Source organism: Nocardia sp. NPDC050630 (assembly GCF_044457245.1).
GTDB lineage: Bacteria > Actinomycetota > Actinomycetes > Mycobacteriales > Mycobacteriaceae > Nocardia.
The window spans coordinates 334,463-417,922 of the sequence record NZ_JBITGN010000006.1; the positions used below are offsets into that span (position 1 = coordinate 334,463).

The 83,460-nt window shown below is 65.6% G+C and carries 81 protein-coding genes and 1 riboswitch (1 of these 82 running past the window's edge); of the genes, 38 read left to right on the top strand and 43 right to left on the bottom strand.

Going from position 1 to position 83,460, the window contains the following annotated elements; all coding sequences use genetic code 11:
• Both ACIBG0_RS18740 and ACIBG0_RS18745 read right to left on the bottom strand, forming a co-directional pair.
• Positions 1-798: the 5' portion of an acyl-CoA dehydrogenase family protein gene (locus ACIBG0_RS18740; RefSeq protein WP_397033958.1), read on the bottom strand. The gene continues 267 nt to the left of window position 1, outside the view; only the first 798 of its 1,065 coding nucleotides appear in the window; the start codon lies at positions 796-798; its stop codon lies beyond the left edge, outside the window.
• Positions 799-823: 25 nt separating this feature from the next.
• On the bottom strand, positions 824-2,998 hold the full coding sequence (locus ACIBG0_RS18745) for an acyl-CoA dehydrogenase family protein (RefSeq protein ID WP_397034091.1): 2,175 nt from the start codon (positions 2,996-2,998) through the stop codon (positions 824-826).
• Between the two features lie 165 nt (positions 2,999-3,163).
• On the opposite strand from ACIBG0_RS18745, the gene kstR reads away from it, so the two are divergent.
• From kstR to ACIBG0_RS18780, 7 genes are all read left to right on the top strand, one after another.
• Positions 3,164-3,829, top strand: coding sequence for a cholesterol catabolism transcriptional regulator KstR (kstR, locus tag ACIBG0_RS18750; protein ID WP_364357558.1), 666 nt, complete (start codon positions 3,164-3,166; stop codon positions 3,827-3,829).
• A 284-nt stretch (positions 3,830-4,113) separates the two neighbouring features.
• Positions 4,114-6,684, top strand: a complete 2,571-nt coding sequence (gene otsB / locus ACIBG0_RS18755) for a trehalose-phosphatase (RefSeq protein WP_397033960.1) — start codon at positions 4,114-4,116, stop codon at positions 6,682-6,684.
• 184 nt (positions 6,685-6,868) lie between these two features.
• On the top strand, positions 6,869-7,750 hold the full coding sequence (locus ACIBG0_RS18760) for a metal ABC transporter solute-binding protein, Zn/Mn family (RefSeq protein WP_397033962.1): 882 nt from the start codon (positions 6,869-6,871) through the stop codon (positions 7,748-7,750).
• 113 nt (positions 7,751-7,863) lie between these two features.
• Positions 7,864-8,772 carry a metal ABC transporter ATP-binding protein gene (locus tag ACIBG0_RS18765; protein ID WP_397033963.1) on the top strand — a complete coding sequence of 303 codons (909 nt, stop codon included), beginning with the start codon at positions 7,864-7,866 and terminating at the stop codon, positions 8,770-8,772.
• Positions 8,769-9,638, top strand: coding sequence for a metal ABC transporter permease (locus tag ACIBG0_RS18770; protein WP_397033964.1), 870 nt, complete (start codon positions 8,769-8,771; stop codon positions 9,636-9,638). Before ACIBG0_RS18765 ends, ACIBG0_RS18770 begins: the two co-directional genes overlap by 4 nt.
• Positions 9,639-11,237: 1,599 nt before the next feature.
• On the top strand, positions 11,238-12,410 hold the full coding sequence (locus tag ACIBG0_RS18775; RefSeq protein WP_397033965.1) for an acyl-CoA dehydrogenase family protein: 1,173 nt from the start codon (positions 11,238-11,240) through the stop codon (positions 12,408-12,410).
• 527 nt (positions 12,411-12,937) lie between these two features.
• Positions 12,938-13,747, top strand: coding sequence for an enoyl-CoA hydratase/isomerase family protein (locus tag ACIBG0_RS18780; RefSeq protein ID WP_397033966.1), 810 nt, complete (start codon positions 12,938-12,940; stop codon positions 13,745-13,747).
• A 9-nt stretch (positions 13,748-13,756) separates the two neighbouring features.
• Here ACIBG0_RS18780 and ACIBG0_RS18785 read toward each other — a convergent pair whose 3' ends face one another.
• The 6 genes from ACIBG0_RS18785 to carD all read right to left on the bottom strand — a co-directional run bounded on the left by ACIBG0_RS18785 (position 13,757) and on the right by carD (position 18,295).
• Positions 13,757-14,035 (bottom strand): DUF4190 domain-containing protein, encoded by a 279-nt coding sequence (locus ACIBG0_RS18785; protein ID WP_397033967.1) that lies wholly within the window; start codon positions 14,033-14,035, stop codon positions 13,757-13,759.
• Between the two features lie 125 nt (positions 14,036-14,160).
• Positions 14,161-15,138 (bottom strand): 23S rRNA (guanosine(2251)-2'-O)-methyltransferase RlmB, encoded by a 978-nt coding sequence (gene rlmB / locus ACIBG0_RS18790; RefSeq protein WP_397033968.1) that lies wholly within the window; start codon positions 15,136-15,138, stop codon positions 14,161-14,163.
• Entirely contained in the window at positions 15,138-16,565 is a 1,428-nt protein-coding gene (gene cysS, locus ACIBG0_RS18795; protein ID WP_397033969.1) for a cysteine--tRNA ligase, read from the bottom strand. Before cysS ends, rlmB begins: the two co-directional genes overlap by 1 nt.
• Before the next feature lie 64 nt (positions 16,566-16,629).
• Positions 16,630-17,097: a 2-C-methyl-D-erythritol 2,4-cyclodiphosphate synthase gene (gene ispF, locus ACIBG0_RS18800; RefSeq protein ID WP_062990256.1), complete on the bottom strand. Its 468-nt coding sequence runs from the start codon at positions 17,095-17,097 to the stop codon at positions 16,630-16,632.
• A gap of 2 nt (positions 17,098-17,099) precedes the next feature.
• Entirely contained in the window at positions 17,100-17,804 is a 705-nt protein-coding gene (gene ispD / locus ACIBG0_RS18805; RefSeq protein ID WP_397033970.1) for a 2-C-methyl-D-erythritol 4-phosphate cytidylyltransferase, read from the bottom strand.
• Between the two features lie 2 nt (positions 17,805-17,806).
• Positions 17,807-18,295 carry an RNA polymerase-binding transcription factor CarD gene (gene carD / locus ACIBG0_RS18810; RefSeq protein ID WP_011206964.1) on the bottom strand — a complete coding sequence of 163 codons (489 nt, stop codon included), beginning with the start codon at positions 18,293-18,295 and terminating at the stop codon, positions 17,807-17,809.
• Between the two features lie 389 nt (positions 18,296-18,684).
• Between carD and ACIBG0_RS18815 the strand changes: the two genes are divergently transcribed.
• Complete coding sequence (locus ACIBG0_RS18815) at positions 18,685-19,380, top strand: hypothetical protein (protein WP_397033971.1); 696 nt, start codon at positions 18,685-18,687, stop codon at positions 19,378-19,380.
• 84 nt (positions 19,381-19,464) lie between these two features.
• Positions 19,465-20,871, top strand: coding sequence for a DNA repair protein RadA (gene radA / locus ACIBG0_RS18820; protein ID WP_063042760.1), 1,407 nt, complete (start codon positions 19,465-19,467; stop codon positions 20,869-20,871).
• A gap of 85 nt (positions 20,872-20,956) precedes the next feature.
• On the opposite strand, the gene ACIBG0_RS18825 is transcribed toward radA, so the two are convergent.
• A complete protein-coding gene (locus tag ACIBG0_RS18825; RefSeq protein ID WP_397033974.1) occupies positions 20,957-21,637 on the bottom strand; it encodes a hypothetical protein in 681 nt (226 codons plus the stop codon).
• Positions 21,638-21,757: 120 nt separating this feature from the next.
• Positions 21,758-22,381: a carbonic anhydrase gene (locus ACIBG0_RS18830; RefSeq protein WP_062991596.1), complete on the bottom strand. Its 624-nt coding sequence runs from the start codon at positions 22,379-22,381 to the stop codon at positions 21,758-21,760.
• A 147-nt stretch (positions 22,382-22,528) separates the two neighbouring features.
• On the opposite strand from ACIBG0_RS18830, the gene ACIBG0_RS18835 reads away from it, so the two are divergent.
• Positions 22,529-23,413 carry an A/G-specific adenine glycosylase gene (locus tag ACIBG0_RS18835; RefSeq protein ID WP_397034093.1) on the top strand — a complete coding sequence of 295 codons (885 nt, stop codon included), beginning with the start codon at positions 22,529-22,531 and terminating at the stop codon, positions 23,411-23,413.
• Between the two features lie 86 nt (positions 23,414-23,499).
• Here the strand turns inward: ACIBG0_RS18835 and ACIBG0_RS18840 are convergent, their stop codons facing one another.
• Positions 23,500-24,258, bottom strand: coding sequence for an alpha/beta fold hydrolase (locus tag ACIBG0_RS18840; RefSeq protein WP_397033976.1), 759 nt, complete (start codon positions 24,256-24,258; stop codon positions 23,500-23,502).
• Positions 24,259-24,581: 323 nt separating this feature from the next.
• Between ACIBG0_RS18840 and mhuD the strand changes: the two genes are divergently transcribed.
• From mhuD to ACIBG0_RS18860, 4 genes are all read left to right on the top strand, one after another.
• The gene (gene mhuD, locus ACIBG0_RS18845; RefSeq protein WP_040686177.1) at positions 24,582-24,896 is read left to right on the top strand and encodes a mycobilin-forming heme oxygenase MhuD; all 315 of its coding nucleotides are present in this window, start codon (positions 24,582-24,584) and stop codon (positions 24,894-24,896) included.
• Positions 24,897-24,961: 65 nt separating this feature from the next.
• Positions 24,962-25,115: riboswitch (cobalamin riboswitch) on the top strand.
• Positions 25,116-25,145: 30 nt separating this feature from the next.
• On the top strand, positions 25,146-25,340 hold the full coding sequence (locus tag ACIBG0_RS18850; protein WP_040686176.1) for a CbtB-domain containing protein: 195 nt from the start codon (positions 25,146-25,148) through the stop codon (positions 25,338-25,340).
• Entirely contained in the window at positions 25,331-26,119 is a 789-nt protein-coding gene (locus ACIBG0_RS18855) for a CbtA family protein (protein WP_397033978.1), read from the top strand. Before ACIBG0_RS18850 ends, ACIBG0_RS18855 begins: the two co-directional genes overlap by 10 nt.
• Before the next feature lie 93 nt (positions 26,120-26,212).
• Positions 26,213-26,638, top strand: coding sequence for a hypothetical protein (locus ACIBG0_RS18860; RefSeq protein WP_397033979.1), 426 nt, complete (start codon positions 26,213-26,215; stop codon positions 26,636-26,638).
• A gap of 56 nt (positions 26,639-26,694) precedes the next feature.
• On the opposite strand, the gene ACIBG0_RS18865 is transcribed toward ACIBG0_RS18860, so the two are convergent.
• Entirely contained in the window at positions 26,695-27,390 is a 696-nt protein-coding gene (locus tag ACIBG0_RS18865) for a response regulator (protein ID WP_397033980.1), read from the bottom strand.
• Positions 27,387-28,679 (bottom strand): sensor histidine kinase, encoded by a 1,293-nt coding sequence (locus ACIBG0_RS18870; RefSeq protein WP_397033982.1) that lies wholly within the window; start codon positions 28,677-28,679, stop codon positions 27,387-27,389. The genes ACIBG0_RS18865 and ACIBG0_RS18870 overlap by 4 nt, the downstream gene beginning before the upstream one ends.
• Positions 28,680-29,218: 539 nt before the next feature.
• On the opposite strand from ACIBG0_RS18870, the gene ACIBG0_RS18875 reads away from it, so the two are divergent.
• Positions 29,219-30,121, top strand: coding sequence for an ABC transporter ATP-binding protein (locus ACIBG0_RS18875; RefSeq protein WP_397033984.1), 903 nt, complete (start codon positions 29,219-29,221; stop codon positions 30,119-30,121).
• 14 nt (positions 30,122-30,135) lie between these two features.
• Positions 30,136-30,972, top strand: a complete 837-nt coding sequence (locus ACIBG0_RS18880) for an ABC transporter permease subunit (RefSeq protein ID WP_397033986.1) — start codon at positions 30,136-30,138, stop codon at positions 30,970-30,972.
• Between the two features lie 39 nt (positions 30,973-31,011).
• On the opposite strand, the gene ACIBG0_RS18885 is transcribed toward ACIBG0_RS18880, so the two are convergent.
• Positions 31,012-31,623, bottom strand: coding sequence for a TetR/AcrR family transcriptional regulator (locus ACIBG0_RS18885; RefSeq protein WP_397033988.1), 612 nt, complete (start codon positions 31,621-31,623; stop codon positions 31,012-31,014).
• A 102-nt stretch (positions 31,624-31,725) separates the two neighbouring features.
• Here ACIBG0_RS18885 and ACIBG0_RS18890 point away from each other — a divergent pair, with 102 nt between their 5' ends.
• The 6 genes from ACIBG0_RS18890 to ACIBG0_RS18915 all read left to right on the top strand — a co-directional run bounded on the left by ACIBG0_RS18890 (position 31,726) and on the right by ACIBG0_RS18915 (position 35,089).
• A complete protein-coding gene (locus ACIBG0_RS18890; protein WP_397033990.1) occupies positions 31,726-32,373 on the top strand; it encodes an FMN-dependent NADH-azoreductase in 648 nt (215 codons plus the stop codon).
• A complete protein-coding gene (locus tag ACIBG0_RS18895) occupies positions 32,373-32,693 on the top strand; it encodes a DMT family transporter (RefSeq protein WP_397033991.1) in 321 nt (106 codons plus the stop codon). The genes ACIBG0_RS18890 and ACIBG0_RS18895 overlap by 1 nt, the downstream gene beginning before the upstream one ends.
• Positions 32,694-32,719: 26 nt before the next feature.
• The gene (locus ACIBG0_RS18900) at positions 32,720-33,172 is read left to right on the top strand and encodes an SRPBCC domain-containing protein (RefSeq protein ID WP_397033993.1); all 453 of its coding nucleotides are present in this window, start codon (positions 32,720-32,722) and stop codon (positions 33,170-33,172) included.
• 110 nt (positions 33,173-33,282) lie between these two features.
• Complete coding sequence (locus ACIBG0_RS18905; protein ID WP_040686169.1) at positions 33,283-33,723, top strand: OsmC family peroxiredoxin; 441 nt, start codon at positions 33,283-33,285, stop codon at positions 33,721-33,723.
• A gap of 272 nt (positions 33,724-33,995) precedes the next feature.
• Entirely contained in the window at positions 33,996-34,295 is a 300-nt protein-coding gene (locus tag ACIBG0_RS18910) for a hypothetical protein (protein ID WP_397033994.1), read from the top strand.
• Positions 34,292-35,089: an LLM class flavin-dependent oxidoreductase gene (locus tag ACIBG0_RS18915; protein WP_397033996.1), complete on the top strand. Its 798-nt coding sequence runs from the start codon at positions 34,292-34,294 to the stop codon at positions 35,087-35,089. Before ACIBG0_RS18910 ends, ACIBG0_RS18915 begins: the two co-directional genes overlap by 4 nt.
• Before the next feature lie 57 nt (positions 35,090-35,146).
• Here ACIBG0_RS18915 and ACIBG0_RS18920 read toward each other — a convergent pair whose 3' ends face one another.
• The 19 genes from ACIBG0_RS18920 to ftsH form a co-directional block, all read right to left on the bottom strand.
• Entirely contained in the window at positions 35,147-37,702 is a 2,556-nt protein-coding gene (locus ACIBG0_RS18920) for an ATP-dependent Clp protease ATP-binding subunit (RefSeq protein WP_397033998.1), read from the bottom strand.
• 249 nt (positions 37,703-37,951) lie between these two features.
• A complete protein-coding gene (locus tag ACIBG0_RS18925; protein WP_397033999.1) occupies positions 37,952-38,890 on the bottom strand; it encodes an esterase/lipase family protein in 939 nt (312 codons plus the stop codon).
• 629 nt (positions 38,891-39,519) lie between these two features.
• Positions 39,520-40,188 (bottom strand): DUF1772 domain-containing protein, encoded by a 669-nt coding sequence (locus ACIBG0_RS18930; RefSeq protein WP_397034000.1) that lies wholly within the window; start codon positions 40,186-40,188, stop codon positions 39,520-39,522.
• A 136-nt stretch (positions 40,189-40,324) separates the two neighbouring features.
• The gene (locus ACIBG0_RS18935) at positions 40,325-40,885 is read right to left on the bottom strand and encodes an FHA domain-containing protein (RefSeq protein ID WP_397034095.1); all 561 of its coding nucleotides are present in this window, start codon (positions 40,883-40,885) and stop codon (positions 40,325-40,327) included.
• 250 nt (positions 40,886-41,135) lie between these two features.
• Positions 41,136-41,495: an Lsr2 family protein gene (locus tag ACIBG0_RS18940; protein WP_040686163.1), complete on the bottom strand. Its 360-nt coding sequence runs from the start codon at positions 41,493-41,495 to the stop codon at positions 41,136-41,138.
• 115 nt (positions 41,496-41,610) lie between these two features.
• Positions 41,611-43,077 (bottom strand): lysine--tRNA ligase, encoded by a 1,467-nt coding sequence (gene lysS, locus ACIBG0_RS18945; RefSeq protein ID WP_397034097.1) that lies wholly within the window; start codon positions 43,075-43,077, stop codon positions 41,611-41,613.
• Between the two features lie 309 nt (positions 43,078-43,386).
• Positions 43,387-43,818 (bottom strand): rhodanese-like domain-containing protein, encoded by a 432-nt coding sequence (locus ACIBG0_RS18950; protein WP_397034001.1) that lies wholly within the window; start codon positions 43,816-43,818, stop codon positions 43,387-43,389.
• Positions 43,818-44,414: a cysteine dioxygenase gene (locus ACIBG0_RS18955; RefSeq protein WP_397034003.1), complete on the bottom strand. Its 597-nt coding sequence runs from the start codon at positions 44,412-44,414 to the stop codon at positions 43,818-43,820. Before ACIBG0_RS18955 ends, ACIBG0_RS18950 begins: the two co-directional genes overlap by 1 nt.
• Before the next feature lie 179 nt (positions 44,415-44,593).
• On the bottom strand, positions 44,594-45,388 hold the full coding sequence (locus ACIBG0_RS18960) for a type III pantothenate kinase (protein WP_397034005.1): 795 nt from the start codon (positions 45,386-45,388) through the stop codon (positions 44,594-44,596).
• A 4-nt stretch (positions 45,389-45,392) separates the two neighbouring features.
• On the bottom strand, positions 45,393-45,881 hold the full coding sequence (panD, locus tag ACIBG0_RS18965; protein WP_397034007.1) for an aspartate 1-decarboxylase: 489 nt from the start codon (positions 45,879-45,881) through the stop codon (positions 45,393-45,395).
• A 13-nt stretch (positions 45,882-45,894) separates the two neighbouring features.
• Entirely contained in the window at positions 45,895-46,863 is a 969-nt protein-coding gene (panC, locus tag ACIBG0_RS18970; RefSeq protein WP_397034009.1) for a pantoate--beta-alanine ligase, read from the bottom strand.
• A 48-nt stretch (positions 46,864-46,911) separates the two neighbouring features.
• Entirely contained in the window at positions 46,912-47,856 is a 945-nt protein-coding gene (locus ACIBG0_RS18975) for a Rossmann-like and DUF2520 domain-containing protein (protein WP_397034011.1), read from the bottom strand.
• A 532-nt stretch (positions 47,857-48,388) separates the two neighbouring features.
• Positions 48,389-49,447: a DUF6779 domain-containing protein gene (locus tag ACIBG0_RS18980; protein WP_397034012.1), complete on the bottom strand. Its 1,059-nt coding sequence runs from the start codon at positions 49,445-49,447 to the stop codon at positions 48,389-48,391.
• 70 nt (positions 49,448-49,517) lie between these two features.
• Positions 49,518-49,988, bottom strand: a complete 471-nt coding sequence (locus ACIBG0_RS18985; RefSeq protein WP_397034098.1) for a DUF3180 domain-containing protein — start codon at positions 49,986-49,988, stop codon at positions 49,518-49,520.
• Positions 49,989-49,990: 2 nt separating this feature from the next.
• Entirely contained in the window at positions 49,991-50,527 is a 537-nt protein-coding gene (folK, locus tag ACIBG0_RS18990) for a 2-amino-4-hydroxy-6-hydroxymethyldihydropteridine diphosphokinase (protein ID WP_397034014.1), read from the bottom strand.
• 28 nt (positions 50,528-50,555) lie between these two features.
• A complete protein-coding gene (folB, locus tag ACIBG0_RS18995; RefSeq protein WP_397034099.1) occupies positions 50,556-50,960 on the bottom strand; it encodes a dihydroneopterin aldolase in 405 nt (134 codons plus the stop codon).
• Between the two features lie 23 nt (positions 50,961-50,983).
• Entirely contained in the window at positions 50,984-51,811 is an 828-nt protein-coding gene (gene folP / locus ACIBG0_RS19000) for a dihydropteroate synthase (RefSeq protein WP_397034015.1), read from the bottom strand.
• A gap of 80 nt (positions 51,812-51,891) precedes the next feature.
• Positions 51,892-52,482 (bottom strand): GTP cyclohydrolase I FolE, encoded by a 591-nt coding sequence (gene folE, locus ACIBG0_RS19005; protein ID WP_040686186.1) that lies wholly within the window; start codon positions 52,480-52,482, stop codon positions 51,892-51,894.
• A gap of 199 nt (positions 52,483-52,681) precedes the next feature.
• Positions 52,682-55,051 (bottom strand): ATP-dependent zinc metalloprotease FtsH, encoded by a 2,370-nt coding sequence (gene ftsH / locus ACIBG0_RS19010; RefSeq protein WP_397034017.1) that lies wholly within the window; start codon positions 55,049-55,051, stop codon positions 52,682-52,684.
• Positions 55,052-55,406: 355 nt separating this feature from the next.
• Between ftsH and ACIBG0_RS19015 the strand changes: the two genes are divergently transcribed.
• Positions 55,407-56,354 (top strand): hypothetical protein, encoded by a 948-nt coding sequence (locus ACIBG0_RS19015; RefSeq protein WP_397034019.1) that lies wholly within the window; start codon positions 55,407-55,409, stop codon positions 56,352-56,354.
• On the opposite strand, the gene ACIBG0_RS19020 is transcribed toward ACIBG0_RS19015, so the two are convergent.
• Positions 56,334-57,185 (bottom strand): DUF1266 domain-containing protein, encoded by an 852-nt coding sequence (locus tag ACIBG0_RS19020; protein WP_397034021.1) that lies wholly within the window; start codon positions 57,183-57,185, stop codon positions 56,334-56,336. The two genes, ACIBG0_RS19015 and ACIBG0_RS19020, sit on opposite strands and share 21 nt — an antisense overlap.
• Positions 57,186-57,275: 90 nt before the next feature.
• Between ACIBG0_RS19020 and ACIBG0_RS19025 the strand changes: the two genes are divergently transcribed.
• Entirely contained in the window at positions 57,276-57,536 is a 261-nt protein-coding gene (locus ACIBG0_RS19025) for a DUF2277 domain-containing protein (RefSeq protein ID WP_397034023.1), read from the top strand.
• Positions 57,537-57,547: 11 nt separating this feature from the next.
• On the opposite strand, the gene ACIBG0_RS19030 is transcribed toward ACIBG0_RS19025, so the two are convergent.
• On the bottom strand, positions 57,548-58,831 hold the full coding sequence (locus ACIBG0_RS19030) for a PucR family transcriptional regulator (protein WP_397034024.1): 1,284 nt from the start codon (positions 58,829-58,831) through the stop codon (positions 57,548-57,550).
• Between the two features lie 163 nt (positions 58,832-58,994).
• On the opposite strand from ACIBG0_RS19030, the gene ACIBG0_RS19035 reads away from it, so the two are divergent.
• The 3 genes from ACIBG0_RS19035 (at position 58,995) to ACIBG0_RS19045 (ending at position 62,739) form a co-directional block, all read left to right on the top strand.
• Positions 58,995-60,584 carry an aldehyde dehydrogenase family protein gene (locus tag ACIBG0_RS19035; protein WP_397034102.1) on the top strand — a complete coding sequence of 530 codons (1,590 nt, stop codon included), beginning with the start codon at positions 58,995-58,997 and terminating at the stop codon, positions 60,582-60,584.
• Positions 60,581-61,411, top strand: a complete 831-nt coding sequence (locus tag ACIBG0_RS19040; RefSeq protein WP_397034025.1) for an SDR family oxidoreductase — start codon at positions 60,581-60,583, stop codon at positions 61,409-61,411. Before ACIBG0_RS19035 ends, ACIBG0_RS19040 begins: the two co-directional genes overlap by 4 nt.
• A 437-nt stretch (positions 61,412-61,848) precedes the next feature.
• The gene (locus tag ACIBG0_RS19045) at positions 61,849-62,739 is read left to right on the top strand and encodes a LysR family transcriptional regulator (RefSeq protein ID WP_397034027.1); all 891 of its coding nucleotides are present in this window, start codon (positions 61,849-61,851) and stop codon (positions 62,737-62,739) included.
• Between the two features lie 361 nt (positions 62,740-63,100).
• Here ACIBG0_RS19045 and ACIBG0_RS19050 read toward each other — a convergent pair whose 3' ends face one another.
• Positions 63,101-64,525 carry an amidase gene (locus ACIBG0_RS19050; RefSeq protein WP_397034104.1) on the bottom strand — a complete coding sequence of 475 codons (1,425 nt, stop codon included), beginning with the start codon at positions 64,523-64,525 and terminating at the stop codon, positions 63,101-63,103.
• A gap of 416 nt (positions 64,526-64,941) precedes the next feature.
• On the opposite strand from ACIBG0_RS19050, the gene ACIBG0_RS19055 reads away from it, so the two are divergent.
• From ACIBG0_RS19055 to ACIBG0_RS19065, 3 genes are read left to right on the top strand one after another with little or no spacing between them, the layout of a single operon-like run.
• Complete coding sequence (locus ACIBG0_RS19055; RefSeq protein WP_397034029.1) at positions 64,942-67,626, top strand: serine/threonine-protein kinase; 2,685 nt, start codon at positions 64,942-64,944, stop codon at positions 67,624-67,626.
• Entirely contained in the window at positions 67,623-69,863 is a 2,241-nt protein-coding gene (locus ACIBG0_RS19060; protein ID WP_397034031.1) for a protein kinase, read from the top strand. Before ACIBG0_RS19055 ends, ACIBG0_RS19060 begins: the two co-directional genes overlap by 4 nt.
• Positions 69,860-70,573 carry a cyclase family protein gene (locus ACIBG0_RS19065; RefSeq protein WP_397034032.1) on the top strand — a complete coding sequence of 238 codons (714 nt, stop codon included), beginning with the start codon at positions 69,860-69,862 and terminating at the stop codon, positions 70,571-70,573. The genes ACIBG0_RS19060 and ACIBG0_RS19065 overlap by 4 nt, the downstream gene beginning before the upstream one ends.
• Here the strand turns inward: ACIBG0_RS19065 and hpt are convergent, their stop codons facing one another.
• The 5 genes from hpt to dacB all read right to left on the bottom strand — a co-directional run bounded on the left by hpt (position 70,574) and on the right by dacB (position 75,330).
• On the bottom strand, positions 70,574-71,131 hold the full coding sequence (gene hpt / locus ACIBG0_RS19070) for a hypoxanthine phosphoribosyltransferase (protein ID WP_397034034.1): 558 nt from the start codon (positions 71,129-71,131) through the stop codon (positions 70,574-70,576). It abuts the gene before it with no gap.
• A gap of 49 nt (positions 71,132-71,180) precedes the next feature.
• Complete coding sequence (tilS, locus tag ACIBG0_RS19075) at positions 71,181-72,200, bottom strand: tRNA lysidine(34) synthetase TilS (protein WP_397034036.1); 1,020 nt, start codon at positions 72,198-72,200, stop codon at positions 71,181-71,183.
• 9 nt (positions 72,201-72,209) lie between these two features.
• A complete protein-coding gene (locus tag ACIBG0_RS19080) occupies positions 72,210-72,560 on the bottom strand; it encodes a hypothetical protein (RefSeq protein WP_397034037.1) in 351 nt (116 codons plus the stop codon).
• A 177-nt stretch (positions 72,561-72,737) separates the two neighbouring features.
• The gene (locus ACIBG0_RS19085; RefSeq protein ID WP_397034039.1) at positions 72,738-73,853 is read right to left on the bottom strand and encodes a zinc-dependent metalloprotease; all 1,116 of its coding nucleotides are present in this window, start codon (positions 73,851-73,853) and stop codon (positions 72,738-72,740) included.
• Between the two features lie 13 nt (positions 73,854-73,866).
• Positions 73,867-75,330 (bottom strand): D-alanyl-D-alanine carboxypeptidase/D-alanyl-D-alanine-endopeptidase, encoded by a 1,464-nt coding sequence (gene dacB, locus ACIBG0_RS19090; protein WP_397034041.1) that lies wholly within the window; start codon positions 75,328-75,330, stop codon positions 73,867-73,869.
• A 179-nt stretch (positions 75,331-75,509) separates the two neighbouring features.
• Here dacB and ACIBG0_RS19095 point away from each other — a divergent pair, with 179 nt between their 5' ends.
• Complete coding sequence (locus tag ACIBG0_RS19095; protein ID WP_397034043.1) at positions 75,510-76,001, top strand: inorganic diphosphatase; 492 nt, start codon at positions 75,510-75,512, stop codon at positions 75,999-76,001.
• Positions 76,002-76,120: 119 nt separating this feature from the next.
• Here ACIBG0_RS19095 and ACIBG0_RS19100 read toward each other — a convergent pair whose 3' ends face one another.
• Positions 76,121-76,339 carry a hypothetical protein gene (locus ACIBG0_RS19100; RefSeq protein WP_397034044.1) on the bottom strand — a complete coding sequence of 73 codons (219 nt, stop codon included), beginning with the start codon at positions 76,337-76,339 and terminating at the stop codon, positions 76,121-76,123.
• Positions 76,340-77,117: 778 nt separating this feature from the next.
• Between ACIBG0_RS19100 and ACIBG0_RS19105 the strand changes: the two genes are divergently transcribed.
• Entirely contained in the window at positions 77,118-77,477 is a 360-nt protein-coding gene (locus ACIBG0_RS19105) for a hypothetical protein (RefSeq protein WP_397034046.1), read from the top strand.
• 630 nt (positions 77,478-78,107) lie between these two features.
• On the opposite strand, the gene ACIBG0_RS19110 is transcribed toward ACIBG0_RS19105, so the two are convergent.
• Positions 78,108-78,545 (bottom strand): DUF4254 domain-containing protein, encoded by a 438-nt coding sequence (locus ACIBG0_RS19110; protein ID WP_397034047.1) that lies wholly within the window; start codon positions 78,543-78,545, stop codon positions 78,108-78,110.
• A 509-nt stretch (positions 78,546-79,054) separates the two neighbouring features.
• Between ACIBG0_RS19110 and ACIBG0_RS19115 the strand changes: the two genes are divergently transcribed.
• From ACIBG0_RS19115 to ACIBG0_RS19140, 6 genes are all read left to right on the top strand, one after another.
• Positions 79,055-79,936 (top strand): helix-turn-helix domain-containing protein, encoded by an 882-nt coding sequence (locus ACIBG0_RS19115; RefSeq protein ID WP_397034049.1) that lies wholly within the window; start codon positions 79,055-79,057, stop codon positions 79,934-79,936.
• Positions 79,933-80,151 carry a DUF397 domain-containing protein gene (locus ACIBG0_RS19120; RefSeq protein ID WP_397034051.1) on the top strand — a complete coding sequence of 73 codons (219 nt, stop codon included), beginning with the start codon at positions 79,933-79,935 and terminating at the stop codon, positions 80,149-80,151. Before ACIBG0_RS19115 ends, ACIBG0_RS19120 begins: the two co-directional genes overlap by 4 nt.
• A gap of 182 nt (positions 80,152-80,333) precedes the next feature.
• Entirely contained in the window at positions 80,334-80,909 is a 576-nt protein-coding gene (locus ACIBG0_RS19125) for a DUF3558 domain-containing protein (protein WP_397034106.1), read from the top strand.
• A 9-nt stretch (positions 80,910-80,918) separates the two neighbouring features.
• Positions 80,919-81,296, top strand: coding sequence for a hypothetical protein (locus tag ACIBG0_RS19130; protein ID WP_397034053.1), 378 nt, complete (start codon positions 80,919-80,921; stop codon positions 81,294-81,296).
• Complete coding sequence (locus ACIBG0_RS19135; protein ID WP_397034054.1) at positions 81,293-82,567, top strand: hypothetical protein; 1,275 nt, start codon at positions 81,293-81,295, stop codon at positions 82,565-82,567. The genes ACIBG0_RS19130 and ACIBG0_RS19135 overlap by 4 nt, the downstream gene beginning before the upstream one ends.
• A 684-nt stretch (positions 82,568-83,251) precedes the next feature.
• On the top strand, positions 83,252-83,460 hold a 209-nt coding region (locus tag ACIBG0_RS19140), incomplete at its 3' end, for a transposase (RefSeq protein WP_397034056.1).

Below are 83,460 nucleotides of genomic sequence, written 5' to 3' on the forward strand. Positions count from 1 at the left end.
CGCGGCGGTGTGCAGGGTCCGCGACACGACGTACACATCGGCGATCTGCTGGGCGACCGCCTGGAATTCGGCTAACGGCCGATTGAACTGACGTCGGGTCCGCAGGTGCTCGGCCGTCAGCACCAGCGCACCTTTGAGCAGTCCGTCCGCGGTCGCGCCGATCGAGGCGATCGCCAGGCGGTGCAATTCAGCGATGCCGCCGGGCAGCAGCTGCTCGGCCGGAATCTCGACCTGGTCCAGTCGCACCGAACATTCCGGAATCCCACCGGAGGCGGGTGACGGCGTCAGGGTGAGCCCGGCCGAATCCGAATTCACCAGTGCGATACCGGAATTCGTTGGAATCAAAAGCCAACGCGCCTGCTCCGCATACGGCACCGCCACCTTGTGACCGGTGATGCGCACGGTGTCGCCCTCGGAAACCGCGGTGGTCTCCGGCTTAACCACGAACGGGTTCGCACGCTCGCTCAGTGCGGCGGTGAGTACCGCGCCCTTGGCCAGCTCCGGATAGACCCGCTCGGCGACACTGTCCGGCAATGCGGCAAGCAGCGGCAATAGGCCGAAGCCGAGGGTCGGCAGTGCGGGTACCGCCACCGCTTCGGTGGCCAGTTCGGTCAAAAGGACCGAGACCTCCGGCAAGCCCATGCCGTCACCGCCGAACCGTTCCGGCAGCGCGAGCGAGAGCAGTCCGGTCTCGATCAGACTCGGCCACAGCTCGATATCGCGTGCCGGTTCACGCTCCAGCAAACTCACGACGACCTCGGCCACGGCATCCTGGCCCTCGTCCCGGGTGAAGTCCACGCTTTACTCCCAGTTGTTCGGTCGACTAGCTGTCGGCGTCGCGCGGCAGTCCGAGGATTCGCTCACCGGCCACGGTCAACAGAATCTGCTCGGTTCCACCAGCGATCGACAGACAGCGCGTGAGCAGGAACCCTTTTACCACCTCTGAGTCCTGCGCACCGGTTGGGCCTGCCGTCTCCACCGCGAATTCGGCCACTGCCTGGCGGTGGCGGACACCGACGAGTTTGCGCACACTGCTCTGCGCTCCCGGATCACCGCCCGCCAGCATTCGAACCGCGGCACGCTGTTCCAGCAATAATCCAGCGATCGCATCGGCGACGAAGCCGCCGAGTCGATCGTTCAATAGCTCCGCACCGGGCCCGGTGGCGGGCAGCTTGGCAATGAGCTCCTCGAGCACCGGCCCGATCCCATTGCCGCCCATGGCGACTCGTTCGGTCGACAGGGTGGACCGGGCGATCTTCCAGCCGTTGTTCAGCGCGCCGACCAGACAGTCGTCGGGCACGAACACATCGTCGAGGAAGACCTCGCTGAAGCGCGCCTCCCCGGTGATCTGCACCAGCGGACGCACCTCGAGTCCGGTACTGCGCATATCGACGAGGAAATAGCTGATACCGCGATGCTTCGGTGCGTCCGGATCGGTGCGTGCCAGGCAGATCGCCCAGTTCGCCCGATCACCCAACGAGGTCCACACCTTCTGTCCGCGAAGCACCCAACCGCCGTCGACCTTCTTGGCGGTGGTGCGCAGCGCCGCCAGATCCGACCCGGCCTCCGGCTCACTGAACAGCTGACACCAGATCACCTCGCCGCGCAGCGTCGGCCAGGCGAAGCGGTCGACCTGCTCCTGCGTGCCGTGTTGCAGCAGGGTCGGAATGGCCCAGCCGCCGATCGCCAGATCCGGCGATTCCAGGCCCGCGCGCCGCAGTTCCTCCGAAATCACCAGACCCGTCATGGGATTGGCGCCACGCCCGTACGGTGCGGGCCAGTGCGGCATGGCTAGCCCGGCGTCGACCAGCGCATCGCGCTGCCGATCGACCGGCAGCGCGGCGATCGCGGCCACCTGCGCGGCCAGCTCGTTCGCATTGCTGTCGTCGAGTTCGACACCGGCTGTTTCCGATCCGCGATCCCAGCCGTGGTTCCGCGCCGCTGCGCCCTCCGGGTCCGTCGCTTGCGCCGCAGAGGCGAACACCCGATCCGCGCCGGTGGTCCGACGCTGCCCGGCCCGAGTCAGCTCGGTAACCCTGGCCCGCCAGCGCGCCGATCCACCGAGCAGCTGCCGCAGCGCGGTGGCCCGGCGCAGATAGAAGTGCGCGTCGTGCTCCCAGGTGAAACCGATGCCGCCGAGCACCTGGATGCAGTCCTTGGCGGTCTCGACCGCGGCATCCAGCGATATCGCCGCGGCGATGGCGGCCGCGATGGGCAGTTCCGCACCGCCCTCGTCGACGGCGGCCGCGGCATCGGCCGCGACGGAGCGGATCAGCTCCGCCCGGCACAGCATCCACGCGCAAATGTGTTTGAGCGCTTGGAAAGAGCCGATCTTACGACCGAATTGCTCACGCACCTTGGCGTATTCGACGGCGGTCTCCAGGCACCAGCCAGCCACACCGGCGAGTTCGGCCGAAACCAAGACCGCGAGAAGATCTTCCACCGCATGCGGCGACTCGAACACCCGGTCGGCGGGCACTCGTACCTCGGCGCAGTGCACGCGCGCCAGTGGCGTACTCGGGTCAGCAGGGGCAAGCGCCTCGATGCGCAGGCCGTCGGCATCGGGCCCGATCACGCACCAGCGCAACCCATCCGGAGTCCGCACCGGCAACAGCACCGAAGTGCCCGGCGCGGCGCCGAGCACCGATTCCCAGACACCCGTGAGCGACAACTCCTCGGATGCGGACGGTAAGCTCACCACGTCCCCGACAACGAAGTCGAGCGCGACCCCGCACGGCATATCCTCGGCGAGCGCGCCCGCGGTGACCAGGTTCGCCAATGCGGTGGACAGCACCGGCCCACCGACCAGATCGTGCGCCGCCTGCTCGACCAAAACCGCGAGGTCGGCGACCGATCCACCGTGGCCACCGGCCGCTTCGGCAATGGCGACCCGGAAAATTCCGAAGTCCGCCAACCCCGGCCAATACGCGCGCCAGAAGTCCGTCGGTTCGTCCCGCATTGTTGCAATCGGACGTACCGATCCGGCCCATCCGCGCATCGACTCCTGAACGGCTTTATGCTCGTCAGTGGTGGCGATGGTCACAGTCCGTACCGCCTTTCCGGCGTGACTCCCACACCTAGAACATGTTCTAATATCCTAGCTGGGCGGAAGTCAAGAGACGACCGATGCCCGTTGCCGGAATGCAGGAAAGGACTCTCATCAATGGCCAGTCCCTCCCGATCGCAGCCAGCCGATTCGAATGCGGCGGGGCGAGCATCGGCTACCGCGACGGTCACGACGCTGAGCGAGGACGAGCTCAGCTCGGCCGCGCAGCGGGAACGGCGTAAGCGAATTCTGGACGCGACGCTCGCACTGGCTTCCAAGGGCGGCTACGACGCGGTGCAGATGCGCGCGGTGGCCGAACGCGCCGATGTCGCGGTCGGCACGCTCTACCGGTATTTCCCGTCCAAGGTGCATCTGCTCGTTTCCGCGCTGTCGCGGGAATTCGAGCAGATCGAGGGCAAACGCAAACCACTTGCCGGTCAGACGCCGAACGAACGCATGCATCTGCTGCTGACCCAGATCACTCGGATGATGCAGCGCGACCCATTGCTCACCGAGGCGATGACGCGGGCGTTCATGTTCGCCGATGCCTCGGCGGCCGCGGAGGTCGATCGCGTCGGCAAGGTGATGGACCGGGTATTCGCCAGGGCCATGAACGATGGCGAGCCCACCGAACGCCAGTTGGCGATCGCGCGGGTGATAAGCGATGTCTGGTTGTCGAATCTGGTCGCCTGGCTGACCAGACGCGCCTCTGCCACCGATGTGACCGAGCGACTGGAACTCACCGTGGATCTGCTACTCGGCGACAACGGCGCCAACCGCTAGCGATCGCTTGCTGGCCGCTCGAAAAGGTCGGTAGCAAGCACCGATCAGCTCATGCTCGGCAAATCCACCGTGGCTCTCGCGCAGTATCAATCCGATCCGCCGACGTGAGCCTGCACACGCTGGTAGTTGTGTAAAAACGCGTCAGCTGGGCAGATCCAGTAAGGGGCGGCTTGACGTGTGCGTAATCATGCGCACGCGACGCGGCACGCTTCGGTGCGGCAAATAGAACACAGTATTGTCACGCGTGCCCCTGAAAAAACTCCTCCGATCACTAGGTTGGATGCGTGAGCGCACAGGATCTGCCACTGGAACTTCGCCGTGCACTGTCGACGGTCGCGCGCGTGCCACGGCTTTTGGTCGCATCGGACTACGACGGGACAATCGCACCCATCGTGTCCGACCCGGCCAAAGCCTTTCCCCATCGGGAATCGGTAAGCGCGCTACGAGCGCTTGCCGGTCTCACCGGAACGACCGCCGCCGTGATCTCCGGCCGTGCACTGCGAGATCTCGCGGCATTGTCGCGACTTCCGGTCGAGGTGCAACTTATCGGTAGTCATGGTTCGGAATTCGATGTGGGTTTCGTCCACGCCATCGACAATGACGCCAAACAACTACTGGTCGAAGTACAGACCAGTCTGACGCAGATCGCCGCGGAAAATCCCGGCGCCAGCGTCGAGATCAAACCGGCCAGCGTCGCGCTGCATGTGCGCAACGCGAGTCCGGAAATCGGGCTGCGCGCACTGAAGGCGGTGCGCCAGGGGGCGGCCTGTTGGGTCGGCGTGCAGGTGACAGAGGGTAAATCGGTTATCGAGCTCGCGGTGATCCAGACGGATAAGGGCGTCGCGCTCGATACCGTCCGGCATCAGGAGGGCGCGTCGGCGGCGGTGTTCTTCGGCGACGATGTCACCGATGAGAAGGCCTTCCGCATGCTGTCCGGTCCGGATGTCGGCATCAAGGTCGGCGAGGGCGAGAGCCTGGCCAAATATCGGGTGGACAGCACCGAGGCGGTGTCCTGGGCGCTGGCCTACCTGCTCGAGGAGCGGCGCACCTGGTTGGCCGGTGCGAGCGCGCCGCGCATCGAGCGGCTGAGCATGCTGGCCAGTCCGCGCTCGGTGGCGCTGCTCACACCCGACGCGACGGTCACCTGGTTCTGCCATCCGGAGCCGGATTCGGCCGCGGTCTTCGCCCATCTGCTCGGCGGACCACAGGCCGGACACTTCACCATCGAACCGGAACGCCCCGGGTTGCCGCTGTCGCAGCGCTACGTCGACGGCACCATGACCGTCGAAACCCGCTGGGCCAAACTGCAAGTGGTGGACTACCTGCCGCACGATGTGGCACCCACCCGCACCGACCTGACCCGAGTGATCACCGGCGATGCCAAGGCGGTCGTCACCTTCGCGCCCCGACCGGAATTCGGCCAGGTGCCGGTCAGCATCGAAATCGAATCGAACGGTCTGCGCGTGGTCGGCACCAATGATCCGATGGTGCTGCGCTCGCCCGGTGTGCACTGGCAGATCCAGTCCGACGGCATGCACAGCTCCGCGCGCGCGGTCGTTGATCCGTCCCGTGGCCCGATCGTGCTGGAAATGCGCTGCGGCACTCAGGATCTCGCGCCCGCCATGGTCAGCGAGCCGGAGCGGCGCCGGGATGCCGAGGACTACTGGTCCAAGTGGGCGGCCAAACTGCAACTGCCGCCGCTCAAGCCGGATCTGATGAAGCGTTCGGCGCTCACGCTGCGCGGACTGGTGCACGCGCCGTCGGGTTCCATCCTGGCCGCCGCCACCACCTCGCTGCCGGAAGATATCGGCGGCGTACGCAACTGGGACTACCGCTACTGCTGGCTGCGTGATGCCTCGCTCACCGCACAGGCACTGGTTTCACTGGGCTCGCTGACCGAGGCCGAGGAATTCCTCGGCTGGGTACACCGGGTCCTGGAGACGCTGCCCGGGCCGGAGCGCCTGCACCCGCTGTACACGCTCTACGGCGAAACCCTGCCGCCCGAGGCATCGATCGATCAGCTGCCCGGCTATGCGGGTTCGCGTCCGGTGCGCGTCGGTAACGCCGCGAATATGCAAGTGCAGCTGGATGTTTTCGGTCCGATCGTCGACCTCATCGCATCGCTGGCACATGGCCGCGAGGCGAAGGGGCTGACGGATCCGGCCAAGGCGCTGCCGGACGCCGACTGGGAACTGGTGCACGCCATGGTCTCCGCGGTGCAGCGGCGCTGGCAGGAACCCGACCATGGCATCTGGGAGATCCGCGGCAACCCGCGCCACCACGTGTACTCCAAGGTGATGGGCTGGCTGACCGTGGACCGGGCGATCACCCTCGCGCAGCGGTTCCAGCGTCAAATCGATCCGCTCTGGATCACGTTGCGCGAGACCATCGCCGACGAGGTGAAGACCAAGGGCTGGAACGATGACGTCCAGTCCTACACCGCCGCCTACGACGGCACCGATCTGGACGCGGCGACCCTGCACATCGGCCTGAGCGGACTGATCGAGCCGTCGGATCCGCGTTTCGCGGCCACGGTCGTCGCCACCGAGGCGGAACTGCGCAGCGGTTCCACGGTGTACCGGTACCACCACGACGACGGCCTGCCCGGCGGCGAGGGCGGCTTCCACTTGTGCGCGGCCTGGTTGGTCGAGGCGTATCTGCTGATCGGTAAGCGCTCGGACGCCGAGGCGCTGTTCGCGCAGCTGGTCGACGTCGCCGGACCGACGGGCCTGCTCAGTGAGGAGTACGACCCGGTCGCCGAGCGCTCACTCGGCAACCATCCACAGGCATACAGCCACCTCGGCCTGCTGCGCTGTGCACAGCTGTTGGGTAAGCCGGTGGAGGCGTTCGTCTGAGTCGACCACTCCGGGCCCCGCGAACCAATCGGTTCGCGGGGCCCGCCCATATCCGGCGCATAGTGATGCGGCGAACATCGACTCGTGCTTCAGCAGGGCATCCTGCTACAGTTCAAATGGTAACGATTTCCATTATGATCTAGAGCCAGCTCAGATCTGCCGCATTACCAGGAGTACCCCGCGCGTGAACACACGGATTGCCATCAAATTCGCCGGTATCGCCGTGGGGATAGCCACCACACTGGCGCTCACCGCATGCGGTAGTTCGAAGGCTTCGGATAAGCCGAGCATCGTAGCCTCCACCAATGTGTGGGGCAATATCGCGGCAACCATCGCCGGCCCCGATGCCTCGGTGACCTCACTGATCACCGATCCCGCCGCCGATCCGCATTCGCACGAGACCTCGGCGGTGGAATCGGCCGAGATCAGCGATGCCGATCTGATCGTCTTCAACGGCGGCGGCTACGACGAGTTCGTCGAGAAGGCCATCCAGGGCAAGGACAAGCACACCGTCGACGCCTTCGAATCCCGCACCGATAAGAGCGACGAGAACGAGCACGTCTTCTACGACATCGCCACGGTGAGCACGGTCGCCGACCGGATCGCGAGCACCCTCGGCGCAATCGACTCCGCCCACGCCGCCGCCTACACCGACCGCGCCGCCGCATTCAAGAGCCAGCTGACCGCGATCACCGCCATCGCCACCAAGATCGCCGGTGAGCACCCCAAGACCCCTGTCCTGCAGACCGAGCCCCTCGCGCACTACCTACTGGTCGCCGCCGGAACCCAGGATCTGACGCCGCACGAATTCCAGGAAGCGATCGAGCAAGAGACCGATCCGGCTCCAGCCGCCGTCGCCGCCACCCAGGATCTGCTGACCGGTAAGAAGGTCCGCGCCCTCATCTACAACATCCAGACCGAGGACAAGATCACCAAGGATTTGCGGGCGCTCGCGCAGTCGAACGGGCTGCCCATTGTCGAGGTAACCGAAACGCTGCCCGACGGTGTCGATTACATTCAGTGGCAGACCAAGAACGCCCAGGCCCTGGCCGCGGCGCTGGCCTGATCGAAATGACAGCATCGCGTAGCGATTCCGTGAGGGGTGGCGGTCGGGTGACGGGTGGGCGAGCATCGCGCGGCGATTCGATGAGGGGTGGTGACCCGGTGCCGGGTGGGCCCATGGGAGTTGCGCTGACCACCGAAGACACCGTGCAGCGGCGGTCCGATACCCGCTCGGCCGCGGTAGAACTCGATTCCGCCAGCCTGTCATTCGGCGAACGCAGGCTCTGGCAAGGGCTGGATCTCGAGATCGCGGCCGGTGAATTCGTCGCCGTTCTCGGGCCGAACGGGTCGGGCAAGACCTCGCTGCTGAAGGTGCTGCTCGGTCAGCTCGCGCTGAGCTCCGGCACCGCGCATATCGGGGGATTGCCCGCACGTGCGGGCAATCCCGATATCGGCTATGTGCCGCAACAGAAGACGATCGATGCGGGAGTGCAGCTGCGCGGGGTCGATCTGGTCGGACTCGGCGTCGACGGGCACCGCTGGGGCATCGGACTGCGTCGTCGGGCCGAGCGCAAACGCAAGGTCCGCGCCGCCATCGCCGATGTGGGCGCGGAGAAATTCGCCTATGCGCCACTGGAGTCCATGTCCGGCGGCGAACAACAGCGGCTACGGGTGGCGCAGGCGTTGGTCGGCGATCCCAAGGTACTGCTGTGCGATGAACCGCTATTGAGCCTGGACCTGGCGAACCAGCGATTGGTTTCGGAGCTTATCGATCGACGCAGGCGAACCCATGATACGGCAGTACTTTTCGTGACACACGAGATCAATCCCATTCTGCCGCTGGTAGATCGGGTGCTGTACCTGGTCGACGGGAAGTTCCGGATCGGCACGCCCGATGAGGTAATGACCTCCGCGGTGCTCTCGGAGCTGTACCAGACCGAGGTCGATGTGCTTCGGGTGCGCGGGCGGCTCGTCGTGGTCGGCACCGGCGACACCATGGACGCCCTCGGTGCGGCCGGGGCCCAACATTGCGACGGCGCAACACTTTCCGATGCACTGCCGCAAACGAGCGGGGTTCGTTCGTGATCGACAAGCTCGCCGATGTCGTCTCGAAGATGTTCGACTTCAGCACCACCGCTGACCTACTGTCCTACTCCTTCGTCCAGCAGGCGGTGTTCGCGGCCGCGCTGCTCGGGCTGCTGGCCGGTGTGATCGGACCACTGATCATCAGCAGGCAGATGTCGTTCGCGGTGCACGGCACCAGCGAGCTCTCGCTGACCGGTGCGGCCGCCGCGCTGCTCGCCGGAATCGGGGTCGGGCTGGGTGCGATCGTCGGCTCGGTGGTGGCGGCGGTGCTGTTCGGTCTGCTCGGAACCAAAGCCAGGGAACGCGATTCGGTGATCGCGGTGGTGCTGTCGTTCGGACTCGGACTCTCGGTGCTGTTCCTATGGCTCGGTCCCGAACGCGCCGGGTCGAAGTTCTCGCTGCTGACCGGTCAGGTGGTCAGCGTCGGCTACAACGGGCTGGCGTTGCTGTTGACCTGCACCGTTTTGGTCCTCGCCGTCCTTGCGGTGGTATACCGGCCGCTGCTTTTCGCGAGTTCGGACCCCGAAGTCGCCCTCGCACGCGGAGTTCCGGTGCGAGCGCTTTCGGTGGTGTTCGCGGTCATGCTCGGCATTACCGCTGCCTTCGGTGTGCAGATCGTGGGTGCGCTGCTGGTACTCGCCCTGCTCATCACCCCCGCGGCCGCGGCGGCCCAGCTGACCGCGAATCCGGTGCGAGCCACGATCCTCGCGGTCCTGTTCGCGGAAACGGCGGCGCTGGGCGGCATCGTATTGTCCCTCGCCCCCGGCGTCCCGGTCTCCACCTTCGTCACCACCATCTCCTTCCTCATCTACCTCATCTGCCGCCTCATCGGCCCGCGCCGCCGTCAGGCCGCACGCACTCACTGACCCCACACAGGCGGTTGCGCTCCACACCGAGATCTACTGAACGCCATGTAAGACATGCCGATTCATACACTCGGCCACCCCAGCAGCGTCCCCCAGCACCACAGCCACGCCCCAAAGGCGCCGCACACGAAATCACACACCACGCAATGACCACTAAGCACGTCATCTACGGCACACCGATCCCTCACACGGCCACCCCAGCACCACACCCGCGCCCCAAAGGTGCCGCACCCGAAATCACACACCGCGCAATGATCACTAAGCACGTCATCTGCGGCACGCCCATCCCCCACACGGCCACCCCAGCAGCGCCGCCAGCACCACACCCGCGCCCCAAAGGCGCCGCGCACGAATCGCGCGCCGCGCTGGGCGCGTCATGTGCGGCACGCCGATCCCCGCACACTGCCACCCAGCACCACACCCACGCCCAAGGTGCCGGCGCACAAATCTGCACGCCGCCAGTGAAACGCTGGCGCGTCATTCGGCGCGCCGATCTCCCCACACGACCACCCCACGAGCGCCCGAGCAGCGCACCCGCACCCCATGGTGCCGCGCACGAAATCGCACGCCACGCAGTGAATCGCTAGCGATTTCGTGCGCGGCGCACCAATCTGTGCGCGGCGGCCTGTGAGAGGGCGGTGCGGACGGCAACGCACAAGCCGGGCGAGCGGGCGAGCACCTGGCCTGAGAGCGGCGGAGCCGGCTACAAGTCTCTGCACGGCCCCTGAAGGGCCGCACGGACGGCAACGCACCATGCCACGCGAAAGGCGAGCACCTGGCCTGGATAACGGCGGACCAGGCTACAAGTCTGTGCACAGCCCGACAGGCCGGTTCGGAGAGGCAGCGCACAAGCCCCGCGCGAGGGCGAGCACCTGACCTGGGTAGCGGCGGATCACCGCAAATACCACCAGCGCACCGCAAATACCGCCCAGCCCACAGACCACAGCGCACGCACACACCACGAGCCCGCGCATACAACCCGCCCACGCACAGACCCCAGCGCGCACCACAACCCGCACACACACCATCAGCCACGGAAACACCACCGGCCCACGAAGACATCACCAGCCCACGGAGACACCGCCAGCACCCACACACCCCACCAGCGCACCCACATACCCAGCCCACGCGCACACCCCCAATCCCGCCAACACCACCAGCACACGCACATACCCACTAGCCCGCGCATACAACCCAGCCTGCGCACAGACCCAGCGCGCGCCTACCCCAGCCCGCGCACACCACCCCCTCCTAAACACCACCAGCGCACGGCAAACACCACCCACTCCCGAACACCCCCAGCGCACGGCCAACACCCCCAGCGCACCGCACACACCACCCGCTCCCAAACACCCCCAGCGCACGGCCAACACCATCAGCGCACCGCAAATGCCACCCAGCCCACACACCACAGCGCACGCACACACCCCACCCCAGGCACGCCCCACGCACACTCCACCGGCCGTGCTGATATCCAGTATCAGTGCAGGTAAGCAAGGCCTAGCAGTCATGGAAAGCGTTTGATGGCAGTCGCCTTCAGTCGCGAACCTCTGGTTTCGTATGCTCGACCCACGCGCCCCATCGAACGAATGGTGACCAATGATCGACTTCACGATTCCCGCCGAACTCGCCGCCGAACGCGACCGGGTCCGTCAGTTCGTCATCGACAAGATCGTCCCCTTCGAGCGCGATCCGCGACTCACCGCACACGGACCAAGCGACGAACTGCGCCAGGAACTCGTCGAGCTCGCCCGCGCGGAAAAACTGCTCACCGTGCAGGCCCCGGAAGCCCTCGGCGGGCGCGGCCTCACCCACATCGAGCAGGCCGTGATCTACGAGGCGGCGGGCTGGTCCACCCTCGGCCCGGTCGCCATGAACTGCGCCGCACCCGATGAGGGCAATATGTTCCTGCTCTCCAAGATCGCCAATCCGGAGCAGATCGAGCGCCACCTCGCCCCCGCGGTCGCCGGACACCGCCGCACCGTCTTCGCCATGACCGAACCGGACGGCGCCGGTTCGGATCCGAATCAGCTGGCCACCGAGGCCGTCTTCGACGGCGAGAACTTCACCATCAACGGCCGCAAATGGCTCATTACGGGCGCGGACGGCGCGCAGACCTGGATCATTATGGCGCGCGTCGCACCGAACCCGCATGTGCCCGACGGCCCGACGCTGTTCCTGACCGAGGGCGACCAGTCCGGCATCATTATCGAACGCACCATGAACACCATGGACCGCAACTATGTCGGCGGTCACGGCGTGGTGCGCTTCGAGAACCTGGTGCTGCCCAAAGCGGCGCTGCTCGGCGAGACCGGTCAGGCGCTGCGCTACGCCCAGCTGCGACTGGCTCCGGCCCGGCTCACCCACTGCATGCGCTGGCTCGGCGCGGCCGAACGCGCACAGTCCATCGCGGTCGAATACGCCAGGACCCGCACCGCCTTCGGCAAACCGATCGGCGACCACGAGGGCGTTTCGTTCATGCTGGCCGATAACGAGATCGCCCTGCACCAGTGCCGCCTCACCATCTGGCACGCCTGCTGGCTGATGGACCAAGGCGAGAAGGCCAGGCATGAGAGCTCGATCGCCAAGGCGTACGTCTCCGAGGAACTGTTCAAGGTCGCCGACCGCTGCGTACAGGTGCTCGGCGGCATCGGCATCAGCGATGAGACCGTCGTCGAAATGATCTTCCGCGATATGCGCGCCTTCCGCCTCTACGACGGCCCGACCGAGGTGCACAAGTACGCCATCGGCCGCCACGTCTTGCGCAGGTGAGATGGCCAGCATGTCAATCGAACCCGCATAGACGGCTATACCTCACCACAACGAAGCAGGTCTTACGAGCGAGGAGTAGGTGGCCTGTCTCGCATTCGAGGAGTCAGCGCATGCGCAGCAGACGCGGGGCTCGCCCTTGATGCGCGCGTGCATCAGGTGCTGAACGTCCCGCCGCTACCGACCAATGGAGCGAGTCTTCGAGCGAGGAGTTCGTGGCGCGTCTCACGTCCGAGCCGTCGAAGCACAAGCGACGCAGGCGCGGAACTCGCCCTTCCCGCATCCGTGCACCACGTGCCGAACACCCCGCCACCACCAACTACCACGGAGCGAGCCTCACGAGCGACCCGTTCGCGGCCCATCTCACGTCCGAGCCGTCGAAGCGCATGCGACGAAGTCGCGAGTCTCGACGGCTCGGACGCGAGACACCAGGGGGCCGCGAACACGCCGCGGCGAAGCCGCGGCCATTAAACAGAGCCCGCGAACACGCCGCGCCCGCGCGGCCGACAACACGACTACCATCCAGTGGCATGAGTTCGGAACTGCTCGTCGATGTCTCCGCGGGCATCGCCGTCCTCACCCTCAACAGACCCGCACAGCAGAATGCCGTCACCCCGGCCATGGCCGCCGAATTGAGTGCGGCACTACAGCGTTGCGATGTAGAGGATGCGATTCGCGCGGTCATAATTACCGGCACGGCGCCCGCGTTCTGCGCGGGTGCGGATCTGTCCAACCGGGTCGGCGAGGTCAGCGCGACCATCGACCCTGCACCGTGGCGGGTGCGCAAACCGGTGATCGCGGCGGTGAACGGACATGCGGTCGGTATCGGCCTCGCCCTGGCCCTGCAATGCGATCTGCGGTACATGGCCCGGGACGCGGTCTACGGACTCAATCAGGTGCGTCGCGGTGTAGTCGCAGACGGTTACGCGCACTGGACGCTGCCGCGCCTGGTCGGGATGGCCAATGCCGCCGACATCATGCTGACCGGTCGCACCTTCGACGGCGACGAGGCCAAGGCCATGGGCCTGGCCAATGGCTGTATGCCCGGGGGCGAGGTGCTGCCGACGGCACTGGCCATCGCCCATGACATCGCGAGCGGGGCGGCGCCGCTGCCGGTGGCACTGTCGAAGCGGCTGCTATGGGAGAGCCTCGGCATGAGCCCGGCCATGGTCGGACAACTGGAGACCGATCTGAACGAGCACGTCGGCAAGAGCATCGACGGCGGTGAGGCGATGGCGGCCTTCCGGGAGCGCCGCCAGCCCAATTGGACCGGCAGCATCAGCGAGGAATGGCCCACCTGGGACAGCAGCGGCGATAAGCAACGCCCCAGCCTGGATTGACTCGCTTGGCTACGCGCGACCGCCGATCAGGATGAGCAGGAATACGATCGCCATGCAGACCATCAGGATCGTGCCGATTACGCCGAGGATATAGCCGACCAGCACCTGTGCGCGGCCGCTGTAACCACCGTGGGATTCCTCGATCTGGTCGAGCGCACGTCTGCCGAGCGCCCAGGCCACCGGTCCCAGCGCACCGCAGCACAACAGACTCGCCGCACCGAGCGCCAGCACTGCCGTCGCATGCGGATGCTCGACTGTCTCCTGGGGAGCCTGATTCGGGATGACCACGAGTCGAATTCTACGGGGCCGGAGTCGATTTGCGGTTCAACCCCGGTGGCCGATTTGCCCGCTGGCTGATTCCCGATCCGCCCGTTGCGATTCGAACAGGCCTGCCGGTGCCCCAGCCGCGGTCCTCAGACTCGACGCTGGCGCGCGATCTCGGACAGTACGACGCCCGCCGCGACGGACGCGTTCAACGATTCCACCGGACCCGCCATCGGAATGCCGAGGATCGAATCACAGGTCTCGCGAACCAGCCGGGACAGGCCCTTCCCCTCCGAACCGACCACGATCACGGTCGGAATGCGGCCGTCGAAATCATCGATGGTGGTATCAGCGCCCGCGTCCAGACCGACGATCTGAAATCCCCGCGACGCCCAATCCTTCAGTGTGCGAGTGAGATTCGTCGCGCGGGCGACCGGAAGCCGGGCCGCGGCACCGGCACTGGTCCGCCAGGCCACCGCGGTGACGCTGGCGCTGCGCCGCTGCGGTATCAGCACACCCTGACCACCGAAGGCGGCCACCGAACGGATCACCGCACCGAGATTTCGCGGATCAGAAATATTGTCCAGCGCGACCAGCAAGGCGGGTTCGGCCGAATCCTGTACCCGCGCAACCAGATCATCCGGATGGGCATACCGATACGGCGGCACCTGCAGCGCCACACCCTGATGCAGTCCGTTGGCGCTCAACCGATCCAGATCGGTACGCGGCACCTCGAGGATCGAAATACTCGCATCCGCGGCGATCTTCACACTTTCGGTGAGCCGATCGTCGTTTTCCGTGCCCACCGCGACATACAGCGCGGTCGCGGGCACACCGGCACGCAGACATTCGACGACCGGGTTACGGCCGAGCACCATCTCGGGACCGTCGTCACTCTTGCGTCCGGCCGGACGCGCGCCACCGCGCGGACCCGACCTACCTTGCGCCGCTGCCTTCGCCTTGGCGACGGCACGCTTGGCGGCGGGATGTTTGGTGCGCGCCTCAGCGGGCGGGGTCGCACCGCGCGGCTCCAAACCGCGCCGACGCTGCCCACCCGAGCCGACGACCGCGCCCTTCTTGCTGCCACCCTTACGAATAGCGCCGCGACGCTGCGAATTACCTGCCATCAGTTCGCCTTTCCACGCTGTACCGCGCCCGGCGAATGCTGTGCCGCGCCCAGCGACCATTCCGGACCCTGCGGAGTATCGGTCACTTCTATTCCGGCGGCCTGCAACCGGTCCCGCGCCGCATCGGCACTGGCCCAGTCCTTCGCGACGCGCGCCTGCTGGCGACGGTCGAGTTCGGCGCGCACCAGGACGTCGAGTGCATCCAGCGCGACGGAATTGTCCTGTGGGGTGTACCACTGCGGGTCGAACGGGCAAACGCCGAGAATATTCAGCATGGCACGGACCTGCCCGGCCAACTCGACCGCCTCATCGATCGCACCCGACTCCAGCGCCTTATTGCCCTCGTGCACAACCCGGTGCACCTCGGCCAGGGCCCGCGGAATCGCCAGATCGTCGTCGAGCGCCTCGGCGAACGCATCGGTCCATTTGCCGACCGCGATCTCCCCGGCCCGCTCGGCCACCCGATGCACGAAGGCCTCGATCCGCTGATACGAGGCCGCTGCATCGTAGAGGGCCTTATCCGAGTACTCCAGCATCGATCGGTAGTGCGCGCTGCCAAGATAGAACCGAAGTTCAACGGCCCGCACCTTCTTCAGCACATTCGGCACCGAGAGCACATTGCCCAGCGACTTGGACATCTTCTCGCCGCCCATGGTCACCCAGCCGTTGTGCAGCCAGTACTGCGCGAAACCGGCACCGGCCGCCTTGGACTGGGCGATCTCGTTCTCGTGGTGCGGAAAAACCAGATCCATTCCGCCGCAATGGATATCGAATTCGGAGCCGAGGTAGAACTCGGCCATGGCGGAGCATTCCAGATGCCAGCCGGGTCGACCGGGACCCCACGGCGACGGCCAGGTCGGCTCGCCCGGTTTGGCGGCCTTCCACAGCGTGAAGTCGCGCGGATCGCGCTTGCCCTCGCCCGCGCTTTCGCCTTGGTGCACGTCATCGAGTTTGTGCCCGGACAGGCTGCCGTATTCCGGATAACTGACCACATCGAAATAGACGTTGCCCGCGGAGGCATAGGCGTGCCCGCGCTCGATCAGCCGCTGCATCAGATCGATCATCTGGGTGATGTGGCCGGTCGCGCGCGGCTCCACCGAAGGCGGCAGTACGCCGAGGGTCTGATAGGCCTTGTCGAAGGCGCGCTCGTAGGTGGACGCCCACTCCCACCAGGGCCGACCGGCCTCGGCGGCCTTGGTCAGGATCTTGTCCTCGATATCGGTGACATTGCGGATGAACCACACGTCGTAGTCGTGGGCGAGCAGCCAGCGCCGTAGTACGTCGAATGCGACTCCGCTGCGCACATGGCCGATATGTGGTTCCCCCTGCACAGTGGCGCCACAGAGGTACACCGAGGCACGGCCGGGGACCAATGGCGCGAAATCGCGCATGGTCCGCGTGTCGGTGTCAAAAAGGCGCAGAGTCACGGAAGTCGATCCTAGCTGGTAGATAAGGCCGTTCATGGAGCGGCTCAGGTCGGCGGAAGCTGGATCAGCGACACTCTTGTAGCAGGGCGGTAGCCACTGCCGCAATGCCCTCGCCGCGGCCGGTCAATCCGAGGCCGTCGGTTGTGGTGCCCGACACCGAGACCGGGGCGCCGAGCAGCTCGCCGAGCACCTCTTGGGCCTCGGCGCGACGCGGTCCGATCTTCGGCCGATTGCCGATCACCTGGACCGCCGCATTGACGATTTCGAAGTCCGCCTCATCGAGGAGCCTTCGCACTTCTTTGAGCATGGCCGCGCCGGAAACGCCTGCCCATTCCGGCCGACCGGTACCGAAGACCGCACCGACATCGCCGAGTCCGGCGGCGGAAAGCAGCGCATCGCACAGTGCGTGCGCGGCGACATCGCCGTCGGAATGTCCGGCGCAACCGTCGTCGCCGTCGAAGAGCAGACCCGCCATCCAGCATGGCCTGCCCGCCTCGATCGGGTGGACATCGCTTCCGATGCCGACGCGCATACTCATGCCAGACCTGCCGTCCGCGCGCACTCCAGCACGGCATTCGCCAGCACCAGGTCGAGCCGGGTGGTGATCTTGAAAGCCATGGGGTCGCCCGGAATCGTGCGCACCCGGGTGCCGAGCAGCTCGACCAGACCGGCGTCGTCGGTGGTCTGCCGCCGCTCATCGGCATAGGCAGCGCGCAGCAAGTCGGCGGCGAAACCCTGTGGGGTCTGAATGGCGCGCAAACCGGCGCGGTCGGGCGTGCCGGTGACCTCGCCGCGCGCGTCGACGGATTTGATGGTGTCGACCACCGGCAATGCGGGCACGACGGCCTCGGCCCCGGCGCGCAGTTCCGCTACAACTCGAGCGATCAGCTCAGGCGGAGTCAAGGCGCGGGCGGCGTCGTGCACGAGGAAATGGGTGGCATCGGGGGCGGCGGCGATACCGCAGCGCACCGAATCGGTGCGCTCGGCGCCGCCGATGACCACGCGCACCGACTCCGAGGGCGGCAGCAGGGCAACGGCGCTCTCGACGAGTTCGGCGGGGACCATCACGATGATCCGGTCGACCGCGCCGGAGGCGATCAGGCCGTCGACGGCCAGCCGGACCATAGGTGTGCCGCCGACCGTGACGAACGCCTTGGGAGTCGATTCACCCAGACGCACGCCACGACCGGCGGCAGGCACCAACGCAACGACGGATCCGTCGCTGTTGGAAACGTTCACGGTCAGGAAGCCGCGGCGAGAACCTCATCGAGGAGCGTCTCGGCCTTGCCGTCATCGGTCCCCTCGGCGAGCGCGAGCTCACCGACGAGAATCTGACGGGCCTTGGCCAACATCCGCTTCTCACCCGCAGACAGGCCGCGGTCCTGCTCCCGACGCCAGAGGTCGCGAACGACCTCGGCCACCTTGTTCACATCGCCGGAGGCGAGCTTCTCCAGGTTGGCCTTGTAGCGGCGAGACCAGTTAGTCGGTTCTTCGGTGTGCGGCGCACGCAGCACCTGGAAGACTCGATCGAGACCCTCCTGGCCGACGACGTCGCGCACGCCGACATATTCGGCGTTCTCTGCGGGAACGCGAACAGTCAGGTCACCTTGGGCGACCTTCAGGACCAGATACTCTTTTTGCTCACCCTTGATGGTGCGAGTCTCGATAGCTTCGATCAGCGCCGCTCCGTGGTGGGGGTAAACGACGGTGTCTCCGACCTTAAAAATCATGTGTCCCGTGCCCCTTTCGATGTTCACAGTTTAACATGCGACTCGGTAACGGCGCGATCAACTGTGCAGGTCAGGGCCACAACGAGCCAACCGTGGGGGTTGACAGAACCGGCGCGGTGTGCATTGCGTTGTGCCAGAACAGGTTATCGACCGGCGCGAATAGCACACCGGACGGTCCGCGAGCCGAGTAGCGTGTCCGCAACCACGCCGCCGCCACGCAAAACCGTTACCCAACGGATGCCGAGCATGGGGGTGTCCGAACCTGCCAGCCATGGGGACCCCACGGATTCAACACAACCCCCGCGCCCCGGCCGCGGAGGCTACTACTACGCTGCCTAGTTATTACTCTCCCTAGCGGAGTAAGCCTGGTCGACATGGAGGGACAACCCGTGACTGCCCTGAAAGCTGTGACCGCCTCGACAGGGGCGCGTCGTCGCATGGTTTCGGTCGCCGCGCTCGCCGCCGGAGCGGCCCTCGTGCTGTCCGGCTGCAGTTCGGGCCAGGTCGCGCAGACCGCGACCCAGGTCGCCGCGGTGAACGGCAACCACGCCGACATCGACCGGATCTCGCTGCGCAATGTGCACATCGTCTTCCCGGCCACCGGCACCGACTACACCAATGCCAAGGGCGGCAAGGCGATCATCGCGCTGTCGGTCGTCAACAATGGCGAGACCGTCACCGACGAGCTGACCAGCATCACCACCGACCTCGGCACGGTGAAGATCACCCCGCCCTCGGGTGCCTCGGCCTTCCAGATCGCCCCGCAGCAGACCGTCGTCGCGGCGACCTCTCCCGGCGCCGCAACCGCCGCCAAGTCCGACGAGCACGGCGCGACGCCGAGCAGCTCCGCCGCGCCCGGAGCGGCCAGCCAGAAGACCACCGTCGACCCGGAGAAGAAGCCGGGCCTGATCGAGGTCACCGGCCTGACCAAGGACATCACCCCAGGCCTCACCTACCCGGTGACATTCAACTTCAAGCAGAACGGCACCGTCACCGTGCAGGTCCCGGTCGACGCCGGTGCGGAAACCGACCGGCACGAGGGCCAGGCCGCGGCGACCGAAGGCGAGCACAAGGGCGGACACTGATCCACTGCCTTCGAACGGCTGTCGCGCTTCGCGCGGCAGCCGTTTTCGTATCAGGTTGTCGGGGGCGATACGTAAGGTGCGCGTGTGGCCAAGACCAAGTCGATCTTCCGATGCTCCGAATGCCGGTACGAGGTCGCCAAGTGGGTGGGCAAATGCCCGGACTGCGGCGCATGGGGCACCGTCGACGAGGTAGCCGGATCGGCGGCCACCGCGGCATCACCGGTCGGGCGCAAGGCCATGCTGCCGAGCACCGCCGCCGCACCCATCTCGCATATCGATTCGAAGGTCACCAAGGCCAGGCCGACCGGTGTCGAAGAACTCGACCGGGTGCTCGGCGGTGGCATCGTGCCCGGATCGGTCGTACTGCTCTCCGGTGAACCCGGCGTCGGCAAGTCGACGCTGCTGTTGGAGGTCGCCCACCGGTGGGCCACCCAGCGCGACGAGAAGTCGCTGTATGTCACCGCCGAGGAATCGGCCGGACAGGTTCGGCTGCGAGCCGACCGGACCAATGCGGTACACGAAAGGGTCTATCTCGCAGCCGAATCGGATCTGTCGATCGTGCTCGGCCATGTCGAACAGGTGCGCCCGACGCTGCTGGTGGTCGACTCCGTGCAGACCATGCTCGTCCCGGAGGTGGACGGCACCATCGGCGGCGTCACCCAGGTGCGCGCGGTGGCGGCGGCGCTGACATCACTGGCCAAAGCGAGCGGAATCGCGGTGCTGCTGGTCGGACATGTCACAAAGGACGGCAATGTCGCGGGCCCGCGCACGCTCGAACATCTGGTGGATGTGGTGCTGCAGTTCGAGGGCGATAAGAACTCCACCCTGCGCATGGTGCGCGGCATCAAGAACCGCTTCGGCAGCTCCGATGAGGTCGGCTGTTTCGAATTGCACGACGACGGGATCTCCTGCGTCACCGATCCGTCAGGACTGTTCCTGCACCACCGCACCGATTCGGTATCGGGCACGGCGGTCACGGTGGCGATGGACGGTAAGCGGCCGCTGGTCGCCGAGGTGCAGGGGTTGACCGTGCACACCGAGATCCCGAATCCGCGGCGCGCGGTGAGCGGACTCGACTACAACCGGGTCGCGATGGTCCTCGCCGTACTGCAGAGCCGCGGGCGGGTGTTCCTCGGCAAGCACGACGTGTACGCCGCGACGGTCGGCGGCATGCGCCTGCTGGAGCCCGCCGCGGATCTCGCTGTGGCACTTGCCATTGCCAGTGCCGAGCGCGATCAGGCGTTGCCGGTCGGCTGGGTCATCCTCGGTGAGGTCGGGTTGGCGGGTGAGGTGCGCCGGGTCACCGGTCTGGAGCGCAGACTCGCCGAGGCCGAGCGCCTCGGCTTCACCACCGCCCTGGTGCCACCAGGCTTGGCACGCACCAAGAGCGGCATGAAGATCCACGAGGTGACCGACGTCAAATCGGCCATCCGCCTCGCGGGTCTTCGCAAACAGCGCGCCGCGGCGACCGAGACCGCCCCCGACTTCTGACCCGCTACCGCACAACCCGAGTGATCACGCACGGCCAGTGGTTGTCGCGCAGGCCGTGCGCGATGGCCACTGGATATGCGACAGGTCATGCGATGTTGAAGGGTTCGGCGGCGCTGCGTAGTGAACCCAGTTGGGCGACAACGGCGTACGCGCCGGGCGGGACCTGGACGCGGTCGCCCGCACAGTTGGGCTGGGAGGTCGAGCCGGACCAGGTAACCATGAAAGCCGCCTGCTCGCCCCGGTTCAAGGTGCGGACGTCGGGGGCGCCGTCCGGGTAACAGTCAGTGCTCGACCACAGGCGGCGCTGGCCGTCGAGGGTGGTCACCGAGACCTGCTGGAGTCCGGAGCCGACATCGCGCGAACAAGCCGTAGACGAGATATTGGTGATCACGATGCCGAATACCGGATTCTCGCCGGTCTTGTAGGTCGGCTGCTCGACGGTCACCTTCACCGCCAGCGACTGATCCGGGCAGCTACCCGCGGCGACCTGACTGTTGTTGGCAGCCGCGGCGGTGGTGCCGGAGGGCTTCGCACTGGATTCGCCGGTGGTCGGCGGCGGCGTCGAGGCGGACGCGCCCGCTGGCTTATTCGTCGCCGACGCGGAACTCGTCGCGGCCGCCTTGGTCGTACCGGGCGAATCGCCGCCGCGCGTGACCGTCAATACCAACCAGATCACCAGTGCGAGCGCCACGACCAGGACGCCTACGGCGAGCGCGCGGCGTCGCCAGTAGATCTCCGGAGGCAGCGGTCCATTCGGTTCCAGCACGGAGTCAACGGTAAGGGCACGATCCGGTACAGCGACTCAGGACCCCGGCGTGTCGGATCGGAAAACCCGCGCGGGGCAGGTAAATTCCGCTCCCACCGTCAGCCGTCTCGGATCGCGGTATCAGACCAGCTCACCGATATTGCCGACGACTCGCTGCAACTTCACTTCGCCCTCGGCCAGCTTGTACGTGACGCAGGCGATCGCGCACTCACCCGTAGCAACGCGCTGCGAAATGATCATCGAGCGCTGCATGAGCAGTCGACTGGTCTCCACCACATGCCTGGCCTCCATCTCGTCGACGGTGGACAGTCCCTCCCTGCGGCCGATCAGAATCGACGGCGCGACCCGTTCGACCACACTGCGGATGAATCCGCCGGGTACTTCACCGCCGTCGAGCGCGTCGATGGTGGCCTTCACCGCGCCACAGCTGTCGTGCCCGAGCACAACGATCAGCGGCACATTCAGGACCTGCACGCCGTACTCGATCGAGCCGAGCACCGAGCTGTCCACGACATGGCCCGCGGTGCGCACGACGAACATATCGCCGAGGCCCTGGTCGAAAATCAGTTCTGCGGCAACGCGGGAGTCACCGCAGCCGAACAGGATCGCGTGCGGGTGCTGGCCGCTCACGAGCTTGGCCCGGTCGACCGCACCCTGGCTAGGATGCAGCAGGTTGCCGCTTACGAAGCGTTCATTGCCCTCGCGAAGGGATTTCCAGGCACTGATCGGGTTGGAATCCGGCATACCGACCATTGTGCACATCGCAGTGGTTACCAGCGAGTCCGGTTCGTTACGGCTCGGCAAATATCGACCGGCCGCAGGACCATAGGAACGGTGAGGGCAGTGTCGGAGGGCGGCGCAGCGCAGCAGCGTACAGGCGGAAAAACCGAGATCACGACGGGTGGCAACCGGGTGGATGCCGAGTCGTTGCTGGACTGGTACCGGGCGACCGCGCGGGATCTGCCGTGGCGGCGCGAGGACGTCACCGCCTGGCAGATTTTGATGAGCGAAATCATGCTGCAGCAGACGCCGGTGGTGCGGGTCGAGCCGATCTGGCGCGAGTGGGTCGCGCGCTGGCCGGTCCCCTCGGCCATGGCGGCCTCATCGCAGGCCGAGGTGCTGCGTGCCTGGGGCAAGCTCGGCTATCCGCGGCGGGCGTTGCGGCTGCACGAATGCGCCAAGGTGCTCGCCGAGGAGCACGGCGACGAGGTGCCGACCGATGTCGATGTGCTGCTCGGTCTGCCGGGTATCGGCGCGTATACCGCGCGTGCGGTGGCCTGTTTCGCCTACGGACAGCGAGTTCCGGTGGTGGACACCAATGTTCGCCGCGTGGTCGCGCGTGCGGTGCACGGGCGGGCGGAGGCGGGGAATCCGTCGTCGCGCGATCTGCCCGAGACCGAAGCGCTACTGCCGCGCCGAATCGACCATGCCGCAATGTTTTCCGCCGCGCTGATGGAGCTCGGCGCGACGGTATGCACGGCTCGCACGCCCAACTGCTCGCGCTGCCCGCTGCCCGAATGCGCGTGGGTTTCCGCGGGCAGGCCGGTCTCCGATGTGGTGCGCAAGACGCAGAAGTACGAGGGCACCGATCGTCAGGCGCGTGGGCGGTTGCTCGACGTGTTGCGCGAGGCAACTGGTCCGGTCGAGCGAATCCGCCTGGATCTGGCCTGGACTCGCGATCCCGGCCAACGCGACCGCGCATTGGACTCGCTGCTCGTCGACGGCCTCATCGAACAGACTCCCGACGGGCTGTTCGCCCTGGCCGGCGAGGGCTGAACCAATCGCAACCAGGGTTGTAGTGGCCGCAATCCCGACCACATGAAGAGCCACGACGGCTTGTCAGCCCTGGCCAGCGGACTAGATCAATCTCGTACGCGGTGGTCGAGAATTTTGCGAAGAAAGGCTTCGACCTCGGTGCGGTAGCGCTCGGGCTGATCGTCGTGAACCAGGTGTCCGGAGTTCGGGATTCGGACGTAGACAGCGTCGGGATGGACCTCGGCCATCTGCCGCATCTGCCCCTCGGGAGTGATGGTGAATTCGCCTTCGATCAAGAGTGCCGGCGCTTCGACCGCGCGCCATTGCGCCCAGAAGTCCCGGGTTCCCCACTCCTCGGAGATATCGCGGAAGGTCGCGACCGAACCGTGTAGGCGATAGCCGTCCGGCCCCTGATCGAAAGAGTCGAGGAAGTACCGCCCGGCGATCGGGCCGAAGAAATCCAACACCGCGTCCGCATTCGGAAATGGCTGCGGCCAGGCCTCGATCATCGCCGCCCAGTTCGCGGCGGTGCGGCCGCGGAAGTCGGGGGCGATATCCTCGACCACCAGCGCGCGCACCCGCTGCGGATACTGCGCCGCGAATACCCAGCCGTGCAGGCCACCCATCGAATGTCCGATGACCACCATGGGTTCGGAAATTTCGGCGGTCGCCGAAGCGAGGTCATCGATGAAGGCCTCGGTGGTCAGGTCCACGGGTGCGGGGCGACCGTGACCAGCGGCGTCGAAGGTGTAGATGTGGCCGAAGTTCCGCAGCCAGCCCAGTTGATCGCGCCAGGTGCGGGCACTGCCCATCAGTCCGTGCAGCAGCAGGATCGGCACTCCCGCTCCGCCTTCGTCGTACAACACTGTGTCATCTTGCCGCGCCTTCGGCGCGACCCGTTCGCGCCCCCCTGGTGTCTCGCGTCCGAGACGGGCCGCGAACGGGTCGCTCGTAAGACTCGCTCCGTGGTGGTTGGTGATGGCGGGGCGTTCGGCACCTAGTGCCCGCATGCGGGAAGGCAGTCCCGTGACTTCGTCGCATGCGCTTCGACGGCTCGGACGCGAGACGGGCCGCGAGCTCCTCGCTCGTAAGAGCCGTCATTGCAGAGTCTCGCAATCGACTCGCCTCCGATGGTCTACCTCGCATGCGCTGCGGGGTGTCCGATGCGTGCGGACGTATCGTCGGAGCCATGGCTGTTGTGAAGATCAATGCGATCGAGGTTCCGGAGGGCGCGGGCCCCGAGTTGGAGAAGCGATTCGCCCATCGCGCGCATGCGGTCGAGGGCTCGCCGGGCTTCCTCGGCTTCCAGTTGTTGCGGCCGGTGGCCGGGGAGAACCGGTACTTCGTTGTCACCCAGTGGGATTCGGAGGAGTCGTTCGCGGCGTGGCGGGACGGACCCGCGCGCGAGGCGCACGCCGGCGAGCGGCAGAAGCCGGTTTCCACGGGTGCCTCGCTGTTGGAGTTCGAGGTCGTGCTGGACGTCGCGGCCAAGTCCGCTTCCTGAAACCGCTGGACAGACGCGGCGCGCGACTCGCCCATTCCGGCCTGGGCAAGTCGCCCGCCGTGTTGACGGCGGGTGCGAACGGATGTCACAGTTCGAAATGACAAACGCGAGGGTGACGCGGTAATTCGGTGAAATTCCGAAGCGGTCGCGCCACTGTGTTCTTGCACCGAGTCCTTGGTGCCGGAAAGCCAGACACCGGCACCTTCGCACCGAACAACTCACGGGACGCGCATCCCTAGGAGGACTCGAATGGCTATCGCGCATTCACCGAGTCGGGCAACTGATTCACTCGGCACGCTGCTCATCGCGGTGGGCGTCGTTCTTCTCGCATTGCTCACGCTGTACCTGGTCGGCTTCGACCAGGGCGTCATCTCGCGCAGCGGGATGTACCTGCATGAGCTCATGCACGACGGACGTCACCTGCTCGGTGTGCCGTGCCATTGATCGGATCGCTCAAGACTTTGCTGCTCCGTGGCCTGCTGGCCGGCCTCATCGCCGGCCTGCTGGCTGCGACAGTGGGCTACTTCGTCGGCGAACCCAAGATCGATGCCGCCATCTCCATCGAAGAAGCCAATTCCGCTGAAGAACATGCGGCCGAGCACGTCAACGAACCAGCCGGGCATACGCACGGCGACGAGGAAGAAGCGCTGGTCAGCCGTTCCGGACAGAAGTTCGGGCAGTTCCTTGCTCTCGGGCTTGCCGGGCTCGCGCTCGGGGCGATCTTCGCTTCGGTCGCATATTTCGCCCGGCGGTACACCAGTTTGTCGGGGCCCAAGCTCGCACTCGGATTGGCATTGGCCGGTTGGACCGCGATTGTCGCGGTGCCCTTCTTCAAATACCCGGCCAATCCACCGGCCGTTGGTGAACCGGACACCATCAACCAGCGCACTCTGCTGTGGGTCGCAGCGGTGCTACTCGGCCTGGTTGCGGTCGGCATCGGACTGTACGTCTACAAACTGCTTGCCGCGCAACTGGATACGGTCCGGCTGATCGCCGGGGTCGCGACGTTCGTGCTCATCGTTGTGCTCGGGTACGTCCTGTTGCCCGGCGTCAACGAGGTGAAGGACGATTTCCCGGCTGTGCTGCTGTGGCAGTTCCGTGCGACATCGCTCGGCGAGACGGCCACTCTGTGGGCCTGCCTCGGCCTCGGCTTCGCGGCACTCACCGAATTCGCCACGCGCGATAGCACTCCGGTACGAGCCTCAGTTGCTACCGCGGGCTGATCCATAGTCCGGACTGCGAAAGGCAGTGTTGGTCTTATGACCGGCACTGCCTTTTCCGTACGGCTACGAAACGACCGACCACGCTCGGTTGCCGTGGCATTCACCGGACTTGTGATCGCGCTGCTGTGCGGCGTCGGCGAGGCCATCGCCTACACTGCCGTGCAATTGGGCCGTCCGAACGCCGATATCGGCTCGCTTGCAACGGGTCTGGCTATTCGCGGCGGAATCTATCTGGCGGTTCTCGGCGTGGCCGTCCGGATGGCGCGCGGTGCCCGCTGGGCCAGGACGGTGCTCACCGTCGGCATCGGCGTGATCGGCCTGGCCTCGCTGATAATCGAACCGCTGGCAGCCACGTTGTCCGCCAAGCAGATCAGCGACCTATTCGACAATCTCACCGCATCAGCGGTGATCATCGGAACCTTGCGCACCGGCCACATCCTCGCCGTCCTGATTGCCATCCCCGCCATGTACCACCCGAGTGCCCGCCGCTACTTCCGGGCATTGGCGTCGCAACGGTAGTGACATTCTCGCACAGGCTATTTGGTAGCGCGGTAGTCACCGGGTGTGCGACAGCATTATTGCCAGCGGGGTCGGACCATGCCGGATTCGTAGGCCATGACGACGAGTTGGGTGCGGTCTCGCGCGCCCAGTTTCATGAGGATGCGGCTGACATGGGTGCGGGCGGTGGCGGGGCTCATGAACAGGCGCTCGCCGATTTCGGCATTGGTGAGGCCCTCGGCTACCAGGGTCATCACCTCGCGCTCGCGGTCGGTCAACTCGGTGAACGCGGCGGGCGGGGGCTGTTTGGCGTGGGCCGAGAATTCGGCGATGAGGCGGCGCGTAACGCCGGGCGAGAGCAGGGCATCACCCGCGGCGACGACTCGGACAGCGCGGACGAGATCAGCGGGCTCGGTGTGTTTGACCAGGAACCCCGTTGCGCCCGCGCGCATCGCTTCGAAGACGTATTCGTCCAGTTCGAAGGTGGTCAGGACAACTACCCGCACCTCGGCGAGTTTCGGATCCTCAGCGATCATTCGGGTGGCGGCAAGTCCGTCCAGAACGGGCATCCTGATATCCATCAGGACCACGTCCGGAGTCAGACTGCGGGTCATGCGGACGGCTTGTTCACCGTTGTCGGCCTCGCCCACCACCTCGATACCGTCCTGCGCGTCGAGCAGCGCGACGAAACCGCCGCGCACAAGCGCCTGATCGTCGGCAACAAGCACCCGAACCGGCCCACCTGTCGAATTGCCACGGGATCCCGTGTTCATCGCGCCTCCTCCTGAGCCCCCACCTGGGACGGTAGCCGAGCCACTACGCGGTATCCGCCACTCGGCCGGGGACCGGCGATGAGCTGGCCGCCGAGGGCGTGGGCACGCTCGCGCATGCCGAGAATGCCATTGCCGCCGCTGGCCCCGGACTTCGATGGTGTGCCGGTGGCGCGAGCATTGTCGATGGTGATCTCGACCGAATCGGCGGCGTAGCGGATGGTCACCGCGGCCGGCGCGCCGGGTGCGTGGCGGACCACATTGGTCAGCGATTCCTGGATGATGCGGGCCGCCGCCACATCGACGACGCTTGGCAGCTTGTGTGCGGTGCCGATTATGCGGGTGTCGACCGTGAGACCAGCCGCGCGAGTGCGCTGCAGCAGTGCGTCCAAGTCCCGGATGCTCGGAGCCGGGCTCCGCGGCGCGGGCGGCCGATCCTCGACGTTGCGAGCAACAGAATTGCCTTGGGGCCGTAGGGACTGCGCAGGCGCTGATTCGGTTTCGGGCTCGACATCGGGGTCGCGCACTTCGGCCGCGCTACCGTTGCGGATCGCGTGCAGCAACGTATGCACCTCGACCAAGGCATCCTTGCTCGCCGTCTTGATCGCCGCGAGCGCAGATTGGGCCTGTTCCGGTTTCTTGGCGAAAAGCTCCAGCGCCACCGAGGACTGAACATTGATCAGCGAAAGACTGTGCGCCAGGACATCGTGCAGCTCACGCGCGATCGCAAGCCGCTCCTCACTGGCTCGCCGTTCCCGCTGCGCCTCCTCATCGCGACGCGCCGCCTCGGCCCGCTGCCTGCGGGCGACAAGCACTGCCTTGCGCTGACGGATCCCCTCGGCGATCGCGACCAGTATCCCCAGCCAGGCGATCATGCCGAAGGCCAGCCACGGGTCGGCCGGATGCCCGACCAGCGCGGGCACCGGCCACAGCAGCACGAGATAACCGATCGGCGCGAGCGGATATGTCCACCAGCGTGATCCGACGATCGCGGCGCTGATGAATGCGATCACCAGCGAAACGAAAATCGGGCCGTAGCCGTAGCCGCGCAGCAGATACACCGCGCATGTCGCGATCGTGACGAGCAGCGCGGGCAGCGGGTAGGAACGGCGTAGCAAGAGCGCCACCGGTCCGATGAGCAACAGCACATAGCCGAGCGCGTCGAGTGAGTGCACTCCGGTCTGGCGCAGGTTGGCATTGCGTCCCCCACCGACCTGTATCACCGCCACGACGAGCGCGAGCACCCAGTCCTGTACGACCGGGCCACGTTTCGATTCCCCTGGCGCTGTCACATGTGCAGCCTATTAGTCCGGACGCGTCATGACGTCCGCCGCGCTACGTATGCCCGTCCTCCGCCCCGAATATATTTCCGATCGCGGCTGCCCACATGGTCGCGTCAGCGGCCGTCAACCGAGGTAACCTCCGCATTTGGGCATTCCGCACACCCCTTCCTCGGTGACAGCTGCGGCGCACTGGCCGCCCTGGTGACTCAATGGTCACGTCAACCGAAGTAACCCCCAGGATTTCGGATTCCCGAACACTCCTTCCCCGGCGACAGCGGCGTACCGCCCACGCCGAGCTGGTGACACATCGGTCACGTCGCGGGCCAACGGTCTATGTGACGCGGGCAAACGGAACACCCGTGCTCCGCGACGGCGGTGCATACGCCTCGCTGGTGCTGATCGTCGGCGCCGCTGCTGTGACCGCACCATGTGCTGGGCGACATCAATCCTCGCGGCCGCTTTCACGGTATTCAGTAGGCCGCCGTACGTACGCCGAGCATCGCCGCGCGACGGATGTGTCCCCCTGGTCGGGGGCGGATTCTCGGTGCATGACAGATTCCATCGTGCTCACCGCGGGGCTGACCAAACGCTACGGCACGCACACAGCCGTCGACGGCGTGCATATGAATGTCGCGCCCGGCGAAATCTACGGCTTCCTCGGCCCGAACGGTGCGGGTAAGACGACCACGCTGCGGATGCTCGTCGGTTTGATCCGTCCTACCGAGGGCACCGCCACCGTGCTCGGACATACCCCCGGCGATCCGGCCGTGGTGCGCCGCATCGGCGTCCTCATCGAGGGCCCCGGCTTCTACCCGTACCTCACCGGCCGCGACAACCTGCGGGTACTCGCGAAATACCGCGGCATCGAGCCCGTCGAGGTAGCGCACGCACTCGACCGCGTCGGCCTCGCCAATCGCGCCGACGATAAATTCCGCAGCTACTCCCTCGGCATGAAGCAGCGCCTCGGCGTCGGTGCGGCCCTGCTCGGCCGTCCCGATCTGCTGATTCTGGACGAGCCGACCAATGGCCTCGACCCGCAGGGCATGGCCGAAATGCAAGAGCTCATCACGACTCTCGCCGGTGATGGTCACACGGTGCTGTTGTCCAGCCACATGCTCAGCGAGGTCCAGGAGATCTGCGACCGCGTCGGGGTGATCTCCGGCGGACAACTGCTCACCGAATCCACGGTCGCCGAATTGCGCGGCGCCTCTTCGCTTTTACTGCGCGCCGAACCGCTGGAGGTGGCATTTCCCGCAGTACGCCGCGTGGTCGGCGAGCGCTCGGCCATGTTGACCGCGGGTGGAATTCGAATCGAGGCGGGTGCTGCCAGCGCCCCGGTGGTCGCGCGTGCGGTCGTCGAATCGGGCGCGGACCTGCTGGAACTGCGGACCGACGAAAAGTCCCTGGAAGAAGTGTTCTTCGAAATGACCCGATTGGAGCCGGTGAAATGATCGGGAAAGACCTGATGGCAAGCACGAAAGCGGAAATGCTGCGACTGCGCAAGTGGCCCGCATTCTGGATCATTCTCAGCACCTGGATCCTGCTGAATCTCACCTTTTCCTACCTCTTCAACTACCTCGCCTACTCCTCCGGCGATATGAAGACGATGTCGAACGGCGTGCCCAAAGACGTGCTGCTGCACCAGATGTTGCCCGCCGCGGTGCCGGAGGTCTTCACCCAGGGCATGGCGATGTTCGGTGGCGCGCTGATGCTCATTCTCGGCGCATTGACCATCGGTAGCGGTTACGGCTGGGGCACTTGGAAAACCGTGCTTACCCAGGGTCCGTCGCGAAACAACGCCATCGGCGGTGCGCTGGTCAGCCTGGCGGTCACGGTAATCGGGCTGGTGTGCGTCGCATTCGTGGCCGATGTCGGGGTCGCATCGATAATCGCGATGACCCAGTCGCAGTCGCTCGCACTGCCCGGCCTGGGGCAGGCGGTGAACGGAATCATCACCGGCACAGCGATTCTCGGCATGTGGACGCTGGCCGGTGCGCTGATCGGCGCGATCGCGCGCGGTCCGGCCCTGGCCGTCGGGCTCGGGCTGGTTTGGGTGCTGGTGGTGGAGAATCTGCTGCGCGGCGTGGTGGCGATCTTCAGTCCGCTCGAGGTGCTCACCGATCATCTGCCGGGTACGGCGGCGGGCTCGATGGCCGGTGCGATGCGGACCGTCGACGGGCCTTCGACGCCGGGTGTGCTCGATATCCTGCCGCGGGCTCAGTCGCTCGTCGCGCTGTTGGTGTACGTGGCACTGTTCGCGGCGGGCACGATGTGGCTGGTGCGGCGGCGCGATATGGTCTGATGTTTCAGTAGCCGAAAACCGTTGGCGGACAGCAGTTCGTCAACGGTTCGGCGCATTCTCCGACAGTACGGAACCGGCCAATTCGGCCAGCGCCGCCGCGATCTGCGCGGAGGTGAGCCCCCGTGTCCGCTGCTGCTGATAGACCTCGGCAGCCAACGGCGCGAGCAGCGAATCGACCATGGCGTCCGGTTCACCGACACCGGCTGCCACCAAGAGCGACCGGACGTGCGCGAACCAGAAGCCGTAGGCGCCTGTCGCGAACCGTGCGCCGCCAGTCTCGGCACCCAGCACCAAATCCGCGTGCTGGTCCAATAATTCGACCATGGCGGCATAGAACGCAGCGAGTCGTTCGGCGGGTGGCGCGCCGGGACCCAGCGGCGGCGCACCGCGCAACAACTGCTCCTGCAGTGCGCGTTCGTGTTCGTCGAGCAGTGCGACGGCGATCGAATTCGTATCCGGATAGCGGCGATACAGCGTGCCGCGTCCGACCCCCGCCGCCTTGGCGATGTCGTCCATCGTGACGGTGCGCGGATCCCGCGTTGCGAACAGTTCGGCGGCCGCGGCGAGCACCTTGGCCCGGTTGCGGGCCGCGTCCGCGCGCTCGGTCGGGGCCGCCGGATGCCCGCTGAGCAGGTCCATATCGCTGTTCATGATCCCGACTGTACTCGACCCTCGCAATAACTGGACATTGTGTCCGGTTATCGGTATGGTGACGACCGGACAGAGTGTCCAGTTAAATCTACGGGAGAAACCATGAGCACGTTGTTGCATCTCGATGCCAGCGCCCGACGTCGTTCCATCAGCCGGGAACTGAGCGCGGCATTCGCCACGGCATGGCGCGCCGAGAATCCGGACGGCAGCTACATCTATCGCGATTTGGCTGCCGAGCCCGTGCCGTTCATCGACGAGGCATGGACCGAACTATGCGATGCCGTCCTCGCCCAACCCAGCACCGACCTGCATCGCCTCGCCGAACTGATCCGCACGCCGGAACAGAGCGCCGCTTGGGCGATCGTGGAGCCACTGCTGACCGAGGTGCTGGCCGCCGAGGCGATTCTGATCGGCACCCCGATGTACAACTACTCGATCCCGGCCGCACTCAAGGCCTGGCTCGATCAGGTCACCTTCCCGCGGATGTCGTTGGGCGACAAGCGTTTTGTCGTCGTCTCGGCACGTGGCGGCTCCTACGCACCCGGCGCCCCGAAGGCCGCCTTCGACCACCAAGAGCGCTACCTGCGCGATTTCTTCGCGGGCCATTTCGCCGTCACCGATACCGTTTTCGTCAATGCGGAACTCGCCAACTCGAGGCAGGACCCGGCATTGGCACATCTGCGCCGCAAGCATGACGAGTCCTATTCGGCCGCAATGGAATCCGCGCGCGCGCTGGCCAAGGGGCACTGATGAACTGGATCATTCTCGGCGTCGCCGGACTGGTGGAGATCATCTGGTCACAGAGCATCAAACCGACGCAGAACTTCACCCGCCCGGTCCCGACCCTCATCTGCTTCGTGCTCGGCGCGGTCGCGGTGTACCTGCTCTCGCGGGCCATGCAGACGCTGCCGGTCGGCACGGCGTACGCGGTATTCACCGGAATCGGCGCAATCGGGGCGATCAGCCTAGGTGTGGTGATCAACAAAGATCCGATGAGCGCCGGGCGGCTGCTGGCGCTGTCGCTGATCCTCGGCGGCATCGTGCTGGCGCGCGTCACCAATCCGGAGTGAGCAGGTCCGGCGGTACAGTCCGAAGCATGTTCGCACCAGTGCGGGTACCCGATCTATCGTCGCGTCCCTTCGGGCTCGAGGTCGAGCGCACGATGGCCGCGCCGCCACCGGCGCTGTACCTGGCCTGGACCGAACGATTCGACCACTGGTTCGCGGCCCCCGGCTCGGTCCTCATGCGCCCAGTCGTGAACGCGCCGTTCTTCTTCGAGACCGACTACCAGGGCATGCGCAGCCCGCACTACGGACGGTTCATTCGTCTGATTCCGGACCAGATCGTCGAGCTGACCTGGGTGACCGGGGCCGGTGGCACCGAGGGCGCGGAAACCATGGTGACGGTCGAGCTCATGCCGATCGACTCCGGCACTCGACTTCGCCTGGCGCACGCGGGATTTGCCGATGAAGCCGCCCGCGACCGGCACTCACAGGCCTGGCCGCTGGTACTCGAGCAACTCGATCAGCACACCGCCGAGCCCGCCTGACCACTGTCCAGCGCGGCGCTCGATTCGGGCTGGCCTTCGCACGCGCCGCTGGGGCGGCGGGGGTAGGTTCGACTGCGAATTGTGATTCACACATCTTCGAAAGGATCGTGATGCCCACACGTACCGCGCGCACCGCTTGGACCGGAGGTCTCCAGGACGGCTCCGGCCAGGTCGAGCTGGCCAGTTCCGGTGTCGGCAAGTACGACGTCTCCTTCCCCAAGCGCGCCGCCGACGATGCCGACGGCACCACCAGCCCCGAGGAACTGATCGCCGCGGCGCACTCCTCCTGCTTCGCCATGGCCCTCTCGGCCCAGATCGGCAATGCCGGCGGCACGCCCGAGAGCCTGGACGTCACTGCCGATGTGACCCTCGGCCCGGATCCGGACGGCGGCTTCCGCATCAGCGCCATCAAACTCACCGTCCGCGGCCGGGTCTCCGGTCTGGACGCCGATGGCTTCGCCGCCGCCGCGGCCGCGGCCAAGGCGGGCTGCCCGGTCAGCAAGGCCCTGGCCGGGGTGGACAACATCACCCTCGACGCCGCCCTCGCCTGACTTCCCGGCTCCTCGCACAGGCGTGTGCGAGGAGCCCAGTGGTTATGCGAGCGCACGCATACGACATCGCCGCGCGCCCTGCGTCACATCCGCACGCATGGTGATTGTCAGTCTGCGGCAAAGGCGGCACGCATCCTTACCAGCTCTTCCAACACTGCTGTCACTACCGATCGGAGGCGCAGGACTGCGCTGGGGAGTACGCGCGCAGACGTAGGGCGAATGTCGTCGGCAGGCCGATGTCCGGGTGGGAGTGTCGGGCGCAGGGTTAGGGCATGAACCTTTTTACCCAACCCGAGGCCATGACCTTCTTGGCCGATCACTATGGCCGCGGATGGCATCCCTGGCCGTTCTTCTGGATCTTCCCATTGCTGTTCTGGGCCACCATCATCGTCGTCTTCATATTCGCGCGGCGACGGTTCTGGGGCCACCAGAGCGGAATCGGCGCGCTGCGTATCGCATTCGCGCGCGGCGAGATCACCGAGGATCAATATCGGAGTCGCTTGGCCGTGCTGCGCGAACGCGACGGCAAGCCGCGCGGTGGTAAGACGCCGTCACGGGAGAACACACCATGAGCATGACCTTCGGCATCGTCATCACCCCGCGATCGGGAGCCGAATGGGTTCGCGCGGTACAAAGCGCTGAACAACAGGGCTACCGGACGATCCTGCTGCCGGACACCCTGAACACCGCTTCCCCATTCCCGGCACTCGCGGCTGCCGCCGCGGTGACCACCACCATCCGACTGCGCCCGAACGTCCTAGCCGCGCCCCTGCGCAATCCGGCCGCCACCATACGCGAAACCGCCGCATTGCAACTGCTCTCGGACGGACGATTCGAACTCGGCATCGGGTCGGGGCGTCCCGATGCGCGTGCCGAGGCCGAGCGGCTCGGCATGCCTTGGGGTTCGGCGGCCCAGCGGCGCGAGCAACTCATCGCCACCGCGCATGCCGTTCGCGAACAGGTCGATCCGGCGCCGCCGATCGTCGTCGCCGCGAACGGTCGTCGAATGCTCACCGTTGCAGCGGATTTCGCCGATCGCGTACTGCTGGCCGCCGGACCGGACGCCACCGAATCCGATCTCGCCGAGATGGTCCGGATCGTGCGGGACAATACCGATCGCGATGTGCGCTTCACCCATCAACTGGTCGGCATCGGTGACGAACTGCCGTTCTGGTTGAGCAAGCGGCTCGGACTCACCGCGGAGGGACTGCGTGCAGCCGGATCGGCGGGTGTGCTCGACGCTGATCCGGCGGCCGTGGCCGAGGTGCTCGAATATCGCAGGGAGAAGTACGGCATAGACGAACTGATCGTCCCCGGCGAACTGGCCGAAGCCTTCGCTCCGGCACTCGCCCGGTTCACAAGCTGATACGAAAAATGCCGCCCACCGGATTTCCGGCGGGCGGCATCTTCTAGCCGTTGCGACTTACTCGCCAGCTGCCTCGGCGGTGCCTTCGCCCGCACCCGTGAGCACGACCTCCGGCTTCTCCTCGGTCGCTGCCGCCTTGGTCAGCTTCGCCTTGCCGGTGAAGGTGAACTTGGCATTCTCGCCGGAGCCCTCGCCGTCCCAGCCCTCGACATCGACCACGATGGTCTGTCCAGCACCGATCTCGCCGAAGAGGATCTTCTCCGACAGCTGGTCCTCGATCTCGCGCTGGATGGTCCGGCGCAGCGGCCGCGCACCGAGCACCGGATCGAAGCCGCGCTTGGCAAGCAGTGCCTTGCCCTGCGGGGACAGCTCGATCTCCATGTCCTTGTTCCGCAGCTGCGTGGCGACGCGGCCGATCATCAGATCCACCATCTCCACGATCTGATCCGTGGTGAGCTGGTGGAAGACGATCACGTCGTCGATGCGGTTGAGGAACTCGGGCCGGAAGTGCTTCTTCAGCTCGTCGTTGACCTTGAGCTTCATCCGCTCGTAGTTCGAACCCTCGGCGTTGGACTGGGTGAAGCCCAGGCCGACCGCCTTGGAGATGTCCGAGGTACCCAGGTTCGAGGTGAAGATCAGCACGGTGTTCTTGAAGTCCACCGTACGTCCCTGGCCGTCGGTGAGACGACCGTCCTCGAGGACCTGCAACAGGGTGTTGTAGATCTCCTGATGTGCCTTTTCGATCTCGTCGAACAAAACGACCGAGAACGGCTTGCGGCGCACCTTTTCGGTGAGCTGGCCGCCCTCTTCGTAGCCCACGTACCCGGGCGGGGCACCGAAGAGCCGCGATGCGGTGAAGCGGTCGTGGAACTCGCCCATATCGATCTGAATGAGCGCGTCATCGTCGCCGAACAGGAAGTTCGCCAGCGCCTTGGACAGCTCGGTCTTACCGACACCGGACGGACCGGCGAAGATGAACGAGCCCGAGGGACGCTTCGGATCCTTCAGACCGGCGCGGGTACGGCGGATCGCCTTGGAGACGGCCTTGACCGCATCCTCCTGGCCGATGATCCGCTTGTGCAGCTCGTCCTCCATGCGGAGCAGACGGGTGGTCTCCTCCTCGGTGAGCTTGAACACCGGGATACCGGTCCAGTTGGCCAGCACCTCTGCGATCTGCTCGTCGTCGACCTCGGCCACGACGTCCAGGTCACCGGATCGCCACTGCTTCTCGCGCTCGGCACGCTTGGCGACCAGCTGCTTTTCCTTATCGCGCAGTCGCGCCGCCTTCTCGAAGTCCTGCGCGTCGATGGCGCTTTCCTTCTCCCGGCGCGCATCGGCGATCTTGTCGTCGAATTCGCGCAGGTCCGGCGGGGCAGTCATGCGACGGATGCGCATGCGAGCACCGGCCTCGTCGATCAGGTCGATCGCCTTGTCCGGCAGGAACCGGTCGTTGATGTAGCGGTCGGCCAGCGTCGCGGCGGCAACCAGCGCGCCATCGGTGATGGAGACCCGGTGATGCGCCTCGTAGCGGTCGCGCAGACCCTTGAGGATATTGATGGTGTGCTCGACCGTCGGCTCGCCGACCTGCACCGGCTGGAACCGGCGCTCCAGGGCGGCATCTTTCTCGATGTACTTGCGGTACTCATCGAGGGTGGTGGCACCGATGGTCTGCAGCTCACCGCGGGCCAGCTTCGGCTTCAGGATGGAAGCGGCGTCGATCGCGCCCTCGGCGGCACCCGCGCCGACGAGCGTGTGCAGCTCGTCGATGAACAGGATGATGTCGCCGCGGGTGTTGATCTCCTTGAGCACCTTCTTCAGGCGCTCTTCGAAGTCACCGCGGTAGCGGCTGCCCGCGACCAGGGAACCCAGGTCGAGGGTGTAGAGCTGCTTATCCTTCAGCGTCTCCGGGACCTCACCGTTGACGATGGCCTGGGCCAGACCCTCGACCACGGCGGTCTTACCGACACCGGGCTCGCCGATGAGGACCGGGTTGTTCTTGGTGCGGCGGCTCAGCACCTGCATGACGCGCTCGATTTCCTTCGAGCGGCCGATGACCGGGTCGAGCTTGCCCTCGAGGGCGGCCTGGGTGAGGTTGCGGCCGAACTGGTCGAGCACCAGCGAGGTGGACGGGGTGCCCGCCTCGCTGCGCGAACCGGATTCCACCGGCTCCTTCCCCTGGTATCCGGACAGCAGCTGGATGACCTGCTGGCGCACCCGGTTGAGGTCAGCACCCAGTTTCACCAGCACCTGCGCCGCGACACCCTCACCCTCACGGATCAGGCCGAGCAGAATGTGCTCGGTGCCGATGTAGTTGTGGCCGAGCTGCAGCGCCTCGCGCAGGCTCAGCTCCAGCACCTTCTTGGCTCGCGGGGTGAACGGGATGTGACCGGACGGGGCCTGCTGGCCCTGGCCAATGATCTCCTCCACCTGGCTGCGCACACCCTCCAGCGAAATACCAAGGGATTCCAGCGACTTCGCCGCTACGCCCTCGCCCTCGTGGATCAACCCAAGCAGGATGTGCTCGGTGCCGATGTAGTTGTGGTTAAGCATCCGGGCCTCTTCTTGGGCCAGGACAACGACGCGCCTCGCGCGGTCGGTGAACCTCTCGAACATCGCTCCCTCACTCTCCTGCTCCGACATTCTGGCGTCCGACGCTTCTGTGGCGTCAGCCTGCCATGAAGCCCGGGGGTTGCGGCCCCGGACTCCACTCTAGTTGGCCGGGGATTACGCCGCCTCCAGTCCACCCTATTGGGGACCAGCGACAGCATGGTCATTCACTCATAACGTGCTTGTTGCGGGATACGTTTCCGCTCGGGTTTTGCCCTCAGCGAAATCGCCGGTTGCCGCTTCCCAGTCGTGGTGTCAGCCGGTGAACGGCGGGACGAACTCGCACGGCACCTCGCGCGCATGCCCCGGATCGAGGGCATTGAGCACGAAGCGAGCGGTGCGGGGACTGCCCGCGATGGCCAGATGTTCGGAGAAATCGGACGCGCAGCCGTCCTGGACGACGATATTCGTGGTGTTCGGCCCCGGCACGAAGCCCGAGTCGTAAGGGACGACGATCTCGTCGAGGCTGCCCATGATGTTGGTGTAGGTGATGCCGGGAACGTAGACGCCGTCGCTGTTGAGATCCCGCAGGAAGGCCGAATCGCGCAATAGCTCGGTGCAGGCCTGGCACAGCGAACCCGCAGCCGCCTGGAAGTAGGGCCCGGCGCCGAGCCGGTCGGCGAACGCGGCCACATCCGCACCGCCGCCCGCATTGGTACCGCGCCAGGCCGGTGCGATTGATACGTATTTATCGATCTTGTCCGCACCGCCGAGCCGCTTGGCGTAGTAATTCGGCATTACGGTGCCCTGCGAATGCCCGACCACATCCACCTTGCTCGCCCCGGTCGCCGCGAGCACCCGATCCACGAACGCACCGAACTGCACCGCGCTCTGCTCGATCGGCAGCATCCCGCCCACCGCCGAGATCGGCCACGGGAGATCGTAGGCGCCATAGGTCAGCGAGAAGACGCAGTAACCTTCGTTCGCGAGCAGCGGCGCGTAGAGCCCCCAATTCGTCTGCGCCCCACCACCGGTACCGTGCGCGAGCACCACCGGATTCGGATGCTCCGCACTGGGTCGACACCCCCAATCATTGGACCCCGGCAGCGAGCCACCGTGATTTACCAGCTCGTTCGGAATTCCGGCAAAGAAGTTGTAGTCGACCGGATACTCGGCCTGCGCAATACCACCCGCACCAATCCACAGCACGGCCAGCACGGCAACGACGAGCGCGGACCCGGAAACACGCCGCATGAAGTCCTCCAAATCTGGAACGTGTTCCAGAACGTAGCGCAACTTATCGTCACCCGGAGGGCAGTTCGAGCAAGTCCGCTGCGAATCCAGTCCCCCCTCGCAGTACTCACCGGTAATGCGGCCGACAGTGTTTCGACCGTCGGCAGGGTGCGAGTTACCGGCGTCGATTCGGGAGACGTACGGCCCTTGCGTCGTAGCGGACTTACTAGAACACGTTGTCGCATCGGCGGGCGAGCCGACGTTGACGGCGGCTCGCGGCGTGCCGGCCGCGCGCTCGCGCAATCGCCGCGACGGGTCCGCGCTGGCCAGTGCGCCGGCGTGCTGGCCGCCGCAGGAAAGGCCGCGCAACAGTGCACGATTGCCGTCCGGGTTACGCAGCAGGGCAGGGCCGGCCAGCGTCCGGTAGCTGACCGTTTTCGGCCCGCAGACGGCCCGTCAGGCGCATTCGCGCGGCCTCGCGCCCGATGGTGGCCCGCATCGCGGAATTGGATGTGACTGCCGCGTAATCGCCCGCGAGAATGTAGTCCGATCTGGCGGATTCGCAGTTCGCATACCGAAACCGCCGTCGGCGAGCCGATCGCTGATCGACCCGCCGACGGCGGCATAGAACTAGGTACCGCGGTCGATTCCTACGCGAGGGAACGCGCACCAGTCCGCTGCGCACCGGACTGCCCGAATCCGTACTGCTGAGCCATGATCGGTGCCCGGTAGTGCTGACCGGCGGCCTGCGGACCGACGCCGGGCATCGACTGAACGCGCGAAACTTGCTGTGCACCAACCGAACCCGCAGCATGCGCGCGGCCGTGCTGGATACCGGCCACGAACAGCGCCCCGGTCAGCACCAAAAATGCCAGCGTGTGCAGAATCGCACGGAGAATATTCCAACGGACCCAAGCTGATTCGAAATCGGCACGCACCTTTGCCAGATCGCCGATCTGCGCCGGATCGCCCGCGGCCGCCAGTTGATCGTTCAGTGGAACATTCAATCCAGAGGTGACCGCGAAGGCGATCACATTCAGCGCCAACGCGACAGCGAGCCAGATCAAGGTAGTGCGGTGTTCCTTGCCCAGGTGCAGTGCCGCCGCGAGGAGGGTGAAACCGACGGTACCGAGGAATCCGAGCATGAACCACGGGTTGATGATGACCACATTGATCTTCTGCATCACATCGATCATCGCGCGATCATCGGTGCGGTTCAGCGCGGGCATCACCGATATCGCATAAGCGTAGAAAACGCCTGCGATCAAGCCGGTCGCGAGAGTGGCCGCCACCAGCGCGGCGAGTCGTAGCGCGAACATGAATTTCTCCTGCCTCGAAACCCGGACCTGGTCCGATTTACTTCGTCCGGTGATGTTTCAAGTACATCGGCAACCGTCGCGGCCAGCCATGGTTCAAGCGCTCGGCCACCTAAGCGAGCGTCCACGCCCTACGGCTTCACAAGTCTCGGTCGGAGATCAATCCACTCTGCATGGCCAAACCGGCCAGTCGGACTCTTTTCTGATTCTGCGGCAGATTTTCCACACCGAACTTGGCGAACAGTGCCCGCAGATGAGTCTTGATCGCATCGACGCTCAGGAATAATTCCTCGGCGATCTGTTGATTCGAAGCCGGCGTCGCGAAACCGGCGCCGTTCTTATATGGACGGCACAGCGCGACCAGCACCGCGCGCTGGGTATCGGTCAGCGAGCGCAGCGTGGGAATAGTGCCGGTCGAGGTCCGTGTCGCATCATCGACAACGCCACCGAAATCGTGGAACGACACCAGCGAGGTACCGACCCGGATCCGATCGCCCGCCATCAGCCGCCGCCGACCGACCAGCCGTTCCCCGTTGACGAAGGTGCCGTTGCGGGACAGGCCGTCATCGACGATCGTCCAGTGCGCACCGAGATATTCGACCGCCGCATGCAGGCGCGAGACCTCCGCGTCCCAGCACAGCGCCAGATCGGCCTGCGGGGAACGCCCGATGGTGACGCGCTGCTGGTCCGGGGTGAGCATGAACTCCTGCTGCCGACCCGAGTCATCAGTGAATCGCAACAGCGATCCGACGAAACCAGTCACTGCGCCGATACCTCATCTCTCCATACCGCCAGTGACGCCCTTCGCACAGTTCCATGGTGCCGCGTCCTGGTACCGCGAGCAAGATCGATTCGACTGCTGACCTTCCCCATATCGAAGGCCTATCACAAACGACCGCCGCCCGGGCGTCGCACGATTTGCCCGGGCGGCGGCCCAAATAAATAAGAACTCAGCCCTTCGCGGCCTTGTTGTACGCATCGGTGATGTCGGCCGAGATACGACCCCGCGCGGACACCTTGTGTCCATTCCGGCGCGCCCACTCGCGAATTGCCGCGCTTTGTTCACGATCGATCGAGACCCGGCTCTTTGCGGCTCCAGGAGCAGCAACCGCCGCCTTGACCCGCCGCCGACCGCTCACCCGCCGAGCACTCGAAACCCACTCTTCCAAGCCGTCGCGCAGCTTCGCCGCATTTGCCGACGACAGGTCGATCTCGTACGACACACCGTCGATCGCAAACTCAATGGTCTCGTCCGCGATGGACTCACCATCGACATCGTCGATCAGGCTAACGGTGACCTTCTTTGCCATGAGATGAACGTCCTCTCGAAATCGTGCGACCCGCATACTAGGCCGATTACCCGAGGCAAGAATACCCCGAATTCGAAAAATTCCAAGACGAGGGCTGAGCTATGCAATCCGATCGTCAGCGAGTGACTGGACGCACAATTGGGAACAGTATCGTTTCCCGGATTCCCAATCCCGTGAGTGCCATCAACAACCGATCGATTCCCATACCGGTACCCGTTGTCGGAGGCATGCCGTGCTCCATCGCAGCGAGGAAGTCTTCGTCGAGTGCCATGGCCTCGTCATCACCTTGTGCGGCAAGGCGCGCTTGATCCACGAACCGGTCGCGTTGGATCACCGGATCGACCAACTCCGAATAGCCAGTTGCCAACTCGAAGCCGCGCACATAGAGGTCCCACTTCTCGGTAACTCCGGGCTTGCTGCGATGCTGTCGGGTCAGCGGTGATGTCTCCACCGGGAAGTCGCGCACAAAAGTCGGGGCGTAGAGCTTGTCACCATACTGGTGCTCCCAGAGTTCTTCGACAAGTTTGCCGTGGCCATAGCCCTTGTCCTCGGGAATTTCCAGTCCGACCCGATCGGCGAGTGCACGCAATTCCTCGATCGAAGTTTCCGGAGTCACCGATACACCAAGTGCATCGGACAGTGATGGGTACATCTCGACCGTGGTCCACTCGCCGCGGAGATCGTATTCGGTGCCATCGGCAAGGGTTACCACCTGCGTGCCGAAGACCTCCTCGGCAACTTCCTGCACCAATTCCCGAATCATCCGTGCGGAGTCATCATAGGTGCCGTATGCCTCATAGGTTTCCAACATTGCGAACTCCGGGGAATGCGTGGAGTCCGACCCCTCGTTACGGAAGTTCCGGTTGATCTCGAAGACCTGTTCCAGACCGCCGACCACACACCGCTTGAGGAACAGTTCGGGCGCAATTCGCAGGTAGAGATCGATATCGAGGGCATTGGAATGGGTGACGAACGGGCGCGCCGCCGCACCGCCGTGCAGCGTCTGCAGCATCGGTGTCTCCACCTCGAGGAAGCCGCGGCGCTCGAGCGCGTTGCGCATCGCGCGCACCACCGCGACCCTGGTCCTGGCCATTTCCCTGGCCTCGGGACGCACGATCAGATCCACATAACGCTGCCGTACCCGCGACTCCTCGTTCATCTCCTTGTGTGCCACCGGCAGCGGCCGCAGGGCCTTGGCCGACATGGCCCAGGAATCGGCCATGACGCTCAATTCACCGGTCCGCGAGGAGATCACCTCGCCGCGCACGAAAACGAAGTCTCCGAGGTCCACATCGGCCTTCCAGGCCGCCAGTGCGTCGGCTCCCACACCGTTGAGGCTGATCATCGCCTGCAGTTTGGTGCCGTCGCCCTCCTGCAGCGTCGCGAAACACAGCTTGCCGGTATTACGCAGGAAAATGACGCGCCCGACCACACCGACCTGCAGACCGGTCTGGGTGTCGGGCTCGAGCTCCGGATAGGCGGCCCGAATTTCGCCGAGAGTATGTGTGCGCGGCACCACCACCGGATAGGCCTCACCACCATCGGCGATCATCCGTTCGCGCTTCTCGCGCCGAATCCGCATCTGCTCCGGAACGTCGTCCGCGGCGGGCGCGGGACGGTTGGCTTGCCCCGCAGGAACCGAACCCGCGGAGCGACCGGATGAAGGCGTGTTCGGGTTGCTCACGTTCGACAACACTAGCGGGCACCGGAAATCGATTTGCGAGCCGCCCGGGCACGACGGACCGCTAACGAATCAGTCGCGCCCGAAACAGTCCTTCATGTCCTGTTTCGCGGCCTTGTTCGGCATGACGAATAGCGGGCACGCTCCGGCAATCCTACGAAAACCATTGCGCGCCCGTATGTTTCGAGATGGAAGTGGTTCGGCCCGAATTTACAGTGTTGCCAGCGCCTCGACCTCGCGGGCGAAGTGCGGCGCACGAACCCCGACACTGAGCAGACTGGCCGCCTTCAATGCTTGATAGCCACCGATCACATCGGTAGCCCGATGCAGACCGAGTTCCTGCAGCGCGGCCGCGGCGAGACTGGAGGTATAGCCCTCCGAGCAGACGATGATCCATTCCACATCGTGATCGGTGGCCAGCGCCAGCCGGGCCGAACTCGACGGGTCCAAACGCCATTCGAGAACATTGCGTTCGATCACCAGAGCGCCCGGCAGTGCGCCCTCACGCGCGCGCTGCGCCTGCGGCCGGATATCGACCAGAATCGCGCCCCGATCCAGCGCCCGCGGCGTTTCGAAGGCATAGATCCGATTCAAGCGAGCCCGCGCGTTGTCGAGCATCTGATCGATGGTCAAACGGGTCATCACATATCACCTTCGGGCTGGTCGGTGAGGACGGTTCGGGAGCGCCGCAGGGTGCCGTGGCCGGTCACCTCGTAATAGGACATGGCGGTGAGCGGCGGTGAATAAGCGTGCACGCTGAGCGTCGGATCGAGCGGCCCGGCCGATTCCACCGCAGCTGGTGCGCGCATCACATCGTGCACCCAGCCGATAGGGAACGAGGCTTGATCACCCGCGATCAGGGTGCGTCGGCGCAGTTCCGTTCCGTTCCAGCGGAATTCCGAAAGCGCACCGCTGAGCACGGTCAATGCGCCGAGCGAGCCGGCGTGATCGTGCAATTCGGTGGATTTGCCGGGGGTCCAGCTGATCAGCCAGACATCGACCTCGTCGTCGGAAAGCAGCCGGGTGGCCCAGCGCTCATCGGTCGGCCAAATTCCGTCGGCCGGCAACAGATGGTCGTAGCGCCCGGCGAGTACGTCTTCGGCGCCCTCGTCGGTCAGCCGCAGCAGATCGGCGGGACGCAGGCGGGTGGGTAATGCGGAAGAGACGGCGCGATCAAGCGGCGGGGTGGCCGAAAGGGCATTACGCGCGGAATCGAGGGAAAGAACAGAAGAACGCATCAGCGAATCTCCAGAAGTATGTCAACGGTCGAGGGACTTGCTCAGCCTCGATCGGTCGAGGCATGTCAGCCTCGACAACACTCCTGGGTGCTCACGCGGGAATACACGGGTGCGAGTGTAGCAGCGCACAAACCGGCGGCAAAGTGGCTCGTCATGCGCGAGCACCCCGGGTCGGCATATCAGGCACCCTTACGGCGCTGATTGCGCTCGTAGACCAGGCGCAACCCGGTCAATGTGAGATGCGGCTCGTGGTGGTCGATGGTCTCCGATTCCGGCACGATCAACGGCGCGGTGTGCCCGGTCCCGACAACCGCGACATCGTCACCGGCGAATGCGTCGAATTCATCGCGAATCCGATCGATCAGGCCGTCCACCAAACCGGCGAAACCGAATATCGCGCCGGATTGGATGGCCTCCACGGTGTTCTTGCCGACCACCGAACGCGGCCGCGCCAACTCCACCCGGCGCAATGCGGCACGCTCGATGAGCGCCTCGCTGGAGATCTCCACACCCGGCGCGAGCACACCGCCGAGAAACTCGCCCTTGGCCGATACCAGATCGACGGTGGTGGCCGTGCCGAAATCCACCACAATCGCGGCCGTACCGAAACGGTGATGGGCCGCAAGGGTGTTCACGATGCGATCCGCGCCGATTTCCTTGGGATTGTCCACAAGCAGCGGAATACCGGTTCGCACACCGGGTTCCACCACTACATGCGGCACATGATCCCAATAGCGAGTGAGCATCGATCTGATCTCGCGCAGTACCGGCGGCACGGTGGACAATGCCGAAACTCCGACGATCTCCTCCACCTGCGCACCGACCAATCCGCGCACCTGCATGGCGAATTCGTCCGCGGTCAGCAGCGGATTGGTGTGGATCCGCCAGTGCCGCACCAACTTCGCGTGATTACCACTGCCCGAGAACAATCCGAGCTCGATGCTCGTATTCCGGACATCGATGGTGAGCAGCATCGGCTCAGACGTGAGCGACGGGCACGGAGGCGCCAGCCCGGGTAGCCACGGCGGGGCCCGGGAACGCCGCATCCGGCACAGCGGTCAATGAGCGCGGGGTGACCAGACCGGAACCCTCCGGGGCATGCGCCGGATCGGAACCGAGATCGGTCGCACGATTGTGCTCGTCGACGAAGACGACCTTCGGGGCGTATTCCTTCAACTCCGCCTCGTCCATCATGCCGTAGGCGATAAGAATGACCAGATCACCGGGATGCACGAGATGGGCTGCGGCGCCATTGATTCCGATCACACCCGAACCGCGCTCACCGGCGATCACATAGGTCTCCAGGCGGGCGCCGTTATCGATATCGACAATGCAGACCTGCTCACCCTCGAGCAGATCGGCGGCATCGAGCAGATCCTGGTCGACGGTCACCGAGCCGACATAGTGCAGATCGGCATGGGTCACCGTGGCACGGTGGATCTTCGACTTCATCATGGTGCGCAACATCGCTGTCGCCTTCCTAAATATCGGCCTGGGCAGGCTGGGAGTCGGTCGCGGCGGTGCGCGAATCGGGGAGTGTGGGATGGCCACCGTCGACAGGTGCGCCGAGTGCGACGGCTGTGTTGTCGATCAGGCGGGTCGAGCCGACCTTGGCGGCGACCAGCAGGCGGGCATTGCCGTTCGCCGGAGCGGGGCCGAGCGTGGACGAACGCAATTCGAGATAGTCGACATCGACACCAGGGGTCGCTTCGAGCACCGCGCGGGCGGCGGCCAGCACAGCATCCGCGCCGAGCGCGCCCGCATGCCGCCCCGCGGCCAGCGCCGCCGACAGGGCCAGTGCCGATTCCCGCTGTGCCGCATCGAGATACCGATTGCGGGAGGACAGCGCGAGTCCGTCGTGTTCGCGAACCGTCGGCAGCGGCACGATCTTGACGTCCATATTCAGATCGCGCACCATCTGGCGGATCAGGGTGAGCTGCTGATAGTCCTTCTCGCCGAAGAATGCCTCGGTCGGACGCGCGATATTCAGCAGTTTGGCGACCACGGTCAGCATGCCCGCGAAATGCGTCGGTCGACTCGCGCCTTCCAGCTCGGCCCCGATCGGGCCCGGATGCACGGTGGTGCGTGGGCCGTCCGGATACATATCCGAGGCGCTCGGCGCGAATACCAGCTCCACACCCTCCTTGCGCAGCAATTCGACGTCGGCGTCGAGGGTGCGCGGGTATTTGTCCAGATCTTCGTTCGCACCGAACTGCAGCGGATTCACGAAAATCGAGACGATGACCACCTGATTGGTCCGCTTGGCCCGGCGCACGATCTCGAGGTGCCCCTCGTGCAGTGCGCCCATGGTCGGCACCAGCCCGACGGTACGACCGACGCCGCGCAGAGCCTTGGAGACCGCGGCGATCGCCTCGGGATCGTGGTGCACGGTCAGCTCGCCGCGGCGATACGCGCTCTGCTCGATACGGGGCCCTCCGTGGTTAGGCACGCTGGCTCCTCTGGTCCTGTCGATCGCGCCGGGCAAAGTTCGGATCCATCACCGGCCGCCTTCCAGCAGCTCGATCAGCGCCGGATTGGTCTTGGCACGCTCGGCCGTGCGCAGCGACATGGCGCGATAGCCCGCGGCCAGGCGGGTATCGACGGCTGCCATAGCGCTCAGATGTGCGGCAACGGCATCCGCGTCACCGCGTGCCACCGGCCCGGTCAGCGCGGACTGACCACGGCGCAGGGCATTGTCGAGAGCAGCGGAGGCCAAGGGGGCGAGCAGACGTTCGGCCAGACCGTTGGGTTGATCGTCGACGATCTGCTGGCCGAGCAGGCCGGGACCCGCGAGTGCGGCGCGCAGTGCTTCGACCGCGTCCAAGACCAGCGTGACCAGGTGATTACTGCCGTGCGCGAGTGCGGCGTGATAGAGCTGGCGATTTTCTTCCTGCACCCGAACCGGCTCGCCGCCCATTTCGATCACCAGCGATTGCGCGATGGCGAAGCCGATTTCGTCGGCGGCGGTAATGCCGAAGCAGGCATTGCCGATGCGGGCGACATCCTCGTCGTGACCGGTGAAGGTCATGGCCGGATGGACGGCCAACGGCAGTGCGCCGCGCTCGGCCAGCGGCGTCAGCACAGCGACGCCATTGGCGCCGGAGGTGTGCGCGACGATCGTGCCGGGGCGGACCACACCGGCGGATGCCAGACCGCGCACCAGCCCGGCCAGTTCGGCATCGGGTACGGCAAGCAGCAGCAATTCGCTGCGTGCGGCCACATCCTCGACCGGCAGGATCTCGGATTCGGGTAGCCGGGTGCGAGCCCGATGCACCGAGGCATCCGAGATGGCGGCCACGCCGAACACCACGTGTCCGGCGCGCTCGAGCGCCGCGCCGAGTGCGGAGCCGACGCGTCCCGCCGAGACGATTCCCACCGTCAAGCGTGCAGGCGCGGGGTCACCCGAAGCAGCGTTATCAGAGTTGACGCTTCTCGAGGTCAACGTTGTCCTCTCGATGTCGTTCCAGTCCCGGACAGCCGGGTACCAGACGTTACGCACCGAGAATATCGGCCCATCGTTCGCCGATGCCACGGGGCACCACCGTGATTTACACCGCAGTGTTTTTGGCCGCGCGGGCGCGACCCGTTCACGGCTCGCTGGTAAGACTCGCTCCGTGGTAGTCGGTGATGGCGGGACGTTCAGCACCGGATGCACGCATGCCGAAAGGGCGCGACTCGCGACTTCGGCGCACACGCTTCGTCCACTCGGCTGCGTCAGGGGCCGCGCCTTCGCACGGACACGAGACCGGCCACCACGAACTCCCCGCCCGTAAGACCCGCTCCATCGGGATCAGCGATGGCGCGGCGTACGGCACCACGTGCACGCATGCCCGATGGTCGAGACCCTACGACTTCGTCGCACCCACTTCGACCACCGGCTGAGTCCAGGGCCGCGACTACGCACGGGAGACGGGCCACGAACTCCCCGCTCGGTCGGGATGGGGGAGTGCGTCGCCGTGGCCGATCGGGCTGGGTCAGCGGCCGGTGCGTCCGTTTTCTTCCGACTGCAGGTTGGCCATGATCTCGGCCACGGAAAGTCGGCGCGACGAATTGCCGGAGTCGGCGTCCGGATCGACGCGGCGACGGCGGCGGGAGGTGGCGGTGCCCAGCGGCGGGACCGTGGTCGTCGGACGTGGAGCGGGCTCCGGATGTGTCGGCTCCGGTGCCGCGGCGTCCTGCTCGGGTTCGGACGCGGACGGCTCCGGTTCCGACGGACGCGGCGGCACGGTGTACTCGAGCGGCTGCAACCGCGGTGGAACACCGGTCTTTTCCGGATCCTCGGTGAACGCGTCGGCCCAGCCGCCAGCCGCGGTGGCCAGCGGGCCGGTGTCGTAAACATCGTCGACCTCGGCTTCGGGGATCTCGGAGTCGTCGAAATCGTCGAGGGAGACGACAGCGGTCTCCGCGGTCACCGGATCGTCGAAGGGACTGGCGAAGCGCGGCGGCTCCGGATGATCCGAGTCGAAGACCGGAGTGAAGGTGCTAGGTGATTGCTGAAACGCCATGTCCAGCCAGCTGTCGGCATTCGCCGAGCTATTGTTGGCCGAATTTCCGGATGCGCTCGGCAACTCCTGAATCCGGGTCGCATCGGCCCGCAACGCGGGTCGATCCATCGGCAGATCACCGTCGAAGAGCCGCTGCAGACTCTGCCGGAGCACGGTGAGTTCGGCGCGCAGGGCGGCCATTTCGGCCGCATCGGCACCCACCTCCGCGCGCACCCGCGCCTCGACTCCGAGCTCGTATTCGCGCCGGGCGGTCACCTCGCGTTCCAACTGGAGCTCATACACCGTTTGCAGGTCACGGACCTTGGCCTTATCGATCGTGGCTTCCTTGCGGTACCGCGTCGCGGCCAAAGCGCCGATCACCGCAGCCCACAGCGCCGCCACCAAGCCGATCCGAACAAACTGCAGACGGTCGCTGAAAACCAGGAAAACGCTGGCAACCAGACCGAGCAGAATCAATACGCCGATGAACATTTTTCCCGCGTCGTCCCGCCGTCGACGAGAGGTGCTGCTACGGGAGGGTGAAACCATGCACGCCAGGGTAGCTTGATCGGCCAGCCGCGCCCAGATTCTCGCGCGGTGATTCCATCCCGATTGTTAGCTAAGTCATTGCTGGATCGTCCGAAGGGTCCTCAGGTGCCCGACAGCAATACTCCAACCACAGTGCCGCAGCTACCAAAGCCACCCCCGCCAGCATCCCGACAATTGCGCCGGGACTATCCGCCCCCGCCGCATTCAAGGTGTCGCGCTGTGGATAAACCCACAAAAGAAAACCCAGCCATACCCCTGCGGCAAGCGAGCCGACCTGCGCGGACGCCTTCGCCAATGCGACCGCGCGGGCCGCGGTGATCGGATGCAGCTGATGGCTGCCGTCGCCGATCTGATGTTCATTGACTCGCGAGCGGATTACGAAAGCGAGTGCCACTTCAATCGCGGCCACCGGATAAAGCGATGCGCCCGCATAAATCGAGATCGGCGGGAAACTGCCATAGGCCATCCGCGTGAGCAGCCAGGCGATAAGGGCCGCGACAACGACATTCGCGATGAGGTCGAAGATCCGGGTCGGCTTCAGTTTCACGACGCCGAACCCTCCGTGGCCGCCGACAGCACGAATTCGGTCGGCCGGACACCCGCGCGTTCGCCCGCGTCGAGTTCGGCGAGCCAATCGCGCACCGGCCGCGCGGTGCCATCGACCTCGAGTTCCGCGTCCGGCTGCACATCCAGCCACGGGATAAGTACGAAGGCCCGGTTGTGTGCCTGCGGATGCGGCAGGGTCAATTCGGGATCGTCACTGCGGTAGACCGCCCCCTCCTCGACACACAACACCACATCGACATCGAGAGTGCGCGCGCCCCAACGCACTTCGCGCACCCGACCGGCGGCCTGCTCCAACTGCTGACCGAAGCGCAGCCAATCGTTCGGGCCGAACCGCGGGTCATCTACCAGCACAATGGCATTGAGATAGTCGTCCTGTTCGACACCGCCCCACGGCGCGGTCGTGTACACGGGCGACACCGCCACCACTCGATCCCCCAGTCCGTCGACGACACTGCGCAGCTGCGCGAGCCGATCGCCCAGATTCGAGCCGATCGACAAGACGGCGCGACTCATCGCTCCACCTCGCTGGCGCGGCGCTCGCTCATGCCACCACTCCGCGCTGCCGCGAGGTGACCACGCGGACATCCGCGAAGGTATGCGGAATCGGCGCGGCTGGTTTGTGCACGACGACCTCGACCGATTGGATGCGCGCATCGGTCATCACATCGTCGGCGATTTCGGCGACCACCTTTTCGATGAGATTGCGCGGCTGCCCCTGGATTATCCGCACGGCGCGCTCGGCTAGAGCCCCGTAGTCGATGGTGTTGGCCAGGTCATCGGTGGCCGCGGCGGCGGCGAAATCGGTCCATACCGTCAGATCGACCAGGAATTCCTGGCCGTCGCGGCGTTCGTAGTCGAAGCAGCCGTGATAGCCATACGCGCGCAGGCCCCGCAGCTCGATCCGGTCGGGCCGGCGCCCACCCGCCTCCGGCCCGCCACCGGTCATCGAATCACTGCGCGGTGCTGCGGTCATAGAACGGCTCCTCGGGGGCTGTGCCCGGCAGCGCGCTGCCAGGCATCGGTCACGGCAATGGCATCGAGCGAGGCACGCACATCGTGGACGCGGACACCCCAGGCCCCGTGCAGCGCGGCCAGCGCCGACACCGTCGCGGTGGCGGTCTCCCGGCCGTCGGGCGGGCGCGGACCCGCGGCATCGGCGAGCAGGGCACCGAGGAAACGTTTACGAGAGGCGCCGATGAGTATCGGCAGCCCGTGGCCGACCAATTCGGGCAGCGCGCCGAGCAGTGCCCAGTTGTGTTCGGCATTCTTGGCGAATCCGAGGCCGGGGTCGAGTACCAGTCGGGACCGGTCGACACCGGCCGTGACGGCCAACTCCACCTGCGCGGTCAATTCGGCGAGCACCTCGGCGACCACATCGTCGTAGTGGTCGGCCGGGCCGGTGTGCCGATAGTCCGCACCCGCCCGCCAGTGCATCAGAATCCATGGAACCTCAGCCGCCGCAACGACTTTCACCATATCCGGGTCGGCGCGGCCACCGGAGACATCGTTGACGACCGAAACTCCGGCCGCGATCGCCGCCTCGGCGACACCGGCCCGCATGGTGTCCACACTCGTCGGCACACCCGCGGCAACCAAACCACGAATGACCGGAACCACCCGCGCGGCCTCGGTTTCCGGGTCGATGCGCACCGCGCCGGGCCGGGTCGACTCGCCACCGATATCGATGATGTCGGCGCCCGCCTCGTACAGCTCGATGCCGTGCGCGATCGCCAGGCTCGGATCCAGATAGCGGCCGCCGTCGGAGAACGAATCGCTGGTGACGTTCACGACCCCCATCACCACACAGGAGCGATTATCGCGCGGCGCGACACTGCTCCGGAGGGTATCGGGGGCGTGCGTCGACACCGCGCGGGGCCTCACTTCCGCAGGATCAGATCGAGGGCCTCGGCCCGCGAGGCGGCGTTGGACTGCAGCAGACCGCGCACAGCGGAGGTGGTGGTGCTGGCGCCGGGCTTGCGGATACCGCGCATGGCCATGCACAGATGCTCGGCCTCGATCACGACAATGGCACCACGCGGATCCAGCTTGCGCATGACGGCATCGGCGATCTGGCTGGTCAGCCGCTCCTGTACCTGCGGACGCTTGGCATACAGATCGACCAGCCTGGCCAGTTTGGACAGTCCGGTCACCCGGCCGTGCGGGCCGGGAATGTAGCCGACGTGCGCGACGCCGTGAAAGGACACCAGGTGGTGTTCACAGGTGGAGTACAACGGGATATCGCGAACCAGCACCAATTCCTGGTGCCCCTCGTCGAAAGTGGTGTTCAGCACCGCATCCGGCTCGGTGAAGAGCCCGGCGAACATCTCTCGATAGGCGCGGGCCACGCGCGCGGGCGTATCGATCAGGCCGGGCCGGTCCGGATTCTCACCGACGGCGATCAGCAATTCTCGGATCGCGGCCTCGGCTCGGGGCTGATCGAAGGGACTGCCGGTCTCCAATGCGATCAAGTCCGGCTCGGCCGGGCCCGCACCGTTGTACTTGACCGGTTCGTCGAATTCGTCGAAAGCGCTGGCATTCGCAACGGCACCGCCGTTCACATGCCCGGGGCCACCGACGTGATTGTTGGCCGACAATCGAGGACACCTCCAAAATCTTGGGTGCGAGCAATCACCCCGCACCCAGATGGTCGAGCCTAATCGGCACGTGTCAGTGCCGACCGTTCGGTCCATCCCAATTGCGGTTCTCGCCCTCGTTATTCCCAGTGCCACTTGCGGGCTCGTCATAGCCGTCGCTGCCGCGGCCCGGCTGACCCCATGGCTGCTGCGGCTGCGGATAGCCGTGGCGCGACTGCGGCTCACCCTGCCAGCCGCCGTAGCCGGGCTGACCCGACTGCTGCTGCGGCTCGTCGCGAGGCGGCCAGCCCGGTGCCGACCAACCGGCCGGGGCGCCGTAATCCGGCCGCGAACCATGCGTCGCGCCCTGTCGCGGGTAGGCCGGGGTGGGCGCCTGCGGCAACGGGTGCGGCTGGGCGTAGCCGCCGTAGCGCGGTTCCTCCTGGTAACCGGCGTCCGGATAGCCATTCGCGGTCGCCGCTTCGCGCTGCGGCAGCTTCGGCAGCAGCGGCTCCTGCGGGGGCCACGGCTCGCCGCGTTCGGCGGCCAGTTCGCCCGGAGTCTTCACCGGTGGCTTATCCGATGGCACCCGCTCGCCGAAATCGTTGAACGCGGTTATGCGCGGCCGCTTCTGCACCGCGGCGAGGATCTCCTCGAGATCCTTGCGGTGCAAGGTCTCCCGCTCCAGCAGCGCCGTGGCGAGCACATCGAGCACATCGCGGTACTCGTTGAGGATGGCCCACGCCTCGGTGTGCGCGGCCTCGATCAGGTTGCGCACCTCCTCGTCGATGGCGCCGGCGACCTCGTGCGAGAAGCCCGAACCCACGCCCATCGACCGACCCAGGAACGGATCGCCTTGCTCCTCGCCGTAACGCACCGCGCCCAGACGTGCGCTCATGCCGTATTCGGTGACCATCGCGCGTGCGATCTTGGTGGCCTGATCGATATCCGAGGACGCACCGGTGGTCGGCTCGTGGAATACCAGTTCCTCGGCCGCGCGACCACCCATCGCCATGACCAGGCGGGCGATCATCTCCGAACGGGTCATCAGGCCCTTGTCGTCCTCGGGCACCGTCATGGCGTGGCCGCCGGTGCGGCCGCGGGCCAGGATGGTGACCTTGTAGACCGGCTCGATATCCGGCATCGCCCAGGCGGCCAGGGTGTGGCCGCCCTCGTGGTAGGCGGTGATCTTCTTCTCGTGCTCGCTGATGATGCGGCTCTTACGGCGCGGACCACCGACGACGCGGTCCACCGACTCCTCGAGTTGCTCGCCGGTGATCACCGCGCCGTTCTCGCGGGCGGTGAGCAGTGCGGCCTCGTTGACGACATTGGCCAGATCCGCGCCGGACATGCCGACGGTGCGCTTGGCCAGACCGTCGAGATCGGCCTCCGGCGAAATCGGCTTGCCCTGCGAATGCACCCGCAGGATGGCACGACGCCCGGCCAGGTCCGGATTGCTGACCGGGATCTGCCGGTCGAACCGGCCCGGACGCAGCAAGGCCGGATCGAGGATGTCGGGGCGATTGGTCGCGGCGATCAGGATGACGCCGGTGCGATCGCCGAACCCGTCCATCTCGACGAGCAACTGGTTCAGCGTCTGCTCACGCTCGTCGTGACCACCGCCGAGGCCGGCGCCGCGCTGGCGGCCGACCGCGTCGATCTCGTCGACGAAGATGATGCACGGGCTGTTCTGCTTGGCCTGTTCGAACAGGTCGCGCACGCGGGAGGCGCCGACACCGACGAACATTTCGACGAAGTCCGAACCGGAGATGGTGAAGAACGGCACCCCGGCCTCGCCCGCGACGGCACGCGCCAGCAGGGTCTTACCGGTGCCGGGCGGGCCGTAGAGCAGCACGCCCTTCGGGATCTTCGCGCCCAGCGCCTGGTAGCGCACCGGGTTCTGCAGGAAGTCCTTGATTTCGTAGAGCTCTTCGACGGCCTCGTCGGCACCGGCCACATCCGCGAAGGTGGTCTTCGGCATGTCCTTGGACAGCTGTTTGGCCTTGGATTTACCGAAGCCCATCATGCCGCCGCGACCGCCGCCCTGCATGCGCGACATCACAAAGATGAACAGGCCCAACAAGATCACCATCGGCAGCACGAACAGCAGGATCTGGGTGAACCAGCTGTCCTGTTTGACCACCGTGTTGAACGGTGCGCCGGACTTCTGCACGGCATCGAAGACCTGGTTGGAGGTCTCACTACCGCCTGGATACTTGGCGATGACCTTCTTCGAGCCGGAGGTGGCGTCGTTCCCGTTGTTCAGCTCGATGCGCAGCTGCTGCTCGCGGTCGTCGATCTGGACGTTCTTGACGTTGCTTTTGTCGTTCAGCTGACTCAACGCCACCGAGGTATCGACGCTCTTCCAGCCCCGCGTGTCATTGCCGAAATAGCTGAACGCATAGATCACGAGCAAGATGCCCGAGACTATGGCCAGGGTGCGAAACACAGTCTTGCGGTTCATAGAGCGTAGGCCGGGCGGCCAGTCCTTTCCGGGTGTCTCCGGTGCATGCCTAGCGTGGCGTTGGGCGCGTCCCGTCCGGTGGTTCGGATGCGGACATGCCACGTTACCGCGTACGGTCTAGTCGATACATCGCGCAGTTCGGCAGCTGGTGTAGTTCGACAGGTAAACGGTCGGGGAACGTCCGTGGTTCCCGAAGTCTCCGGTCGGGTTACGCCAAGTGGTCACAATCATGTCATGTTCGGCCTATCGTGAGCGACGACACATAGCCGCGGTGCGAGCGACGGGGCCGAAGGCGGTAGCTTGCGGAACCACGTAGGCCCCGGCAGCACCGCAGACCAAACAGAGCGCAGGGGGTATGGACATAGTTGAGCTACGGACACCCACAGCGATACTCCGGCACGGCCGGGGACGACTGATCGTGCTACGCCCGGGCAGCGATGGCGAACGTGTACTGGACGTGCCGGTCACCGATCTGCTCAAGGTTCGGCTGAACCGCCGCGCCGATGACGCGGTCGTCATCGAGATCTATCTGCGTTATCCCACACCGGTGCTCACCGGTGTACCCGCCGACCGCACACCGCTGCCGGTATTGATAGCCGACCACGATTTCCCCGCGGCCGCCGAAATCGTCGAGCGCATCAACGATCAGATCCTGGCCAGCCAGCGCATGGATGTGGCCGCACCTGATCTGCAGCCGCCCGCCCCGCAATGGGGTAAGAGCGGGCCGACCCGAGCCGATGTCGATCGAGCCGTGCGGCGGATGGCCCCCAAGCGCGAAGCCAAGGCGGCGATAGCCGCACTCCATCGCTACGTCACCATCGACGAATATGTGCTGGAGACTGCCATCGTGGTTGCGCATCCACCGGCGGGCAGCGGTCCCGGCCTGCTGGCCGCGACCACCGGACGGCTGCTGTTCATCTCCATCGGACCCGGTGACAGGTACGCGCACGAGCTTCCGATCCCGGTCGTCATGTGGGCGCGCACCACCGACGGCCCGATGACCGCTCCCGGTGAGGTCGGCTCGGTGCGCGGCGAGACCGGCATCGATGTGCACGACGGAAACGTCACGTTGCATTTCACCGGCACCGATCGGGCCGATACCGAGCGTGTCACCTGCGCGGTGAATTTCGCCGTCCGGCGCGATTCGGCCGACGGTGCGGCCGGTCCGGCCGATCCGGGTGTCTCCCAGCTTTATTCCGAGTGGGAGTTGCTGGTGGAGCGGCATTCCCTGGGCATGGTCGACGACGGACAGTTCCAGCGCTACGGGCGTGGGATTCTGCGCTCACTCCCCGACGGGCACTGATTGCAGCGTGATCCGCCGCCACGGGCTGGTCGGACGCAACCACAGGCGCAGCAGTTCCATGCGCCGATCCACGCCGCCGTTCTTGAGTTCGGCCAGATCCTCACAGGCCTGCCAGTAGGTCCAGCCGGTCAGGTAGGCATCGCCGAATTGGCGCCAATTCTGGTATTTGCGCTGGGCCAGCGGCAGTGCCCGCATCAGATAGCCCCAGGCCACGTCGGCGTCGAGATAGCCCGCGGTGAAGGCCATTCGGGCCACCGCGACCACGCGGGCCAGATCCCAGGCATGGATATCACTCGGCAGCGGACGGGCCAGATGATCGGTGAAACCGATTTTGATCGCCTGTGACCAGATGTCGTAATCGCGAACCAGCGCCTCCGGATTGTCCATCCCCCGGAACGAGCCCACCTGGCGCAGGAAGGCCCGGTGCCGATCGGCTCGCTCACCGAACCGGTCGCGTTCACTGGCATTGATCGATGCCATCACCAACGGATGCACCATCGCGTACAGCGGCGCGTGCATACCTTCGAGCAACTGCTCCATGGAGGCCTGCGCCTCGGTGCTGTCGGTGATGCCCCACGCGCCGGTAAGCGTATCGATGGCGAGTTCGCGCCGGTCACCGAGCGGATGGTCACGCTCGGGGCCGAGCAGCAGGGCATCGTGGAAGGCATCCCAGCGGGCCGAATAGAACGCGCCGAGAGCGAGCGCGCGCAACTCGTCATCCGATACCGCCGCGCCGGACCAGTGGTCCTCTTCCCGCTTGTCGAGTTCGTCGTAGGGGAATGTTGTCAAGGTGGGGACACCGCGGGCAGGCATACCCCGATTGTTCACCATCGATCTTGGATAAACCTGTGTAATCGCTTGGCTTCGTCGGATCTGTTTCTTGTCCTGCCTTACCCCGACAAAGGGCAGTAGTGTGCTCCCATGAGTAGCAACATCACCCTCCTTCGTGGCCTGGAGCCTGCGCCTACCGAGCAGGAAATCTATGCTGCCGCACTGCAGTACGTGCGTACGGTCGGTGGCGTGTCCGGCCTGAGCACCACAACCAAGGCGGCCGTGGACAAGGCGGTGAACGCCATCGCGGCAGCGACCACGCAATTGCTCGCGGATCTACCGGATGTGCGGGTCGCACCGGTCACCGAACCGCCGCTACGCCACGAACGCGAGGTCGCGGAGGCGGAGTAGTTCTCGACGTTTCACGGTAGGGCGTCCGCGCCGTAGGTGGCGACGCAGGCCAGTGCGATTTCCAGCGGCAGACTGCGCGCTTGGATCGGATGGCCGAGCAGTTCCTCGATCCGCTGGATTCGATAGCGGACCGTGTTTTTGTGCACACCGAGTAATTTCGCCGTGGCCTCCGGGCTGCGCTGGCTTTTCAGATATGCATGCAAGGTTTCGCGCAGTCGGGTGGCGTTGACATCACGGCCCGCCAGCGTGTGCAATTCGCGCCCGATCAGACCGCGCATGGCGGCGTCGTCGGCGCCCGCCAAATAGGCGATCTCCACCTCGCGATATGCGGTGACCCGCGCGCGATCCGCCGGAGCGCGCTCGGCGACGTGCCTGGCCGCGACCGCCTCGTAATGGCCCTGCCGGAACCCGGCGGCCTGCGGCGCGGGCACCCCGAACGCGACCCGCACCGGCGGCTCCACCTGTCCGAGCACCATTCGCTCGATCTCACCCGGAACCGCCAATTCGGCGGCATGGCTCTCGTCGTCCAAACTCGCCCAGGCCCACATGCCGCTCGCACCGGAGGCGACAGTGAGCACGTGGTTGCTGCCGAGCACGGTGGCCAATCGTGTCGCCACCCGATCCAGCAAGCCGCTCGACTCGCTGTCCGGCTCGCCGGTGGCCTCATCGGTCCACAGCACAAAGGCCAAGTGCTGCTTGGTAAGCCGGTAGCCGAGCCGTACCGAGGCCTGGTCGATATCGAGTTCGTCTCCGGCGAGCAAAGCGCGCACGATTTCGGTGCGGCGGTTGAGGGCGGCCCGCATTACGCGCTCGCGCTCCTCCATATACGTGTCGGTGAGCGTCTCCACCGAAATGCTGACCCATCGGGTGGAACGCTCGAATAGCCGCAGCATTACCGCCCGCTCGATTTCGGGTGGCGGTCGGCGTTCGTCGACCGCGTCGGTCATGTAGTCGAGGACCGCCTCCTGCCCAACGTGATAGGTCCGCAGCAGCAGCCGCAGGTCATAACCGCGCCGGGCGAGGGTTCGGGCGAAGGCGTGCGCCTCCTCCGGCAGGGCGAATTCGATGGTGTCACTGGTGAGATTGGCGAGCACCACTCTGGCGTGTGCGCGGGTGCTCGCGGCCAGGTCGCGGCGCATATCTCGATCGGCGAGTTCCGGGATGTGCGCGATGATCGCGTTGTCGAGGCGGTCGACGACCTGTTCCAGAGCCTGGGTGCGCATGGTCTCGTAGACGTATTCGGCGAGCCAGTCGCGGACCACCGCGCTATTAGGACTGATCCGGCCGGTGCTCATCCAGAGTCCGAATTGTGCTTCGAGAACAAAAACGACCTCATTCGTTGACAAATCGGGCCAAGAAAGTCCGCCAACCTTGTGTCACGATCATAGGTCAGTGAACTGATTCACAGCACCGGCGGTGCACAGCACAACGTAGTGGGAGAACAGTGTGACCGATACCGTGCCCGGCGCGGCCGAGCAGAAAACCGCGCGCAAGACCACGGCCGAGAAAGCGGATCCGGAACTGATCGAGGTCCGCAATCCGGGTACCGGCGCGGTGGTCGGCACCGTGCCGAACGAGAGCCCCGACGCGGTCGCGGCCAAGATTCGCGAATTGCGCCTGTATCAGCCGGAGTGGGAGGCGATCGGCCCCGACGGGCGCAAGGAATGGCTGCTGAAGCTGCAGGACTGGATCATCGACAACACCGAGCACCTGGCCGATGTGCTGCAGGCCGAGGCGGGCAAGCCTCGGGTGGACGCGCTGATCGACCCGGCCTTCTCCACCGATCTGATCGGCTACTACGCGCGCCGGGCCGGCAAGTTCCTCGCCGACGACCACCCCTCGCCGCACAGCCCGCTTGCCCGGGTCAAGAAGTTGACCACGGTGTACAAGCCGTATCCGGTGGTCGGTGTGATCACGCCGTGGAACTTCCCGCTGGCCATGCCGGTCATCGATGTGATCCCAGCGCTGGCCGCCGGTGCCGCGGTGATTCTCAAGCCTTCGGAGGTGACTCCGCTTTCGGCTGTCGAATTGGCAAGGGGCTGGGCCGAAATCGGCGCGCCGCCGGTATTCGCCGTGGTCACCGGGGCGGGTGCGACGGGTGCGGCGGTAGTCGAGCATGCCGACTACATCCAGTTCACCGGTTCGACCGCGACCGGGCGCAAGATCGCCGCGGCCTGTGTCGAGCGGTTGATCCCCTACAGCCTGGAGTTGGGCGGTAAGGATCCGGCGATTGTGCTGGCCGATGCGGATCTGGATCGGGCCGCGCACGGCATCGCCTTCGGCGGCATGTTCAACTCGGGCCAGGTCTGCATTTCGGTGGAGCGGGTGTATGTGGAGGCTCCGGTCTACGACGAATTCGTCGTCAAGCTCACCGATGCGGTCAAGAATCTGCGCCAGGGCCTCGACGGTCGCGAGCCCCGATACGACGTTGGCGCGCTGGCCAATGAGAACCAGGCCCAGATCGTGCAGCGGCATGTCGAGGAGGCAGTGGCCGCGGGGGCGAGGGTAACCACCGGCGGCAAGCGCACCGGTGTCGGCACCCTGTTCGAACCCACTGTGCTCGTCGATGTCGACCACACCATGTCCTGCATTACCGAGGAGACCTTCGGCCCGACCCTGCCGGTGATCAAGGTCGCCGATGAAGCCGAAGCCGTTCGGCTGGCCAATGATTCGATCTATGGCCTGTCGGCCTCGGTGTGGACCGGCGATAAGGAGCGCGGCGAGCGCGTGGCCCGTGCGCTGGAGGCCGGGGCGGTGAACATCAACGACGTCTTCGTCAACCTGTTCAGCTTCGCGTTGCCGATGGGCGGCTGGGGACAGTCCGGTGTGGGCGCGCGCTGGGGTGGTGCGAACGGCGTCCGCAAGTACTGCAGGCAGAAGGCGATCACCACGCCGATCCTGCCGACCCAGCAGAAGGAACTGCTCTGGTTCCCGTACCAGATGCCGAAGGTGCTGTTCGGGCTCGCGGCGATGCGTGCCGCGGGGGCTCGTGGACTGCGGCGCATCGATATCGCGGCGATTCTGAAACTCAAGGGAGACAACAAGTGAGCACGGCGAAGATTCGCGGCAAGGTCGTCGTCATCACCGGCGGCGCGCGCGGCATCGGATTGGCCACGGCGACCGCACTGCAAGCGCTCGGCGCCAAGATCGCGATCGGCGATATCGACGAGACCACGGTCAAGGAGTCCGGCGCCGCCCGCGATTTCGAGCTGTACGGGCGCCTCGATGTCACCGATGCCACCTCGTTCGAGAGCTTCCTCGACGAGGTCGAGCGCACCGTCGGCCCGATCGACGTGCTGATCAACAATGCGGGCATCATGCCGACCGGTAAATTCGCCGATGAGCCGGACCAGATCACCCGCCGGATCCTGGATATCAACGTCTACGGCGTAATCCTCGGCTCCAAACTGGGCCTGACGCGCATGCTGGCGCGCAAGCGGGGCCACATCATCAATATCGCCTCGCTCGCGGGCGAGACGCATATCCCGGGCCTGGCGACCTATAACGCCAGCAAGCATGCGGTACTCGGCTTTACCGACACCCTGCGCGAGGAGTACCGGGGTTCGGGTGTCGCATTCTCCTCGGTGCTGCCGACGCTGACGAATACCGAGCTCGGCTCCGGTGTGAGTGGCCCGAAGCTGTTGCGTCCGGCCGAGCCGGAGGAGATCGCCGATGCGATCGTCGCGCTGATCGCCGAGCCGAAGTCCAAGGTCCGGGTCACCGCGGTGGCCGGATTCCTGTCGCGGCTGGTGAATCTGCTGCCCGAGCCGGTGGCTGATGGATTGGCCAGGGCGCTGGGTTCGAGCAATGCGTTCCTCGACGATGTGGATGTGGCCGAGCGAAAGGCCTATGAGGATCGGGCACGCAGCCTCTGAGTGATCGCTGAAGGCGCCGTGGTCGGGTCATCGACCACGGCGCCTTCGCGCGTCGGAACGTCCTCGCAACGGCGGCTTCCGAACGATTCGGACGAGATAGCAAACGCAAATGTGATGAACATCACTTCAGCCGCCGGTAATGGCATCACTCCCGTTGCGGGGCGGTTTCTCGACCGTGACCGGCCACACTCCGGCACTCCCGCAACATGGCCCGCGAATCTGTCACACACCGCATCGTTGCTGGTCATACGCCCAATTAACTTGCATGCGACGTCGAGGCGCACGAGTGCCGGAGATTCGCCGAGTCGATGATGCAAATGACCATGACAAGCCATATGCTGTGTCTAACAAACCTGCCGACTGTTTCGGCTGCCGTATCCGGACTTTCGGGCCTCAATAGGCTGGAAATTCAGGACCGATTCTGATAGCAAGGGGCTATGGACCCGCATTTGCGCGACCTGCGGTATTTCGTCGCCGTCGCTGAGGAACTGCACTTCACCAACGCCGCTCAGCGGTTGCACATCGCTCAACCCACCCTCTCGCGTCAGATTCGTCAGCTGGAACGCCAGCTCGACGTGGTCCTGTTCGACCGCAACCAGCGCAGTGTCGCGCTGACCGTCGCGGGTAAGGAGTTGCTCGAAGGAGCCCGCAAGATCCTGGAGCTCTGGGAGGTCACCAACGTCTCCCTGCAGGAGGCGGGTGAGGTGCTGCGCGTCGGCATCCAGTCCGCGCTCGGCCGCGGGCTGCTCAACGATCTGGAGAGCGCGAGCGGGCACCGCCTCGCACTGCACGCCGCCTCCTGGACCGACCCGTCCAGCGGTCTGGCCGGGCGGCAGGCCGACCTCGCACTGGTCTGGCTTCCGCTACCCGATCCGAATCGGTACCGCTGGCAGGTACTGCGCACCGAGCCGCGCTGGGTCCTGCTGCCGGAGAACCATCCGCTGGCCGAAAACCAGACCATCGACTTCGCCGACCTGCTGGACGAGGCGTTCATCGCACTGCCCACCGAGGCCGGTGCGGTGCGCGACTTCTGGCTCGGCAACGATGCCCGCAATGGCCGTCAGCCCAAGATCGGCGCCGAGGCTGCGACCCCAGAGGACAAGCTCGAGGCCGTGAGCCTCGGCCTCGGCGTCTGCCTGCTGGCCGAGAACAATGTGCCGATGTACCGCTGGCCCGGTCTGACCGCCCGCCCACTCGCCGGACTCGCCCCATGCGAACTCGCGGTGGCCTGGCGCGCCGACGACAACCGACCGACCATCCTCGAATTCGCCGCACGCGCGGTAGAGGGTGGTTTCGCGGTACAGCACCAGCCCGCGATCGCCGGTTAAACGCTCGCCCCTAGCCCTCTCTCAGCCCGACGGAGCGAGTCTTAGAGCGAGGTTCGCGGGCCCGTCTCACGTCCGAGCCGTCGAAGCGCATGCACCGCAGGCGCGAGTCTCGACGGCTCGGATGCGAGACATCAAGGGACACGCAGCGCCGGAGTCGCTGCAATCAAACACTGTTCGCGGCCCGTCTTACATCCGACCCGTCGAAGCATGTGCGCCCGCAAGGCGCGGAACTCGCCCTTCCCGCATGCGTGCACCAAGTGCCGAACGCCCCGCCACCACCAACCACCACGGAGCGAGTCTTACGAGCGACGTTCACGGCCCGTCTCGCGTCCGAGTCGTCGAAGCGCATGCGACGAAGTCGCTAGTCTCGACGGCTCGGACGCGAGACACCAGGGGGCCGCGAACACGCGGCGCCCGCGCCGCCATCAAACACAGTTACCGTTCGCTTCCAGGGGTGGGTCGACTCGAGTTGCGCCGCGAGGCGCAGCACGATCGATTCACTGCCGGGGGGTGCCGCGAGCTGGGCGGCGACCGGCGTTTTCGATCTGGGATGCATGCCCATCGGGATCGACGCGGCGGGCCAGCCGACCAGATTCCACAGCGGTGTGAACGGTGAATACCGAGCGCTGGTAACAACATTCGCGAGCCAACCCAGCATGTGCCAGGCCCTGGCCCGCGGTGGTGGCGCGGCGAGTGTCGGGGTGATCACCACGTGGTAGCGCTCGAAGAAATCCAGTAGGCGAGCCTCGACCCGGTCCACCTGGGCCGGGCGCACCAGCCGAAACCGCTGGACGAGCCGACCGAGTGCGACGTGGCGGCGGGTGCGCCGTTGCAGCCGTTCGGGTCGCACGAGATTCGCGGCTTCGCGCGCAGCGAATGCCAACCAGCGCAGGCCGACCGAGACGAGTGAGTCGCCGTAGGGCAGCGTCACCGATTCCACCAGGTGCCCGGCCGCGACGGCGGCCGAAGCAGCGGTGCGGGCCGCCGCGGTCCAGTGCCGATCGACCCGGAACAACCGGGACGGTGGCGCCACGGCCAGCCCGATGCGTAGTCGGCCCGGCGGTTCCAATTCGGCTAGGTCGGGGCGCGCGGCCAGCACCGATAGGGCGAGCGCGGCATCGCCGACTGTCGTTGCGAGCACACCGTTTTCGACCATCCCGGACCAGGAATCGACGCCTACCTCGGCGGGCACCGTATACCGTCCTGGCTTGATCCCGAAGACCCCGCAGCAGGCCGCGGGAACACGTACCGAACCGACACCGTCGTCGCCGTGCGCCACCGGTACCAATCCAGCCGCCACGGCCGCGGCCGAACCGCCGGACGAGCCACCGGCGCTGCGCGCGGGATTCCACGGGTTCCGGGTGATGCGGCCTTCGCTCTCGGTCGTGCCCCACAGGCCCAGCTCGGGGACCGCGGTCAGCCCTACCACCACCGCACCCGCGGCCCGCAGCCTGCACACCGCCGGATGGTCCGCGGTTGCCGGGCGGGGATCGGTGGCGGTGGAACCGGCCAGCGGCGCTTCACCCTCGACCGCGATGTTGTGTTTTATCGCGATGGGCACGCCCGCCAGCGGCAGCATATCCAGGTCGGGACGCTGTTCGAGGGCGAGCGCCTCGGCCCGTGCCTTAGCAGAGCGAACGACCGTGAATGCATTCGTTTTTCGGTTCCCGGCGGCGATCAACTCCAGGGCGTTATCGACGGATTCGATCGGCGTCAGCGAGCCGTCGCGGACACTTGCCGCAATTGCCGCCGCCGGACCTCGTGACAGGCCGGATTCGCGTGGCATGCTGGAATCCATCGAAGCATGTACGGCATCGGTCTCGCCCACCGCGATCCCATGGGCGGCCTGCACCTCCGGGGCTTCAACAGCCTCCGGAGCGGTGGAATCCGTCACCGTCGACTCCATCGCCGCGACGCCACCCGCCGCGGTCGTCGCAGTATTCGATTTACGGCGCGGCTCCCGGGTAGTTCCGTGGTCGCGCTCGGCTACTTCAGCGCCCGCTACTCGCGCCGTCTTGTTCATGTGCTGGTTCTCCCCCATCGCATGGTTGTCGAATTCGGGTGATCCGCTGTTGTGGCGCAAGTTATCATTTCGATTACTGCTCGGGGGACGATGTCGTCGGGTGTGGCGGAAATTCACGGACACATCCACCGAACGGCCACTGCGGATACTCGACATCCGCTCAGCAGCTAGGTCCGAAAATGAGTGCTGATCCCGAAAATACGCACCGAACCGATCTCGATGCCGAACCGACCAGAGACTGGGGCGGACCGTTGTCGCGTACCGAGAACGAGGTGGTCGAGGCCTTCTCGACCGCATGGGAATCGTCGCGCCGACCACCGGAGATCGGCGACTTTCTGCCCGATGCCGAATCCCTGCGCCGGGCGGCCCTGATCGAATTGATCCGCGTGGACCTGCGACATCGCTGGATCCGCCGGGTCCCTGCGGCGCGCACGACCGGCGCGGACACGGCGGCGGAGCGTGACCACGATGATCGCGGATCCAATACTGCTCGGGACCCGCGTAAACGGCTTTTCGACTACTGCGCCGAGTTTCCAGAACTCGAACCGGGCGGCATTCCGGCCGGTTTGGTGTACGAAGAGTTCGTCATCCGACGGCACAGCGGTGAACGGGTCGATCCGAAGGATTGTCTGCGGGAATATCCGGAACAGGCGGCGGAATTGCGCGCACTGCTCAATGCCGACGACATGGACCAGAGCACCCGCCGAGCGGCGCTCGAGGATTCGGTGCTGACCGAGTTCGCCAGAACTCGTGCGGCCGCTGAGCGGAGCCCGACCGCCCAGAACAACGAAAATACCGAGCTGAACGAATCGACCCAACTGAACCAAACCATTGGCTCTTTTCGTAATACTGAGGTGACCCGCGCAACCGTCGATCCAACCGCGACGGCGATCGCCGATCCGAGCGAGACGGCAGCCGTCGCTCCAACCGCCGCAACTCGAACCACGGCCGGAACCGGCCCGGGGCGCTTCGACGCGCTCGACCGCATCCAGATCGGCCAGAGCATCGACGACTTCGATCTGCTCACGGGGCTGGGCAGTGGGGCCTTCGCCCGCGTCTTCCTGGCCAGGCAGCGGTCATTGCAGCGATTGGTCGCGGTGAAGATTTCCGCCGACCACGGCACCGAACCGCAGACCTTGGCCCAGCTCGACCACGACTACATCGTGCGCGTCTTCGATCAACGGCTGCTCGGCTCCGATGACGCCCGCGATCCGGCCATGCGCCGACTGCGGCTGCTGTACATGCAGTTCCTGCCGGGGGGCACCCTGCTAGGAGTGCTGCGTTGGGTGCGCTCGACTCGGCCTGCCGAGCGCAGCGGACAACTACTGCTCGATGCGGTCGACGCGGCCATGGAGGAGAAGGGCGAAATCCGCCCGACCGATTCCAGCGTGCGCGCCGAGATCGCGCGACTGAGCTGGCCGGAAACCGTGGCCTGGCTGGGCCGCAGAGTCGCCGAGGCGCTGGAATACGCCTCCGCGCACGGTGTACTGCACCGCGACGTGAAACCGGCCAATATCCTGCTCACCGCCGAAGCGGTGCCGAAGCTGGCCGATTTCAATATCAGCTTCAGCCGCAATGTGGCGGGCACCAGCCCGGTGGCGTATTTCGGCGGCTCACTGTCGTACATGTCGCCCGAACAGTTGGAGGCCTGCCATCCCGGCCGCGAGCGCACGGCCGAGGATCTGGACACCCGCTCCGATATCTACTCCCTAGGCGTGGTGCTGTGGGAATTGCTTACCGGCGCGAAACCGTTCGACGATTCCACCGCGACCGAACACGGCGACGATACGGCGCTGGAAGGCATGCTCGAACGCCGCACCGCCGGGGTGGACGACATTGCGCTGCAACGCCTTCCGGAGAACTGTCCGGCCGCGCTGCGGCGGGTGCTGCTGACCTGTTTGGAATCGGATCGCACGCGGCGCTGGGCCAATGGTGGAGTGCTTGCCAAGCAGTTCGACTTGTGCATGGATCCAAGGGCCCGGGATCTGGTCGACCCGCCGCCCGGCAGTTGGCGGCTGAAGCTGCGGGCGTGGCGGCTGGTGATCGTGTCGTTGGCCATCGGCGTCCCGAATATCCTCGCCTCGGCATACAACATCCAGCACAACCAGCATCTGATCGTGGACCGGCTGCCCGAGGAGGCCGGGCGCACATTCATGATCATCACCACCGTGGTGAACGGAATCTTCTTCCCGCTCGGCGCGACGCTGATCCTCTATATGTCCCGAAGAATGATCACGGTGCCGCACGGACTGCGCCGCCACCGCCGCTACGATACCGAGACACTGCGGCTGGCCAGGGCGGATTCCCTGCTGTTCGGCGACCGAGCGGTGTGGGTGGTCTTCTCGCTGTGGGTGATCGCCGGATTCACCTTCCCGATCGCGCTGCAATTGGCGGCCGGGGATGTACCCGCCCGCGCGGTGGTGCACTTCCTCACCTCGATCGTGGTGTGCGGTGCTATCGCGATGGCGTACCCGTTCTTCCTGGTGTGCTTCTTCATGGTCCGCTGCATCTATCCGATCTTCCTGCGACACGGGGAGATCAGTACCGAGGACGCGGTGTGGCTACGCGGTCTGGATCGCCGCGCCAACGGATATCTGGCGGTCGCGGCCTCAGTGCCGCTGCTCGCGGTGGCGGGCGTGACCTTCCTGCCGGCCGAGGATATTTCGAGGGTGATCGGCGCGGTGCGCGTGCTCTGCGTGGGCGGCATCATCGCGTTCATCGGCTCCTACCTGCTCTTCCGCGCGCTGGAGGCCGATCTGCGTGCGCTGGAGCGAGTCGTCGCGCCCGAGGAATCCCTGGACCGGGAACTGATTTCGGCCGGGCGGAAGCGCGCTGAGCCCGCCGCGCTGGAGCCGCGATCGTGACAGCTGCCGATTTCGCTGACCGAAGCGAGACCGACCCCCTATCCATATTCACCGAAGATTGGCAGCGCTGCCTGCGTGGCGAACGGACCGAACCGCCCCCGATCGCGGACTACATCCCCGACGGCGCCCAGGTGCGTCTGGCGGTGCTCATCGATCTGGTCCGCATCGATCTGCGCCACCGCTGGGATCGTGAGGGCCTCGGCAAACGCATCGCCGAGTACCGCAAGGAATTTCCAGAGGTGGAGCACAGTGCGGAGCTGGTCGATCTGCTCTGCGAGGAGTTCCTTGCCCGTCGCCGGTACGGCCCGCTGGAACTGACGGATTTCCTCGCTGAATATCCGGCGCTGGCGCAGGAGGTGCGCGCCCGGCTGGCGGTATACGCCGACGATGACGACACCGCCGCCGATACCGAACGCGCCGCCGCACTGGTCGCCGGTCTGCGGCCGGGTAATCGGATCGATGACTTCGATCTGCTCACCGATCTGGGCGCCGGCGCCCTCGGCCGAGTCTTCCTCGCCAGGCAGCGCTCGATGCAACGCCTGGTGGCTGTGCGGCTTTCGGCTGGTCGCAGGGCCGGCGGGCACAGCATGGCGCAGCTGGATCATCCGCATCTGGTACGGGTTTTCGATCAGCGTCTGGTCACTGCCGCGACACCGGAGGCCCCGGCATCGACCCGTCTGGTCTACATGCAATACCTGCCCGGCGGCACGGCGGCCGGGGTGCTCGCCGAGCGGCGACGCGGCCCGGAATCCGAAGGCGGGGCCCTGCTGCTGCGCGCCATCGATGCCGCGATGGAGGTCAAGGGTGAGATTCGGCCGTCGGATTCGAGTGTGCGCGCCGAAATCTCGGCACTCAGCTGGCCCGAGACGGTGGCCTGGATCGGGCGGCGACTGGCCGACGCACTCGATTACGCCGAACAGCACGGCGTAGCGCACCGTGATATCAAACCGGCGAATGTGCTGTTCACCGCGGAGGGTATTCCCAAGTTCGCCGATTTCGCCGCGCGCGCCGCGGCACCTCGTTCAGTGGCGAATCCGCTTGCCGCCGACCCGGATTCGCTGCCGTACCGCTCCCCGGAACAACTCGGCGAACTGCTCGATCCGGACGCACCGCCCCCCGGCCCGAGTAGCGATATCTACGCCCTCGGCGTGCTGCTGTGGGAACTGCTCACCGGCGCGATGCCGTTCGAGGATCCGCCGATGCCCGCCGATCCCGACGACCGCGTCGAAACCATCGCGACCATGGTGGCCCTGCGCGAGCGCGGCGTCACCGCGGAAACGCTGCGAGAGTTGCCCGCGGACACCCCGAGCGCATTGCGGCGAGTGCTGCTGGAATGTCTGCGGCCCGATCCGCAACGGCGCTGGCGCAATGGCGCCGAACTCGCCGCGCAGCTGGATCTGTGTCTCGACGAGCGCGCCAGAGAGCTGGTCGATCCGGCGCCGACGAGTTTTGCGCATCGGTCGCGTGGCTGGCTCATACCGATCCTCACGCTGTGCGTCGGCGTGCCGAATCTGCTGGCCAGCGTCTACAACATCAACCTCAACAACTCGCTGATCATCGATCGGATGACGGCGGCCGATCAGCAACGGTTCGCCGCGGGCGGCCTGGTCACCAACCTCATCGCCTTCCCGATCGCCGGATTGCTGCTGCTTTTCCTCACCCGCCGCCCGCTGACAATCGGATTCCGCCTGGCCCGCGGTCGCGAATACTCCCCGCGCACGCTGGCCGCCGCGCGGCGCGACACACTGCAGATGGGTGACTGGGCGGTCTGGGTGCCATTCGGTTTCTGGCTGATCGCCGGGCTGGTGTGGCCGTTGGCGCCGGTCTTCTTCGGGGTCGATCTACCGCGCGCGACCTTTCTGCATTTCTATGCCGCACAGGTGGTGTGCGCCGCGATCGCACTGGCGTATCCGTTCTTCCCGATCATGGTTTACGCGGTGCGTTCGATTTATCCACAGCTGCTTGTGCGCGGCGATATCGGCGCTGAGGACGAGGAGCAGCTGCGCAAACTCGCCAAGCGCGGGAACTTCTATCTTGGCGTGGCCGCCTCGGTTCCGCTGCTCGGCGTGGCCAGTGCGACCTTTGTCGAGGCCGCCGATCTGGATTTGGTGATCGTTTCGGTGCGGGTGCTCAGCGTGGGTGGCATCCTGGCATTCGTGCTCACCTATCGGTTGTTCCGGATGCTCGAGGCCGATCTGCTGGCCTTGGCGCGCGCGATTCCACAGCGGACGCGATGACCGGTCCGCGCCCGTTCGGACGGCTGGTCAGCCTTTCCCACGTCCACGATCCGGCGACGGCGCCGCTGTTTCCCGGTGATCCCGAATTTCGGACCGATATTGTCGCGACCGTCGCGAACGACGGTTATTACCTGCGCTATATCCAGCAGGGCGAGCACACCGGAACCCATTGGGGCGCACCGATCCACTTCCATGCCGACGGACTGGCCGCCAACGAATTGGACCTCGACGATCTGCTGCTGCCCGCAGTGAAGATCGACGTGCGCGACCAATGCGCGAACGATCGCGATTACGCGATCGATATCGCGGATCTGCGCGAGTGGGAGGGTCGGCACGGGCCGATACCCGACGGGTCGGCGGTAGTGGCCTGGACCGGGTGGGACGATAAATGGGGGACGCCGGAATTCATCGGAACCGGCGAAAGTGCCGATCATCAACCGGGATTCGCGGTCGAGACGGTTAAATGGCTATTGCGGACCGGGCGGCTCGGGCGGCGTGGCGCGCTCGGAATCGACACGTTCGGACCCGATCTCGGAACCGACAACAGCTATGAAGTGTCCAAGCTGCTGTATCGCGAACACCGGATCAGCTTGGAATGTCTGGCCAATCTCGCCGAACTGCCAGCCACCGGCGCCTGGGTGCTGGTCGGCGGTGCGCTCTACAGCGGCGGATCCGGTTCGCCCGCAACTATATTCGCGATGCTGCCCTGATTACGCGCCGCCGTAGACCTTCGGGTCGAGGGTGCCGATATAGGGCAGGTCGCGGTAGCGCTCGGCGTAATCGAGGCCGTAGCCGACGACGAATTCGTTCGGAATATCGAAGCCGACGTGCGCGACTTCCACGTGGGTGCGCAGCGCGTCCGGCTTGCGTAACAAGGTGACGACCTCGAGCGAGGCCGGATTGCGGGTGGACAGATTGCGCTTGAGCCACGACAGCGTAAGACCGGAGTCGATGATGTCCTCGACGATCAGCACATTGCGGCCCGCGATGTCCTTGTCCAGGTCCTTCATGATGCGCACGACACCGGAGGACGAGGTGGACGAGCCGTAGGAGGAGACCGCCATGAATTCCATCTGGGTGGGAATCGGCAGCGCCTTGGCGAGATCGGTCATGAAGAAGATGGCGCCCTTGAGCACCCCGACCAGCAACAGATCACCCTCGGGGGCACCGGCCGGATAACGCTTGGCAATCAGCTCGGCCAGCTCTTGGGTCTTGGCCGCGATCTGTTCCTCGGTGATCAGCACCGACGCGATATCGCCCTCGTACACGTCAGTTGGTTTCCCTTCCCTGGTGTCTCCCCGGCCGACCCATTATGTGTCATCGGGTCCCTTGCAGACGCAGAGTCAGCCTGCCATGTTCGCGCCCAGCGACCAACCTGCGTCCCGGTGTTCCGCCGCCCACCGCGACGCCGCCCTGCCCGCGCCATGCGGTAACCAGCTCGTCAACCGCCTGTAAATGCTTGTTGGTCAGGGCTTTAGCGCCCCCGGCCAGCAACCAGGCACGGATTGCGCGGCGACGCAAGGCCGCGGGAGCAGTGGCGAGGGTCTCTATCGAGAGGGTCGAGCCATTACTCGCCGGACCCGAACTCGCGGCTCGCAACAGCTCATCGGCCAGCGCATCCAGTACCGCACCGTCATCGCGCAACTGCTCGGCCGTGCGCGCCAACGCCCCCGCAACCCCGCCCCCGAGCACGTCCTCGAGCAGCGGAAGAACCTCGTTCCGCAACCGCACCCTGGTGAACTCCGCCGCCGAATTGTGTGGATCCTCGAATGGCGTCAGCCCGATATCGACACATACTTGCCTGGTCACCGCCCGCCGCACCCCCAAAAGCGGTCGTCCCCACGGATCCGCGAACGCGGCCATGCCCTGAATCGACCGTCCGCCCGACCCACGCCCCAACCCCAACAACACGGTCTCGGCCTGATCATCGAGTGTGTGCCCGAGCAGCACCGGCAATCCACCCCTCGCCCCGTCGAGCGCCATGTACCGAGCTGCCCGTGCCGCCGCCTCCATTCCTCCGTCGTTGCCGACCTCGACCGGCAGCACGTGCGCCGACCGACACCCCAGCGCCAGCGCCGTCGCGGCTGCCTCGGCCGCCACCCTGTCCGATCCCTTTTGCAACTGATGATCGACAATCAGCGCTTCGACCCGATCCGCCTCCACAACGGCAGCGGCGGTCAACGCCAGCGAATCCGCGCCTCCGGACAACGCGACCGCCACATCACCCGTCGCGTAATCGGCCAGCCATCCCCGCACCGCCCGCCGCACCTCGAGCACCGCGTCGGTTTCGGGCAGCCGCCGCGCATCCCCGGGCATCGCTCCCGCCGTACGGCTCATATCCGGAGACTACCGATGACGCACACTGCTGCTCACGAGACGCCTACCGTCTGACGCTCTGGTTTCGATGACCGCGACGACGCGCTCTTCGTCTCGCGAGTACGGCTGACCGATGTACTTCGTGGCCAACTCGTCGATGATCGGCCAGGCCGCATCGCCTTCGAGCCACTCGATGACGCGGCCGCGCACGATGACCGGCTGGAACGGGTTGTCGGCGCACAGTAGCGTCGACTTACGCTGCACCCACTGCGGCAAGCCGATGCACGCAAACGACATCGACCCGCTACCGAGCCCCGGCGCAGCCGTCTGACCGCCACCACCACGACCCCGCACCTGCCCGAGCGACCCGAGCCGTCGCATATCGGCTGAACGCCTCGCAAAAGTTGTGAATTGTGCGAGGCGCTCACTGGGTATGCGCCGCCGAATCGACCGAAGGTCGAGTTCATCGCCAGGGACCGCGCGTTTGCTCGAGACACCGACTGGTTCGAGCCGAAGACCTCCGGACACAACGCATAGACGAGTGATATCCGCTGCGAACTATCCGAGAACGCGGGCTACCCAGCGCTCAGGGGTCTCGATTTCCGTTGAAAGAGGCAGGGTTTCGGCATTGGTCCAGATGGTGTTGAACTGGGCCATGCCGACTTGGGCCACAACCGCGTCGACGAATTTCTTGCCGCGGACGTACTGCGCGACCTTGGCGTCCACGCCGAGAAGGGCGCGCAGCAGGCGTTGAAGGGGATTGGTGGGGCGTTTGCGGCGTTTGTCGAAGGCGGCGCGGATTTGTTCGACGGTGGGGATGACGGTGGGGCCGACGGCATCCATGACATGGTCCGCGTGGCCTTCCAACAGGGTGCCGAGCATCAGCAGGCGGTCGAGGGCCTCGCGTTGCGGTGGGGCCTGGGTGGCGCGCAGTAGACCGACGATGCCGCGGGAATTGGGATCCTCGGGGCCGGTACCGCGGCGACGGTCGCGCACCTCTTCGACGAGGCGGCCGAGCATATCGGCGAGCGGTTCGTCGCCGACCTCGCCGAGGACGTCGACATTGGTGCGCATGTAATCGGCCAGCCACGGCGCGGAGGAGAACTGCACCCGGTGGGTCACCTCATGCAGGCAGACCCAGAAGCGGAAGTCGGTCGGCGAGACGCCCAGTGCGCGCTCCACGGCCATGATGTTCGGCGCGACGAGCAGCAGCGTCCCATCGGGTCCGGTGAACGGGTCGTACTGGCCGAGGATCGCGGTGGACAGGAACGCCAGCATCGCGCCCGCCTGCACACCAGCGGGTTTGCCCACGAGCATGCCCCTGTCCGATGCCGGTCCGGTGCCGGTCAACTGGGCCATCGAATCGGCCGCCGCATTGATCCAACCGGGTCGATCGACGATCAGGGCCGATGGCACCGGTTGGTCATCGAGCAGACCGCTCACCTCGCGAACCGGCCCCTCCGCCCGCACCGACGCCTCGGCCAACTCGCTCACTACCTGCTCGGCCGAATACCGCGAAGTCCGCGGGCCGGACGGCACCAGCGCGGCACCGGTGCGCGCGGCAAGGCGCCAATCGACGGCACCGGAAAATCCGGAGCGTCTGCGCTCGGTCGCAGCGTCCGCATCCGAATTCACGGCCGGCAGACGGCCCGATCCATCAATGCCTTCGATCATGGTCAACCACCCGTCACGAGCATCCACAGTTGCGCAGGGTGCCGGCGATGGCGTCCAATGCGGGCCGGCTCAGCTCCGGTGGCCGATCGTTCGACATCAATGCGAAGGTCAATACCCGCCCGTCGCTATCCAGCACATACCCGACCAACGTGCTCGCCACCGAGAGAGTTCCGGTCTTCGCCCGCACCCATCCCGCACCGCCCCGGTTCTGCGCGACATAACGGCTGCTCAGCGAACCGGTCGCACCCGCGACCGGCAGATCGTCGAGCAGTGGGGCCAGGGTGGTCGCGATGCGGTCGGATTCCGGCTTGGCCTTGGTATTGCTCGGCTGCACGGCATTGGCGCCGCTCGGCTTCGCCGCGGTCGAGATGATCTTGTCGAGCAACCGGGGAGGCACCCGGTCCTCGGTCGACAGGCCGCTGTTGTCGCGCATCGAAAGTCCGTTGAGATCGAATCCACCCTTGCCGAGCGCGGTTTGCAGGGCGGCGACCGCCCCGGTGAACGATGCCTCGTTACCGGATGCGATCGCGATCTCGCGGCCGATGGCCTCGGCGAGCACATTGTCGGAATAGACCATGGTGTCGCGCAGCCGATCCCGCAGCGGCGCGGATTGCACGCTCGCCACCTCCGTCGCACCGGCGGGGGCATTGCCGATCCGCACCTTCGCGGGATCGAGTCCGAGTTCGGTGGCCAGGCGCTGTCCGGTGGCCAGCGCCGGAGTCGGGGTGCGCGGCGAGTACTCGACCAGCGGATCGAGGCGGCCGCCGTCGAGCATTACCGGATCCATCGGCGCGATCGAACCCTCGCCGATATCGACCGGATCCCAGCCGGGTGCCATGGGCGCGCCGGAATAAGCCGAGGTGTCGACCACTATCGTGTCGACCTGATGTCCGGACGCCTTGATCTGCGACACCAGATCCGACAGGCGCGGCCCGTTCGGGTAGTACCCCTTGCCGTCGGGCTGGGCCGTCAGCGTCGGATCCCCGCCGCCGACCAGCACCAGTTCATTGGGCGCGGATCCGGTCACGACGCGAGTGCTCACCCGATGGTCCGCGGGCAGTGTGAGCAGCGCGGCCGCGGTGGTGACGACCTTGGCGGTGGATGACGGAATCATCGGCTTATCGGATTCGGCGCTCCACAGCACGGTCGCGGAGCCAGCATCGGTGACCTCACCGGCGAATGCACCGAGGTCGGGATTGGTGACCACCTGCGCGAGCGCGGCGGCGACACCGGCCGGAGTCGGCGCGGGCGCGTTCGATGGCGCGGGATCGACCTGCGGATCCGGTTCGACCGGCGCGGGCGCGGCGGCGACGGTGAGCCCGCCGTGCCGGAATTCCTCGGTCCACGGCTTGACCGCGATCACCACGCCTGCCCCGGCACCGAGCAGCAAGGCCAGCACGAACGCGACGCCGATCCAGATACCGCGGCGTCGCTTGGTGGCCGAGCCACCGTAATTGCTATTGCTGCCACCCACCACGTGCCCGCCGTCTCTCCGTCTCGTATCGCCCGACCGTCGCACCGTCGCCGGGTCCACCCACCTACCGCACCCGAGTGCCCGCGGACCACACTATCCTCGTTCCGGCACCGTTCCCCCCGAACACCTGTCGAGTCGGCGTTCCGGCGACAGTCACACAAAGGCATCAGTAAGGAGATGGCGTGGAGTTCGACGTCACCATCGAGATCCCCAAGGGTTCTCGGAACAAGTACGAGGTCGATCACGAGACCGGTCGGGTCCGGCTCGACCGCTTCCTTTACACGTCCATGGTCTACCCGGCCGACTACGGCTACATCGAGAACACCCTCGGTGAGGACGGCGACCCGCTGGACGCGTTGGTCCTGCTGCCGGAGCCGGTGTTTCCGGGCTGCCTGATCGAGGTTCGTCCGGTCGCCATGTACAAGATGGTCGACGAGGCGGGCGGCGACGACAAGGTGCTGTGCGTGCCCGCGGGCGACAAGCGCTGGGACCACATCCAGGATCTGGCCGATGTGCCGGAATTCGAACTGGCCGCGATCAAGCACTTCTTCGAGCGCTACAAAGATCTGGAGCCGGGCAAGTTCGTCAAGGGCTCGGAGTGGGTCGGTCGCGCCGAGGCCGAGGCCGAGGTGGAGGCCTCGCTCAAGCGGCTGCAGGAAAACGGCGGTCACTGAGTTTTGTTGGGGCGGTGGATGATTCGCCCCAAAACGAAAAGCGGGAAGTCCGGCTGTTCGGACTTCCCGCTTTTCGATTACGGTGCGGTGCCGCCGATTTCGGTTATCGGCGGATCGGGTCAGTAGTAGATGTAGAGATCCCAACCGCTGTAGGTTTCGACGCACTCGTAGTAGTAGCCGCCGGTGGTGGGTGAGGCGCCGTCCGTGGCACAGGCCGCGGAGGTGGCATAGGTGCCGTAGTAGTAGCCCGTGGCCGCGGACGCGGTTGCTGCCGTCGACACCCCGGCGACGGCGGCGGTGGCGAGAAGACCGGCCGCGATAAAGGACTTGATTCGCATTTCACTGCTCCTGAAAGCGAGGTTGATTGATTACCTCGCTTACGTTAAGGACGATTCGCGCCATGAACAGCCAACCCTAGGGCTCGAACAACCGCCCCCTTGGGCGATTCCACCTCCCCCACCCTGAAGCCGTTCGACGGTGTGCCCGAAGGGTTTTGGGACGAACCCGTCATTCGGCGATCGATATCGGAATGCCAGCCAGCGTGGGTGGCACGATCGACTCGCCATCGATTCCGCGCGTCCCTCGACAGCCGAACCCATCAGGACGCGGAACCCGGGAGTGGCACAGCCGATTCACGGGCCACCGGCACATCGGCCATAGTCGAATCTGCGGCGCCCCTGGACGGCCAAGCACCACCAGGGCACGGCATCCGAGAGTGGCGAGGCCCCGCAAGGGAAGTAGCGCAAAGATCGGTCGGAGTCGAACCCACAACGTCCCTCGACAGCCGAAACCGCACCAGGGCAGGGCATTCTGGACCCACCACGGAAGTAGCACAGATCGGTCCGAGCCGAACCCCGCAGCGCCTCTCGACGGCCGAACACCACCAAAGCACGGCAATCGGGAGCGGGAAGCCCACAAGGGAAGCAGCACAGATCGATCCGAGTCTGTCAGCGGCCAGATAGCTCCCCACCGGCGGCCACTTAGCGTGGAGCTATCTGGCCATCAAGGCAATCCCGCAGCAACAGAGTGGGAAGTCCTTGGTAGCAGCTGTATGAGATGAGACGTCGTGCCGGTTCGACTTGACCTCAACCATGCTCGAGGTTTAATTATCGAGGAATGAGCATTTTGTTCCACAACACCATGCGGATAACCGACGGTCATCTCGAACAGTTCAAGGTGGCCGTACAGCGCGCGGTAGCGTTCGTCGAAGAGCATGGCCCGCAACTGATGGTGCAGGTCTTTCTCGACGAGGACCGCGGGCTTGCACACAGTTTCCAGCTCTATCGCGACTCTGAGGCAGTGCTCGCACACTGGAAGTTGTCCGATCCCTACATCCAGGATGTGATGGAGCACTGCAGCATTCAGTCGTTCGAGACCTACGGCGAGATGTCCGACGCGGTGCTCGGCGGGCTGCGTGCTGGACCCGTCGGCGAGGTGACGGTACGGCAAGCGCTCACCGGCTTCAGTCGATTCTGACCGTCCGTACGGTAGCCGCGAACCGCCCTCACACACCTAGGGCTACAGCCATAGCCGGAGTTGCGTGCCACACCGCGTCGACAAGATCCGATGCTCGGCGGGATGCTGGCAGTGTGCCAGCGGCGGCGCTGGCCGCCTGCGAGGAATCGCAACTGGCCGTACGCGGGAATTTCGCGGTGGCCCCTGACACCGAGCCGAACCCCGAAGCGCCCATCGACAGCCAAACACCACCAAGCCACGGCAATCGGGAGCGGCAAGCCCACAAGGGAAGCAACACAGATCGATCCGAATCGAACCCACAGCCCCCTCCACAGCCAAACACCACCAAGCCACGGCAATCGGGAGCGGGAAGCCCACAAGGGAAGCAGCACAGACCGATCCGAATCGAACCCACAGCGCCTTTCGACAGCCAAACACCACCAGTGCACGGCATTCGGGACCCAACAGGGAAGTAGCACAGATCGGTCGGAGTCGATCCGGCGCGCGCTCCTCGACAGCCGAAACACGATGGGTATGGGCACCGGTCGCCCGGCGACGCGCCCGACCGGATAGGAACCCGGCGTCTCCGCGGCTGGATTTCGGCGATCGGCCCACCTCGCGGCCTGCGGCGTTCGAAGTGGCGGGGTATGGTCACGGGCCGCCGGGGAGTCGGCGGCGGCCCGCAGTGAGCTCGGCTGCCAAATCCTCGTAACCGATGGCCAATTCGGCCAGCGACTCCCAGGCGTCGCCGAGCGCGTCGTCCGCTGCGCTCGCCAGGGCGGCGTAGGCGGTGGCGGTGTAGTGGGCGAGCCGGTCGAGCACAGCGCCCAGCGTTTCGGTGTGCACAGAGGCGCTGCCGCGTGCGGGTGGCAGGTGCGCATGGGCCCAATGATTGATATCGCGCACCAATTTCGCTCTCCGGCTGTCGATCTCAGTGGCTCGGCAGCCGTCGGCGAGCAGACTCTCGTGCAGGCAGGTCAGTTCATACGCGGCGCGCAGCAGCGGGTGCGCGGCGTGTTCGACGCCACGGCAGGCGCGCAGCACCTCACCCTTCGTCGGCAGTGGTTCGATCAGCAAGGTCGCGTACACAGCTTGGCCGCGTCGGCGAACGCGATGTGGTCCATGAAATTTCCGATTCGCCCAGTGCCGGTCTCGAAGTCCTGCTCCCAGGCCACCATCCGGCGTCGAGCCGAGTCGAAAGGCGGTTCCGGAGCGGTACCACCATTCGACTCGGCTCGATGTACACCCGCCACTTCGAGGCAAGACATAGGTGTTTTCGGACACGCCCGGCCGAAGCTCGGGACGCATTGCAGTCCCGGGTGATCCATCAATTGCCTCGATTCGTCTCGGTGAATTCGAAGCGCCCGGCCGAAACTGCGGATACGCGGCAATCCGTTGTGATCCAATAGGTTTCTCGAGTTTCCTACGGCTCTCCGACCGGGCGCGGCAACAGCACAGCACGCGACAAGCGGAGGAGTCAGCGTCTACATGGGGTCTGCATTCGAATCGCGCCGAAAGGCGAGGACAAGTTCCGTGTCCGGGGATCGGTATGTCCGCGGACACATCACACTCGTTTCCGAAAACTGAGGTAGGGGGCCATGACGGATTCAGGAAGTACGGTGCCGCGACGACAACTGGGTCGCCACCTGCGTGACCTGCGCTTACAGGCCGGGATGACGATGCCAGAGGCGGCGCAGTTGATAGAACGCGGTAAGACGACCCTGCAGCGGTTGGAGACCGGGCAGGCGAATCGGATACGGCTGCTCGATATTCGAGAGCTGTGTGCGGTGTATGACGCGGAGGAGGTTGTGACGGCGGGGTTGCTGGGGTTGGCGCAGCAGGCGTCGGGGAAGTGTTGGTGGCATGAGTATGGGAAGTTGATCCCTGAAGACTTCGATGTGTACGTGGGGTTGGAAGCTTCGGCGCGGCGGTTGACTTCGTATGCGCCGGATGTTGTGTTGGGTTTGCTGCAAGCGCCGGACTACTCACGCGCAATGCTGCGACGCGGTTTCCCGAACGCTTCGACCGAAGAAATCGAGCAGCGCGTCGAGCTGAAACAGCGCCGCCAGCGAATCCTCACTCGTAAACGCAAACCAACTGAGCTGAGAATCGTGCTACTCGAGTGTGCACTCCGCCGCGTGGTCGGCAATCGTAAAGTCATGGCGGCGCAGATGCGGCACCTTGCCGACCTGTCAACACTGCCGAACATCACACTTCAGGTTCTGCCGTTCTCAGCGGGCATCCCGCTAGGCGACCCGGTTGGGCTGTTCACGATCATCGAGTTCGGGATGGAGAAGACGAGACAACCAACCGAGCCATCGGTTGTGTATCTCGAAAACCTCACTGGCGATTTGTATCTGGAACAGCAGGACCACGTCGAGCGCTACCATGTGGCTCATGGAGCGATCCGGCGCGCAGCGCTGGATGAGACAGCAAGCCGGAGTTTTCTTCGGCAGCTAGCAAGGGAGTACGCCACGTGACCCACAAGCACGACATCGACCTGTCAAAAGCGTACTGGTTCAAGAGCACCCGCAGCTCGGCCGCCAAAGACTGTGTCGAGGTCGCATTCCTTTCCAGCGGCATTGTTGGCGTGCGCGATTCGAAGAATCCCGACGGCAATGCACTGGTGTTCAGCGGCGGTGAATGGGATGCCTTCACCACCGCCATCGCCAATGGGACGTTCAGCCAGTCTTGAGTGATTGATACGAAACCTCCCGCACGATGTGAGTGCGGGAGGCTTTCGGCGTCTGGTCATCGCCTCATTGCATTGCCGGTCTCCCACGCCAGACGGTAGGGTTGCGGAGCAATGGGGGATTGCGTGTAACCCCTAGGGACGGGTGGCAGCGAAGGGGTTCGCGGATGGTTGGTACAGCGAAGATGCCGCGCGCTGCGGCGCTGATCCTCGGCGCGGCGCTAGTGCTAGTCGGATGCAATGACAACTCAGGGGAGAGCGCTCCGGCGCCGAGCAGCACGAAAGCATCGGCAAGCATGACCGCAGCAGCGACTACATCGAAAAATCCTGAAGCAGCGATCTGGAACCCTTGCGACATACCCGACTCCGCGATCTCCGCACTTGGACTGAATACCGCAAGCAAGGACACTAAGGTCGCCGGAGTCGACCCCACGGGCTGGAAGGTCTGCAGTTGGGTATCGGCGCCGAAGACGTACAGCTTCGGAGTCTTGTCGTCGGAGCACACGCTCGACGAGGTCAAACAACGCACTGACCGGACGGATTTTGCACCTTCGACGGTCGGTTCGCGCCGAGCGCTCCAGTATCGCGATGTCGGCAGCTCTCACGATTTGGGGTGCTGGCTCAGTGTCGAGGTGCCCCATGGGATGGTCGATTTCAGCGTGTTGAACCGCTACGGATCTGCTGGATCCGGTGCCCCAGAACCGTGTGGCGAGGCGCACCGTCTGGCGGACGCCTTGGCCGAGTATCTACCTGCACGTTGAGGAGGGGGAATGATCCGCGGTGTCGATCCCAATGAATGGAAGCGATTGCTCGACTCTGCCAAAGGTGGTGAGCTGTCGCTCGATCCGGAGGTCGGGAAGGGGTTGGACAAGGTCTGTGATGATCACCTTGACCGGCTGAACACGGTGCTCGAGAACATGCGGTTCATCAATCAGATCACAGGATTCGGCACCTTCAATTCGGGTCAGATTTTGGAGAAGAAGTTCTCCGCGACTGCCTCTGGTACCGACCGTTCCCTGGACACCGTAATCAAGCAGCACATCGACTCGGTTGAAACCGTGAAACAGGTTGTAGCGCAGGCCATTGCGAACTTCATCGCCCAAGACCAATACAGCGCCTCCCAGGTCAGGCAGGTGACTCCAGAATGACCTACGAGGACTACCAACGCCGCGTCATCGAGGCCCAAGAGCAGTGGAATCGAGACCGCGACTGGATCTACAAAACCGAGTCGGGCTACCACGGTTTCGACGGTGAGACGCAACCGCCGCACATCACGACTCCGGACAGCTACGACCATCTCACCCTCGAGCAGATGCAGACCGCCGTCTCAGCGATGAAGCCGAAACTCGTCGATGACGCGGTCACCATGTGGGCGAATATCGGCGCGGATCTGACCGGCACCTTCGAGGTCTTCAAGCGCGAATTCGATCGCACCATCAACGGGCAGAACGACCGCCCCGGATGGACCGGCGTGGCCGCGCAGGCCGCCGTGACCGCGGTGAACAACTATTACGAGAAGTCCGTTCCGCTGGCGCAGGCAGCCACGCTGACCAGTCTCAAGCTCGCGGAAATGAAGACTGGCTTGGAGCAGACCCAGGCATTGATGCCGGGCTTGTCCGAACGTCCGGATATCGCGGGAAAGACGCTGCCCAAAGACGGCGTCATGAAGACCGACGAATACACCAGCACCGAGGCCGAGCAGGAGGGGCGCAGAATCCTGCGCACGGTCTACGGCCAGGTCGCGGGGCAGACCGACGTCGGCGTCCCCTACATGCCCACCGCACCGACGATCGTCGACGGCCCCGGCCCCGTCACGCCGGGCCGCGATGCCGGTGGTACGCACGGATCTTCGGGTTCCGACGACGGCTCCGCGGGTACCGGTGGCGACGGTTCGGACGGCTCGGGCAACCCGGGCCAGGATTCGGGCGAACCGACAGGCACCGAACAATCCACGACCCCGTCGACGACAACACCGAACGCCACCACCACCGCCAGCACCACCCCTCAAAGCTCAACCGCGACAATGCCATCTGCTTCCACCACCACCGCGAGCCCGAGCACATCCACCCCGAGCCTCAACACCCCCGGCATCGGAACCACCACTGGCCGCCCAACCAGCACCGGCACCCCCGGCGCCACCCAGGGCAGCCCCGGCCGCAGTATCGCCGGCACACCAGCAACGACAACGACCGCAGCCGCCGCAACCACCCGCCAGAGCACCGCAACATCAGGCCGCTCCGGCATGTCCGGCATGGGCGCCCCCGGCCAGAACAAGTCCAACGACGACGACCGCAAAAAAGCCGTCCCCGACTACCTCATCACCGCCGAACACGGCGAAGAACTAACCGGCCTGAACTCCCACCCCAAAACCGTCCCCCCAGTAATCGGCGAACCCCCCACCAGTGACCCCGCCTACTAACCCCGCCCCACCAACAACCCACCCAATACCCCACCGCCGCGCACCAATTCGCACGCCACGCACGAATTCGCCGGACAAAAACATGCGCGCCACACAAACCCATGCGCATCAGCAGCCCAACCGAGCCAACACGCGCGACTCGTGAGTCTGCGCGTGGCAGCAGCTCGAGCGAGGCAGCGCACGCGGCGCACGGATCAATGCCCGGAAGCAACCGGGCGAACGCGACGCCCCACACCGCACCAACAGCCCAACCCAAACAACACACACGCCACGCGACCCCACGCACGGCAGCAGCACCAACGAAACAAAGCACGCGGAACAAACCAATGCCCGCAAGCAACCACATCCACCAGCCCGCCCCACCAACAACGCACCGCCGCGCACAAATTCACACGCCACGCACGAATTCGCCAGGCAAAAACATGCGTGCCACACAAACTGGTGCGCGTCAGCAGCCTGAATCGCCCCGGCTTTCGTGCGCACCCGTTTATCTGTCTCCAGCCGGTTGCTCGGAGCAGGTCGAATAGTAGTCGGCTTCGTACTCGGCCGGTGGTCGACGGCCGAGCCGGTGCATCAGCCGGGACTCGTTGAACCAGCCGACCTGGCCTGTCCCCGGTGAATGAGTCCGTCCAGTTTTAGGGTCCTTGTTGGCCCTGGTTGGGGCTGGAAGGGACACTGAAGGACATGGCAGGACGGAAACGGCATTCCGCGGAGGACATCGTGCGGAAGCTGCGCCGTGCCGACGAGCTCGCCGCGGAAGGCCGGACGGGCGAACAGATCGCCGCTGACCTCGAAGTATCGGCTGCGACACTCTACAACTGGCGCCGCCAGTACGGTGGCATGGATACCGATGCGGCGAAAGAGCTCAAAGAGCTGCGCGAACAGAACGCGAG

Bases quoted from the DNA above. Each gene is read 5' to 3' on its own strand.
- ACIBG0_RS18745 (WP_397034091.1), bottom strand. From the start codon at position 2,998: ATGCGCGGATGGGCCGGATCGGTACGTCCGATTGCAACAATGCGGGAC.
- kstR (WP_364357558.1), top strand. From the start codon at position 3,164: ATGGCCAGTCCCTCCCGATCGCAGCCAGCCGATTCGAATGCGGCGGGG.
- ACIBG0_RS18765 (WP_397033963.1), top strand. From the start codon at position 7,864: ATGGGAGTTGCGCTGACCACCGAAGACACCGTGCAGCGGCGGTCCGAT.
- ACIBG0_RS18775 (WP_397033965.1), top strand. From the start codon at position 11,238: ATGATCGACTTCACGATTCCCGCCGAACTCGCCGCCGAACGCGACCGG.
- ACIBG0_RS18780 (WP_397033966.1), top strand. From the start codon at position 12,938: ATGAGTTCGGAACTGCTCGTCGATGTCTCCGCGGGCATCGCCGTCCTC.
- rlmB (WP_397033968.1), bottom strand. From the start codon at position 15,138: ATGGCAGGTAATTCGCAGCGTCGCGGCGCTATTCGTAAGGGTGGCAGC.
- ispF (WP_062990256.1), bottom strand. From the start codon at position 17,097: ATGCGCGTCGGCATCGGAAGCGATGTCCACCCGATCGAGGCGGGCAGG.
- carD (WP_011206964.1), bottom strand. From the start codon at position 18,295: ATGATTTTTAAGGTCGGAGACACCGTCGTTTACCCCCACCACGGAGCG.
- ACIBG0_RS18830 (WP_062991596.1), bottom strand. From the start codon at position 22,381: ATGCCGGATTCCAACCCGATCAGTGCCTGGAAATCCCTTCGCGAGGGC.
- mhuD (WP_040686177.1), top strand. From the start codon at position 24,582: ATGGCTGTTGTGAAGATCAATGCGATCGAGGTTCCGGAGGGCGCGGGC.
- ACIBG0_RS18850 (WP_040686176.1), top strand. From the start codon at position 25,146: ATGGCTATCGCGCATTCACCGAGTCGGGCAACTGATTCACTCGGCACG.
- ACIBG0_RS18865 (WP_397033980.1), bottom strand. From the start codon at position 27,390: ATGAACACGGGATCCCGTGGCAATTCGACAGGTGGGCCGGTTCGGGTG.
- ACIBG0_RS18875 (WP_397033984.1), top strand. From the start codon at position 29,219: ATGACAGATTCCATCGTGCTCACCGCGGGGCTGACCAAACGCTACGGC.
- ACIBG0_RS18880 (WP_397033986.1), top strand. From the start codon at position 30,136: ATGGCAAGCACGAAAGCGGAAATGCTGCGACTGCGCAAGTGGCCCGCA.
- ACIBG0_RS18885 (WP_397033988.1), bottom strand. From the start codon at position 31,623: ATGAACAGCGATATGGACCTGCTCAGCGGGCATCCGGCGGCCCCGACC.
- ACIBG0_RS18890 (WP_397033990.1), top strand. From the start codon at position 31,726: ATGAGCACGTTGTTGCATCTCGATGCCAGCGCCCGACGTCGTTCCATC.
- ACIBG0_RS18895 (WP_397033991.1), top strand. From the start codon at position 32,373: ATGAACTGGATCATTCTCGGCGTCGCCGGACTGGTGGAGATCATCTGG.
- ACIBG0_RS18900 (WP_397033993.1), top strand. From the start codon at position 32,720: ATGTTCGCACCAGTGCGGGTACCCGATCTATCGTCGCGTCCCTTCGGG.
- ACIBG0_RS18905 (WP_040686169.1), top strand. From the start codon at position 33,283: ATGCCCACACGTACCGCGCGCACCGCTTGGACCGGAGGTCTCCAGGAC.
- ACIBG0_RS18910 (WP_397033994.1), top strand. From the start codon at position 33,996: ATGAACCTTTTTACCCAACCCGAGGCCATGACCTTCTTGGCCGATCAC.
- ACIBG0_RS18915 (WP_397033996.1), top strand. From the start codon at position 34,292: ATGAGCATGACCTTCGGCATCGTCATCACCCCGCGATCGGGAGCCGAA.
- ACIBG0_RS18920 (WP_397033998.1), bottom strand. From the start codon at position 37,702: ATGTTCGAGAGGTTCACCGACCGCGCGAGGCGCGTCGTTGTCCTGGCC.
- ACIBG0_RS18925 (WP_397033999.1), bottom strand. From the start codon at position 38,890: ATGCGGCGTGTTTCCGGGTCCGCGCTCGTCGTTGCCGTGCTGGCCGTG.
- ACIBG0_RS18930 (WP_397034000.1), bottom strand. From the start codon at position 40,188: ATGTTCGCGCTACGACTCGCCGCGCTGGTGGCGGCCACTCTCGCGACC.
- ACIBG0_RS18935 (WP_397034095.1), bottom strand. From the start codon at position 40,885: ATGCTCACCCCGGACCAGCAGCGCGTCACCATCGGGCGTTCCCCGCAG.
- ACIBG0_RS18940 (WP_040686163.1), bottom strand. From the start codon at position 41,495: ATGGCAAAGAAGGTCACCGTTAGCCTGATCGACGATGTCGATGGTGAG.
- lysS (WP_397034097.1), bottom strand. From the start codon at position 43,077: ATGCGGATTCGGCGCGAGAAGCGCGAACGGATGATCGCCGATGGTGGT.
- ACIBG0_RS18950 (WP_397034001.1), bottom strand. From the start codon at position 43,818: ATGACCCGTTTGACCATCGATCAGATGCTCGACAACGCGCGGGCTCGC.
- ACIBG0_RS18955 (WP_397034003.1), bottom strand. From the start codon at position 44,414: ATGCGTTCTTCTGTTCTTTCCCTCGATTCCGCGCGTAATGCCCTTTCG.
- ACIBG0_RS18960 (WP_397034005.1), bottom strand. From the start codon at position 45,388: ATGCTGCTCACCATCGATGTCCGGAATACGAGCATCGAGCTCGGATTG.
- panD (WP_397034007.1), bottom strand. From the start codon at position 45,881: ATGTTGCGCACCATGATGAAGTCGAAGATCCACCGTGCCACGGTGACC.
- ACIBG0_RS18980 (WP_397034012.1), bottom strand. From the start codon at position 49,447: ATGGTTTCACCCTCCCGTAGCAGCACCTCTCGTCGACGGCGGGACGAC.
- folK (WP_397034014.1), bottom strand. From the start codon at position 50,527: ATGAGTCGCGCCGTCTTGTCGATCGGCTCGAATCTGGGCGATCGGCTC.
- folB (WP_397034099.1), bottom strand. From the start codon at position 50,960: ATGACCGGTGGCGGGCCGGAGGCGGGTGGGCGCCGGCCCGACCGGATC.
- folP (WP_397034015.1), bottom strand. From the start codon at position 51,811: ATGGGGGTCGTGAACGTCACCAGCGATTCGTTCTCCGACGGCGGCCGC.
- ftsH (WP_397034017.1), bottom strand. From the start codon at position 55,051: ATGAACCGCAAGACTGTGTTTCGCACCCTGGCCATAGTCTCGGGCATC.
- ACIBG0_RS19015 (WP_397034019.1), top strand. From the start codon at position 55,407: ATGGACATAGTTGAGCTACGGACACCCACAGCGATACTCCGGCACGGC.
- ACIBG0_RS19020 (WP_397034021.1), bottom strand. From the start codon at position 57,185: ATGGTGAACAATCGGGGTATGCCTGCCCGCGGTGTCCCCACCTTGACA.
- ACIBG0_RS19025 (WP_397034023.1), top strand. From the start codon at position 57,276: ATGAGTAGCAACATCACCCTCCTTCGTGGCCTGGAGCCTGCGCCTACC.
- ACIBG0_RS19030 (WP_397034024.1), bottom strand. From the start codon at position 58,831: ATGAGCACCGGCCGGATCAGTCCTAATAGCGCGGTGGTCCGCGACTGG.
- ACIBG0_RS19045 (WP_397034027.1), top strand. From the start codon at position 61,849: ATGGACCCGCATTTGCGCGACCTGCGGTATTTCGTCGCCGTCGCTGAG.
- ACIBG0_RS19050 (WP_397034104.1), bottom strand. From the start codon at position 64,525: ATGCCACGCGAATCCGGCCTGTCACGAGGTCCGGCGGCGGCAATTGCG.
- ACIBG0_RS19055 (WP_397034029.1), top strand. From the start codon at position 64,942: ATGAGTGCTGATCCCGAAAATACGCACCGAACCGATCTCGATGCCGAA.
- ACIBG0_RS19065 (WP_397034032.1), top strand. From the start codon at position 69,860: ATGACCGGTCCGCGCCCGTTCGGACGGCTGGTCAGCCTTTCCCACGTC.
- tilS (WP_397034036.1), bottom strand. From the start codon at position 72,200: ATGAGCCGTACGGCGGGAGCGATGCCCGGGGATGCGCGGCGGCTGCCC.
- ACIBG0_RS19080 (WP_397034037.1), bottom strand. From the start codon at position 72,560: ATGCGACGGCTCGGGTCGCTCGGGCAGGTGCGGGGTCGTGGTGGTGGC.
- ACIBG0_RS19085 (WP_397034039.1), bottom strand. From the start codon at position 73,853: ATGATCGAAGGCATTGATGGATCGGGCCGTCTGCCGGCCGTGAATTCG.
- ACIBG0_RS19100 (WP_397034044.1), bottom strand. From the start codon at position 76,339: ATGCGAATCAAGTCCTTTATCGCGGCCGGTCTTCTCGCCACCGCCGCC.
- ACIBG0_RS19105 (WP_397034046.1), top strand. From the start codon at position 77,118: ATGAGCATTTTGTTCCACAACACCATGCGGATAACCGACGGTCATCTC.
- ACIBG0_RS19115 (WP_397034049.1), top strand. From the start codon at position 79,055: ATGACGGATTCAGGAAGTACGGTGCCGCGACGACAACTGGGTCGCCAC.
- ACIBG0_RS19125 (WP_397034106.1), top strand. From the start codon at position 80,334: ATGCCGCGCGCTGCGGCGCTGATCCTCGGCGCGGCGCTAGTGCTAGTC.
- ACIBG0_RS19130 (WP_397034053.1), top strand. From the start codon at position 80,919: ATGATCCGCGGTGTCGATCCCAATGAATGGAAGCGATTGCTCGACTCT.
- ACIBG0_RS19135 (WP_397034054.1), top strand. From the start codon at position 81,293: ATGACCTACGAGGACTACCAACGCCGCGTCATCGAGGCCCAAGAGCAG.